Source organism: Rhodoplanes sp. (assembly GCF_013377085.1).
In the GTDB taxonomy this organism is placed as follows: Bacteria; Pseudomonadota; Alphaproteobacteria; order Rhizobiales; family Xanthobacteraceae; genus Rhodoplanes.
The window spans coordinates 1-85,596 of the sequence record NZ_JACAAX010000028.1 but is presented as its reverse complement, the minus strand read 5'-3'; the positions used below and the strand labels follow the sequence as shown (position 1 = coordinate 85,596).

Here is an 85,596-nt window from a genome sequence, read left to right as displayed (position 1 = left end):
CCGCGGACCTATTCCTCGGCGGCCTCGTCGTCGTCCTCCTCGACCTCGCCGGCGAGAATCTTCTCGGCGATCAGGCCGGCATTCTGGCGGATGGCGGCCTCGATCTTGGCGGCGATTTCGGGGTTGTTGCGCAGGAAGGCCTTGGCGTTCTCGCGGCCCTGGCCGATGCGGGTCGAGTCGTAGGAGAACCAGGCCCCCGACTTCTCGACCAGGCCGGCCTTGACGCCGAGATCGACGATCTCGCCGAATTTCGACACGCCCTCGCCGTACATGATGTCGAACTCGACCTGCTTGAACGGCGGCGCCAGCTTGTTTTTCACCACTTTTACGCGGGTCTGGTTGCCGACGACCTCTTCGCGATCCTTGATGGCGCCGATGCGCCGGATGTCGAGGCGGACGGAGGCGTAGAACTTCAGCGCATTGCCGCCCGTGGTGGTCTCCGGCGAGCCGTACATCACCCCGATCTTCATGCGGATCTGGTTGATGAAGATGACCATGGTGTTGGAGCGGCTGATCGAGGCGGTGAGCTTGCGCAGCGCCTGGCTCATCAGGCGCGCCTGCATGCCGGGCTGGGCATCGCCCATCTCACCCTCGAGCTCCGCACGCGGCACCAGCGCGGCGACCGAATCGATCACCAGAATATCGACGGCGCCCGAGCGCACCAGGGTGTCGCAGATTTCCAGCGCCTGTTCGCCGGTATCCGGCTGCGAGATCAAGAGGTCGTCGAGATTGACCCCGAGCTTTCGCGCATAGATCGGGTCGAGGGCATGCTCGGCGTCGACGAAGGCGCAGATACCGCCCTTCTTCTGCGCCTCGGCGATGCAGTGCAGGGCGAGCGTGGTCTTGCCCGAGGATTCCGGCCCGAAAATTTCCACGACACGGCCGCGCGGCAGACCGCCGATGCCGAGTGCGATGTCGAGTCCGAGCGAGCCGGTCGACACCGTGTCGATGTCCATCGCCTTGGTCGACTTGCCGAGCCGCATGATCGAGCCCTTGCCGAACGCCCGCTCGATCTGGGTGAGCGCGGCATCGAGGGCCTTGGTCTTGTCCATCGGGGAACTCTCTACGACTCGCAGCGGGGCCGAAGCCATCATCGCCTCCCTGTATGCCCGGTAAACATGAGGCCGACAACGCGCGCGCCGCCTCCATGGCGCCTATGTACACTATCTGTTCTGCGTTCGCAATATGTTCTACCCGGGAAAGCGGTGCGGTGCTGTGCTGACGGCGCACCATGGGCTGGAGGCGAATCCGCTTTTTGTCGGAGCGTGAATCCGCTCTTTGTCGAATTCCCGCGCTGCACAACGCCGGAAGTCATTGAATTAATAATATTTTCGTGATGCATGGGGGTCCGCAGGGTGCGCAACCGCTTTGCGGCAGGAATGTGTCCGACACGGAATGTTGGCAAACCGAATAAGTACACCACAACAGCGGCTTAGAGAACGCCGGTGCGCAACCCCCTCTCATCAAACCCGGGAGGTGCGCAACTGGGTGCGCAACCCCCCAGTCAAGGATTCGGAAGAGCTTCTATCCAGGCCGAAAAGCCCGGCTGATCGATGTCTTTGCGCACCCGCCCGAATGCAGCCCGCAACTCGTCGCGGTTGTTCGGATCAACCCCCGCAAAGATGCGCCGGATGTGATGATAGAAGCGCGCCAAGCGGAAACCGTACCAAGTTTCGGCATAATCCGTTTCTTCGTAAATCTTAATCTCTTCCCCGAGGCGGATGGCCGCAAGCCGGACAAGAGAGAATATATACGCCTCACATAAATACCGATTAACTGATCCCGCCGGCACTTGATCTCCGAATATCCGGCTGAGGCGAATTCGATACTTCGCGGGAACCTGCCCTCGGCGGCGCCACGACGCAACAGACGTCGGATCAATCCCGAGCTTTTCAGCCAGCTCCCGGTCCAGTTCTACGTCAAAAGCCAGCTTCATCCCCGTGATCACACGGTCGACGTCTTCTGCCTCATCCATCCTTGACGCCTGTCAAAAAATGGCAGAATGTCATGTTCTGCCTTCTAACATGGTGGAGCAACACATGCTGCCCGTCTTACACGAAAAGCCTGAGGACTACGAAGCAGAATACCGGCGCGTCCGGGCCGCACTGATCGAGCGCGGCACGACCCTGAATCAGTGGCTCGCGAAGAATGGCGTCAACCGCCAGCTCGCCTACCTCGCGCTCCGGGGCCAAGCGTTCGGGAAAAAGTCGCTCGCCTTGCGGGCGCGCATCCTCCGGGAAGTCTTCGGAGAAGAGGCGCGCTGAGCAATGAGCGAGTGGGTCGACCTCACTGACGTTGCCCTGCATGCCCAGGTCACCCCTCAACGTCTCCGCTATATAGCTACCCATCCACGCACGTCGGCCGCCGCGCGGTGGCACGGCGTCGTGGTACGGCGGGTGCCCGGGCCGTATGGCGGCGGGCAATCCGGCATTCGCTACGAGTTTTACCTTCCTTCGCTGCCGGCCGACATTCAGGCGTCTTTGAAGGCGGTTCAACCGGCTTCGGAACCCGCCTCGAACCGGCGCGATGATCGATCCGTTGTCGGGCACTGGCGGCTTCACCTCATCACCCCGGCTCTCGGGCTGGACAAGCGCACCAGCGAGCGCTCTGTCGCGGTCCGGGAGATCGCCCGCACGACGCGCATCGGGCCGGACGGCCGGCCCATCACCGTCACCGAACGCACGATCGAGCGATGGCTGGACGCCTACGAAGCGGACGGCATCGCCGGCCTGATGCAGCGCGCCCGACGCGACAAGGGCAGCGCCCGGGTGGTGATCTCTCAGGTCTGGTTCGCCAAGGCGCGGGTGTGGCTCGACACGACCACCATTGCTCGGATCGATGACGAGCTGCGGGCCTATGTCCGCTCGATGCATGCCGCGGGCGAGTCGCCGGGTCGCATCATCTTCCGCGCCGGCATGAAGCTCCGGGAACTATCGGCCGCCGCCGGCATGCCGGTGGACGAGATGAACAAGGCAGTGTTCGCGGTGCCGCGGATCTACGTCGTCCGCGAGCGGCTGTGGCGCAAGGTCGCCACGCGCGACCGCGACGCAAAGGCCTGGCATGACATGCGGCCGTCGATGCTGCGGAAGCTTGCCGATCGGCCGACCGAGTTCGATCTCGATGCGATGCACTTCGACCACACGGTATGCCGCGTGGACGGTACCGTGGCCTATCCCAAGGCGATCGTGGCGATGTGCCGCGCAACAAACCGGCTGCTGGTCGTGCCGTTCCTGCTCGACCAGCGCGAAGGACTCCGTCAGGAGCACGTCGCCCTCTTCATCGAAACGCTTTTCGACCAGTGGGGCACACCGGACCGGCTGACGATCGACAACGGCGGCGAGTTCGGCGCGGTCCCTGATCTCGCGGACCTGCTGCAGATCGTGGCCCAAGTCCATTCGGCGGACGGTCGCCGGCCGGTGGTTCACGCCCAGCCCTACAACGCACGGGCCAAGGTCGTCGAGAATGGCATCGGCGTACTGCAGCGGGTTTGGCTCGCCGGACTGCCCGGCCACGTCGGCAACAACCGGATCAACAAGAAGACGCAGAAGGTCGGCCGCCCGACCACCCCGTTCCCCGGCGGCTTCGACCTGTTCTGTCAGATCGTCCAAATGAGGGTGTGCGAGTACAACGCCGCACCGCAGCGCGGGAAGCTCAAGGGGCGCTCGCCCGACGAGGTCTATCAGTCCCACATCGATGCCGGGTTCACGGTCGCCAAGGTCGATCGCGCGTCGCTGATGCTGGCATTCTCGACCCGCGACATCGCTTCTGTGGGCAAGTTCGGCATCCGGGTGAACGGCCGGTATTGGACCTGCGACGCGCTGCGGTATCGCTCCGGTGAGAAGATCGGCGTTCTCAAAGGCCGCTTCCACGACTGGCCGGTGGTGCCGCTCTACGACCTGGACGACGAGCGAACGATCATTGGCTACGCCGATCCGAACGAGGCGGTGGACGGGACCGACCCGGAGAACGCGCGGAAGCAGAAGCGGGCCGAGCGCCGATTCAAGTCGCGGGCGCGAGACCTGGCGAACGTCGCATCGCCCGCCGACCTGGTCGCCGACACGATCGCATCCGCCGCCACCCTGCCGCCGCCGATCCAGGCGCCGGTGGACGGCATCATCGTGCCCAACCCGCAAGCCGCCGAGATCGTCGCCGCGATGGCCGTGCCGCCGGAAGAGCGCGCCTCCCGCCACACCCGGAAGGTGCACGCCGAGATCGAGCGCGAGCTGGCGAAATCCGAGAAATTCCACCGACTCCTTTTAGGAGGGAAGTCATGATCGAAGTGCCGTTCGTCGAGATATCGACTACGCGGCTGATCCGCCAACGGATCGAGATGGCTCGCGCGACCGGCGAGAACGTCGCCATCACGGGCGCGGCCGGCGTCGGCAAGAGCTGGGCCTTGCAGCACTATGCCCAAGAGTCCGGCGTCGCCTATCTCTTCTCGATCGAGGCCGCGCTCGGAAGGTCCGCCGGAACGCTGTTCGCTCTCGTCGCGGAGACGCTGGGAGCGTCGCGAGGCATCAACCCGTCCGATACCCTCCGCGGGGTCAAGCGGCGCCTGCGCGAGTACTTCTACGACGCCATGATCGTTCTGATCTTCGACGAGGCGCAGAACATCAAGCTCGAAACGCTGCGCGACCTGCTCACCCTGACGGACGATCCGCAGCCCTGCGTCACCATCGTGTTCTCGGGCAACGAGCACGTCCTGAAGGTGGTCAACGCTGCCAAAGGCGGCTTCGAACAGATCGGCCGCCGCATTCAGTACCGGCTGACCATCAGCGGCGTGACGCACGCCGATGCCGATCTCGTCGCCGATGTTTTCGGGGTCACGGACAAGCCGTGTCTGCGGTTGCTGCGGGCCGTCAGCGAGACGGCGCACATCGCTGGCGTGGTCACGATTCTCAAGCTCGCGCGTCAACTCGCCGGTGACGGAAAGCCGATCGAGCTGGCCCACCTTCGCGACGCAGTCGAGGTTTTTCCCCAACACCGGCCGGCCCTCGCGAAGCATTGAGCCGCCCGTTCTTTGTAGCTCACCGCGTTTCGTCTCACATCGGAAGAGGCCTTCTATGCCTGATCAGAATGGAAATCCCTTCGACTTCTCGCTTGTCCCGCCGGAGCGGCACGCGGCGGTGGCGGCGGTGTCCCTCGAATACGCCGCGAGGGTCGTGCAGCAAACTCACCAGTTCAACGAGCTGGCGGCGCCGTTCGCCTGCGAGATCGCCGACCGTCTTCCTTCGGCACCCGAGGAGCTGCAGGTCGCCTTCATCAACCTCGTCAACCTCCTGGAGGTCTACACCGGCAAGGTGGAGGAAGGCTTTGCGGAATTCGCCGGCCGCCTGTCGGCCGCGGTCGCGACCGGGGAGACGAAACAATGAGCGGCGTACCGAGCGAGCGCGAGCCGTTGTTTCGGTGGGGCGGCGACTTCTCGGCGTTCTCGGATAATGCGGGCTGGGGCGATCGCGGCAAATCCGTGCTGATCCAGATCCATCGGGTGGACGGGACTGTCCCCGGGGACCGTCGTGGCGAACGTCCCCACACGACTGGTCTCTCAATCGACAAGCTGATGGAGGCAATCCGGGCTCTGGTATCGAGGCTGATCCCAGCCGATCACCCGCCGGAGCTTGTTCCATCCCAGGGCAATCCGACGCCGTGGACGGTCCACGAAAAGGCGGACGCCGCATGACCCGGGAACAGCTCGCCCTCGTCCACATGGCCAAGAAGCATCTCGCGAAGACGCAGGGGTGGGACGAGGACATGTACCGGGTGATGCTGCGCCAGCTCGGCGGGGTGGAGAGCGCGAAGGATCTGGACGACAAGGGTTTCGCCCAGATCATGGAGTACGCCAATTCCTGGGGGTTTCGCTCCGATTGGCGGGAGCGGACTTTCGGGCGGCGGCCCGGCATGGCGACGCCGCGCCAAGTCGAGCTGATCCGCGACCTGTGGCGGGAGTGGACAGGGGCCGACGACGATGCCGGCCTCGACAAGTGGATGGAGCGCAGCTTCGGCACGTCGGCGCTGCGCTTCGCCACCCCGGAGGTCGCCGCGAAGGCGATCACCGGCCTGAAGGCGATGGTCCGGCGCAAGACCACGAAGGCCGCAAGGGCCTGAGGAGCGCGCGGGGCGGAATCCGGCCGGGGTTCCGCCCCGCCCCCAGGAAGCCCGCCGATGCGTTTTCCTGGTCAGAGCCACCACCCCAGCGCCGAAATTTTTGAAGGCCAAATTGAAGCACCTGAGGCGCCCCGCGGGCCGCTGCAGACCCCGATGACGGGGAACCCCACCCCCCAGAGGCCGGCATTTGCCCGAAACCGTCCCCGGGCGTAGGGTCTGGACGCGGGGAAACGGCGCCTCGGCGCCGCGTCTGGAATGGGTGCTGCCCAAACCGGGAGGGTTGACGACCTCCCCCCGCACCTTTCCCTCTTCCGCCCTTTCCGGGAAGACCCGCTGACACCTGTCAGCGGCCCCCCTCTGTCAGTCTTCCGTAGAGTGGATCGTGGAGCGCCGAGAGCGCCGCCGCGTCTCCCGGGAGTCTCGCGTCTCGCGGGACCGCGGCACCGAGGCGGGTGCCGACCGGCACGGCGCCCGCCTTTTCCATTCCACGCAAGCGAGATCACGATGGCTCCCAACCGTCCCTTCGAAGTCAATCCCATCCTTACGGCCGTCGCGATCGGCTACCGAAACCCCGACTACGCACTGATCGCGGCGCGGGTGCTGCCCTACGCTCCCGTTCCCGAAGAGCGATTCAAGTACACCGTCTATCCGCTGAACGAGAGCTTCAACGTCCCCGACGATCTCCGGATCGGTCGCAAGGGGCAGCCGCACCGGGTCGAGTTCTCGGCAAAGCAGGAGACAGGTGAGGTCGACGACTGGGGCGTCGACACCATCATCCCGCAGTCGGATATCGATACGGCGGCGCGGCAGCGCAGCGCGTTGGGCGGACACTACGATCCTCGTGCTTACGCCGCGCAAGGCCTCACCGATATCGTCGACCTCGGCCACGAGGTTCGCACCGCTCGGCTGGTGTTCAATCTCCAGAGCTATGCTCCGGCTCGCAGGATCACGCTCTCCGGCACCTCGCAGCTCTCGGATTACGTGAACTCCGATCCGTTCGGCGTGTTCGACGCCGCGATGGCGGGCACGCTGGTGTTCAAGCCCAACACGGCGGTATTCGGTGACGAAGCGTGGCGGATCGTCCGCGGCCACCCGCACCTGGTCAACGCGGTGCGCGGCGGGGTGACGAACAAGGGGCGCATCACGCCGGAGGAATTCGCGGCCCTGTTCGGCCTGCGCAGCGTGGTCGTCGGCGAAGGCTGGCTGAACACGGCCAAGAAGGGACAGGAGCCGACGCTCGAACGCGTGTGGGGCCGGCACTGCGCGTTCCTGCACCTCGCCACCTCGCCAACCACCGAGAAGACGGTGACGTTCGGGTACACGGCCCGCCTCGGCAACCGGATCGCGGGCGACTACCAGGACCCGAGCATCGGTCTGCAGGGTGCGACCATCGTACGCGTGGGAGAACGCGCCAAGGAGCTGATCATCGCGCCGGACGTCGGCTACTTCATTCAGAATATCGTCGCCGGCGCCTGACCGCGATGAACGATCGCCGCTTTCCGGGTATCCTCGGAGAGATTGCCGAAGCGGTCGGTGAAGAGGCTGCCCTGAAGATTCGGGAAGCCTTTGGCGGCCGGAGGATCACCCTACCCGGCGAGCACTCGCTCCGAACCAAAGTTGGATCGCAAACCAAGCTGGTCGAGGTGGTGGGGATTGAGGTTGCGCTAAAGATCGCCGACGCAATCGTGCCGACGACAGGCATATACGTCAATATTCCACGCGGAGCGACTGAGCATCTCGAACGACGGCGCGCTGTCCTCGCACTTTCGAAGGACGGACTGTCGGTCTCGAATATCGCCAAGCGTCTCGGTTTGACGGAGCGCACCGTCTACCGCATTCGACAGAAGGCATCGGGACTCGTCACACTCAGCATCGATTTGGAAGAGTGCATGTCTTCTCCTCTCGGATATGAGAATTTCGCCCTCGGCGCCGTGACACTGGACGTCGCGGCGGCGGGCGGCGCTCCCGCATGGGTGAAGGTCGCGCCGCGGGGTGCCGTGGTGACGCGCGACGGTCGATCTTATCAGTTCGATCCCGAGAAGCTGGTCTCCCGCTTCGCCGCGGACGGCATCGACCTTCCGGTTGATCTCGATCACGCGATCGCCCGCAAGACTCTGCTCGGCGAGAGGGCCGACGCGGTCGGTTGGGTGAAGGAGCTGCAGGCGCGTCTGGACGGCCTGTACGCCCGCGTCGAATGGCTGACGTCCGGGCTCTCCGTCTTGGCTTCACGCACTCACCGCTTCGTCAGCCCGACGTTCCGGCACGACGACGCGGGCGCGGCGACCTGGCTTCATTCCATCGCGCTCGTCGCCGCTCCCGCGCTGTCCATGCCGGCGCTCGCCTCGGCGTTCGGGAAGGGCATGTCCGCGACTCCGGACCCGATCGCGCTGGCCGCCGCGGCGCACGACTATCAGATTGCACAGGCCGCATCGGGGCATCCGATCTGCTACGCCGATGCCGTCCTCGCCGTGTCCGGAGAGAGCATCGATCGATGAGCACGCTCGACGTCGCGCTGCGGCTCAAGCTGATCAACCAGCTCTCCGGCGAGGCCGCGAAAGCGGCGCGCGACCTGACCGGCATCAAGACGGCCGCGAAGGGGATCGAGGGCACCCGCGGCGCCGACAAGCTCAAGCGCGACCTTCTCGACGTCTCGACCGCGTCCCGGAACGCCGGCCGCGGCCTCGGAGAGGTCAAGCGCGAGGCGACCGGCCTCGGCGCGGTGCGCGGCCCGGACAAACTCAAACGCGATCTGCTGGGCGTCGCCTCGGCGGCACGGCTGGCGGAACGCGCGATGGCCAGCGTCAAGACCGCGGCCCAGCGGGTGCGCGAGCGCGGGGCGGGCGGACCGGGTGTCGGCGGTCCACGACCAATCGGCGCCGAGGGGCGCAGCGCGCCGCTGCTGATGGGCGGGTCGCTAAGCACGGTCGCGCGGGCGTATGGCGCCTACGCGCTCGGCCGCCGCTTCGCTCAGGGCTACACCGACATGGCCGCCTTCGACCGGCAGATGACGCGGATCGGCATCACGGGAGAAGCGACCGCGGAACAGCTCGCCGCGGCCAAGAAACAGGTTCGCGATCTCTCGTTCGAGTTCGGCATTGCGCAGGCGGAAGCCGTCAAGGGCGTCGAGGCGCTGGTGACGCAAGGACTCAGCCTGCCGCAGGCGCTGGCACAGATGCGCTCCGTTTTGGCGGCAGCGCAGGCGAGCGGCGCGGCGGTCGACGACATCGCGAAAACCGGCGGCGCATTGACGACGAACCTCGCCGTGAAGGTCGGCGAGCTGGAACGTGCTTTCGACGTTCTCGCCTACGCCGGCAAGAAAGGTCAGTTCGAACTCAAGGATGCGGCGCAGTACCTGCCGATGCTGGCCGCGTCGTGGTCAAACGCCGGACAGAAGGGTATCGACAAGCTCGCCGACCTGGCGGCGGCGCTGCAGATCGTCCGGAAGCAGACCGGCACGTCTGAACAGGCGTTCAACGGGGTGCGCGACCTCCTCGCGAAGCTGTATCAGCCGGAGGTGCAGAAGAACTTCAAGAAGGTCGGTATCGACCTCGAAGACTCCTTGAGCAAGGGGCTCAAGGCCGGCCGTCCGCTCTTCGACCTGGTGATCGACCTGGTGAAGAAGGCGACCAAGGGCGACCTGGCCCAGCTTCCGAAATTCTTCGGCGAGATCGACTCGCGCCAAGCGGTGAGTGCACTCGTCAACCTGGAGAACGAGTTCAAGTCGCTACGTTCCGAGATCAAGCGCTCTTCGGCCGGCACCATCGCCAAGGACCTCCCTGCCGTCATCAACGACACGGAATCCGGAATCAAGCGTCTGTCCGATTCGTGGTCGGGTTTCTGGCGTAGCACCGGCCGCCTCGCCGACAGCGCTGGTGCCAGCACCGCGCTCGCGAAGATTACGGATGGCGCGAACGCTGCCGCCGACGCGCTCGACCGCCTCAGCACGCCAGAGGGCCGACGCGCTGCGGCCGATGAGTTCTCGACGAACCAGGCCAAGGGGTCGCTCGACGCGCGCATCAGGGAGGTCGGGGAAAAGCTGCGGCAGCGTGAACAGGCGATTCGTGGTGCCGGCGCTGCGCCGCTGTCCTCGTTTCCGGGTCGGTTCCAGAGCGGGGCCAAGGCTCAGGCGGACCGGCGGGCGGCCGACGTCGGCACGGATGCCGAGGTCAAGGCGCTCCGGGCGAAGCTCAACGATCTGATCCAGGAGCGGCAGAACCTCGGGGGCGTCAAGCCCGTCATCACCGAGAAGGATCTGGAGGCGGGACGCGCGGCGGTCGCGCGAGACAAGGCGCGCGACCGGTATTTCGACATCTACCCCACGCTTCGGGGAAACAAGCCGGCGACCGCGGGCGGATCGCTGCCCCCCGTGCAGTTGCTCGACGATGCCGTTTCCCAGACGGCCGGCGCCAAGGCGAAGGCGGCGATGGACGGGATCGACAAGGCAATCTCGACGGGTGGGGAGAAGGCGATCGCGACGACGCAGTCGTTTGTCGAGCGCATGAAGGCGCTACTCAACTCGCTCAACGTCACGGTCGCGCCGACCATCTCGCCCCGGTTCAACGCCCCGGGGGTCGGCGGCGGTGGTGGTGGTGGCGGGGGCGGCGGCGACGGAGCGCCGAAGGCGCCCGGGAAGCAGTCGAGCCGCGGGCCGGTCACGGTGGTGGTCAACGTCAACGGGGCCGGCGACGCGCAAGCGGTCGGCCGCGAAGTGGCGCGGCAGTTCGCGCGGCTCGGCGACTCGACCGGTGCCCTGTTCGACCGGGTGTGACCATGGCTATGGAAGAGCGCGGGGGGAGGCCGCCGTCCCTCCTGGTTTGCCCTCAGGCATTCCCGCGGCCCGGCAGAGCCGGAATTTCCCCGCACCGGCACTATAGCCGCCGCGGGCCTCGAAGGTAAGGGACGATGACGCAACCGAGTATCCATACCCTTTCAGGCGTCGAACTGGTGACGATCCCTGCCGCCGATTACGCGGATTTGCTCGACTGCAAGCGCCAGCTCGCCGAGTTTAAGGTCCGTCAAAGGGGCTTCGAATCCCCCCCGCGGTCACGGATCGAACGCGATCCCGAGGTGGCAATTTTCATCGCCGACCGGCTCGGGCAGGCGACCTCCGAGAATATCTTGGCAGAGTGCCGGGTTCGTTTCGGGGCCGCGCGCACCCCCAGTCGTTCGGCCACACAGCGCTATTGGTCCAGGCTCCGTCTCCGCCGCACCCGCCCGACCAGGACTCTTTAGTCCCTCGGGGTCCCGGGTTGGACCGGGTAATCCCTGCAAACGACACAGAGCGGATTCACTGCCAGGGCAAGGCGCCAGCCTTGACGCGGGGCCAATCGGGGCGCCCGCCGGATACCAATGGCACCCTGAGCTGATTCTCGCCGTCACTCTGAGGCGGCCGACCGCGCGGCGCGAAGTGAACACGCGGCTCTCGAAGGGCGACGGCATCGATCTCGGGCTTGCCCGAGATCGACATGATCAAATGGGCAAGTCGACGGCAGCCGCCTTGGGTGCCCGTCCATCCTTCGAGGCTCGGTCCGCTCGCACGGAATGACGGTCGAGGCAGCCGAGTTGGCATCACTCCGGGAACCGCGGCAGCTTCTTGCCCTCGGGCGAGATCGGCATCCGGTCGGTGTTCATCGCCATGGCGAGCAGCGAGTAGTAGCCGTTGATGCCGATCAGATCGACGACGCCCTTCTTGCCGAAGCGCTTTTCGGCGCGCGCATAGGTGGCGTCGGAGACCCGCTTGTTGCGGTGCAGCTCGATGGAGAAATCGTAGCAGATCTCCTCGTCGTCGCTCATGCCGGCGGGGCGGCGGCCGTCGCGGATCGCCTCGACGATCTCGGCCTTGATCCCTTCCTTCAGCGCGATCGGCGCGTGGACGTCCCACTCGTAGTCCTGGCTCCATTCGCGCGCCGTGACCAGGATGACGAGCTCGCTCAGCGTGGTGCCGACGCCCGACTTGAAGCGCAGATGGTCGCCCATCTGGCGCGCCACCGTCATCACCTCGGGACTGTGCATCAGCCGGGCGAACGGGCCGTAGACCGGCCGCTTGCGGGCCGCCAGAAACTCCTCGGCCGCCTTCTTCTGGGCATCGTCGTATTTGTCCGGCGGCACCGGCGGAAAGCGCTCCTGCGCGAGGGCCGGGCCCACGATCAGCGACAGGACGACGGCGCCGGCGGTCAGCAGCTTCGACATGATGGAAGTCCTTGGGGAAAATCGGGGGTGCCGCTTGTCGATAGGCGCAATTGCCCGGGCCGGAAAGGCCGGCGCGGCGCGGCCGGCGCTTTTCGCGCTGCACCCTGAACAGGGCATGACGCGGCCCCCGTTGCGGCGTCGTTCGCAAGGACCACAGCGGGCGCCGTCGTCCAGGGACGGCCGGCGTTGCCCGCAACCACGACCAAAGTGTTATTGAGGTCGTCGCCTCGGCGCGCGAACCGGCGTCCCGTCGCACGAACAACGCTCTCGGATCGATCATGCTCGACCGGACGACAACACGGCTGAAAGACTGGGCCCGCGCGGTGAAGCGCGACGTCTGCGCCGTGTGGCTCGCCGCGCGCGATCCGCGCGTGCCATGGATCGCCAAGGCGCTGGGCATCGTGATCGCCGGCTACGCACTCTCGCCGATCGACCTGATCCCGGATTTCGTCCCGGTGCTCGGCTATCTCGACGACGCGGTCCTGCTGCCGCTGGGCATCGCCCTGGTGGTGTGGCTGATCCCGCCCGACATCATGGCCGAGCATCGCGCCGCGGCGGCCACAGCGCATCTGCCGGTCAGCCGGACCGCCGGCGTCGTCGTCGTCCTGCTGTGGACGTCGTCGATCGTCGGCGCCATGTGGCTCGCCCTCCGGGCGTTTGCGGGCTGACGCGCAGTGCGGCGACGCGGGGTGATTTCGGCCGAGCCGCGGCCGTGCTATCCCGCCAGCCCGATCGACCGACAAGGCCGCCCATGCGCCTCATACGATCCGCCGCCTGCACGACGATGTCGCGCCTTCGTGCCATTCTGGTCGCGAACCTCGCCGTGGCCATCGGCATGGCGGGACAAGGCTTTGCGGGCGCCGCCGGCGATCGCCCCCTGGCCGCGGCGGCGGCCGGCCCGTCGCGGGCCGTCAGTGGGACGGCCTTCTTCGTCGACGGGTCGGGCCGCATGCTGACGGCCCGCCATGCCGTCGAGAGCTGCGCCCGCATCGTCGTCGCCAAGGAGCGCTGGCGGGTCGGGGCGCGGCTTCTGGCGCTCTCCGATCGGTTCGACCTCGCCTTGATCGCGGTGCCGCGCACGCTCGGCCTGTCGGCGGTGTTCCCCCGCAGCGCCACGCCGCGCGTCGACGACATGGTGTTCGCCGGGTCCTACGAGGCGCTGCCCGGGATGAAGATCGGCGGCGGCGTGCTGGCCAACGCCCGGGTCACCGGGACGGCGGGCGAGAACGCGCCCGGCCATCTCGCCATGGAGTCGTCGGCCGGTTTCGGCACCAGCGGCGCGCCGGTGCTGGACCGCCACGGGCTGGTGCAGGGCGTCGTCAGCCGGCGCGGGTCGAGCGGCCGCGTGCTGGCGGTCGGCGCCGCCGAGGCCAAGAGCTTCCTGTCCGCCAACGGCGTTCGCATCGAGCAGGACGACCGGCCGCAGATCGCCGCCTCCGGCTCACGGGCGCATCGGGCCGCCTCGCTGTCGGCACTTGTCACCTGCCTGCAAAACTGACGTGGCATACGAATGCCCCTTCGTCGCCGACCTCGCCGGAGTTCCGTGCGGTCGCGTCGGCCGACCAACCTGACGGATATCGTCTCGTGCGCCACCCCCTGCGCCTCTCGTCGATGCGCCTTTCCTCGATGTATCTCCCGCGCCTGGTCCTAGCCGCCGCAGCTCTGGTCGCCGTAGCGGCCAGTCCTGTCGCGACCGCGCAGGACCAGCCCTATCGCGAATCGAGCCAGGCGCCGGCGCACTGGGCGCAGTTCGCCAAGCTGGTGAAGTTCCGTTTCGAGACCTGGGTCGGCGAGGACGAGCCGATCGCCGACCGCTTCCGGACCTATCTGAAGGCCCATGCGGGAACCTCGGACGGTCCGCCCGAGAGCTTGGTGGTGCGCGCCTGGATCAATCCGGACGGCACGGTCGAGCGGGTGTCGTTCCCGGACCTCCCGGACACAGGGGCGACCCGCGATCTGCGCCTGATCCTGACGCGTGGCAATATCGGCGAGGCGCCGCCGCCCGAGATGCTGCAGCCGCTCAACCTGCGCTTCGCCGTCAACCTCGGGAAATAGCCGGACGGCCTCGGCGGCGTGACATCCGGTTTGGCCGAACCGGTGCCGGCCGTGCTATGCCGGCGGCCCGATCGACCGACAGGGCCGCCCATGCGTCTCACCCGATTTCTCGCGCGACCGACGATCCTGCTCCTGCTCGCCGGGCTGCTTGCAGCCGGGTCGCCGGCGCCCGGCTGGGCAGCCGACCTGCCCGGCCCGGACGATGTCGACCAGGTCGTCCCGCCGTCGCGAAAGGCGACGGCTGGGCCGGCCGAAGGCGCCACCGAGGCCCCGGCTCCGACGCCGGCCGAGCTGGAGGCCGAGCGGCTGTCGGTTCAGGGATTCGGGGACAAGAACCCGGCCTGCCTCGCCTGGGGCGACGGCTGCATCACCTGCCAAGCCGGCCAGGACGGCAAGCCGGTCTGCGCCAATCCGGGCCCGGCCTGCACGCCGCGCGAAACCGCCTGCCTGCGCAGCAAGGAGCCGGCGAAGGAACCGGACAAGGAGCCCGCCAAGGAGCCGGCGAAATAGGCGGCGCGAACCGCCCGCACGGTCACGGCCGCATCGGCTTGATCAGCGCCCGCAGTTCCACACCGGGCCGATCGGCGTGTCGGTCCAGCACGGGCCGAAGCCGCCGCCATTCCAGCGGCCCTGGTAGAAGCGCGCGCCGCCCCAGCCATAGACCCACTGCCAGCCACCGGGCGTGAGATAGCGGCGACCCGGGCCGTAGGGCCGGGCGATCCACGAATCGTAGCGGGAGGCGTAGGGGCTCGGCCGGTCGGGCGGCTCGTAGCCGGGCAGGAAGCCATAGCCACGGGTGCGCGGCCGGATCGTCACGGCCGAACGCTTGGTCTCGACCCGGTCCTTGCCCGTGGCAGGAGCGGCCGGAGCCGGCGTGGCCGCCAGGACGTCAACAGCGACGGCGACAGCGACGGCGGTGATCAGCGAGAGACGGAACATGGCGATCCTTGTGCCGGCAGACTGTGGCGCGACTCCGGCGGGCGACCGCAGCCTACCGCCGGGGCGCCCGGTTCTCCAGGCCCAAAACCCGTCCGCAACGAAGCGAAACCAAATGGCGTGAACGTCGTGTCCCGGCCTCACCAGCCGGCGCCGATGGTTATCATGCGGCGTGGCGCCGCCGTCTCGGCGGCCGCCGCCGTCGCGGCGCGCCGCGTGGCCGTCGCCGTATTGGTGGATCGGGCCGCAGCCGAGACGTCCGATGCTTGCGGTCCTGCGACCGCCGTGCAGCCGGCGAGCGCCAGCCCGGCCGCCAGCGCCGCCGCAACGACCAGACCGGCCGGACGAGATCCCGAGATCGACGGGCCCATGGCGTTCCTCATCACCGCCGTGCCTTCCGGACACAGCGTGGAGCGACATGGTTAACGGCTCACTAACACCAGCCTTGGTTCGGTCCGACTCCCCTCCCGTCGTGGCCTGGCTTGGCCCGATGGGCGCCAAGACGAGGCTTCGCCGGCTGCCCGTCAGGCCGCGCGGACCTCGCTCAGGAACTGGTCGACCTGGGCGCGCAGTGCGTCGCTGTCGCGGCCGAGCAGGGTCGCCGAGGCGAGCACCTGGCTGGCCGTTTCGCCGGCCTGCCGCGCCGCCGCATCGACGCCGGCGATGTTGGCCGAGACCGCGGCCGTGCCGTCGGCGACCTCGTTGACGTTGCGGGCGATCTCTCGGGTGGCGGCGCCCTGCTCCTCGACCGCCGCGGCCGTGGTGGTCGCCGTCTCGCTGACCTGGACGATGCGCGCCGTGATGCCCTGGATGGCCAGCACGGAGGCCTGGGTCGCCTGCTGGATGGCGGCGACCTGCGCGGCGATCTCCCCGGTCGCCTTGCCGGTCTGCGCGGCGAGCGCCTTGACCTCCTGGGCCACCACGACGAAGCCCCTACCGGCCTCGCCGGCCCGCGCCGCCTCGATGGTGGCATTGAGCGCCAAGAGGTTGGTCTGGCCGGCGATCTGGTTGATCAGCCCGACCACCTCGCCGATCTTCTGCGCCGCCTCGGCGAGACCGCGCACCTGCTGGTCGGTGGCGTTCGCCTGGGCGACGGCATCGCCGATCATCCGGGTCGACTGGCCGACCTGGCGCGAGATCTCGGCGACAGAGGCCGACAGCTCCTCGGTCGCGGTCGCCACCGCACCTACATTGTGCGAAGCCGCGTCGGCCGCGGTCGCGACGGTGGCCGACTGGTGCGCCGTCTCCTCCGAGGTCGCCGCCATGGCGCGCGCGGTCGACTGCAGCTCGTCCGCCTGGTGCGCGACGCCGCCGACGATCCGGCCGACCGAGCTCTCGAACTTGTCGGCGAGCGCCAGGATGGCGTCGCGGCGCTCCGCCTCGGCCTGGCGCTTCTGGTCCTCCTGGGAGGCGCGCAGGCGCTCGGCATCGATCATGTTGTCCTTGAAGACCTGCACGGCCGCGGCCATGCGGCCAAGCTCGTCCTTGCGGGCGGCGCCTACCACGACCGTGTCGGTTGCCCCCTCGGCGAGACGGTTCATCACGCCGGTGAGCTGGACGATCGGGCGCGACAGGCTGCGGGCGACGAATAGGCCCAGCACCACCGAGGCGCCAAGGATGGCCAGGATGCCTAGCACGATACGCTGGCGGGCCGCCTGCGCGATCGCGTCGAACGCGCTCATGTCCTTGACCAGCTCGACGGCTGCGACCGGCTCGCCGGCGAAGTTCCGGATCTGGCCGATGCGGACCCCGACGGAGCGACCACCGAGTGTGGTCCGGCGCTCGATGACGGCGCCGGCGAACGCGTCCCGAAGCTCCGCCGCCGTCGCGGTGGTCTTCTCCGGGAAGGTTGCCGACAGCGTGCTCAACGCATTGCCTTCGAACTGGTGGATGGCGATGTCGATGCCGAGCCGCTTCTTGATGCGGTCGGCGAAGGTCTGGGTCAGGGTGCTGCCGACATCGGTGACGCCGAGGTGCCGGCCGTCCTTGACGATCGGCACCATCGCGAAGACGGCAAGGCCGAGCCCGTTGCGCGCCGCCTCGACGCCCGCGATCGCCACGTGGTCGGTATTGGCCTTCACCAGCGACTTGCGGCGATCCGAGACGTCGTCGCCGAAGGTCTTGGGGTCGTGCACGCGCAGCACCAGGGTGGCGGGCGGCTTGTTGAAGTTGAAGAACACCAGGCCCTCGGGCCGGAGGCTGTCATAGATGGGCTTGCCGAGGCGCAGCAGGGTGTCGCGGTCCTCGCGCTCCATCGCGTCGGCGATGCCGGGCGTGTTTGCCAGCGCGCGGGCGACCGCCTGGGCGGTACGGCCCTCGTATTCGAGCGCGGACACGATGCTGCCGAACTGGAGATCGAGTTGCTGGCGCATCGACTCGGTGCTGGCCTGATCCTGCTGCATCAGCGAGAAGGCCCCGAGAAACAGCGCCGCTGCGACACCGGTGCCGGCGATCGCCAGGACGAGGCGCGTCGAGATCGACCGCAGCCGGCTCGTCGCCGGGTGGCTCGCCGCGGAAGGAACCGAACCCGCCGCACCGAGCGGCGCGGCCACAAACGAAGCGGTCGACATGCTGATCCTTCCGAGGTCTGCGGTGGGCGGCTGTGCGAACCCTTGTGGCTCCGTGGGACGCGCAGGATACGGTTTGAAACATGAGCGTTCAGTAAATTGATTGTCAAAATACGCGTAAGTACTTGGTTGGACTTGATCCGAATATGACGATTCAGGATTCCGCGTGGACGTTCCGAGCGGGATGGGCCGGGCCGATTTCGCCCGGTCCGGCAGGAGCCGATCGGCGGACGGGCCGGAGCGTGGCGGGGGCGCTGGGTCGAGGCCGGCAAAGAGCCGGGCGGCCGAAAGCGGTACCGCCCGGCGTGTCGACGCGGACGCCTCGTCCCCGGCCGATCAGGTCCGATCCTGCGCCGTGCGGCTCAGCCGGGCGAGGCCGCGATGCAGCGCCACCCGCAGCGCCCCCTCGCTGGTCCCGAGCTTGGCGGCGGCCTCGGTGAAGCTCGCCCCGTCCACCGCGATCGCCGTGACGGCGGCGCGTTCGCCGGGCGGCAGCCGATCGAGCGCGCGGGCGAGCTCGGTCTCGCGGATAGCCGGCTCGTCGGCAGGTGCCGGCAGGCTGTCGACGATATCGTCGAGCGGCACGCCGCCGCGGCCGCCGCGGCGCCGGATGGCGTCGATGGTCTTGTGGCGGGCGATCGCCTGCAGCCACGGACCGATCGGGCGGCCCGAGTCCCAGGTGTGCCGCTTGAGGTGGACGGCGAGGAGAATCTCCTGGACGACGTCCTCGGCCTCGGCGGCGCCGAGCCCGGCCCGTGCCAGCGCGCGGCGCACGCCGCTGCGCAGGACGACGGCCATCCCGCGCAGGCAGCGATCATAGGCCGTCGCGTCGCCCGCGATGGCCAGCCGCATCAGACGGGTCCAGTCGCTGTCGTCCCTCATCACCCGTTCGAGATCCTTCGGGCGCCCGCCGCGGACGTTTCGTCCCGCGCCTTCCTACACGACGGCGCGATGCTCGTCCTGTCCGGCGGCCGGCCTTCCCCGGGATCCGTTTGTCGGGTTCGCCCTTACCGGTCCCGCCACGGCTTGCGGGCCCACATCTCTTTCAGGCGCGTGTCGATCTCCAGCATCGACCGGCGATAGGCGTCGCCGACGGTGCCGCTGACCGGAAGCTGAACCTTCTGGGCGTCGGCCAGGAAGGCCGGATCCGCGATGGCCGCGGCGAAGGCAGCCGTCAGCGCGTCCTCGATCGGCTTCGGAAGGCCGGGCGGCGCGACAATGCCGCGTTGCGCCCCCGCCACCACGTCGATGCCGACCTCTCTCAGGGTCGGAACGTCCGGCAGCGCCGGATCGCGCTTGGCGCCGCCCTGGACGAGACAGCGCAGCGTTCCCTCGCGGTGATGCGCGATCGCCTCGCTGATGTTGACCGAGCCGACGTCGAGATGCCCGCCGAGCAGCGCCGTGATGACCGGGGCGCCGCCCGAGAACGGAATGTGGTTGAACTCCAGTCCGGGCTTGGCCTGCTCGATCTCGAGCTGCAGCACGTGATCGTCGGAGCCGACGCCGGCGGTGCCGACGCTGATGGTGCGGGGCGCCTTGGTGGCGCGCTCGAACAGATCGGCGGCGTCGCCAACGGGCGACGCCTTCGCCACCCACAGGGCGCAGGGGTCATCGACCACATTGGCGATGTAGACGAAGTCGGCGACGCGGTAGCGCACCGGGCGGTCGAGCGCCACGGTCGTCAGGGTCGGCGACGTCGCGGCACCGAGCGTATAGCCGTCCGGCCTTGCATTGAACGTGTAGTCCGCGCCGATCTGTCCGGCGGCGCCGGGCTTGTTCTCGACCACGAAGCTCGAGCCGGGCAGATGGCGCTGCACATATGGCAGCACGACCCGGACCATCTGGTCGACGCCGCCACCCGCCGCATAGGGCACGATGACCGTGATGGCCCGGCCGGCGGGCCAATCAGCCGCGAGACCAGGACGCGTGGCGAGTGCGGTCGCCGCGAGGGCGACGAAGCTTCGGCGAGTGATCGACATGTCGTCCGGCTCCATGACGTCGTTGGTCGCGCCGCGACCGAAGGCAGTCGTCGATCATGCGGCGACGCAGCCGCACGCGGGCATGCGAGCCGCGCGGTCGACATTCAGGCATTCGGCAGTGGCGGAGAGGATCTCGACCAAAGGCTAGGAGTCGCCCATTGCGCCGTCAACGCGGACAAAACGCGGGACCGACGAGATCGTGCGACATGACGGGCACATCATCGATCGAAAAGTCGAAACAATGTCGTGCCGCGACAAGACCGGCTTTCGCTGCTCGGCGAGCTGTCTCACTGTCTCATGATGCGACGGCGCGACCGAGAGCACGTATCGTGTTTTCGAATGAATGGACGCGCGGACCCCAGACATGCCGCAGCCGAGGAGGCCGGAATGACGAGCACGAAGACCCACACTTATGTCGTTCACGTCACCTGGACCGGGAACACCGGCCGCGGCACCGCCGGCTACAAAGGTTACGACAGATCCTTCGTGATGCGCGCCGGCGACAAGCCGGAGATCGCCGGCTCGTCCGACCCGGCGTTTCGCGGCGACGCGGCGCGCTGGAATCCGGAAGACCTGCTGGTCGCCTCGCTCAGCGCCTGCCACAAGCTCTGGTACCTGCATCTGTGCGCCGAGGCCGGCATCGTCGTCACGGCCTACGACGACGACGCCGAAGGCAGCATGGTGGAGGATTCTTCGCGCGGCGGGTTCTTCACCGGCGTGCGGCTGCGCCCGCTCGTCACCATCACGGCGACGAGCGACGCTGCCCGGGCCCGCGCGCTGCACGAGGAGGCCCACCGCCTCTGCTTCATCGCCAACTCGGTGAACTTTCCGGTGACGTGCGAACCGACCATCGGGATGGACGAAAATTGAGCCCGCCCGCTCAGTTCAGCTCGATCTTGGCGGCGGCGACGGCGCGGCGCATGCGGTCGAGATCGCGCTTGATCTCGGCGCCGAACTCCTGCGGCGTGTTGCCGACGATGACGGCCTGCTGGGCGATCAGTCGGCTGCGCACGTCCTCGTGGCGGAGCGCCTTGACGGTCGCGGCATGGAGCCGCTCGACCACGGCAGCCGGCGTCTTGTCCGGCACGACGAGGCCGAAGAACGCCATCCAGTTCAGCTCGTCCATGCCGAGCTCGGCGAAGGTCGGCACGTCGGGCAGCGCCGCCACGCGCTGCGGCCCCGACACGGCGAGCGCCCGCAGCTTGCCGGCCTCGACCATCGGCAGCGTCGACGGCAGATTGTCGAACAGCACCTGCACCTGGCCGGCCACCGCGTCGTTCAGCGCCGGGCCGATGCCGCGATAAGGCACGTGGACGATGTCGGCATCGGTCGCCGCCTTGAACTGCTCGCCCATCAGATGGCTGACCGAGCCGATGCCGGCCGACGCGTAGGAGAGTTTGCCGGGCTGCGAGCGCGCCAGCCTGATGAAGGCCGCCATGTCGTTCGCCGGCACGGCCGCGTTGATCGACATGATGTTGGGGACAGCGGCGATGTTGGACACCGGCAGAAGGCCGGTGAGCACGTCGTAGCCGAGGTTCTTGTAGGCGGCCGGGTTGATGGCGAGCGTCGAGGCCGTGCCCATGCCGATCGCGTAGCCGTCGGGCGTCGCCTTGACGATGGCCGCGGTGCCGATGGTGCCGCCGGCGCCGCCGCGGTTGTCGACCAGCACGGGCTGGCCGAGCTCCTGGCGCAGGCCCTCGGCGACCACCCTGGCGATCACGTCGGTCGAGCCGCCCGGGGCGAACGGCACGATCAGGGTGACGGGGCGGTTCGGATAGGCGTCCTCGGCGCGCAGGCCGGAGACGAGCAGCAGAGCCGCGAGCGGGATCATCCCGCAGACGAGACGGCGGCGCGAGACGAACGGAAAGGTCGGCATGGAACGTCCTTCGGTGCACGGACGCGCCGCCGCCTGCGGTGCCGATCCCCGGCCGACGGCACCGGCCCGCCGGGCCTGCCGGCGGCGCTTTTTCTCATCAAAGCGTTTTTTTGCCTGTTAGGCCATCCCTAGCGCCGACTTCGGTGCGGGTTTACGGGCGGCGATCTCAAGTTGCGTTCAGGGTGGCCACGGCGGTAGGTCAGGCGATCGACCAAGAGGGACTTTTCATGCCGATCACCCTGCCGTGGCAAAGCCCGCCGTCGCGCCGAACGCCGCTGCGGCGCCGATGGGCCGCCCTGGTCGTCCTGCCGCTCGCCCTGCTCGCCGCCGCGGCGGCAGCCGAGACGCCGGCGCTCGCGCCGGGGCAGACCTGGTCGGTCGACGGCGATTTCGCCAAGAAGGCAAAGGACGAGGCGCCGCGCACCCGCGCCCGCATGAACCTTTCGGGAGCCGCCTGCGCCCCGGCCAAGCCGCGTTTCGCCTCCTGCCTGATCGTCAACGACGAGAAGAAATACGCGCAGTTCTTCTCGATCGAAAAAAAGACGCTGCGGCCCGGCGCGCTGATCCGCCTCACCGCCAAGGACGTGAAGGGCGACCCGGACGCCGAAGGCGCCGCCTTCGCGGACGGCTTCTTCTACGTGATCGGCTCGCATGGCCGCACCCGCTTCGGCGACGCAGAGGGCTCGGCGCGCTTCGTCGTGCTGCGCTTTCCGACCGACAAGCGCGGCCGGCCCTCCTTCGCCGTGTCGGAGGACGACGTGGTCGGGGTGGCGGCCTCGACCCGGCTGAGCGAGGCGATGCGCGAGGCCGACGGCGTCGGCCCGTACTTCGACAAGCCGCTCGACCAGAACGGCGTCAACATCGAGGGGCTGGCGGTCAAGGACGGCCGCATGCATCTCGGATTCCGCGGGCCGTCGGTGGACGGGCAGGCGTTCATCCTCAGCGTCGACGCGGACGCGGCATTCACGCCCGACAAGCCGCTGCACCCGAAGCTGGCGCGGCTGCCGCTCGGGCCGACGACCGGCATCCGGGATCTCGCCGCCGTACAGGACGGGCTCGTCCTGCTCACCGGCCCGGTCAACGACCAGGCCGTGACGCCGGCCCTCTGGCACTGGGCCGACAAGACCGGCACCCTCACGCCGCTCGGGCTCCTGCTGCCGCCGCAAAACCTGCCCGCCGGCGCCAAGGCCGAGACCGTGCTGGTGCTGCACGACGCGGCCGGCAAGCCGCTGCGCCTGCTGATCCTGTACGACGGCGCCGAGAACGGCTTTCCGACGGAGTACAGGGTGAGGCGGTGAGGCGGTGAAGCGGTGAAGCGGGACGAGATCAGTCCGCCAGCATGTCCTCGACGATGTGAGGATTTCGCGCCAGCAGCGCGAGCAACACACGCGCCGGCCCTTCCGGCATCCGCCGGCCTTGCTCCCAGTTTCGCAGCGTCCCGGTGGAAACACCGATGCGTGACGAGAACGCTTCCTGCGTGAGGCCGGTCTTGCGGCGGATGGCGTGCACGTCGATCGCGTTCGGGACGTTGATCCTGATACCAGGCACGTCTTCGCCGCGCGCATGCGCCGCCGCTTCGCGGAGCCCGCGCACGATCCGATCCGCTGCCCTGCTCATGTTCGCCTCCGACGCCACGACCGCGCGATTTGCGACGTCCATTGCTTGAAGGCGGCGATCTCCGCCGCCGTGAAGTTCGCCCTCTCGCCCTTGCTCAGCAGCGCAACCAAGTAGACCGGCGCGTCCGACCGGAAATAGGTGGTGACTACGCGATAGCCACCACTCTTTCCCTTGCCGCGCCCGGCAAATCGGACCTTGCGAACTCCGCCAGACCCACGGATCTCGTCGCCCAGCAAGGGGTTCGCGGCGATCACGTCGACGATCGCCCGGCGCTCATCATCGGACAACCCGACCGCGTCCGCATCCCGGATGAACTGCGGCATCTCGGCGACGACATGCAGCGGCGTGGTCATCGGATATGTACGCCATTGGCGTAGTCAGTCAAGGGCAGCCCCCCTACCCCAAATTCAGCTCCTTGAAGAAGTCGTTGCCCTTGTCGTCGACGACGATGAAGGCGGGGAAATCCTCGACCTCGATGCGCCAGATCGCCTCCATGCCGAGCTCGGGATATTCCAAGACCTCGACCTTCTTGATGCAGTACTCGGCGAGGTTCGCGGCGGCGCCGCCGATCGAGGCGAGGTAGAAGCCGCCGTATTTCTGGCAGGCCTCACGCACCACCGGCGAGCGGTTGCCCTTGGCGACCGTCACCAGCGAGCCGCCGACCGCCTGGAAGTCGGCGACGAACGAGTCCATGCGGCCGGCCGTCGTCGGGCCGAAGGCACCCGAGGCGTAGCCCTCCGGCGTCTTGGCCGGGCCGGCGTAATAGATCGGGTGGTTCTTGACGTAGTCGGGCAGCCCCTGCCCGCTTTCGAGCCGCTCGCGCAGCTTGGCGTGCGCGAGGTCGCGGGCGACGATCATCGGCCCGGAGAGCTTGCACAGCGTCCTGATCGGATGCTTGGTCAGCTCGGCGAGGATCTCCGCCATGGGCTTCTTCAGGTCGATATGGACGACCTTGCCACCGAGCTTGTGCAGGTCGATCTCCGGCAGGTACTGGGCCGGGTTGTGCTCGAGCTCCTCCAGGAACACGCCGTCGGGCGTGATCTTGCCGACCGCCTGCCGGTCGGCCGAGCACGACACGCCGATGCCGATCGGCAGCGAGGCGCCGTGGCGCGGCAGCCGGATCACCCGCACGTCGTGGCAGAAGTACTTTCCGCCGAACTGCGCGCCGACGCCGAGGTCCTGGGTCAGCTTCAGAATCTCGGCCTCCATGTTGAGGTCGCGAAACGCGTGGCCGTCCTCGGAGCCTTCGGTCGGCAACCCGTCCAGATATTTGACCGACGCGAGCTTGACCGTCTTCATGGTCAGCTCGGCCGAGGTGCCGCCGATGACGATCGCCAGGTGATAAGGCGGGCACGCCGCAGTGCCGAGCGACAGAATCTTGTCCTTGAGGAAGGCGACCATGCGGTCGTGGGTGAGGATCGACGGCGTGCCTTGGTACAGGTACGACTTGTTGGCCGAGCCGCCGCCCTTGGCGATGAACAGGAACTTGTAGGCGAGCTCGTCGCCGTGGGTGTCGGCCGCGATCTCGATCTGGGCCGGCAGGTTGTTCCGGGTGTTCCTCTCCTCGAACATCGAGATCGGCGCGAGCTGTGAGTAGCGCAGGTTCTTCTTGAGGTAGGCGTCGCGCGCCCCCTCGGCGAGCGCCGCCTCGTCGTCGCCCTCGGTCCACACGCGCCGGCCCTTCTTGGCGCTGATGATCACCGTGCCGGTGTCCTGGCACATCGGCAGCACGCCGCCGGCCGCGATGTTGGCGTTCTTCAGAAAATCGAAGGCGACGAACTTGTCGTTTGCCGACGCCTCGGGGTCGTCCAGGATGGCGCGGAGCTGCTTGAGATGGGCCGGCCGCAGCAGATGGCTGATGTCGCCATAGGCGGCCTCGGCCAGCGCCTTCAGGGCGCTCGGCTCGACCACCAGGAACTCGCGTCCGAAGGCTTTCTCCACCCGCACGCCCTCGCCCGTGATCTTGCGGTAGGGCGTGGCGTCTTTCCCGGTCGGGAACAGCGAGGTGTGCTTGAAGGGCGGAAGAATTTCGGCGGGCGCGTTCATGGCATGGGTCCTGGCTCGTTCCGCGGGGGACCGCCGCTTATAGAACGATTACAGGGTTCCGGGGAGAGGAGGCTGCGGATGGCCCGCATGCCGAAGGGACGGCCCCGCTTTGCGTGACCGGCCGTGCACAGCCCAGTCATTCCGGGGCGCGGGCCGAAGGCCCGCGAGCCCGGAATCCATACGCCCTGAATAAATGACGGCGACCACAGGGGATATGGGTTCCGGGCTCGGCGCTTGCGCGCCGCCCCGGAACGACGTGATCCAATTCTCCCTGCCTCAGTTCGTCGCGAAGCAGTACAAAAGCCCGTCGCCGCCCGTCGACTTGAGGTCGGCCTGGGTGCAGCCGCCGCCGGGACCGCGCGAGGGATGCGAGGAGTTCCACGACTTCGCCGGCGGCAATTCGTCGAGGCCGGTGCGGTCCGAATGGCCCACCATGGCGGCCCCTTGCGTACCGCTCGTCCAGTTCCGGCAGGTGCGGTCCTCGCCGGGCGGGAAGGCGCGTCCGTCCGGCTGCGAGCCGGTGAGGACGTCGTGGCGGTTCGGGGTGTCGCCGCGGCCGTTGATCACGTCGCCCTTCTCGCTCAGCGCCGTCTGCTTGGTGAGATTGTTGGTGCCGTGCAGATCCTCGACGTCCTTGGCGATCACCACGCCCTTGGCGTTCTGCCACGGCCCACGGCCGATACGGTCGCGGGCGTTGACGGCGGGCGTGCTCCCTTCGGCCTGGGTCGAGAGATAGGCCCGCCAGGTCTTGGCGCCGGCGCCGGTGGCCTGGGCGAGCGCCTGGCAGTGCGCGTCGGCCCCCGTGAGGCCGCCGAGATCGGCGCCCTTGCCGGGCCCCTGGCTGGTGACGAAGAACGTCATGCCGGCCTGCTGGGCCGCCGCCGGGCCGACGCTGGCCAAGCCGATGACGGCCGCGCATGCGAACGACGCCGCGGTCGCGGCGAGACACCTCGTACGGATCATGTCAGTCCTCCCTGTGGGTAGCCTTCTTGGTGGGCGGGGCAGACAGCAGCGGCAACAACGGAGCGCCGCGGGCGCGGCGCTCGCGCGAGCCGCTCAGGCACCGAGCGGAGCCCCGTAGTCCGCGTCGGTCACATGCTCCATCCAGTCGACATGCTTGCCGTCGGGTCCCGCCTCGTGCATGGCGAGATGCTCCATCGCCACATCGGGCGCGGCACCGTGCCAGTGCTTCTCGCCCGGCGGGATCCACACCACGTCGCCGGCCCGCACGGCGCGGATCGGCCCGCCCCAGGTCTGCACCCGCCCGATGCCGGAGACGATCACCAGGGTCTGGCCGAGCGGATGGGTGTGCCAGGCGGTGCGGGCGGAAGGCTCGAAGCGCACCCAGGCGGAGCGGATGCGGGCGGGCGCCGGCGCCTCGACCACCGGATCCTGCCACACCGTCCCGGTGAACCAGGAGGCCGGAGCCCGCTTCGACGGCACGCTTCCGCACGGTTGAATGTCCATGGACGACGTCTCCAAAAGGTCATGACGGGCCGGCGGCGGCCGTCACGTCAGTATAGGCCGGCGGCAGCGGCCCGACAGCCGCGCCTGCGGCGAAACGGAACCGGCCGCAAAGCCTCGGTTGTGCACGTGGGGGAACGCGTGAGGGGGGCAGCCAGCGGACCGAGCGCCGCGGCCCTGCCGACAAGACGCAGACCGCCCCGGTGCTGACGACACGGGGCGGCGTGGACGGGACGGGAACGGCGCGTCGGCTGTCGCCTCAACGCCGTCACTTCACCTGGGGCTGCTCGAGCGAGGCCTGCGCCTTGGCCGCGGCCTGCCACTTGGTCTTGTAGAGGCCGCGCAGCGTCAACGGACCCCACTTGATCTCGGACACCCGCCACGCCTCGCCGACCTTGAGGAGCTCGACCGTCACGGTCTCGGGCTGGCCGAAATTCGAGAACTTGACGATGCCGACCGCCTTGGCGGGCCCGGCGTCCTTCACGTCGATCGACAGGTCGGCGATGTCCCAGCTCTCGCGGCCGACGAAGGGGTCGCTGCCGAGCACCAGGGCGGCGCCGGCCTGGCGGACATCGACACCGTCCTCGAGGATCACCGAGGCGAGGCCATGCGAGAAGTAGCGCTTCACGGCCTCGGGCGAGTCGAGCGCCACGCCTTTCGCGCGCTGGGTCGAATTGCCCACATAGGATTGATAGATGCCGGACAGGAACGCCTTCGGGGAGGCGTCGCTCTCACGCGCCCCGGCGGGCCCGCCGACGGTCGCGGCAGCCGCCGCGACAAGAAAACCGGCCAGCACGGCAAACCGCCGCAGCAGCGTTTGGACACTCATGACATCGCTCCCAGCGACACGTTGAAGGCACGGCTTTTGTCGTGTTGGTCGGCGCGGGCCCGAAGACGGTTCGGCCGACGTGCGCTAGAAAACCGGCAAAACGCTAAAAAGTTGCCTCACAAGGGCGCCACACCGATCACGATTTTGGGAGGACCGTTCAGCCGCCGCGCCAGCAGCGCTTCTGTTGCCGGTGGGCGACAGAGTGGCGGAATCCGCCCCTGGGCGGTTGCCGCGGGCCCTGCCGGCGTGGGATCGTGCCGGCGGATTCCACGAGGCGCGGCGCCGCCGCGCGACCCCGAGGTCAGCGATGCGCAAAGGCCTGCTCGCCGCCCTGCTGGTGCTGCCGTTCGTGGCGGCGCCGGCAGCGGCCGGCGTCATCGACACCCGCCCGTTCGAGGGCAACGACACCGGCGGCATCATCGCCTGGTCGCCGGAAATCGCCCACATTTACCGCGACATCGCCGCGACCCACTGCGCCCGGTACAACAAGGCCGCCCGGATCACGAGCGTGCATCGCTGGTACGGCGACTATGTCGCGTTCCGCTGCCAATTTCCGAAGGGCTACGACCCGCGGAAATGGATGCTCTACGGCGGCCCGGTACGGACGATGTATTGAGGCGGGGAGACCGATCCTCGGAGCCGCCTTTCACCTCTCGCCGCGGGCGCTGCGGGATGCATGGATCTCGTTTAGTCGAGAGCATCTGGTGGTACGGCAAAGAGTGCGCCTGACGCACGGTCGTCATCGCCGGGCTTGACCCGGCGATCCATCATCCTGCGAACAAAGCGTTTTTTGCGAAACTCGAGGGATGCGCGGGTCAAGCCCGCGCATGACGCTCTCAGGCCTGGCAAGCGATGTGTGCATTCCCTCGCCCGCAAGCCGGGAGAGGGAATGCAAGCGCCCTGCCCGGCCATACTCCCCCCATAATTACTTCGCTTTGTGACCGGTGCGCCATTGGCCGGGCCGGTTTCCTCGGATAAACCGGACGCGGTGCTGAAGGGTCCGCTCTGTTCGGCGCGGTGGCGTATGGCCGGAATCCGCACCGCCGGGCCGGCCGTAGCTCTCGGGCGGCGGGTCCCGACCAGGAGGCCCGGTCCCGGACCGGGTGGCGGCGTCCGGACGAGTGGCGAGGTCCGGCACCGCGGCCACGTGTGCGGCCGTCGAGGCGTTCGCTGACGAGGATCTGGGCGAGAGGGATCTGGCTTTGGACGAGGACAACCCCGACCGCCACCGCCGCGTGTCCATCGCGGAGCGCTTCCGACGCTTCATGCTCGACCTCGATTCGCGGCTGGACTTCGGAATCTTCAAGGGATTCCGGGCGAGCCGCGAGGTATTCGAGCGCTTCGTCGTGTTCATGGACCGCTTCCATGTCGGCGGCTGGCGGCGCTGGCTGCTGGTCGAGCCGGCCTCGGAGGCGCTGACGCTGGGCTTCGTCGGCCTGATGCTGATGCTGGCGCTGGCGGTCCCCGCCTTCCAGGAGACCTCGGACGAGGACTGGCTGAAGAAATCCGAGCTCGCCGTGGTCTTCCTCGATCGCTACGGCAACGAGGTCGGCTCGCGCGGCATCAAGCACAACGACTCGGTACCGCTCGAGGATTTCCCGGACCACCTGATCAAGGCCGTGCTCGCCACCGAGGACCGGCGCTTCTACGAGCATTTCGGCATCGACATCCCCGGCACCATGCGGGCGGTCGTCACCAATGCGCGGGCCGGCGGCGTCGTGCAGGGCGGCTCGTCGCTCTCCCAGCAGCTCGCCAAGAACCTGTTCCTGTCGAACGAGCGCACCATCGAGCGCAAGGTCAAGGAGGCGTTCCTGGCCATGTGGCTGGAGTCGCGCCTGACCAAGAACGAGATCCTCAAGCTCTACCTCGACCGCGCCTATATGGGCGGCGGCACCTACGGGGTGGACGCGGCAGCGCAGTACTATTTCGGCAAGTCGGCCCGCGACGTCAGCCTGCCCGAGGCGGCCATGCTGGCCGGCCTGTTCAAGGCGCCGACCAAGTTCGCGCCCCACATCAACCTGCCGGCGGCCCGCGCCCGCGCCAACGTGGTGCTCGACAACCTGGTCGATGCCGGCTTCATGACCGAAGGCCAAGTGTTCGGCGCCCGCCGCAACCCGGCCAAGACCATCGACCGGCGCGACGAGAGCGCCCCCAACTACTATCTCGACTTCGCCTTCGACGAGATGCGCAAGCTGGTCGACAGGCTGCCCCGGTCGGTCACCGAGCGGGCCTTCGTGGTCCGCACCGCGCTCGACCCCGGCCTGCAGCAGACCGCCGAGAACGCCATCGAGGACGCGATCAAGCAGTTCGGCCGCGACTACCACGCCAAGCAGGCGGCGACCGCGGTGGCCGACCTCGACGGCGCCATCCGGGCGATCGTCGGCGGCGTCGACTACGGCGAGAGCCAGTTCAACCGGGCGAGCGACGCGCTGCGCCAGCCCGGCTCATCGTTCAAGCCCTATGTCTATGCGAGCGCCCTGATCGCCGGCCTGAAGACGACCTCCCAGGTGATCGACGGCCCGATCTGCGTCGGCAACTGGTGCCCGAAGAACTATTCCGGCGGCTTCTCCGGCGCCACGTCGATGACCTCGGCGCTGACCCGCTCGCTCAACACCGTCGCGGTCTGGCTGACCCGCAAGGTCGGCAACGGCAACGACCGCGCCGGCCGCAACAAGGTCGTGGCGCTCGCCCGGGCGATGGGGCTGACGACGCCGCTGACCGACACGCCGTCGCTGCCGATCGGCGCAGCCGAGGTCAGGGTGTTCGAGCACACGGTCGCCTATGCGACCTTCCCGAACGCCGGCAAGGCCGTGCGGGCGCACGCCATTCTCGAGGTGCGCACCGGCATGGGCGAGACCATCTGGCGGTTCGACCGGGACGGCCCGCAGCCGCGCCAGGTGATGTCGCCGCAGGTCGCCGCCGACATGGCCTTCATGATGAACAAGGTCGTCGAGGAGGGCACGGCGCGCCGCGCCATCCTCAACGGCATCAAGGCGGCCGGCAAGACCGGCACCACCAATGCGTATCGCGACGCCTGGTTCGTCGGCTACACCGGCAACTTCGTCTGCGGCGTGTGGTTCGGCAACGACGACTACAGCCCGCTCAACCGCATGACCGGCGGCGCGTTGCCCGCCATGGTGTGGCACACCATCATGGAGTACGCCCACCAGGGGGTGGAGCTGAAGAACATCCCGGGCCTGCCGCCGAACCCGGCGCAGACCGGCCCGCGCATGGCCGAGAGCAAGGACGACGTGCCGCGCCCGGCCATGCTGACCGGCAAGGGCGCGCAGTCGCTGGTGCGGATCGAGCGGCTGATGGACGAGGCGACGCGTGCCGCCGCGGCGGCCGCGCCCAAGCTCGGCCCGCAGACGGAAGCGGCACCGGCGATCCCGGGCGCCACCGCGGCAGCCGACAAGGTGCTGCCGGCGGTGCGGCGGGATTAGAGGTCCGCCGCGCTCTTTCGTGTCCCTGCAGCTTGAATTGTCGTTTGACCCGGAGGGACGCGCGGCGATAACACCCGGCGTCACTTCCTTTCACCTCCCCCCTGGAGGGGGGAGGTCGACCGGCCACAGGCCGGTCGGGAGGGGGTGATCGGCGAAGCCGGCGGTTGCGGCTTCACCCCACCCCGTTCGTCCGCTGCGCGGACGCCCGACCCTCCCCCTCCAGGGGAGGGTGAAAACGAGATGTGGACACGTCCGTGCGGCTGCTGATCGGTGCCCTTCTGTCCCTCTTGGTGGCCGCGGCGATCGGGCTCGGCTCGACTTGGCTCGCGCTGAGCCGCGGCGTCGCCTTCGGCGCCGTCACGCTCGGCGCCTGGACGGCCTATCCGCGCGCCGGCAGCGCCGATGTCGACCCCTATGCGCGCGCCTCGATCTCGCGCAACGGCCTGCTGCCGGTCGGCCTCGGCGACGGCGTCGCCTTCATTGCGCGCGGCGACGACGCCGGCCGCCCGCTCGACGGACATTGCGAGGTGCGGGTCGCCGGCACCACGCCGCAGGCGCGCTACTTCACGGTGACGCTCTACCGGCCGGACGGATCGCTGGTCGCCAACTCGCTCGGCCGCTACGGCTTCACCAGCCAGGAGCTGGTGCGCAAGGCCGACGGCACCTTCGAGATCGTGGTGGCGCCGCGGGCACGCCCCGGCAACTGGCTGCCGACCGGCGGCGTCGAGCGCTACATGCTGGTGCTGCGCATCTACGACACCCCGGTCGGGATCGCGACGCGGGCCGAGCGCGAGGCGCCGATGCCCTCCATCACAGTGCCGGAGGGCTGCTCATGATCCGCTGGCTCCTGTGGCTGCTGGCCGGCGTGATCCTCGGCGGCATCGTGCATTTCGGCACCATCCTGATGCTGCCCAAGGCGGCGACCCGCGACGCCTATACGCGGCTCGAGCCGGTGACGCCCGTCAACACCTTCACGCTGCTGCCCGAGCCGACCCCCGAGAAGGCGGCGATGCCATTCATGGACCCGGCCTTCGCGGCCTCGGTCTGCCGTTACGATCTCGGCACCGGCGCCATCAAGCTGACGGCGCCGGTGAGCCAAGCCTACACCTCGGTGACCTTCTACACCCGCACCGGCGTCGCCTATTACGCGATCAACGACCGCGCCGCCGGCCGCCGCCAGATCGAGCTAGACCTGATGACCACAGCCCAGCGCGACGCCCTGCCGCCCGAGGAGGACGTGACCGCGGCCGACCGGCTGATCGTCGAATCGCCGACAGCCACCGGCCTGATCGTGGTGCGGGCGCTCAGCCCCGAGCCCGGCCTGCGGCCGATGGCCGACGCCACCGTCTCGGCCGCCAAGTGCCAGCCGCAGGGCTGACGACCCACCCGCACCCGACATAAAAAAAACGACGGCCGGGCGAGCCCGGCCGTCTGCATGTTCTTGGTATCGAAGGTCGGCGCCTTATTGGGCGTACCAACCGCCGTCCATGTTGATGGCGGTGCCGCGGAGCTGGGACGCGGCGTCCGAGCACATGAACACGGCGAGCTCGCCGAGCTGGGCCGGGGTGACGAACTGCTTGGACGGCTGCTTCTCGGTGAGGAGCTTGCGGCCGGCCTCTTCCTTGCTGATGTGCTCGCGCTCGGCCCAGGCGTCGATCTGCTTCTGCACCAGCGGCGTCAGCACCCAGCCGGGGCAGATCGCGTTGCAGGTGACGCCGGTCTCGGCATTCTCCAGCGCCACCACCTTGGTGAGGCCGACGAGGCCGTGCTTGGCCGACACATAGGCGACCTTGTTGGTCGAGGCGACGAGGCCGTGCACCGAGGCGATGTTGATGATGCGGCCCCAGTTGCGGGCCTGCATCTGCGGCACCACCGCCTTGATGGCGTAGAAGGCGGCCGACAGGTTGATCGCCAGCACGAGCTCCCATTTGTCGTCCGGGAAGTCCTGGATCGGCGACACCACCTGGATGCCGGCATTGTTGACCAGGATGTCGACCTTGCCGAGCTCCTTGGTCGCCGCCTCGATCAGCCCCTTGGTCTCGGCCGGCTTCGACAGGTCGGCGCCATTGTAGGCGGTCTTCACCCCGAACTCGGCCGCGATGCCGCTCTTGATCTTCTCGATCTCGGCGGGGTCGCCGAAACCGTTCAGCATGATGTCGGCGCCTTTGGCAGCGAGCGCCCGGGCGACGCCCAACCCGATGCCGCTGGTCGAGCCGGTGACGACGGCGACTTTACCCTTCAACATAGGACTCTCCTTGGTCTTGTGTTGTCGGCAGGCGGCGGGGCCGCGTGCCGGCGTCCCGGACCGCACCGCGGCACATTATCGTGAGCCGCCGGGACCGAGACGTCGACGAGAGCGTTTTCAAGCGACGTGGACACCAGTTCGCGTGAAGAAAACGCCCGCTCCATGAGCATTCAGAGCGCGTTTCGACGCAAAACCGGATTCCACTCTCGCCGAACGCACCCCAAGGCCGTGCGGCCGAAGCCGCACGGCGGGTCCGGCTCAGACGAGGCCGGTCAGATAGTACAGCGCGATCACGACGAACACACTGCTGGTCTTGATCACCGTGATGGCGAAGATGTCCTTGTAGGACTGCCGATGGGTGAGACCCGTGACGTTCAGCAGCGTGATCACGGCGCCGTTGTGCGGCAGCGTGTCCATGCCGCCCGACGCCATCGAGGCGACCCGGTGCAGCACCTCCAGCGGGATGTGCGCCGCATTGGCCATGGCGACGAACTGATCCGCCATCGCGGCCAGCGCGATCGACATGCCGCCCGAGGCCGACCCGGTGATGCCGGCCAGCACCGTCACCGAGACGGCGATGTTGACCAGCGGATTGGGGATCGCGGTGAGGACGTCGCGGATCACCAGGAAGCCCGGCAGCGCCGCGATGACGGCGCCGAAGCCGTATTCGGACGCGGTGTTGAGCGAGGCGAGCAGCGAGCCGGCGATGGCCTGCTGGCTGCCGGTGGCGAACTTCGCCGTCACCTGCTTCCAGCCGAACGCGACCACGAACAGGATGCCGATCACCAGCGCGCCTTCGACGGCCCAGATCGCCAGCACGGACGAGACCTGCTGGACGATCGGCTTGGTGCCGGCGACCAGGGCAACCTCGCTGGTGGCACCGTAGTATTTCGGGATCAGGGACGTGAAGATGAAGTTGACCACCAGCACGAGGAGCAGCGGCGTCAGCGCGAGGATCGGGTTCGGCAGGGCCTCCTTGCTGATCGGCTCCGGCTCGTTGATGTGGCCCGTGCCGTAGCCTTCGCCGGCATTCGCCGCAGCCCGCCGCCGCCAGTCGAGATAGATCAGGCCGACGGTCAGGATGAACAATCCACCGATGGTGCCGAGCCACGGGGCCGCCCAGGTGGTGGTCTTGAAGAAGGTGGTCGGGATGATGTTCTGGATTTGCGGCGTACCGGGGAACGAATCCATGGTCGCCGTGAAGGCGCCGAGCGCGATGGTGCCGGGAATCAACCGCTTCGGGATGTTGCCTTGACGGAACATCTCGGCGGCGAACGGATAGACCGCAAACACAACGACGAACAGCGACACGCCGCCATAGGTCAGCAGGCAGCACACCGCGACGATCGACAGCATCGCCCGCTCGCGCCCCACCACGCCGATCACGGCCGAGACGATCGACTTCGAGAAGCCGGAGAGCTCGATGACCTTGCCGAAGACGGCGCCGAGCAAGAACACCGGGAAGTACAGCTTCACGAAGATGACCATCCGCTCCATGAACAGTCCGGTGAAGATCGGCGGAACTGCAGAAGGATCGGTGAGCAACACCGCGCCCATCGCAGCGATGGGCGCGAAGAGAATGACGCTGTAGCCGCGGTAGGCCACGAACATCAGAAAGCCGAGCGCAGCGAGACAGATTACGAAACTCATGGGCAGGCACTCCCAAGGTATTTGAGACGTTCCGGCGCTCTCGGAGGTTTTACTTGGTCAGGATGGCGCCTCGACTGTCGTTGGCATGACTTTTACTTTCGACGCAGTGCCCTGTTTTGTATTTTTTCAATGAAGGAGCATTGCGACATGAGATCGCCTGTAGGCGCGGCCCTGTGTAGCAGCGTTGACTTATATCAAACAGCTCACTTCGCTAAGTACTAGGCCTATTAAGCACCAATACGACTTGGCTTTTGTTCTGCAGGGGTTGCCGCGATGCACACGGGTTGCCTCTGGCCTAATAATCAGCTTACGGTAGCGTTACACGAAACGTCGTTGCGGTGCAATCGGCTGTCGAGCAACTTTCCTGTTTTGTGACAAAATTGATTCGAGAGCCGAGTGTCGCTCGGCGTGGCGACGATCAAATCACGACCGTCGACACCGCTGCCGCCTTCCGGCGGTCGAGCGAATCTCGTGCCCGCTCACGATCACGACGTAGCTCTACGACATAGGTGTATTACCGATGCGGCGATTGCGGACCCGCCCCATAAAACGGCCGTCTGCTTCCGACTCGGCACCGCGCCTCGACGCGGGCGCCCGGTCATCGACCGACCCACCCGGTCAACGACCAAACCACGAGTGTCCTCATGAAACCTCATCTGAAACCGGAAGACGCGGTCAAGCTCATCCCCGATGGCGCGCGCCTCATGATCGGCGGCTTCATGGGCGTGGGATCTCCCCACCGCCTGCTCGAGGCCTTGGCTCAATCCGGAAAGCGCAATCTCACCGTCATCGCCAACGACACCGCACGTCCGGGCGTCGACATCGGCAAGCTGATCCGGGCGGGCGCGGTGTCCAAGCTGATCGCCTCCCACATCGGCCTCAACCCCGAGACCCAGAAGGGCATGATCTCCGGCGAGATCGACGTCGAGCTGGTGCCGCAGGGCACGCTGGTCGAGCGCATCCGCGCCGGCGGCTACGGGCTGGGCGGCGTGCTGACCAAGACCGGCCTCGGGACCATCGCGGCCGACGGCCAACAGACGGTCGAGATCGACGGCGAGCTGTGGCTGCTGGCCAAGCCGCTGAAGGCCGACTTCGCCTTGATCGCCGCCGACCAGGCCGACTACAGCGGCAATCTGCAGTATCAGCTCACCTCGACCAACTTCAATCCGATCATGGCGCTCGCCGGCGCCACCGTGATCTGCGAGGCGCGCGAGATCCTCCCCATCGGCATGATCCCCCCGGACGTGGTGAAGACGCCCGGCGTCGTCGTCGACTATCTCATCGAGAGGGCCGCCTGATGAAACCCGAAGAGATCATCCAGCGCCGCGTCGCCCGCGAGCTGAAGCCCAACAGCCTGGTCAATCTCGGGATCGGACTGCCGACCGGCGTCGCCAAGTTCATCGACGAGCACGACAACATCCTGTTCGAGTCGGAGAACGGCATCGTCGGGCTGGCCGCCAAGCCGCCGGAGGGCATGGACGACCCCGACCTCACCGATGCCGGCGGCGGCACCGTGTCGGCGATCCCGGGCGCGGCCACCATCGACAGCGCCTACTCGTTCGGCCTGATCCGCGGCGGCCATCTCGATGCGACCGTGCTGGGCGCCCTCGAGGTGGACGAGGAAGGCCTGCTGGCCAACTGGGTCGTGCCGGGCAAGATGGTGCCGGGCATGGGCGGCGCCATGGATCTGGTCACCGGCGCGCGCCGCGTGATCGTCGCCATGAACCACACCGCCAGGGGTGCGCCGAAGATCGTGCCGAAATGCACGCTGCCGCTGACGTCGATCCGGCGCATCAGCCTGATCGTCACCGACCTCGCCGTGATCGAGCCGACCGACGAGGGACTGGTGCTGCGCGAGCGGGCGCCCGGCGTCACGGTGGACCAGATCGTCGCCGCGACCAGCGCCAAGCTGGTGATCGACGGCGACGTCCCGGAGATGGATCTGGGCGTCGCGGCTTGACGCCGCGGCCCGTTCGAAAGACCGGGTGACGAGAGCCGACGGAGAGGCCCCTCCCCGTCGGCTTTTGCGTTTCAGGTGCAGCTCCGGTTTCGAGCCGCGCCGGCGTGGAGAGCAGAAGAGGGCCGGCGCGCGTCCGCCCCGACCCTCTCTTACCGACGCGCCCGGGTGCCTCCGTTCGCGTCAGTCAGCCGTGTAACCACCTCGGCGTCGTCATTCCGGGGCCCGCAGCAGCGCGTCCGGAACGACGACGACCGAGAGCCCCGAAGGCTCGTCACTCGGCCGCGGACTTCGCCTTCGCCCAGCCGACCGCGTCGGCCCCCTTGAGGCCGAGGATTTGTCGCGCTTCGGCCGGCGTCGCCACCGGGATGCTCAACGCATTGGCGATGGTCACGATCCGCTCGACCTGCTCGGCGCTCGACTTGGCGAGCTGCTTCGGCGCCAGATAGAGGTTGTCCTCCAAGCCGACCCGGACATTGCCGCCCATGCCCATCGCGGTGGCCATCATCGGAAGCTGGGCGCGGCCGGCCGCCGACAGCGACCAGGTGAAGTTCGCCTCGCCGATCATCCGGCAGGCCGACTCGTGGAGGAACACCAGGTTGCCGACGCTGGCCTGCATGCCGCCCAGGATTCCCAGCACGAACTGGATGTGGATCGGCGCCTTCAGCACGCCCGTGCCCAGCAGGAACTGCACGTTGGACAGCATGCCGGCGTCGTAGACCTCGAGCTCCGGCTTGGTCCTGGCCTTGGCCATGAAGGTGGCGAACTCGCCCAGCGTCTTGAAGGTGTTCGGGAAGATCCAGTCCTCCGTCGCCTGCAGGAACGGGATCTCCCAGTCGAACTTGGGCTCCTTGATCTTGGCCGCGAGCGGGTGGATGGCGAAGTTCATGGATCCGGTGTTCAAGGACGCGAGCTCGGGCTCGAGCAGCATCACCGAGCGGGCCCGCTCGGCCACCGTCATCTCCTTCGAGCCGCCCGTGGTGATGCAGATCGGCGCGTCGGTCTCGGCGCTGATGCGCTTGACGATCTCCTCGTAGAGCTTGGGATCCGCGCTCGGCTTGCCGGTCTTCGGGTCGCGCGCATGCACATGCACCAGCGCGGCGCCGGCCCGCACCGCCGCGAGGCCGTCGGCCGCGATCTCCTCCGGCGTCACCGGCAGATAGGCCGACAGGCTCGGCACATGCACCGAGCCCGTCACGGCCGCCGTGATGATCAGCTTCGACATTGTCTTCTCCTGATGTCCGGTACGGCGAGCCGGCGTCGACCGGCGACGCGGCGGCGCGCACAAAGTCCGCGGGCTCGGTCAGCGGGCCTTCTTGAGGTGGTCGACGACGCGGGCCCGCAAGGCGGCCTGCTGCTCCGGCGTCCAGCGGCGGAACCCTTCGCCCGACTTCATGCCGAGTTTGCCGTCCTTGACCAGTGCCTCGAGATAAGGCGACGGCCCCGGCCGGCTCTCGATCGCCGGCAGCACGGTCTGGTGGATGGCCAGCGTCAGGTCGGTGCCGACCAGATCGGCGTTCTCCAGCGGCCCGAGCACCGCGAGCCGTCGGCCGAAGCTCGCCTTGATCACGGTGTCGACCGTCTCGGCGTCGCAGATGCCGTGCTCGACCAGCGCCACCGCCTCGCGCCACAGCGCGTGCTGCAGGCGATTGCCGACGAAGCCGGGCACGTCCTTCTTGACGTGAACCGGAGTCTTCCCGGCCTTTGCATGCAACGCCATCGTGACGTCGATGGTGACCTGCGACGTCCATTCGGTGCCGATGACCTCGACCAGCGGCACCAGGAACGGCGGATTCCACCAGTGCGTCCCGACGGCGCGCTCGCGCCGCGCCAGGTTCCGCATGATCTCGGTGATCGGGATCACCGAGGTGTTGCTGGCGAGAATCGCGTCGGGCCGCGCCGCCGCCTCGATGTCGGCGAACAGCTTGCGCTTGATCTCCAGGTTCTCGGGCGCCGCTTCGACGATGTAGTCGGCGTCCCGCACGGCGTCGGCGAGGCTTTCCGCCGTGCGGATCCGCTTCACCGCGGAAACATCCTCGCCGAGGTCGATCAGATTGGCCTCGACGCGGGAGAGCGCGCTCGCCAGCGTCGGAGCGTGGGCATCGGTGAGTGCCACCTGGTGCCCGGCGAGCGCAAAGACCTGGGCGATGCCGTGCCCCATCATGCCGGCGCCGATGACGGCGATGCGCGCTGTCTCGGTCATGGTTCAGCCCGCCGTGTAGCCGCCGTCGGCGTACAGGATGTGTCCGGTGTAGAAATCGGACGCCGCGGACGACAGGAACAGCAGCGGGCCGGCGAGATCGGACGGCTCGCCGAGCCGGCCCTTCGGCACGCGGGCCAGGAACGCCGGACGCACGCCGCGCGCCTTCTCGGTGTCCTCGTACATCCATGCCGTCAGGGCCGAGCGGAAGACCGTCGGGGCGATGGCGTTGACCGTGATGCCGGTCGGGCCGAGCTCGCAGCCGAGCGCCTTGGTGAGGCCGTCCACCGCCGACTTCGACGCGCAATAGGCCGTGTAGCCGGCCGGATGGCCGAGGAGGCCGCGGGCCGACGACATCAGCACGATCTTGCCGCCGCCGCCCTGCGCCAGCATCTGCTTGCTGGAGGCGCGCGCCATCAGCCACGACTGGGTGACGTTGGCGTCCATGACGTCCTCGAAGCGCTCGGGCGTCATGTCGCCGATCTTTGCCACGTCGTTCTTGCCGGAGCCGACCACCAGGATGTCGAGCCGGCCGAAGGCCTCGACCGCGGCCGCGACGATCTTGTCGCAATTGGCTTCGTCGCTCGGCCGCAACGCGACCGTCTTGACCTTGGCGCCGAGCGTCTTGCATTCCGCCGCGACCTTGTCGAGCTCGGCGGCGTTGCCGGCCGCGATCACCACGTTGGCGCCGGCCCCGGCCAGCACCTTGGCGGCGAGGGCACCGAATGCGCCCGACGCGCCGGTGACGAGGGCGGTCTTGCCGCGCACGTCGAACAGCGCGAGCGGGTTCTTCAGGAAATCTTCCGACATGATGCGTCTCCTCTGACGGCGCCCCTTCGGAGGCGCGCAGGTCGCCGCAGGCGGAGAGCGTCGGCGAGCCGCATTCGCGCGACCGCCGGCGCCCTCCGCCGCCGCGACGTCTCAGCTCTTCGGCGCGGCGACCGCCACCAGGATGGTGCAGACCTCGTTGCCGCGATTGATGATCTCGCGGCTCTCGTTGGGTCCGATCGTGCAGGCGTCGTGCTGCTTCAGCACCGTCTCCTTGCCGTCGACGATCACGGTGAGCTCGCCGGCCAGCACGAAGTAGACCTTCTCGGGCGGCGAGGCGTCCGGCCCGGCGCCGCCGCCGGGCAGGAAGTGCGAGACGCCGACCACCACGCCGGTGGTGCCGCCCGCCTCGGCGCCGAACACGCGCAGCGGCATGCAGCCGCGGTGGTTCGGCGCGTCGTAGGTCTTCAGCTCGGCGAAGCGCTTGACCTTCATCAGAAGCGCTCCCCGCTCTCGATCCGGTAGGCACCCTTCGGATCGGCGATCGCGACCAGGCGGATGATGCAGCCGTCGCCGCGCTCCCAGCGCCACGGGAACATCGCGAAGGTGCAGCGGCGGCCCGTGACCTTGTCGATCTCGCCGCCGACATTCTCGATGCCGAGGATGCCGTTGCTGAACAGGGTGCGGTGCACCGGCTCCCAATCCGGGAAGTCGTCCTTCCAGTCGCGGCCGCCCGACCATTTCTTGTACTCGGCGGCGAGATGCGGATGGATCGGGCCGTTGCGGTGCGGGCCGATGGCGGTCGCCAGCGGATGGTCGTTGGCCTGGGTGTCGTGGCCGACCACCTTGACCTTCTTCTCGACGAACCAGTCGCCGGCCGACTTCACGAAGCCGGGCGACAGGCAGAAATACTCCTCGCTGTCCTCGTACTTCTCGTGCCAGCCGGTGTTGACGATGACGACGTCGCGCGGACGCACCAGCTTGCCGGCGGCCTTCTCGAGGTCGTCATAGCCGATCTGCTCCCACTGCTTCTTGGGGATCGAGATCACGATGCCCGAGCCGAAGAAATGCGGCAGCGGCACCTCGTCCATGAACGGCGTTCCCTGGATCACATGGGCCGGGGCGTCGATATGGGTGGTGTGATGCATGCTGGTCGTGATGCGCTGGGACAGCACGCCCGACTTCGCCATGTAATGGATGCGCTCGATCTGGACGTCCTGGAAGTACGGCCAGTTCGGCTTCTGCAGGCCGAACGGATGGGACAGGTCGTAGAACTCGAGCCCCATGCTGTTGTCGAGGTTGCCTTCCATCGACACGCCCCGGATGACCGGCATCGTCGTCTCCTTCTTGTGTGTTTCAGAGAGAGTATGACCCGCGATGTAGGTCACACGTATCGCATCGTGGTTCTATAGGTCAACGGCCGTCGCCATGCACCGGCCGCACGGCTCGTCACGACGGGCCGGATGGCTGTAGACCGGGGTGATGTCGCTGCACTGCGAGATCAGACGCACCGGTTGCGCTGCAAACGCCTGTCGCAGCGGCTCACTCCGCTGGTCGGGCGCGATGTGCGCCGCACGATCCGAAGACGCCTCCTGTACCGCCATGCGGGTTACGGGTCGGCGAGAGCTCCCGTTTATATAAGTACTCGTCCTGATCTCCTCGGCCCGTCGGGTCGCCACTACCCGAGGCGGTCGCGATGCGATCTAATCACGTCGGCTTTTGGTGGATCACCGTCGACGCAGCCAAAAGACACCCGTACGGCGATTCCGGAGACCACGATTCGGGACAGCAATTTGGGCCGCGTAACATCACGTAGGTGTTCGTGCGGATCGTTCGACGGAATATTTTTCAATCACTCGGCGAGACCTCATTTCGCACATGCAAACTGAACAATGATCTTGTGCGGACACCATTTCTCACATCGAGCGAGATCGACTTTGTGCGCCGCGCGCGCTGCGCCGCACACCAATAGATCGCACGTGACACGGCGCGGGGCGCTTGCCGGTCAACCCACCATTTGATACGGCTGAACCGTATTACAGGACATCTACGGAAGTCCGGTCGCGGCCCGCGATCCCTTTCCGGACCTCCGCCTCTCCCGAGCAAACACGTCTGACCACACGGAGACTCCATGGTCACCAAGATCGCACTCGAAGAGCACGCCCTGTGCCCGGGCCTGACGGAGTACTGGCACCCGACCGTCGCCGATGTACCCGCCGTCGTCCGGGACCGCCTGCTGGACGCGCTGACGGATTTCGGCGAGCGCCGTCTCGCCGGGATGGATCGCGCCGGCATCGGCAAGGCCGTGATCGGCATCGCCGGCCCCGGCGTGCAGGTCGAGACAGACACGGCGCGGGCCATTGCCAAGGCGCGTGCCTCCAACGACTTCCTGGCCGCCGAGGTCGCCAAGCGACCGGACCGTTATGCGGGCTTCGGCCATCTGCCGATGCAGGATCCGCTGGCCGCCGCCGACGAGCTGCAGCGCTGCGTCGAGGAGCTGAACTTCTGCGGCGCCATGGTCAATGGTCACACCAACGGCCGCTATCTCGACGACCCCGCCTATGCGCCGTTCTGGGAGCGCGCGGCGACGCTGAAGACCTGGATCTATCTGCACCCGGCCGATCCGGTCGCCACCATGCCGTCGCTCGCCGGCACCTTCGGGCTCAAGCGCGCCACCTGGGAGTGGGGCGTCGAGACCGGCACGCACGCGCTGCGGCTGGTGTTCGGTGGCGTGTTCGAGCGTCATCCCGAGGCGCGCCTGATGCTCGGCCATCTCGGCGAGACCCTGCCCTATCTGCTCTGGCGCTTCGACAGCCGCGCCAAGCTCTACGGCGTCACGCTGCCGAAGCCGCCGTCCTTCTACATCAAGCGCAACATCGCGGTGACGACCTCCGGCATGTCCTCGGCCGAGCCGCTCGCCTGCGCGGTCGCCGCGCTCGGGCGCGACCGCGTCTGCTTCGCCTCCGACCATCCGTTCGAGGACGCCGGCGAGGCCGGGCACTTCCTCGATACGGTCGACATCCCGGACGAGGTCCGCACGGAGATCGCCTCGGGCAACGCCAAGACCCTGCTCGGCCTCGCCTGACCCCTTTCACCACACACCCAGGATCAAGACCATGTCGCTCAAGAATCCGTGGTGGGTCGTCTTCGGCTCGGTGCTCGGCCTGCTGGTCGGCAACGGCGCCATCATGCAGTTTTCGTTCGGTGTGCTGCTCAAGCCGATCGGCCAGGAGTTCGGCTGGAGCCGCGGCACCGTCTCCATGGCCATGGTGGTCGGGCTCGTCTGCACCGGCCTGATGACGCCGCTCATCGGCGTCCTGGTCGACCGCTACGGCATCCGCCGCGTCGCGCTGCCGTGCATCACGGTGTTCGCCGCCATCGTGGCCCTGACGTCACTGACCCCGTCCTCGCCGGCCGCCTTCATTGCCTTTTACGGCCTGATGGGCCTCGCCGCTTCGGGCCAGACCCCGCTGATCTATTCGAAGTCGATCGCGGCGACCTTCGACGATCATCGCGGCCTCGCGCTCGGCGTCGCCATGGCGGGCGTCGGCCTCGGCGCCGCGTTGATCCCACAATATGCGCAGGCGCTGATCGATGCGTTCGGCTGGCGCGGCGCCTATGTCGGCCTCGGCCTCCTCACCTTCGTGCTCGCGATTCCGGCCGTCGCGTTCTTTGTGCGCGAGCCGGATCGCGCGCTGGCGGCGGACGGCGAGGAGATGCCCACGGTCCTGCCCGGCCTGTCGGGCCGGGAGGCGCTGAAGACCAAGTACTTCTGGCTGCTCGTCGTGCCGTTCTTCGCGCTCGCCGCCGCCGCCAACGGGTCGATCGGCCATGTGGTGCCGCTGCTCACCGACCGCGGCGTCTCCCCGCAGATGGCGACCTCCGCCCTCACCATGGCGGGCCTCGCCCTGATCGCCGGACGGCTGCTCGCCGGCTATCTGCTCGACCGCCTGTTCGCGCCCTATGTGGCGGTGGTGTTCATCATCATCCCGCTGATCGGCATCGTGATGCTGATCACGACCAGCAACACGGCCCTGGCCTCGCTCGCGACCGTGCTGATCGGGCTCGGCCTCGGCGCCGAGGTCGACCTGATCGCGTTCTTCATCTCGCGTTATCTCGGCCTGCGCAGCTTCGGCGAGATCTACGGCTACCTGTTCGCCATCTTCATGCTGGCGAACGGCATCGGCCCGTTCGTGATGGGCGTCTCGTTCGACAAGGCCGGCTCCTACGTACCGGTGCTGTGGACCTTCGCGGGCGGCCTGGTCGTCGCCTCGATCCTGGTCCTGCAGATGGGCCCCTACGTCTACCCGTCGAAGCACGAGCTCGCCCGCCGCAAGCTCGCGGTCCAGGACGCCTGACGCGACCACGCTGCTGGTCCCGGGCGTCAACGACGCCCGGGACCACCCCTTCTCGTGTGTTCCCCTGACGCCCGGCCGGTTGATCGACCCGATCGTCGTCGGCATGCCCTCAAGAACTGGCGGCACCGCCCCCAATCGGCTCGCCATCGGGCTCCGGAAGCGCCGACAGACCACACGGTCGGCTTTTGCTTCACTGGAGATGAAAAACGATGGCTATCAATACCGACACTGCAACGCCGGCGACCGGCGCGGTCGCCACGGGCCTGCCCATCAAATGGCGGGTCCTGATCAGCGGGTTCATGAGCTACGCGTTCGACGCGCTCGACTTCATGATTTTGGCGATGTCGCTGCCGCTCATCATCAAGGAGCTCGACATCACCATGGCCGATGCCGGCCTGCTCGGTACCGCGACCCTGCTCGGCGTCGGGCTGAGCAGCATCGTGATGGGCTGGTTCGCCGACAATTACGGCCGCAAGACCGCCCTGATGGTCGGCATCTCGATCTTCGGCATTTTCACTGCGGCGATCGGCTTCTCGCAGGGCTACTATTCGATCATGGCGCTGCGCTTCATCGCCGGCCTCGGGCTCGGCGGTATCTGGGGCGTCATCGCGGCCTTCATCAACGAGACATGGCCGTCGCACCAGAGCGGGCGCGCCGCCTCCTTCGTGTTCAGCTCGTGGCCGATCGGGTTCGGGACGGCAGCGCTGCTGGCCGGCTTCATCCTGCCGCGCTACGGCTGGCGGGTGCTGTTCTTCTGCGGCGCCGTCGCCCTGGTCGCGGTCGCCTACACCTACTTTTTCGTTCCGGAGTCGGAGGCCTGGAAGAAGAGCAAGAAGGAGCGTGAGGCCAAGGGCGGCACGACGGCGTCGATCGGCATCACCGAGATCTTCGCGCCCGAGTTCCTACGCTTCACCATCGTCGGCACCCTGTCGGCGAGCTGTGCCCTGATCGCCTACTGGGGCGTCAACACCTGGGTGCCGACCTTCCTGGTGAAGGAGCGCGGCATGGACATCGCGAGCATGTCGATGTTCATCGTCATGCTGAACGTCGGCATGTTCGTCGGCTACCAGTTCTTCGGCTTCCTGGCCGACAAGATCGGCGGCAAGAACGCCCTGATCCTCAACTTCGTCGGCGCCACCATCATGGTACCGGTCTACGCGTTCGCCGAGAACACGACGCTCCTGTTCTGGCTCGGCCCCGTGATGGCGCTGTTCTTCTCGTATGCGGGCATCTTCGGGTCGTACTTCGCCAAGCTCTACCCGCTGCGCATCCGCAGCCTCGGCTCCGGCTTCTGCTTCGATGTCGGCCGCGGCATCTCGGCCTTCGCGCCCTTCCTGCTCGGGCAGATCGCCGCCCATTACAGCCTGGCGGTCGGCATCTCGCTGTGCGGGGCGAGCTTCGCGCTCGCCGGCGTCATGATGCTGATGCTGCCGGACACCCGCGGGCGGGCCGCGGTCGACTGAGCGGACCTCGGTCTGGACACATGCGAAAGGCCGCCCGCGGGCGGCCTTTTTGATTCACGGCGTCTGTCATTCCGGGTCGCCGCGGCGCGACGCCCGGGAACGACGAACGGATGCGGCTCAGGCCGCGGCGACCTCGAGCTGATCCTCGAGGATTCGCTTGGTGGCGAGCAGGTGCTCGGCGATCATGTTCTGCCGATCGTAGAAGCGCTGGGCCGGCACCGGCACCGAGATCGCGAGATAGTTGCCGAGCGTGTCGCGCAGGACCACGCCGGCAGCACAGACGCCGGCGGTGTGCTCCTCGCGGTCGAAGGCGACGCCGGTGCGGCGCACCCGGCGGAGATCCTGCAGCAGACTGTCGAAGGTCGTCAGGGTCGTGGGCGTACGCGCCGGATAGGTGCGGCCGATGAGCTGCTCCACCGCCTCGTTGCCGAGCTGGGCCAGATAGGCCTTGCCGTTCGCCGTGCAGTAGAGCGGGAATGTCTCGCCGACCGACGACACCGTGCGCAGTCGCTGCGAGCCGATGACCTGGTCGAGGAAGATCAGGTAGTCGCGTTTCACCGCCGCGAGGTCGACGGTCTCACGCAGCTCGCCGGAGAGCTTGACCAGATAGGGCCGGCACAACGACACGAAATCGCTCTGCACCGACGAGGCGAGCCGTAGGAGTGTCGGCCCGAGCCGGACCCGGCCGGTCGGCGAGGCGGCGATCAGGAGCTTCTCGGCCTCGAGGGCGGCGACGATGCGCTGGACCGTGGAGCGCGCGAGATCGACCCGCTGGGCGATCTGGCCGAGGCTCAGTCCGGCCGGTTGATCCTCGAGGGCGCGGAGAATGGAGGCGGCGCGGGTGATCACCTGCACCGGTCCCCGTTCAACGTGCGGTGGGGCATCGGTGCGTTTCATTCCAGTCGTCCCGTCGCTTCGGTGATCGAATCCAGTGGAGAACTCGATCCACAATACGGTACGGATCGCGTTTTACGCAACTCTCACGCCGCAGCGCACCGTTGCAGCGACGGCGGGTCTCGCCGCTCCTTTTACCTTTGGCACGTCTGGCTTGTCGGGGTGCCTCCGTTCGCGTCAGTCAGCCGTGTAACCACCTCGGCGTCGTCATTCCGGGGCCCGCAGCAGCGCGTCCGGAACGACGACGACCGAGAGCCCCGAAGGCTCGTCACTCGGCCGCGGACTTCGCCTTCGCCCAGCCGACCGCGTCGGCCCCCTTGAGGCCGAGGATTTGTCGCGCTTCGGCCGGCGTCGCCACCGGGATGCTCAACGCATTGGCGATGGTCACGATCCGCTCGACCTGCTCGGCGCTCGACTTGGCGAGCTGCTTCGGCGCCAGATAGAGGTTGTCCTCCAAGCCGACCCGGACATTGCCGCCCATGCCCATCGCGGTGGCCATCATCGGAAGCTGGGCGCGGCCGGCCGCCGACAGCGACCAGGTGAAGTTCGCCTCGCCGATCATCCGGCAGGCCGACTCGTGGAGGAACACCAGGTTGCCGACGCTGGCCTGCATGCCGCCCAGGATTCCCAGCACGAACTGGATGTGGATCGGCGCCTTCAGCACGCCCGTGCCCAGCAGGAACTGCACGTTGGACAGCATGCCGGCGTCGTAGACCTCGAGCTCCGGCTTGGTCCTGGCCTTGGCCATGAAGGTGGCGAACTCGCCCAGCGTCTTGAAGGTGTTCGGGAAGATCCAGTCCTCCGTCGCCTGCAGGAACGGGATCTCCCAGTCGAACTTGGGCTCCTTGATCTTGGCCGCGAGCGGGTGGATGGCGAAGTTCATGGATCCGGTGTTCAAGGACGCGAGCTCGGGCTCGAGCAGCATCACCGAGCGGGCCCGCTCGGCCACCGTCATCTCCTTCGAGCCGCCCGTGGTGATGCAGATCGGCGCGTCGGTCTCGGCGCTGATGCGCTTGACGATCTCCTCGTAGAGCTTGGGATCCGCGCTCGGCTTGCCGGTCTTCGGGTCGCGCGCATGCACATGCACCAGCGCGGCGCCGGCCCGCACCGCCGCGAGGCCGTCGGCCGCGATCTCCTCCGGCGTCACCGGCAGATAGGCCGACAGGCTCGGCACATGCACCGAGCCCGTCACGGCCGCCGTGATGATCAGCTTCGACATTGTCGTCTCCATGCGAAACGCGTTGCGGCCGGCATCGCGATGCCGGCCGAAGCGAGCTTCGGGGCGGCCCCCGTGTCAGACGGCACGCCGCCCCGGCGGGGGTGATCAGTTGTCCAGGATGGCGACGGCGCGGGTCCAGCCGGCCGAAGCGCCGCGGATCTTCGCCGGGAAGCAGGAGATGGTGAATCCGGTCGGCGGCAGCAGCTCCAGGTTATGGAGCTTCTCGATATGGCAGTAGCCGACCTCGCGGCCCGACTTGTGGCCCTCCCAGATCAGCCCGGCGTCGTGGGAGGCGGCGTATTTCTTCGCCGTGAAGACGAAGGGCGCGTCCCAACTCCAGGCGTCCGTTCCGGTCACCCGCACGCCCCGCTCGGTGAGATAGAGGGTCGCCTCGCGCCCCATGCCGCAACCGGCCGCCACATAGCCCTCGTGGCCGTAGATCTCGCCAGCGCGGGTGTTGACGACGACGATCTCCAGCGGCTTCAGCGTGTGGCCGATGCGCGCGAGCTCCTCCTCGACGTCCTTCGCCGTGACGACGTAGCCGTCCGCGAAGCGGCGGAAGTCCAGCTTGACGCCGGGCTGGAAGCACCAGTCGAGCGGCACCTCGTCGATCGTGATGGCGCGCTCGCCGCGGTTCATGGTCGAGGCGAAGTGATAGGGCGCGTCGAGGTGGGTTCCGTTGTGGGTGGTGATGTTCACCCATTCGATCGCCCAGGCCTCGCCGTCCGGCATGTCGGCCGCGGCGAGACCGGGGAAGAACGGCAGCAGCTCGTCCATCGTCTCCTTGTGATTGCGGTACTTGATCTTCGGCTCGTAGACGGGCGGATCCGCCAGCGTTCCGTTCTCGAAGTAGATGGACAGGTCGATGATTTTTCTCATGGTCTTGCTCCGTTCGGATCCGGCCGCGGGTATCGATCGCGGCCGGTCCTTTCGCGATTCGCGGCCGCTCAGCTCCGCGACGCCGCGGCGACGACGGCCGGTTGCGGCGACGGGCCCTCGGTGCGCGGCAGGAAAGCGGTGAGCACCGCCGCGATGGCGAACGGCACGGCGCAGATCAGGATGGCGGTCTGCAGGCTGTAGGCCGTGGCGATGCCGCCCAGGATGAACGGCGCGAAGGCGGAGACGCCGCGTCCGACATTGAAGCAGAAGCCCGAGCCGGTGGTGCGCATCCGGGTCGGGAACAGCTCGCCGTAGTAGGAGCCCATCAGGCCGACGAAGGCCATGAAGAACGCATAGGCCGGGCCCATCCACAGGAGCGTGGCGGGATTCTCGGTCAAGGCGTAGACGGCCAGCATCACGGCGGAGCCGGCGAGCGAGAGCACCAGCGCGTTGCGCTTGCCGATGAAGTCGGCGATCCAACCGAACGCGTTGTAGCCGATGAACATGCCGACGCTGAGAATGGTCATGAACATGCCCATGTCGGCGACACTGAGGCCACGCTCCTTGACCAGATAGGTCGGCAGCCAGGTGGTCGGCCCCCAATAGGCGGTCAGCGCGAAGGCGGAGACGAGCGTCGCCAGGATGGTGTTCCGGGCCATGCCGTCGGCGAAGATCTCCTTCACCGAGACCTTCTCGACCGACTGGCCGCCGTCACCGCGCAACCGCGCGTCGCGCTGCGTCTTCCAGGCCTCGGACTCGGGCACGAAGAACCAGACGTAGATCGCCACGACCAGGGCGATGCCGGCGGTGAGGAACAGCGCCCGCCAGCCCCACATCGGGATGATCTTGCCGGCGAAGAAGGAGGCGAGGCCGACGCCGACCGGGAACGAGCTCATCACGAAGGCGGCGGCACGCCCGCGCTGCGCCGGAGGCCAGGTCTCGGCGATATACGCCGCGATGACGCCCCACAGGCCGCCGAGGCCGAGACCGGCCAGGAAGCGGAGGATCAGAATCTCCAGCCAACTGCTGGCGAAGGCGATCGCCATGGTCAGCAGGCTGAAGCTGATCAGCGACCACAGCATCGCCTTGCGACGCCCGTAATTGTCCGAGTACCAGCCCATCACGATGCTGGAGATGCCGACGCCGATCAGGGTGGCGGTGGCGAGCAGGCCGGCCTCCGAGCGGGTGAGGCCGAGGTCGTTCATGATCGGCTGGAACGCCATGGCCAGCAGAACGAGGTCCATGGCGTCGAACGTGTAGGCCGCGAATCCTCCACCGAGGACGCGCCATTTGGTCGTGTCGTTTTTCATTGTTTCACCCCCAGGGTCGCAGTCGCTCGCCGCGGCGATGTCCCGGCCCGACGGGCGCTGGGCCCGTCAACCCTGTTCCGGCGGGGAAAAGACGGGTGGCCGTTTGGACATCGCCGCGACGATCCGTGGAACTCGTGGTCGATGCCTCGAACTTAGACTGTACGTACGTACAGTGTATCCGGATAAACACGAAGCCGGCCCCCGTCGGCTGCCGGGAGGGGGTTGCGAAAACCGCAGATCTCGACGCCGCCGGGCCGACCTATGTGGCCCCGGACGGCACCGCGGCCCGCGCACGGCGCGCCGGCGAGAAACCCACGCCCGGTTTTTTGCGGGTGGACAGCGCCGCCGCCCCGCGACTAAGTTGACGGCTCGACAGCCGAGCTCGATCTGAACGAAAAGGTCATCGCGGCCGAATGCCCTCCCGACCCCCGCGCGACCGCATGACCAAGCCAGCTTCCGAGACCACGCTCAAGACGACGCCGAAGAGCACCGTGAGGACCACGCCGAAGGCCGCTGCGCGGCGCACCGCCGCCGAGGAGCCGAGCCGGCGTGCGAAAATCCTGCGCGCCGCCGAGAAGCTGTTCGCGATGGAGGGCTTCCACGGCGCCTCGATGCGCAACATCGCCGAGGCGGCCGGGGTCGGCCTGTCGGTCGTGGTCTATCACTTCGAGACCAAGCAGAACCTCTATCGGGCCGTGTTCGCCGAGCATCAGATGCTGTTCGGGGAACGGCTCGCCGAGCTGCGGGCCATCGAGGACGTCACGGCACCCGACGCGGTCGAGCGGATCGTCACCGCCTTCGTGATGCCGGTGATGCGCCAGCAGGCGCGGCCGGACGGCAAGTACTATTCGATGCTGACGGTGCGTGAGGCGTCCGATCCGCACGAGCGCTCGCGCGGCATCCTGCGCGACTATTACGATCCGATGGCGCGCGAGTTCATCGCGGCGCTGCAGCGCGCCCTGCCCGAGCAGTCGCCGGAGTATCTGCACTGGGCCTATCTGTTCGCGGTCGGCGCGCTGGTGATGAACTTCTTCGACGAGCGGATGTCGCGCCTGTCGAAGCACCGCTACAAGCCGGGTGACTTGCCGACCAAGGGCCGCTTTCTGGTCCGGTTCATTGCCGCCGGCATCCAGGCCGGGCCCGACGTCGAGCCGAAGAGCTGACGGTCGGGACGGGCCGGCGTCTCAATCTGCGACGCTCTCCCGCAGCCGGACCACCTGGGGCCGCAACGTCTCGCATCTCAGCTCCCGCTCGAGCCTGGCGATACCTTCACGCGTCGGATCGGCGCGCAGTCGCGCCAGCGTCTCCTGGTCACGCCGGCAGGCATCGGCGGAGACCGCGGCCGAGCTCGGCGCCGCCGCAGACTTTGCAGCCAAGGCCGGCGGAGGCGTCGCGACCGACGGCGCCGCCGCCGTCGGCACTGGACCCGTCGGAACCGAGACCGGACGCGCCGCCTGGGCGGCGAGCGCCGGCGCGGCCACCGGGCCGACGACGCTCTCGCGCAGCCGCGCGACCTGCGCCCGCAGCGGCTCGCAGGCGAGCTCCCGCTCGAACCGCAGCACCTCCTCGGCGACCGGATCGCTGCGCAGGCGCGCCAGCCGGTCGCGGTCGCGCCGGCAGGACTGTTCGGCGTTCGTCGCCGCGCCGGCCGGTTCTGCGCGCGGCACCGATGCAACGGGCGACGGAGTCGCGGCTGGCGGGACCGGGGCCGGCGCCACCGGCGTCTGCAGGGCCGCCTGCTCGCGGGCACGCTGGGCCTCGCGGCGTTGACGCAGCGCCTCGGCCGCGGCGTCGACCGGATCGGCCGGCTTCGCCGACACGACGCGCGGGGGCTCCGCGCGGCCCTGCCCGGCCCGCTCGGTCAGCTTGGCGATCTGGGCCCGCGCCAGCTCGGCGTAGAATCCGGTCGCGTTGCGGGCCAAAAACGTCTCGAAGCCCGCGACGGTGCCGACCCGTTCGGCGAGCTCGTAATCGCGCTGCTGGTCGCGGATGCTGACGACCGGCACGGGCGGCGCCGCCGGAGCCGGAACGAGCGAGACCGTGGTCCCGCCGAGCGACCCGTAGACGAACGGCTCCTGTGCATTGGCGGTGACGCGGAGCACCTCGTCGCGCACACGGCCGAAGGCGATGCGGACGTCGAGTCCGGGCTCGGTGATGTGGTTGAGCAGCGCCGTTGTGAACGGGCTGTGCCGGCCGGCGCCGTCGGCCGCGACCGAACCGGCCTTGGCCGCATAGGCGACCAAGGTGCTCCCGGTGGGGGGCTCGACCGTCGCCAGGCCGTTGACGACGGCCCGCATCGACACGGTGCGCTGCATCTTGCCGAGGAACGGATTGTCGCGGCAGGCGTCGAGGATCACCAGCCGCAGCGTGCGGGCCTGCTCGATCGACGACAGGATGCGGTCGAGCGGGATCGCCTCGTCCTCGACGTCGTAGTCGCGCGCGAGTTTCGCATCGACCGGAATCAGATAGTTGGTGCCCTTCACCTCGACGCCATGGCCCGCATAGTAGACGACCGCGATGTCGGCGTCGCGCGCCATGCCCATGAACTCGCGCAGCGTCCGCTTGAAGTCGAGCACGCCGAGATCATAACGCGACTGCACCACGTCGAATCCGGCGCTGGTGAACAGCGCCGCCATCGCCTTGGCGTCGTTGCCGGTGTTGGGCAGCGACGGCACGCTGCGATACATCGTGTTACCGATCACCAGGGCGACGCGCTTGCCGGCGCGGGCCGTGTCGGCGGCGCCCGTCGAAAATATCAGCACGGCGAACGCGGCGAGCGCCAGACGGCGCGCCGCGGTCGCGGTGCGGAACATGGCGACCGGCACGATCAATGGTATCTCCACCGTGAGACGGAGCGCGGTCTCCGGCCGGACTTGGTCACCGTCACGGTGATCGGCTTGGAGAAGACCGGCGGATCGTGCGGGACGTGGTCCTCGTCCGCCAGCAGGAGCTGCAGCGTGTGGCGGCCGAGCGGCAGCGTCACCTTGGCCTCGGTCTGGCCGGAGCCGAAATGCAGATGCTGGAAGTCGCTCGGGATCGGCTGGTCGAGCGGCGGCAGCTCGGAGTCGATGATCAGGTGATGGTGCCCGGTGTTCGCCTTGGCGACGCCGGCGGGCGCGACGCCCATGTTGATCAGGCCGAAGCGGATCACCGGCGTGCGCGACACATAGGCGCCGTCGGTCGGCTGGACGAAATACACCTTGGCGTCGGCCGGCGACGGGCTGCGCGCCTTCGGCCCGGAGACGGCGGCGGGCGCCGGCGCCGCAGCCGCGGCCGTCGCAGCTCCGTCCGACACGACAATGCGGATGCGCGGCGACATCACGGGCGGCGAATGCGGAATGTGGTCCTTGTCGGCGAGCAGGAGCTGCAGCGTGTGCGGACCCGGCGGCAGCGTCACCTCCGCCTCGGTCTGCCCGGCACCGAAGTGGAGATGCTGGAAATCGCTCGGGATCGGTTGATCGAGCGGCGGCAGGTCGGTGTCGATCAACAGATGGTGATGTCCGGAGTTCTCGCGGTCGGATCCGGCGGGTGCGACACCCATGCCGGTGAGCCCGAAATGCACCACGAATTTTTGCGGCACGGTCGCGCCATCCTTGAGCGCGATGAAGTAGACGGCGGCTCCCGGCGGCGACGCCACCGGTCCGCCGCGCAGAGCGGGCACGCCGAGGGCGCCGTGTCCGCCGGCCGGCGGAGCGCCCTGAGCGAGCGCCACCCCGCATCCGGCCGCCAGCATCAGAACTGCGAGCAGCCCCGCCGTGCACGTGTTCGCGACGTCCGCTCCCGCAGTCCGCATGCCCTGCCTCCGCTCGTTGCGCTTTGACGTTTCGTCCCGATTCGTATCTGTGGGCCCGTCGGCCCGGCCGGTTCGATCCGGCATCGTCGATGCGAGCGTCATGCCAGCATGATCGCGTCCCACGCACAAGTGAACCGCAGATGCTGAACAGATTCGGCACCCCGCCTCACCACTCCGAACGATCGTCGCTCCTGACGATCGCCGGCGCGACCACGAATTCCGGCACGCCGGTCATCGGTATCGGGCGGCACGTTGACGCCGGCGACGCTTCCGCGAATACTTCCAAAAGGGAGCGGACTCTGCGCCATCGCAACATTGCAGGAAAGCGGATTATGCAGCGGTGGCTGGCGTTTCTCCTGTTTGTGATCGCTGTCGGAACAGCCCTCGCGATGGATTTCGCCGGGCCGCTCGCCGCCCAGGACGCGCCCGGCCAGCGGCGCTACGATCTCGCACCGCGCCCGCCGTCCGCCTCCGTGCCCGTCGCGCAGCAGAGCGCCGTCCGCGTCCCGGGCGAGACCTTTCGCGACTGCACCGACTGTCCCGAGATGGTGGTGATTCCGGACGGCGAGTTCGACATGGGCTCCAACGACAGCGACTACGAGAAGCCGGTGCGCCGCGTCGGCATCGCGCGTCCGTTCGCCATCGGGCGCCGCGAGATCAGCTTCGCCGAGTGGGATCTCTGCGTCGCCGCGGGTGCGTGCCGTCATCGGCCCGACGATCACGGCTGGGGCCGCGACAAGCAACCCGTCATCGACGTGAGCTACGACGACGCCAAGGTCTACATCGCCTGGTTGTCGCAGGTGTCGGGCCGGACCTACCGGCTGCCGAGCGAGGCGGAGTGGGAGTATGCGGCCCGCGCCGGCTCGGCGACGCCGCACTGGTGGGGCCGCGAGGTCGGCACCGGCCGCGCCAACTGCAGCACATGCACGGCGCAACCGGCGCGCCAGACCATGCCGGTGGGTTCGTTCCGACCCAACGCCTTCGGCCTCTACGACACCGCCGGCAATGCCGCCGAATGGGTCGAGGACTGCTGGAACGAGACCTATCGGGGCGCGCCGAAGGATGCTTCGGCCTGGAACGCCGGCCAGTGCCGCCAGCGGGTGCTGCGCGGCGGCTCCTTCGGCTCGACGCCGGCGGCGATCCGCTCCGCCGCGCGCTTCCGCTACGACAAGGACGTCCGCTACTACGCCAACGGCTTCAGGGTCGCACGCGACCTGCCGTGACGGGACCCGGGCGCTATTTCTCCCCCGACCCCGGCGTCAGCCCGTAGGACGCGACCAGATCCCACACATGCTGCGGCACCATGTGGCGCAGACGCTTCGGGCGCTCGCGGCGCAGATGCAGGACGGTCTCGATCGCCTTCATCTCGAGACGCGCGCGGGCGAACTCCAATCCGCGCGGGCCGATCCGCGGCATCAGCCAGCCGACCAGCGGGCGCAGGAAGTTGGGCGTGCCGCGCACCGGCAGGCCGCCGGCCGCGCGCACGGTGTTCTTCAGGAAGCCCTTTACGGGCGCGCGACGGTTGCCGCCCGTCCCCGGCGCGGCCGTCCGGACCTCGTCACCGAGAAGTCGCAAGAGCTCCTCGCCGCGCTCGTTCCGGACGAGTAGCCACTGCTCGCCCTCGCCGCCCATGTAACCGACCGTGATGTCGGCGAGTGCGTTGGTGTAGTCGACGCAGGTGCGGCAGGTGAGCGGGAAGAAGTCGCGCGGCAGCTTGGACAGCGGCAGCATCAGGAACGGCACATGCTTCTCGGTGCCGTCGGAGAAGCGCAGCTCGACGTGATAGTCGGCGCGGAACTCCAGATACGTGATGGTCGAAGGATCGTCGGCGAGCAGCCCCAAGAACTCGTGGAAGCGCTCCGTCGTGGTGTTGTCGGAGCACGGCGTGCCGATCACATAGACCCGCTCGAAGCCGAGTTCCTGCTCGATGGCGCGCAGCGCGAAGATTTGGCACGGGATGCCGACCACGGCGATGCGCTTGAAGCCGCACGCGCGCGCCGGCTCGAGCAGCGCCAACAGCGGCGCGTAGCCCATCCGCATGCCGCGGCACTGCGCCATGCCTTCGGGCTTGGTCACCAGCACCGGCATGGGCCGCCACTTGTCGGACGGGTCCGGTGCCATCGCCAGCACGGCGTCGACCGCGCCGGTCTCCAGCAGCCGCTCGCCGATGCGGGTGACGATGCCGGTCCACTGGGCGCCGGGGCGCGGCTCGTTCAGGGCGGCGCGCAGCATCGTCTTGAACGGGCCGAAGAACTGCTCGTCGGGACGGGCGGGGTCGCGGGCGCGGCCGTGCACGGCGCGCTCCATCGCCGGATAGTCTGGCTTGAGGAACTGACAGGCATGGCCGCAGCGGCCCGGCTCGGTCGTGCGCGAGATGCCGCAGTCGGTGCAGAGGTCGCGGCGCACCGGCGCCGCGACGGGCGGCGCCCAGACGGGTGGAATCGGCGGCTGGTGGATCGTCATGCCCGCTCCGCGTACTCAGGCGACACGCGGCCGTGACGCCGCAGCGGCGACGATAGGCCGGCGGCGGGCGGCACGCCAAGCGGGTGAAACGCGGATGGCCCGCGGGACAGGTTCGGAGTGGCCGCTCAGGGATTCACGATGGACGCGAAGGTCGGCGACGGCAACGGCGCGGCCGCGCCGACGGGCGGCGACTTGGAGATCACCGGCGAGCTCGTCAGCGGATAGGGCGGCACGAGCACGATCGACCCGGCGACGATCTCCGGACCCGGCAGAACCCGCGCCTCGACGATGCGGGTCTTGTAGAGCGTCAGCGACCGCTCGACCTCGACGGCCGCCGGCACCGGGGTCGCGATCACCAGCCGCTCCAGCGCATACGAATAGGAGGCGACGCGGTTGACCAGCGACTGCTGCACCCAGCTTATGATCAGAGCGTTCTCGGCCATCCGCGCCGTCGCATTGGCAGCCTCGGCCGGCGTCAGCCCGTTGACATGCTCGAGGCTCTTGCCGCGCTTGATGTCCATGTCGATCACGCGCCGCGCCGTCGACACCCAGTACGGCAGGCGGGCGACGTCGTTGCGGATGTCCTCGTTGATCCTCGCGTAGCGCGCCGTCGCCGAGCGGTAGGCCGTCTGCATCAGGATCCGCTCGTAGGCGGCGAGATTGAACACGCACCACTCCTGCTGCACGCCGCGGGTGATGCCGTACTGCTCGAGGATGGCGTACCAGCGCTGGAGGTCGTAGGTGGGCTCGATCAGCGGAAAGGAGAGGTCGCGCAGCAGACGCTCGTCCTCGGTGTAGGGATAGGCCGAGACCGGCACGCCGGCCCGGGTCGCCGCCGCGGGGCCCATCCAGTCGTGCACGCCGTCGCGCACCAGGCCGGGCTTTATCCGGCCGAAATCGCCGTTGCCGCCGTTGGCGCCACAGCCGCCGACCAGAACCACGATCACCAGGGCGAGCAGCGGCGCGAGCCGCACCGTCGCGCCGCTGCGGGCGCGCCCTTCCCGGTTCTGAACTGTGCTCACCACGTGGCCGCACTCACCGCCGTGCCGTCGGGCGTCGCCCTTTGCGGCCGGCGGCCGAGCCGCCGTCACGCATGCCGTCACGCGGCTCGTCGCCGTAGCGGTCGACGCGCACCACCGGAAGAATGATGATGGTCGCCGGCTCGTCGGGGCTGCGCCCCCGCCCGTCGTTGTAGACGTAACGACCGGCCGGGAAGGTGATGATGGTTCCCATGGCTCCCTCCATCGGATCGTGAGTGATCCGCGGTCTGCCACCGCCGATTAGGGGCCGGTTTGGTTAACGGTTCGTTAAGTGTAAGCCCTTGTTCCAGAACGGTTGTGTCCGGGCAACACCGGCGATTTCCGGTGCGGTTTCAGGCTACCGCACGGGGACGAGCCGCCGCTTGCGGTCGACTCCGTGGAGGTGAGGCGTCCCACCGACATCACCCCTCGCCCGTCATCGGCCCGCCGTCGAGGCCACCCGACATGCTTTACAAAAGCCTCTCAGGGTCGTTCGGATTGCGCCAAAAAGGTTAATGGGTTGTTTGGGTTAAGGCTCCGCTAACGAGTCCGTCCTAAGCTCGCGGCAGGTCGTTTCGGGGGACATGGTCGAGAGGACCTGGCGGGGGCTTGTTGCGTGATGTCGTCCTTGTTTCCAGGACTGGACAGCCTGGTCGGGCTCGCCCAGCACGGCGTCGACGTGAAGCCGACGCTGCTGCGGGTGTTGACCGACCTCTATGTTCAGAAGCCGACCCACACGGCCGACGAGGAACGCCAGTATGTCGAGCTGTCGCTGCGCCTGATCGATGCGGTCGACGCCGCCACCCGCGACATCGTCGCGCGGCGGCTCGCCACCTATCCGGGCGCTCCGGAGAAAATCCTCGCCCGCCTGGAAGGCCGCCCCGAGACGCCGGCTCTGGGTGCGGAGGAGGACGAGGCCGCCGCGACGCGCGCTGACGCCGCGGTACGCGCCGAAGCCAAAACCCTCATCCGCGACTTCTTCAATGCCGAGGCGGACGGCCGCCGTGCCATGCTGCAGGTGCTGGACGCCGCCGGCGCACTGGAGGGCGACGACTGGGCGACCCCGGCCGAGGATGTGGCGCGGCGTCTGGAGACGAGCGTGCTGGCCGGGCGTCCCGGCGACTTCGTCCGAGAACTGGAGCGGGCGCTCGGCGTCTCGCGGACGCTGGCCGAGCGGATCGTCAACGACCTCGGCGGCGAGCCGCTGGTGGTGGCGGCGCGCGCGCTCTCCGTGCCGACGGCAGCGCTGCAGCGCATCCTGCTGTTCGTGAACCCGGCGATCGGCCACTCGGTGCGCCGCGTCTATGCGCTGAGCGCGCTCTACGGCGAGGTCAGCCTCGCGGCGGCGCTGCGACTGGTCGCCGCCTGGCGCATCGCCGAGCCGGCCGAACGCAAGCGTCCGGCGACGCCGACCGCGCGCGGCGCCGGCCTGGTGCGCAGCCGGATCGGTGCCACCATCCCGGACCGGCTTGCCGGCCACGACCGCGGCGGTCTCGACCGCACCGCTCCGAGCCGTATCGGCCCCCCGGCCCGCCCGTCTCCCGAGTCCGGCTCAGCGCACGACCCGGTCGAGAAAGTGGCGTCCTGACGGCTCCTCGATCTCGATCACCCAGACGTCGGGATCGAACCGGCTCTCGCGGACGATGAAGGCCTCGGCGGCGCTTTCCGGCGCCGGGCTGTCGGCGAGCACCGACGCAAAGGCGCGGTCGAACGGCTTCTCCTCGTCGAAGGCGGTCTGCGGCGCCGGACCATAGAGGTCGGCGGTGCCGTTCAGCCGGTTGACGATGATGAAGATCGCCCCGGCGTCATCGGCGCCACGCCGGCGCACCGCCGCGAATACACCCTCGACGCCGCAGCGGCGGATATAGGCCGCGACCCAGATGCCGGATTTCAAACGCATGCGGCCCCGCGGGCGAATGGCGAATAGGGAGTAGCGAGTAGCACAGAGAGGCGGATCTTGGGCCGCCATTCGCTATTCGCCAATCGCCCTACTCGATCGGTCGACCCGTGAGGGCGACGAGCTCGCGCACCAGCCGATCGCTGACCTGGCCGGTGACCGGCATCCGCCTCGCCTCCTCGAAGGCCGCGATGGCGTCGTGGGTGGTCTTGTCGTAGACGCCGGTCGGCCGCACTTGGCCGTAGCCGTAATCGGCGAGCGCGCGCTGCACCGACTTGACCTGCGACGAGCCGGTCGACGGCGTCGGCACGGGTGCCGGCGGCGAGGGCGGCGCAGCCGTGGCCTTGGCCTGCACGACCGGCAGCGGCGGCATCGACGCTGGCGCAGACCCCGTGAGGGGCGCGGGCGGAACCGTGGCCTTCGCCTGCACCACCGGCAGCGGCGGGTGCGGCGCCGGGGCAGACGATCCGCCGAGCAGGCCGGCGATGGGATCGCGGCGCGGCGGCGTGCCCGGCTTCGCCTTCACAGGAGCGCGCGCAATGGATTTCAGGATCGTATCGGTCGGCTCGCCGGTCGGCGCGAGGCCGGTCGCCTGCTCGAAGTCGCGGATCGCCGTCTCGGTGCGGCTGCCGGCGACTCCGTCGACCGGGCCGTCGTAATAGCCGCGGCGCAGGAGCTCGCGCTGGATGTCGGTGACGAGCGGGCGCGGGGCGGCGGGCTTCGGCGCGGCTCCGGCCGGTGCTGTCGCCTGAAGATCCGGCCGCGTCGCGAGCGGCGCGTCGGGCGGACGCGGACGTGGCAGCACCGACAGCGCGCCGGTCGACTCGCGGCCGGCGACGACGACGGGCGGGCGCTCGGTCCGCAGCGCAAAGATCGGCGCTGGATGCGGCCCCGGCTGCATGAACAGCGCGTTGATCACGATGGTGGCGAAGGCGGCGATGCCGGCGGCGCTGGCCAGCGTGTCACGCGGCCGCCGCAACAGCGCCAAGGCGACCACGGTCACAGCACCGCGCCGCCGGGCACGCACCGCGCCGGCCGTCTCGTCCCGGAGGTCGACATCCTCGTCGACCGGATCACGCACGCTTCTTGACCGCAACCGCTGCCTCGTTCCCGGCCTCGCCGGACTTGATGTCGTGGAGATGGGTTTCGCTCGCCGCAGGCTCGCTCGGCAGCGCGAGCCGCCGCACCGTCGAGGCCGCCGGCACCAGCGACGGCGACCGCGCGCCGCGACGCGGCTCGCAATCGAGCGGAATCCGCACCGTGACGCAAGTGCCGGCGCCGAGCCGGCTCGTCATGGTGATCTCGCCGCCATGCAGTCCGACCAGGCCCTTCACGATCGACAGGCCGAGGCCGGTGCCTTGGTGAGGACGATCGTAGGAATCGCGCGACTGGAAGAACGGCTTGCCGCAGCGGTCGAGATCGTCCTCGCGGATGCCGATGCCGTTGTCCTCGACCGAGATGGCGACCCGGGCACCGTCCGGCCGGGCCGACACGGTGATGCAGCCGCCGCGATCCGTGAACTTCACGGCGTTGGACAGCAGGTTGATGAGGATCTGCTTGAGGGCGCGCTTGTCGGCGATGAGCTCGGGCAGTGAGGGGTCGACCGCGGCCTCGAGCCGGATCTCCTGCTCGCGCGCCTTGAGGGCCAGGATGTCGCAGCACGAGCGCACGACGGGCGCCAGCGTGAAGGGCTCGGGGCGGATCTCGAACTCGCCGGTCTCGAGCTTCGACATGTCGAGAATGTCGTTGACGACGGCCAGCAGGTGATTGCCCGAGTCGTTGATGAGCTGCGCGTATTCGAGCCGCCGCTCGGGCGTGATCTTGAGCGACTTCTCGTTCACCAGCATGTCCGAGAAGCCGATGATGGCGTTGAGCGGCGTCCGCAGCTCGTGGCTCATGGTGGCGAGGAAGCGGCTCTTGGCGGAGTTGGCGCGTTCCGCCTCGGTGCGGGCCTGATCGAGGGCGCGCTCCTGCTCCTTGCGCTCGGTCACCTCGCGCATGACCGCGACGACCTCGCGGGTGGCGCCGTCGGGACCCGTGACGGCGCGATCGAGCGGCCGGCAGCGCATCTCGATCCAGATGAAGTGCACGGGGCCGGCCGCCGTCTCGGCGTCGCGGCGCACCCGGAACTCGACCGAGCCCGCCAGTCCCTGCGCTGCCGCATCGGCGAGCGCGCTGAGATAAGCGGGACGGTCGGCGATGTGGACGCGGTCGAACAGGCCGTGGCCACGCAGCTCCGCGGCGCCCGCACCGAAAAGCTGCTCGGCGGCCGGCGAGGCGAACAGAACCACGCCGTTCTGCCCGTGGCGCGTGATCACGTCCGTCATGTTGCGGGCGAGAAGGCGGTAGCGGTCCTCCTCGGCATAGAGGAGCCAGAAGCTCGTGCGGGTGAGCGACTCGGCGCCGAGCGCGAGCCCCGTCGCATAGAGGGAGGCGGAGACGACGCCGAGCGCGGCGAACACCGCGGTGCCCTGCGCACCGGCGACCGGCTCCGGCAGCAGCCCGAAATCGCCCATGCCGACCAGCAGGCCGGCGGCGGCGAGCGCCAGCGTCGAGGCGATCGCGACGACGCGACGCGAGGCGGACAGCGCCGCCTCGAGCGGCACGACGACCAGCCAGATCGCGGCGAACGAGCCGATGCCGCCGGTCTTCGCGGCGATCACGGTGACGAGCCCGGTGAGCGCGAGCGCGGAGAGCACATGCGCGCTCTCGTAGCGGCCGGTGCGGGACAGGAAATAGGAGGTGAGAATCGGCGCGACCAACCAGCAGAACACGAGAACCTCGAGCGCGCTCGGTGCGCCGCGCACGGCCAGGTAGGCCGGAAAGGCGACGAGCGCCGTCAAGCTGCCGACGAGCCGTGGCGCAATGAAGGCACGATGCCGCGCCTTGGCGAGCGGATCGCCTTGCGCGGACGGGTGCACCTGCGCATCGACATAATGCCCGAGTGATCTGAGAACGCTCACGTCGCCCACTGCACGTCCTTTGACGGACGCGCCCCTTCGCGTCGAAGGCGATCGTCTCAGAGCCCCATTAAACGAACACTAAGGACGCAGGCTCCGACGACGTTCGCTTGCCATGGGGTGGGGAAAACGCCGCTGCGCCGTGATCCATTCTGCGCTGATGGTGAACGGTATGTTGAATGGTGAACGCAGTGTTGATTGGTGAACGCGAGGTTTCCAAAAGCGCCGACGCCGCGTGAACGCCCGTCGTTGCGGCATTCTCGGCGGGCGCGGCCTCACGGTGGGCGAGCCTTTGATCCACCGCGTCCGATCGGGTGTGGCAGGTCCTCACCGATGGTGAACGCGATCGTTCGAATTGTCTGAAAACTCGATTCGAATCGCACCGGTGCGGCGAACCGCGCGTCAAAGCGGCGCTGCTAGCGTTCGGGTCGGGGAAGACGAGAAACGGGGACACGGGACGAGGGAGACGGGGACCACGGGGACAGGACAATGGGTTTCTTGTTGCGCACGGCCTTCTGGCTCGGCGTCGTGGCGGTGCTATTGCCCACCGTCACGCGATCGCCGACAGACGGCCCCGGCCAGTCCGCGGTGAGCGCGGCCGACGCCGCCACCGCGGCCGCGTCGACCGTCTCGGACATGCGCCAGTTCTGCTCGCGTCAGCCCGACGTCTGCGCGGTCGGCGCGCAGGTCGCGGTGTCGATCGGCCAGAAGGCCCAGGCCGGTGCGAAGATCATGTACGAGATGGTGAGCGAGACGCTCGCCGGCTCCGAACGCGCGCCGGTCACGACCGGCGCGGCTGCCGCCAAGGGCGACCTCGCGCGCCCGGTGGCGTCGCAGCACACGCTCTCGGCCGCCGACCTCGCGCCGGACTGGCGCGGGACATCGGCCCGCCGCGAGATCGCGGCCCGCCCGCCGGGCTGACCGGGAGCCTCACCGCGGACCGTGTCCGCCGGGGCCGCCGGCGCCGCCGACCGATACCGCAGCCGCCCCGGCGGCTGCGGCGCACGCCTTCTCCGCATGGCGAATTCCCATTCGGGCCGATCGCGCTTATGTAAGCGGAGCCGGCCGCCATGGGGGCCGTCGGCGAGGGCGCGCCAGACACTCACAATGAAGATCGACGAGATCCTCGACAACTTCTCGCTGCTCGACGACTGGGACGACCGCTACCGGTACATTATCGAGCTCGGGCGCACGCTCGCGCCGCTGCCGGAGGCCGATCACGTCGAGGCCAACAAGGTGCAGGGCTGCGCCAGCCAGGTGTGGCTGACCACCGATGTGCGCCCGAACGGGGCGGCCGGGCCGGTGCTGACCTTCACGGGCGACAGCGACGCCCATATCGTGCGCGGCCTCATCGCCATCCTGTTCTCCCTCTATTCGGACCGTGCCGCGCGCGAGATTCTCGCCGTGGACCCGGGCACCGTGTTCGAACAGCTCGGCCTGCGCGACCACCTCACCCCGCAGCGCTCCAACGGCCTGAAATCGATGGTGTCCCGCATCCGTCGCGATGCCGAGGCGGCATTGGCCAAAAGCGAATAGCGAGTGGCGAATAGGGGAAGAGCAGGCGGCGCGGCCTCCCTCCCCTACTCGCTACTCGCTACTCGCTACTCGCTACTCGCTACTCACCCTGTTCTGCCCGCCACGCCCGCACCGGTACCCGGGCTCGCCCGCGCGCCTCGCCGCCCAGCCCGTAATGGCGGGCCAGCCGGTCGAGGCCGAGCTGCAGCACCACCTTGGCGGAGCGTGGCGGCCAGCCGCGCTCGCGCTCGACGTCCTCGAGTCCCTTGAGAAAGCAGCAGACGTCGAGCAGCAGGCCGGAGAACTCCGCGCCGGCGGCCGCGAGTGCGCCGGCGAGGCGCTGGCGGGCGGCGATCACGGCGTCGGTCAGGGCCGCCGGCCCACCGCCGCCGAGGCCGGCGGCGAGCGGCGCCGACCAGTCGACCGACAGCCGCGGCCCGAGCTGGGCGAAGGTGAAGTCGGCGCGCAGCCGCTCGCCGGCCAAAAACTGCTCCGGCTCGATCATCCGCCGGCCGTCGCGGCCCTTGCGGCGGGCCAGCCAGGCGAGCGGGCTCTCGGCCTCGTTGACCAGCACGGTCCCGGCCGGCCCGGTCCCGGTCGATCCGGCTTTGGCCGAAGCCGTCCTGCCTGGCGCGTCCGGGTCCGGTCGGCGGGCGACGGCCAGGCGCTTGGCCCGGAATGGGCCGATCTCGGCGACTGTCCCGGCGTCGACGCCGTCCCGCAACCCGGGTCGGACCGACTTGCGGCGCGAGGCCCGGCTCATGCCCGCCTCCCCTCGCCGGCGCGGCGCAGCGCCGCGGCGAGCAGCCGCTCGAGCCGCTGCACCACGGCCTCGACCCGCGGGTCGTCGCGGCGCTCCTCGACCACCCGGCAGGCATGCGCCGCCGTCGTGCGATCGCGGCCAAAGCCCCGGCCGATCTCGCTGTAGGACGCCCCGAAGGCCACGTGGGCGAGGTACATGGCGGTCTGGCGCGCAAAGGCGACCTCGGCTCCGCCGCGGGACGACGCCGACAGCACCGCAGGCGGCAACCCGAAGACGGTGGCGACCAGCTCGCGCAGCGCATCGGCCGGACAGCGAGGCACCCGATCGGACGCGGCGGCGACCGGCGGCGCAGGTGGGGCCGACGGCCCCGACGACAGGAGAGACAGCGACATGGCGACCTCGTCTGACGAACCAATCTAGGACTAGATACCCAGATTATCGTCGCGTTTCGGTCGCCGGGGATAAGTTTTATTCGCCTGGAATAAATCAGCCTACAAAATTTGTTAGCGGATTCGGGCGGGACGGAAGCGGATCCGACATAGGAATTCTGTCTGGATTATGACGAGCCGCCATCCGGATCCGGCCGGCCCCGGCCGTGGTCTCGACCGCCGCCGGTCGGCGCGGGCTTCTCGTAGGCCACCATGCGGCCCCACCCGCCGGCCAGCGGGCAAGCCAGCGGGAAGATCGACCTGCGCACAAAGAAAACCCGCCGGGCCTGCGGCCCGACGGGTGATACCTCGATGCGCATCGAACGCCGGCTGGGCCGGCGCGCCGCGCCTTACTTCGAGCGCCGCCGGCGCTGCTGCCCGAGCCCCATCTGCTTGGCGAGCTGCGAGCGGGCCGCCGCGTAGTTCGGCGCCACCATCGGATAGTCTGGCGGCAGACCCCATTTTTCGCGGTACTGCTCCGGTGTCATGTTGTACTGGGTCCGAAGGTGCCGTTTGAGGGACTTGAACTTTTTCCCGTCTTCCAAACAGACGATGTACTCCGGCGTGATCGATTTCTTGACCGACACGGCCGGCTTGAGCGGCTCGACGGGAGCGTCGCTCGGGCCACCCGAAACCCTCAGCAATGCCGAATGAATCTGGTTGATGAGCCCCGGAATATCGTTTGCGGATATGCTGTTGTTGCTAACATACGCCGACACGATGTCGGCCGTCAGCTCAATATAGTTCTGTGCGCTCTCGCCCATTTCTCGTTCATTTCTCTTTTAATGGCCCCGACCACTCCGCCCGGGCCACAAAAGCCCCCTAATAGACCCGGCCGGCCCGCGAGCAGCGCGACATCAGCGGCCGACTCGTGAGAACTCTTCTTATGTATCGCCATTGCTGGGGAAAGCAAGAACAGAATCGCCCCGCGTAGAAATCATCGTGAACTCGACAACAGAACGGCCGAACTATTCGCGCAACGACACCTGACAGTACAGGTTTGTACGTTCAAATCGGCATGACCCCCATACCGGAACGCCGATCATCCGGTCGCGACCGCGCGTGCCGCCTCGACCCCGGCGTTGGGCCGATCTCCGGCCCTGTGGATTTTATTACGTAAATTCATGAGGATATCGGCGCCAAAACTGGACAGCCGAACTGCGGTCGCAGCCCCGCTGCTCGGACGAGTTGTCGGCGGCACCGCAGACAGTCGACTGGCGGTACCGCGGTGCCGACGCGGTTTGCGCCGGACCTGACGAACCCTACATTAAGTCTTCAGCGCTTCCTCTTGCGCTCGACCGTGCGCCCCGGCTCGCGGCCCCGCCGTCAACATCACGAGCGAACCATGCTGGACCGCGTCTCCCGCCCCCCTGCTCCCCCGCGCGTCGCCGAGACGGCGAGCGTCACAAAGTGGCACGGCGTCACCCTGACGGACGAGTATGCCTGGTTGCGCGACCCCAACTGGCAGGCCGTGATGCGCGACCCCGCCGTGCTCGACCCTGCCATCCGGGCCGTGCTGGAGGCCGAGAACGGCCATGCGGAGGCGGCACTCGCCCCGACGGCTGCCCTGCAGGAGACGCTGTTCGCCGAGATGAAAGGCCGCATCAAGGAGGACGACGCCGGCGTGCCGGTGCCGGACGGCCCCTATGCCTATTACACGCGCCACCGCGAAGGCGGCGAGCACCCGCTGATGTGCCGTGTGCCACGCGACGGCGGACCGGAGGAGATCCTGCTCGACGGCGACGCGCTCGGCGCCGGCAAGGCCTTCTTCGGCATCGGGAGCACCGACCATTCGCCCGATCACGGCCGGCTCGCCTGGAGCGCCGACGATCGCGGGTCCGAGTTCTTCACGGCCCGGGTGCGCGACCTGTCGATCGGCGAGGACCTGCCCGATCTCGTGCCGGAGATCTCCGGCGGGGTGGTGTGGGCGGCCGACTCGCGCGCCTTCTACTACGTGCGGCTCGACGCGCAGCACCGCCCCAGCAAGGTGTTCCGCCATCGCCTCGGCACGCCCGCGGACGCCGACGAGGAGGTGTTCCGCACCGACGACCCTGGCTTCTTCGTCTCGCTGTCGCCGCTGCAGTCGCGACGTTTCGCCGAGATCTCGGTGCACGACCACGAGTCGGCCGAGGCCTGGCTGATCGACCTCGAGGCGCCCGACTCCCGGCCCGTCCAGGTCGCGCCGCACGAGGCGTCGCTGCAGTACGACGTCGAGCATCACCCGGATTTCGAGGGCGGTCCCGTCCTGTTCCTGCGCACCAATGCGGACGGCGCCGAGGACTTCAAGATCGCGGTCGCGCCGCTGGCGACGCCCGGCCGCGCGCATTGGCGCGACCTCGTTCCGCACCGGCCGGGCGTGTTCGTGCTCGGCTTCGGCGTCACGGCCGATTGGCTGATCCGGCTCGAGCGCGCCGACGGCCTGCCCCGCATCGTGGTGCGCCGGCTGGCGACCGGCGAGGAGCACACGATCGCGTTCGACGAGGAGGCCTATTCGCTCGGCATCAATCCCGGCTACGAGTTCGCCACCGACACGCTGCGCTTCAGCTACTCCTCGATGACCACGCCGACCGAGGTGTGGGACTATGACTGCGCGGCGCGCACCCGCGTGATGCGCAAGCGCCAGGAGGTGCCGAGCGGGCACGATCCGGCCGACTATGTCACGCGCCGCCTGTTCGCCCCGACGACCGACGGCGAGACCGTGCCGGTCTCGCTCCTCGCCCGCAAGGACACGCCGCTCGACGGCACCGCGCCGGCGCTGATCTATGCCTATGCGGCCTACGGCATGTCGATGCCGGCGGCGTTCTCGACCTCGCGCCTGTCGCTGGTCGACCGCGGCTTCGTCTATGCCATCGTGCATGCCCGCGGCGGCACCGAGAAGGGCTGGCGCTGGTATCGCGAAGGCAAGCTCGCGGCGAAGCCGAACACGTTTCGCGACGTCATCGCCGCGACCGAGCATCTGATCGCGCAGAAGATCGTCGCGCCCGACAAGGTCGTCGCCCAGGGCGGCTCGGCCGGCGGCATGCTGATCGGCGCCATCGCCAACATGCGGCCCGACCTCTATGCCGGGCTGATCGCCGAGGTCCCGTTCGTCGACGTCCTCAACACCATGCTGGACGAGACGCTGCCGCTGACCCCGCCTGAATGGCTCGAATGGGGAGACCCGATCCGCGACGAGGTTGCGTTCCACGCCATCCGCGCCTACTCGCCCTACGACAATGTGAGGGCGCAGGCCTATCCGGCCATCCTGGCGCTCGCCGGCCTCACCGACCCGCGCGTGACGTATTGGGAGCCGGCCAAATGGGTGGCGCGGCTGCGCCGCCTGAAGACCGACGACAACCTGGTCCTCTTGCGCACCAATCTCGACGCCGGCCACGGCGGCGCCGCCGGCCGCTTCGAGCGCCTGCGCGAGGTGGCGCTCTCCTACGCTTTTGCGATCGCGGTTGCGGGACGGGAGTAGCGGCGCGAGCACGCAGGTCGATCGAACAGTTCACCGCGGTCATTCCGGAAGCGTTGCGAAGCAACGCTGTCCGGAATCCATGACCCCTGTCTGTGTGTATGGATTCCGGGCTCGCGGGCCTTCGGCCCGCGCCCCGGAATGACGGGGTGTTGTCGACCGCGGTCGTTACATCAATCCACCTTGATGCCGGCGGCCTTGATGATCGGCCACCATTTCTCGATCTCGGCCTTCTGGAAGGCGTGCAGCGCCTCCGGGGTCTGCTGGTCGGCCGGGAAGATCACCTGCGCGAGCTCGACCAGCTTCTTGCGGGTGGCTGGATCGGCGAGCGCGGTGCGCAGCGCCGCGTTGAGCTTGGCGACCACCTCCTTGGGCGTGCCCTTGGGGGCCCACAGGGCGTGCCAGAACGAGTAGTAGAAGCCCGGCAGCCCGGCCTCGTCGGTGGTCGGGATGTCGGGCGCCATGGCGAGGCGCTCCTTCGCCGTCACCGCATAGACCTTGATCAGGCCGGATTGGATGTGGCCCATCGAGGTCGCCGGGGTATCGAGCTGGATGTCGGTATTGCCGGCGATCAGATCCTGCATCGACTGCCCGGCGCCGCGATACGGCACCATGGTCCATTTCACGCCCAGCGTGTTCTGCAGCAGGATCCCGGAGATGTGGCTCGGCGTGCCGATGCCCGAATTGCCCTCGGTCGCCTTGTCGGGATTGGCCTTCAGCCAGGTGACCAGCTCGGCCAGGTTGGTGGCCGGCATCGACTTGCGGGCGACGATGAAGAACGGCTGCGTCGCGATCAGGCCGATCGGCTCGAAGTCGGCGAGCAGGTCGTACTGCAGCGGATAGATGGCGCCGTTGACGACATTGGTGCCGGAATGGCCGATGCCGAACGTATAGCCGTCCGGCGCCGCGCGGGCGACGCGGCCGACCCCGACGGTGCCGCCGGCCCCCGTGGTGTTCTCGACGATGACGGGCTGGCCGAGCGCCGCCCGCATCCCCTCGGCGACGACGCGGGCCACCACGTCGGTCGACCCGCCGGGCCCGAGCGGCACCACCATGGTGACGGGGCGCGACGGGAAGGCCTGGGCCGCGGCCTGCCTGATGTCCTGCAGCCCCGCCGTCGCCGCTCCGGCGATCAGAGCCGCCGCGAGCACGTATCGTTTCATTCGCTTTCCCCCGATTGATTATCGTGATTGTTGGTGCGCCGACTCTGGCGCCGCCCCGCGCCGAACACAAGCGCGCACCGCGGCCCGGCGGAGCTTGCCGCACCGCACCAATGCAAGATCGCATCGGCAATCGCACGAGCCTCGCGCGGCACGCGGGGCTGGCATTCGACAGCCGACGGCGGCGCCGTTATGGTCGCCGACGTCGAAGCCGCGGCCCTGCCGCCAGCGGCGCCGGTCCCCGCAAAAACACCTGCCGAAAGTCCTCATGACCAAACCGATCGAGATCCGGATGGGCGGCTACGGCCCGTCCTCCACCTGCTTCAGCAAGGCCCTGAAGATCATCGGCGACCGCGTCGAGGCGGCGTTCGGCGCCGACGTGAAGGTCCGCTACGTCTGGAACATCATGGATCTCGGCTACAAGGCCGAGGATATCCTGTGGCTGGTCGAATCCGGTGTCCTGAGCGTCGGCTACCAGTCGTCGAGCTATCTCACCGACCGCGTTCCCGAACTCGGCCTGGTCGACCTGCCATTCCTGTTCTCCCGCAACGAGGAGGCCCGCGCCGCGATCGACGGCGCGCTCGGCACATACCTCGCCCGCAAGATCGAGGAGAGCGTCGACTATCGCATCCTCGGCTGGTTCGAGAACGGCTTTCGGCAGATTTCAAATCGGCTGCGGCCGGTGCGCACCGCCGCCGACCTGGCCGGCATGAGCATTCGCGTGCTGCCGAGCGACGTGCAGGCCAAGACCTTCGCGCTGCTCGGTGCTCGGCCGATGCGCATGGACCTCACCGAGGCGATCGCCATGATCAAGGCCGGCACCCTCGACGCGCAGGAGAACCCGCTCGCCAACACGGTGACGTACGGGGTGCACAACTTCCACCCGTTCCACACGCTGACCAACCACTTCTATGTCTCGCGGCCGGTGTTCTTCAATCGGACCCAGTTCGATGCCTGGCCCGTGGCCCTGCGGGAGACGATGCGCAGTGCCGTCCGCGACGCCGTGGCGGCGCAACGCGTGATGACGGCCGAGGAGGACGACGACGCCCGCCAAAAGATCGCCGCCGCCGGCTGCGAGCTGATCACGCCGACCGCGGCCGAGCACGCGACCTTCGTGGCGGCGGTGGCGCCGCTGCTGGCCGACGCGCGGGAGACGTACGGAACAGAGGCGATGAGGTTGGTGGGGCGGGGGTGAGGCACACCCCGTGACGGTCCCGCGGGATCGCCGAGACGATCTGCGGAATTGCAGAGAGTGAGCCTCACCCACCGACGTCATCGCCGGGCTTGATCCGGCGATCCATCACCGTGCGAGCAAAGTGCCTTTACGAAGCGTGATGGATGCGCGGGTCGAGCCCGTGCACGACGGTTTTCAGGCATAAGCGACGCGGCCCGCGGGCCGCGTCGCCGATGTTCAGCGTGCGCTGTTCGCCCGCGACAGCCGAGTGGCGGCGGCGCTGCCGCCACGCACGATCAGGTAGATGACGATCCCGAACGACATCAGCGGGAGCAGGATCGGAGCAGCGATCGTGACGGAGTTCAACATCGGGGGTCTCCTGTTGATGGTGACTATGCGATGGTTACGCCGTCTTTCTTCGCTTGGATCAGTCCGACGCCACCGGATCTGCGTCGTCATCTGCGTCAACTGATCGCAGCGAGATGAATACTGGCAGGCTGGTACCGACGCGAGCGCCGGCGGCCCGACGCCGCGCCGCCCGTCTTGATCGCGACATGTCCCGCGAAGCCTTCTTTGCGACAGCGAATTCCTGTTTCGGTCCCAAACACGCTCGGAAATTTCCGCCCCGGAGGTCTATCCTCCGCGCACCCCAGGGTTTGCGACGCTCGGGAGCACCCGTGCGGCGCCCCGGGATATCCACGGGGGCTTCACTTGAAAATTTCAGTCATCGGCATGGGGGCGGTCGGCACCGAGGTGGTCGGCCATCTGGTCGCCTCGACGGTGGCCAGCGAGATCGTCGCTGTGGACCAGAATGCCGTCAAGGCGCAGGCGGAGATCTGGGACTTCGCCCACACCACCGCCTTCATCTACGCCAAGAACCCGAAGCTGGTCGCCGGCGGCTGGGCCGAGACGGCCGGCAGCGACATCGTCGTGATCACGGCGGGCGCCCAGCTCAAGCAGGGCGAGAGCCGCGACGCGCTGGTCGGCATCAACAGCAAGGTGATCCAGGACCTGATCGCCCGCGCGCAGGCGACCTCGCCGGATGCCATCGTGCTGATGGTGACCAACCCGGTCGACGTGATGGCGCAGGTCGCCGTCACCCACTCCTCGTTTCCGAAGGAGCGGGTGATCAGCCTCGGCACCATCGTCGACACGGCGCGCTTCATGCGCATCGTCTCCGACCATGTCGGCATCGATCCGAAGAACATCTTCGGCTACGTGCTCGGCGACCACAGCCACACCGGCTTCATCCCGTGGAGCCTGTGCAATGTCTGCGGGCTCGACATCGACACCTATTGCGCGCTGAACGGCGCCGGCCCGCTCGATCGCGCCGCGGTGCGGGCGCGCGTGCTGCAGATCGGCCTCGACATCTTCGCCGGCAAGGGCAACACCAATCACGGCATCGCCGCGAGCGTCTTTCGCATCATCCGCGCGGTCGCCGGCAACGAGCGCTCGGTGCTGCCGGTCGGCACGCTGCTGGAGGGCGAGTACGGTGTCGACGGCGCCGTGATGAGCGTGCCTTGCGTGATCGGCCGCAGCGGCGTCCAGCGCATCATCGCCTGCCGCTTCACGCAGGAGGAGCAGGCCGCCTTCGAGGTCTCGCACGCCCATGTCCGCGAGCTGATGGCGCTGGCGGATTTGTAGCGATCCGAGGTGGAGCCCGGACGCCGCACCCGGGCGCGCGCTCAGCCGGCGTACTGCTCGAGATGGCGGCGCAGATCCTCGATCGAGCCGAAGCGCAGCACCCCTTGCGCGAACTCGGCGTCGATCGAGCCGTCCGTGTAGAGCGTGTAGCCCATTCCGTCGATGACGCCGGACTTGAGGACGGCGACGCCGCCGGTGTCCTCGGCGGCAGGCGGCTCGGGGCGCGGCGGCGGGGCCGGCCGTGACGGTGCACGCGGCGGCGGGGGCGGTGCGCGGTCGAAGGCGGGCGGGGCCGCCTCGGCGTGCGGGGCCTCGGCGTCGGAGCTCACGGTCTGGCGCCGCCTCGTCCAGCCGAAGAAGCGCTTGCGCTCGTTCACCGACATCGGCTCGCCGAGCGGGTCCTGCGTCCAGTCGGGGGCCGGGGCACCGAGGTCGCCGGTGTCGTCGCCCCGACCGGCGGCCGGCGGACGGGCGCGCAGCGAGTCCGGCAGACCGATGTCGGAGGACGGTGCAGCGGCCGGAAGCGGTGCCACCACGGGCGTCCGGTAGGCGGCCGGCTCGCTGTCGAGATCGGAGCGCCGCAGCGGTGGCGGGGTCGGCGGCGCCCGCAGGGGCGGCTGCGGCGGCAGCTCGGCCTGGGGGAGCGGCGGCGACGCCGGAGCCACCGGGGCAGGTGGCACCGGGGCGCGCGATGGTGCGGCACGCAGGCGCTCCGCCGCGACGGCGGCAGAGGGCTGATCCGGCGCGGCGGCAAGCGGCGGCTCGCTCGACCGCAGCCGGCCCGGCGCCTCGGCCCGGTCGGCGGCGCCGGCGGTCAGCGCCGTGCGGATCGCGATCAGCTCACGCAGGACGGCCGAGAGGGCGATCAGGATCAGGCCCGCGACCGTCGCAGTGGTGCCGGCCACAACCAGGATGTTGCCCAGCCCGAAGTCGTTGTAGGGCAGGCCGTAGGCCACCGAGGCGAGGCCGACCACCGTCAGCAGCGCGCCGACCGACATCAGGACCAGGACCATCGCAACGCCCTCTACGCCAACCCGGAACGCCAACCCGGAGCACAGCCGCGCCGACGCCGCCGGCGGCTCGCCTGACCGCTTCGGCCGGGGCACGCACCGGGAAGCGCGCCAGCCGGTTCACCGGAACTACTCGTCCGTTTCCTCCGGAACATTATCCATGCCTTTGACCGGCCACAACCATTTTGGCGAGACCGGACCGGCGAGGCGGTTCGGAAACCGACACAGGGAACGGCATCAGGGCACCTTGACGAGGTTGCGCAGGCGGTCCGCGATCTCTACGTGAGGAGGGTCGGACGCCGTTCTACGACCCGAACGTCACCCCCCGATCCAAATCGAACCCTCGAGGAGCAACGAGATGTCGTTTTCGCTGCCGGATCTGCCCTATGCCCACGAAGCGCTGGCGCCCTACATGTCGCGCGAGACGCTCGAGTATCACCACGACAAGCACCACCTCGCCTATGTGAACAACGGCAACAACCTGCTCAAGGGGACCGAGTGGGAGGGCAAGTCGCTCGAGGAGATCGTCAAAGGCTCCTTCGGCAAGAACCCGGGCCTCTTCAACAATGCCGGCCAGCATTACAACCACCTGCATTTCTGGAAGTGGATGAAGCCGAACGGCGGCGGCGACAAGCTGCCGGGCGCGCTGGAGAAGGCGATCGTCGCCGACCTCGGCTCGCTCGCCAAGGCGAAGGAGGACTTCGTGCAGGCCGGCGTCACCCAATTCGGCTCCGGCTGGGCCTGGCTCGCCGTGAAGGACGGCAAGATCATCGTGACGAAAACGGCGAACGGCGAGAGCCCGCTGGTACACGGGGCCGTGCCGATCCTCGGCGCCGATGTGTGGGAGCATTCCTATTACATCGACTACCGCAACCGCCGTCCCGACTACCTGAAGGCTTTCGTCGACCATCTGGTCAACTGGGACTACGTCGCCGAGCTCTACGCGGCCGCTTCCAAATAGCCCGTCCGCTGTGACATGATGCGGCGGCGCCGGCCTCGCACGAAGCGAGCGCCGGCGCCGGCGCATTCGCCCGGCCGGCGCGCGTGAGCCGACCGCCGGGTGCCCGACGTCCGGCGAGCGTGCGTCTCGACGCGGTCCCCGAGACCTGCGCTGACGATCATGCGCCGGAGATTCTGCGCCGAAGATCCTGTTCAGACGCCCCCGTATCGACGAGACTGTCTCGAAGACCCGATCTCGAAGCTCCCCGTCGTCCCGCCTCTCCCGACCGAGCCCGCCCCCGATGACGGCCTCCTGATGCCCGCCCTGCTCTCGACCGCCCCGGTCCGTGCGGCTGCCCCGCGCGGGCTGCGCGCCGCCGATGTGGCTTCCGTGGTCGTGCTGGCGATCATGGGCGTGGTCGCCGTGGCGACCTTCCGCGACTTCGGCATGGGCTGGGACGACTACGCGCATGCCGAATATGGCGGGCTGTTGCTGCGCCTCTACGGCTCGGGCTTCACGGACCGCCGCGCCCTCTCCTTCGTAAACCTCTATGCCTATGGAGGCGGCTTCGACATGCTGGCGGCGCTCGCCGCCAAGGTGCTGCCGTTCCCGCTGTTCGAGACGCGCCGCCTGGTCGGCGCCGTGATAGGCATCGCCGGCCTGGCGATGACCTGGCGGATCGCCCGCCGGCTCGGCGGTCCGCTCGCCGGCTTCGTCGCCGTTACGCTGCTCGCCGCCTGCCCGCTCTATGTCGGGCACATGTTCATCAACCCGAAGGACGTGCCCTTCGCGGTCGCCATGCTGGCCGCGACCCTCGGCTTCGTCCGCGCCTTCTCCGAGTATCCGCATCCGAGCGTGCCGACCACGGCGCTGCTCGGGCTCGGGCTCGGCCTCTCCTTCGGCACCCGCGTGATGGGCGCGCTGGCGGCCGTGCCCGCGATCGCGGCCTTCGCCCTGATCGTCGGCGCCGAGGCGCGCAACACCACGCTGCGCGCCGCGCTCGCCCGCGCCGTCGAGTTCGTGCTGCGGCTGATCCCCGCCCTGATCGTCGCCTATGCCCTGATGGCGCTGATCTGGCCGTGGTCGGTGGTCTCGCCGCTCAATCCGGCCCGGGCCCTCGTCTACTTCTCGCATTTCTTCGAGAAGCCGTGGAACGAGCTGTTCGAGGGCACGCTGCGCTCGGTCGCCGACATGCCGCGCCGCTACGTGCCGGAGCTGTTCGCGCTGACGACGCCGGAGATCTTCTGGGCGCTCGGCATCGCCGGCGTGATCGGGGCGCTGGCGAGTGCCGCGCATCGCGACCGCCCGCTGAACCGCCGGGCGAGCCTGGTCTTCCTGGCCGTCTCGGTGGTGTTCCCGATCGCCTTCACGGTGGTGACGCGGCCGGCCATGTACAACGGGCTGCGCCACTTCGTCTTCGTGCTGCCGCCGCTCGCCGTGCTGGGCGGTTTGATCGGCGCCGTCCTGACCGACCGCTTCGGCGGCAGCGACCTGCGCCGCACCGCGATCGCGGCGGCCGTGCTGGCGATGACGCTCGCCCATCCGGTCGTCACGATGATCCGGCTGCACCCGTTCGAGTACACCTATTTCAACGCCGTGTCGGGCGGCATGCAGGCGGCCGACGGCCGCTTCATGCGCGACTATTGGGGCCTGTCGCTCAAGCAGGCGTCGCAGGCGCTGCTCGACGCGCTCGCCGCCCGCGGCGAGCTCGCCACCCGCGAGCACAAGCGGCCGATCGCCATCTGTGGCCCGCAGCGGCCGGTGCGGCTCGCGCTCGGCAGGAACTACCCGACCGACTGGCAGCCGCAGGGCGCCGAGCTCGCCATCTCGCTGAACGAGTTCTACTGCGCCAAGCTCGACGCGCCGATCCTCGCCGAGGTGGTGCGCGACGGCGTCGTCTTCGCCCGCGTCTACGACATCCGCGGCCGCGACATCCAGACGTTGCTCACCTTGCCGCCGCCGTGAGGCGGGGCGCGGGCGCGCCCTAGTAGCATTACTCAATACATTTTGTTCTTTGCATGTTAAGCGTCGCGTGACGCTTTCTGCCGTCATCGCTTCCGCTTATGGCCCAGCCTTTCACCCTGATCGCGCAGTGGCTCGCCCCCGAGGAGGACGACCCTCTCGTCGGGCACGTGCTCACTGCACGCTGCGGGCATTTCATCATCGCTCAGTAGGACACTCCTTCGCACGGCGATGATGACGGCCGGACGCGCCGAGGAGACCTTGCACGAACGCCGGCTTTTCCGGCGGCGGTGATTTTTTGCCGCCGGTACGGCGCCCGTTCGAGCCTCGGATTTGTGACGGATCTCGATTGTGCCGGGCCCGTCCGCGCGATTGGTCCGTCAGAATGTCGCAACCGTCCGACTGGAGAACGAGATGAATCGCCGAGAGACCGTTCGTCTGCTTCTCGGAGCAGCGTGGGCCGGGAGTGTGTGCCCGACCGCCGCGTTTTCGGCCGAGGACCCGTCGAAGTATCCGTCGCAACCCGTTCGGGTGATCGTGCCGTTCGCGCCGGGCGGGGCGTCCGACATCGCCATGCGGATCATCCAGCCCGGGCTGACGCAGGCGTTCGGCCAGCAGGTGATCATCGAGAATCGCTCCGGCGCCGCCGGCAATATCGGCATGGACGTGGCGTCCCGCGCGGCGCCCGACGGGTACACGATCTTCCTCGGCAATGCCGGGACCGTATGCGTCAATCCGACCCTCTATACCGACCTCACGGTCAAGCCGGACAAGCAGTTCGTCGCGGTCTCTCTGGTGACCGAAACGCCCAGCATCCTGATCGCCAGCATGAAGTTCCCGCCGAGCACGCTCGCCGAGACGATCGCCTATGTGAAAGCGCATCCCGGAAAGGTGAACTTCGCCTCCGCCGGCAGCGGTAGCGCCGACCGGCTCCTGCTGGAGAAGTTCCGCAAGGAGGTGGGCATGACCATGAACCACGTCCCCTACAAGGGCGGCGCCGGACCGGCGACCGCCGACATTCTCGCGGGCCATGTCGAGCTGTTCCAGCTCACCGCCACACCGGCGCTGTCCTACATCAAGTCCGGCCGGATCAAGGCGCTGGCGATCTCCACCAAGGAGCGGATTCCCGCCCTGCCGGAGGTCCCGACCTTCGCCGAACTCGGCTACCCCGACTACGTCGTCACGACCTGGCAGGGCATGCTGGTCCCGACCGGCACCCCGGAGCCGATCATCACGAAGATCCATGCCGCCGTGCAGCGGGTCCTTTCGGATCCGACCATCCAGGCGCGGTTCGCCGATGCCGGCGTGATCGCGCGGGCGAGCAATTCGCCGGCCGAGTTCAAGGCCTATGTCGAGCGCGAGACGGTGCGCTGGAGCTCGCTCGTGAAGGAGATCGGGGCCGAGCCCGACTGAGGTCGGGCGCGCGGCGCGCGCCTGCCGAGCCCCGACGGACGCGAAGCGCGAGATGCGCGAGGCGGGGCAGCGGGCGATCCTCGTCGAAGAGGCACCTTCCGGCGGCGACGCCCAGGAGGTGCACCGTAGCATTCATGATCAGAAAGGAAGTCGAGGATGAGACGCTTCCGGAACCTTGTTGTCGCGGCCGCACTCTGCTGCGCTCTCGCGCCCGCCGCTCGGGCGGAGGATCCTGCCAAGATCAAGGTCGGCATCCTGCTGCCGCTCACCGGCGTGTTCGCGGCCGTCGCCGAGACGGAGGTGCAAGGCGCCCAGCTCGCGATCGACGTGGTCAACAAGCGGGGCGGCCTCGACATGCCCTGGGGCAAGGTCATGGTCGAAGGTGTCGTCTATGACGACGAGGCCAAGATCGACGTCGGCGTTCGCCGCTTCCGCTATTTGGTCTCCGAAGGCGTGAAGGCGGTGGGAGGTCAGACCTTCGCCCCCATCATCAACGCCATCAACTCGATCGTGTCCAAGGAACCGCTGCCGTACTTCCCGGTCGGCGTCGCGCCGAAGGAGAACTTCCAGAAGGGGCGGATCGCCGAATGCACGTTCGCGGCGGCCTACACGCCGTGGACGGTCGGCTACATGGCAGCCCAGTCGTCGATCAAGATGCTCGGCAAGAAGCGCATCTACTTCCTGGCCCGCTCGGACGCGTGGGGCTGGGGCATCCGTGACGGCGTCTACGATGCCGCCAAGGATCTCGGCGGCGCGGTCGTCGGCTACGACGAGGTCTCGTTGGGAACGTCCGATTTCACGACCATTCTCCAAAAGGTCCGGGCATCGAATGCCGACGTCTTCATCTCCGCCCAGTTCGGGGCCGATGCGGTGGCGCTGCTGAAGCAGGTGCACCAGATGGATCTCGGCAAGCGGATGACCATCTTCAACTCGTTCATCACCAACGTGGTGGCGAAGGGCCTCCCCCCGGAGGCGCTGCGAGACGTCTATGCCCTGCATTATTTCTACCACGACCTGAGCGACTTCGCGGACAAGGAGGTCGCCAAGAGCGCGGGCGAATTCACCGCGATGTACCAGGCCAAATATCAGGTACCGCCGGACGGATATGCGGCGATCGCCTATGTCGCCTACACCGAGATGCTGAGAGGATTCGAGGCGGCCAAGTCATTCGACCCGCTCAAGGTGTCGGCGGTGCTGCGGTCCAACAACGGCCAGTTCACTTCGATGAAGGGACCGGCGAACTGGCGCGAGGACCATCAGGCGGCTTACAAGTACGCGGCCTTCCTGGTCAAAGGCAAAGGCAAGGACCAGCAGAAGAACGAGTGGGATCTGTTCACGGTCGCCGGAACGCTCGGCGGCGAAGAGGTCATGCCGACGCTCAAGTCGCTCGGATACTGAGCGGCCTGCGGCGCCAGACGGTCGATCCTCGCGGCCGCCCCGCGGGATCGACCACGCCGGCACGACCACGCCGGCACGACCCGGCCGGCGTCGCGCCGCGTGATCACCGCGGCGCAGGCTTGCGCCGGCGGCCGGTTCGGTCACCATGGCGGACCCCGGGAGGAGCCGCCATGCCGGTCTACGTGTTCGACGCCTACGGAACCCTGTTCGACGTCCATGCGGCGATCGCCCGCCATCGCGACGCGGTCGGCCCCGACGCCGACCGACTCTCCGAGCTGTGGCGGATGAAGCAGCTCGAATACACCTGGACGCTGACGCTGGCCGGCCGCTTCGTCGATTTCTGGACCCTGACGGAGCGCGCCCTCGACTATGCGCTGGCGCGGGTGCCGTCGGTCGATCCCGCCATGCGGGCGCGCCTGCTCGACGCCTACCGGGCGCTCGACGCCTATCCGGATGCGCGCGAGGCGCTGCGCGGCCTGAAGGCGCGAGGCAAGCGCACGGCAATCCTCTCCAACGGGACGCTGCCCATGCTGGCCGGCGCCGTCGAGGCGGCGGCCATCGGCACGCATCTCGACGCCGTGCTGTCGGTCGAGGCGGTGCGCCTCTACAAGCCGCGTCCGGAGGTCTACGGGCTGGTGATCGACACCTTCGCGACGGCGCCCGCCGACGTGGTGTTCGTCTCGTCCAACCGCTGGGACGTGATGGGAGCGGCGGCCGTCGGCTTCCGGCCCGTGTGGATCAACCGCTCCGGCCTGCCGGAGGAGTATCACGACCTCGCGCCGATACGGGTGCTGCACAGTCTCGCGAGCCTGCTGGACACGCCGGTGTAGGACGCGCGCTCGTCAAGCGGCGAGCCGTCAGCCCAACAGCCAGGGCAGCAGGACCGGCACCAGCACGGCGGTGAGGAAGCCGTTGAGGCCGAGCGCGATGCCGGCGAAGGTGCCGGCCAGCGGATCGACCTGGAAGGCCCGCGCCGTGCCGATGCCGTGCGAGGCGAGCCCGGCCGCGAAGCCGCGCGCCGCGTAGTTCTTCAGCCGCAGCGCGTTCATCAGCGGCGTGACGATGATGGCGCCGATGATGCCGGTGAGGATCACCAGCACGGCGGTCAGCGCCGGATCGGCCCCGATCGCCTCGGCCGTGCCCATGGCGATCGGCGCCGTCGCGCTCTTCGGCGCCAGCGACCGCACCGTCTCGGCATCGAGCCCCAAGGCGCGCGCCATCAGCACCGCGACGGCGATCGCCGTCACGGAGCCGACCACCAGCGCGACCAGCATCGGCACCATCAGGCGGCGCACCTGCGGCAGGTAGCGCACCAGCGGCACGGCGAGCGCCACGGTCGCCGGGCCGAGCAGGAAGTGGACGAACTGCGCACCGGCGAAATAGGCCGGAAACGGCGTGCCGGTCACCACCAGCACGATCGACACCGCCGTGACGGCGATCATCACCGGATTGGCGATCGGCCGGCGCCCGGCCGCGACGAACAGGGCATCGGCCGCCACATAGGCGACCAGCGTGGTAGTGAGCCAGAGAAGCGGCCCGCCGGCGAGATAGACCCACAGATCGACCAGGCTCACGACTCGCCCTCCACGGACTCGACGTCCGGCTCGCCCCGCTCGGCCGCGACACCCATCAGGCGGGCCAGGCCGGCGAACACCACGGCCGTGACGGCGAGCGTCACGGCGGTCGACAGCACCACGACCAGCAGGATGCGGCCGCCTTCGTGGCCGATGCGGCCGAGATGCTGGACGATGCCGACGCCGGCCGGCACGAACAGCAGCGACAGGTGCTTGAGCAAGCCGCCGGCGACGTCGCCGAGCTCCGAGGGCAGCGGCGCGCGCACGAGCATCAGCGCCGTGAGCAGCACCATGCCGACCACCGGGCCCGGCACGGGAAGCACCAGCGCCCGCACGAACGCCTCCCCCAGAAGCTGGCAGCCCAGCAGGATCGCAAAACCGTAGAGCATGGCACCTCGCGTCATCGATAGAAGTCGTCGGATCGGTGCGCACTCTCGCCGGGACGAACGGGAGAGACAAGCACGCGGGGGGCGAGGCTTTGTTGCCGAGGCGGCAAAAGCCGGCCGGCCGATCTTGCACGCGCGGCGCGAGCACGCACATTCGGCCTATTCGGACAAGGATCCTGCCGTGAAGATCAAGGCCGTGGTGCACGAGGCGGACGAAGGCGGGTTCTGGGCCGAGGTGCCGGCCCTTCCGGGCTGCGCCACCCAGGGCGAAACCCTGGAAGAGCTCGTGCGGAACCTGCACGAGGCGATCGAAGGCTGCCTGTCGGTCGACGTCGAAGAGCCGTTGTAGGGTGCAATGAGCGCCGCGAATTGCGCCCTACGGAGAAGCGCGATCCAAAGAGTGCGCAGCGGCGCTCCACTCACTCCGCCAGCGCGTGCAGAATCCGCGCCCAGCTCCGGATGCCCCTGTGGAACGACACGAGGTCGTACTTCTCGTTGGGCGAGTGGATGCGGTCGTCGTCGAGGCCGAAGCCGATCAACAGCGTGTCCATGCCGATCAGCCGCTTGAAGTCGGCGACGATCGGGATCGAGGCGCCGGAGCCGACCAGCAGCGCGTCACGGCCCCACTCGGCGGTGAGCGCCGTGCGGGCGGCGGCGAGCTGCGGCAGGTCCCACGGCACCGCGACGGCGGGCGCACCGGTGTGGTCCTCGAAACGGGCGCTGCAGTCGGTCGGCAATTTCGCCCGCACATACGCGCGAAACGCCTGCCGGATCGTGTCCGGGTCCTGCCCGGCCACCAACCGGAACGACACTTTCGCAAAAGCTTTCGACGGGATCACGGTCTTCGAGCCGGCGCCCGTGTAGCCGCCCCAGATGCCGTTGATGTCGCAGGCGGGCCGCGAGAAGAGCTGCTCGATGAGGGCACGGCCGCGCTCGCCCGCCGGCTCGCTCAGACCCACGGGCTTCAGAAAATTCTCCGGCGTCAGGTCGAGGCTGCGCCAGCCGGCCAGCACCTCGGCCGGCGGATCCGTGATGCCGTCGTAAAAACCCGGAATCGTGATGCGGCCGTCGTCGTCATGCAGCCCGCCGAGGATCTTGGTCAGCACCCGGATCGGATTGCGAGCAGGCCCGCCGAAAAGGCCGGAATGCAGGTCGCGGTCGGCCGCCGTGATCTCGACCTCCTCGTAAAGGAGCCCGCGCAGCGCCGTGGTGATGGCCGGAGTCTTGGGATCCCACATGCCGGTGTCGCAGACGAGCGCCAGGTTCGCCGCGAGCGATCCGCGGTTGGCCTCGATCCAGGCCGGCAGACTCTTGGAGCCGCACTCCTCCTCGCCCTCGATCAGCAGCGTGATCGGCAGCGGCAGCTTGCCGGTCACGGCGACGTAAGCGCGGCACGCCTCGACGAAGGTCATCACCTGGCCTTTGTCGTCGCAGGCGCCGCGCGCGACGATCGCCTTTCGGCCGTCCGGCAGTGTCGCGATGCGCGGCTCGAACGGCGGCGTCGCCCACAGATCCAGCGGATCGACCGGCTGCACGTCGTAATGCCCGTAGAACAGCACGCGCCCCTTGTCGCCGCCGCCGCTGTGGCCGAGCACCACGGGGTGGCCGGCCGTCTCGCTCAGCGTCGCCTCGATGCCGAGGCTGCGCAGATCCGCGGCGAGGTGGGCGGCCGCGGCGCGGCAGTCGCCGGCATGCGCCGGATCGGTCGAGATCGACGGAATGCGCAGGAACGCGAACAGCCGCTCGAGGCTGTTGTCGAGATCGGCGTCGATGCGGCTCAGAACCTGGTCGAGAGCGGTCATTCCAGCATGGTCCTTCGGGTCGGGTCGGCCGGCTCGCGCCGGGCAGGTCACATCAGTTCGCTCAGCGCCGGCTCGCCGGGCGTTGCGGCGTGCCGAACAGACCGCGGTCGCCGCCGTCGTCGCCGACGAGGCCATAGGGACGCGACGACAGCTTGTCGGCAGCCCGGTCGATGTCGGCGAGGCCGAAGCCGTCGTCGCGACGGGAGCGCGCGGCGGTGCGGCGCGAGGCGGGCGACATGCCGATCCGCTTCATCGCCTCCTGGGTCGCGGTGCGGGCGACGACGGCGGCGACCGAGCGGCCGAACTGGCGGACCACCGGGTTCGACAGGATGGCGCCGATACCGCCTAGGATGCGCGAGCCGATGCCCGGCTGCTCGACCGGCGCACCGCCCTCGCCGGGACCACCACGACCCGGGCGCGGCGCCTCGCCCTCGCCCGCCTCGCCGGCCGCCTTGCTCAGAAGGTCGGTCAGCGACTTGTGCGGCGCCGTCTTCTCGTAGCGGCCCTTGAACGGGCTCGCGGCGAGGATCGCCTGACGCTCCTGCGGCGTCAGCGGCCCGATCCGGGCAGACGGCGGCCGGATCAGCGCCCGCTCGACCATCGACGGCGTGCCGTTGCCTTCGAGGAACGACACCAGCGCCTCGCCCTTGCCGAGCTCGGTGATCACCTGGGCGGTGTCGAGCTTGGGGTTCGGCCGGAACGTCTCGGCGGCGGAGCGCACCGCCTTCTGGTCGCGCGGCGTGAAGGCCCGCAAGGCGTGCTGCACCCGATTGCCGAGCTGGGCCAGCACGGTGTCGGGCACGTCGAGCGGGTTCTGCGTGACGAAATAGATGCCGACGCCCTTGGAGCGGATCAGCCGCACCACCTGCTCGATGCGGTCGAGCAGCGCTTTCGGGGCTTCGTTGAACAGCAGGTGCGCCTCGTCGAAGAAGAAAACGAGCTTCGGCTTGTCGAGGTCGCCGACCTCGGGCAGCCGCTCGAACAGCTCGGCGATCAGCCACAGGAGGAAGGTCGCGTAGAGCCGCGGGCTCTGCATCAGCTTGTCGGCGGCCAGGATGTTGATGCGTCCGCGCCCCTGGGCGTCGGTCGCCATGAAGTCGGTGAGATCGAGGCTCGGCAATCCGAAGAATTTTTCGCCGCCCTGGTTCTCGATCACCAGGAGCTGGCGCTGCACCGCGCCGATGGTGGCCGGCGCGACGTTGCCATAACGATTGCCGATGTCCTTGGCATTCTGCCCGAGAAAGGCGAGCAGCTCGCGCAGATTGGCGAGGTCGATCAGGTCCGAGGCCACCCCGTCCGCGGTGCCGTCGGCCTCGTCCACAACCTTGAAGGCGATGTTGACGACACCCTCCTGCACGTCGTTGAGGTCGAGCATGCGGGTGAGCAGCAGCGGCCCGAGGTCGTGCACGGTGGCGCGGATCGGATGGCCCTGCTCGCCGAACAGGTCCCAGAACACCACGGGAAATTGATCGGGAGCGTAGTCGTAGCCCATCGTCTTGGCCCGCTCGACGAAGGCGGGTTTCGCCTCGCCGCGGGCCGCGACCCCGGAGAGGTCGCCCTTGATGTCGGCCGCGAACACTGGAACGCCGGCCCGCGAGAAGCCCTCGGCCAGCACCTGCAGCGTGACGGTCTTGCCCGTGCCGGTGGCGCCGGTGATCAGGCCGTGCCGGTTGCCGAAGGCGAGGGTGAGATATTCCGGCTTGTCGCTTTTGCCGACGAGGATCTTGCCGTCTTGATCGAGGGTGCCCATGGTCTCGCTTCTCCCGCCGCATCGCGCCCGCGATCCGTGTGCCGTGTGCCGAAGCCGCACCGCGGATCGAATGATCGATACAGGCTTATAATGAGTGCCTGCACGGCGCGCGAGCCAGGACCGCGAACGGCGCGGCTCACGCGATGTCGCATCGTGGTAGACCGGCGCAACGACGTTGCGCAATCGCCACACAGACCTGCAACCTCGTTGTCGCAATCGTGGCGTGATTGTGTTTCGGCGCCGTGATGTCAGAATGATGACGGAATTGCCGGGGGGCGAGAGGGGCCATGGTTCGCGTTGCCAGCCGAATCGCTGTCGAGTCCGGTGCGCCGAGCACCGTGGGGCAGCGGCCGGATCGAGATCGGCGGCGCGCATGCCGGTCCAGCCACCGCTCGCAGATCGTCCTGGCCCGAGCCGTTTTGCTGTCCGCCGTCGCGACGCCTTTGGGAGCGCGGCAATGAGATACTCGATCGCCGAGCTCGACGGCATCGTGCCGGGGATCGCCGCGGCGCTGAAATCCGCCGGCATCCGAACCACCAGCAAGCTGCTCGAGGCTGCCAAGACCCCGAAGGGGCGTCAGCAACTCGCAGAGCGCACCGGCCTGTCGCCGCAGTGCCTGCTGCGGATCGCCAATTTCGCCGACAAGATGCGGATCAAGGGCGTCGGCGAGGACTATGCCGAGCTGCTGGAGGCCGCCGGGGTCGACACCGTGCGGGAGCTGAAGTACCGCAACCCCGGCAATCTGGCGAAGCGCATGGCCGAGGTGAACCGCCACCGCAAGCTGGTCCGCACGTTGCCCTCCGAGAAGGCGATCGAGCGCTGGATCGAGACCGCCAAGGCGCTGCCGGTCAAGATCAGCTATTGAGGCCGACTGCGCGCGGAAACATTTGTCCGCTCGTCCCCGCGAAGGCGCATAGGCGCTAACTTTAAGGGTGGGCGATGGAGGAGCCGACGTCCGCAGGCTCCGTCGTCCCGGGGCGCGGCTGCAGGCCGCGAGCCCGGGACCCATAACCCCGGTCTGTGAGTATGGATTCCGGGCTCG

Annotated in this window: 83 protein-coding genes; 39 read left to right on the top strand and 44 right to left on the bottom strand. The window is 68.5% G+C overall.

Annotation, left to right across the window (positions count from 1 at the left end; all coding sequences use genetic code 11):
- Positions 1–8 precede the first annotated feature (8 nt).
- Together recA and HXX10_RS18965 are read right to left on the bottom strand one after the other, a co-directional pair.
- The gene (gene recA / locus HXX10_RS18970) at positions 9–1,091 is read right to left on the bottom strand and encodes a recombinase RecA (protein WP_296524376.1); all 1,083 of its coding nucleotides are present in this window, start codon (positions 1,089–1,091) and stop codon (positions 9–11) included.
- A gap of 413 nt (positions 1,092–1,504) precedes the next feature.
- Complete coding sequence (locus HXX10_RS18965; protein ID WP_296524375.1) at positions 1,505–1,975, bottom strand: helix-turn-helix domain-containing protein; 471 nt, start codon at positions 1,973–1,975, stop codon at positions 1,505–1,507.
- A 64-nt stretch (positions 1,976–2,039) separates the two neighbouring features.
- On the opposite strand from HXX10_RS18965, the gene HXX10_RS18960 reads away from it, so the two are divergent.
- The 9 genes from HXX10_RS18960 (at position 2,040) to HXX10_RS18920 (ending at position 10,873) form a co-directional block, all read left to right on the top strand.
- The gene (locus tag HXX10_RS18960) at positions 2,040–2,264 is read left to right on the top strand and encodes a hypothetical protein (RefSeq protein WP_296524374.1); all 225 of its coding nucleotides are present in this window, start codon (positions 2,040–2,042) and stop codon (positions 2,262–2,264) included.
- A gap of 3 nt (positions 2,265–2,267) precedes the next feature.
- Entirely contained in the window at positions 2,268–4,274 is a 2,007-nt protein-coding gene (locus tag HXX10_RS18955) for a helix-turn-helix domain-containing protein (RefSeq protein ID WP_296524373.1), read from the top strand.
- Positions 4,271–5,008, top strand: a complete 738-nt coding sequence (locus HXX10_RS18950; protein ID WP_296524372.1) for an ATP-binding protein — start codon at positions 4,271–4,273, stop codon at positions 5,006–5,008. The genes HXX10_RS18955 and HXX10_RS18950 overlap by 4 nt, the downstream gene beginning before the upstream one ends.
- Before the next feature lie 55 nt (positions 5,009–5,063).
- Positions 5,064–5,372 (top strand): hypothetical protein, encoded by a 309-nt coding sequence (locus HXX10_RS18945; protein WP_296524371.1) that lies wholly within the window; start codon positions 5,064–5,066, stop codon positions 5,370–5,372.
- Entirely contained in the window at positions 5,369–5,680 is a 312-nt protein-coding gene (locus HXX10_RS18940; protein WP_296524370.1) for a hypothetical protein, read from the top strand. The genes HXX10_RS18945 and HXX10_RS18940 overlap by 4 nt, the downstream gene beginning before the upstream one ends.
- Positions 5,677–6,105, top strand: a complete 429-nt coding sequence (locus HXX10_RS18935) for a regulatory protein GemA (protein ID WP_296524369.1) — start codon at positions 5,677–5,679, stop codon at positions 6,103–6,105. The genes HXX10_RS18940 and HXX10_RS18935 overlap by 4 nt, the downstream gene beginning before the upstream one ends.
- A gap of 504 nt (positions 6,106–6,609) precedes the next feature.
- Positions 6,610–7,581, top strand: a complete 972-nt coding sequence (locus HXX10_RS18930) for a capsid protein (protein ID WP_296524368.1) — start codon at positions 6,610–6,612, stop codon at positions 7,579–7,581.
- Positions 7,582–7,586: 5 nt separating this feature from the next.
- A complete protein-coding gene (locus HXX10_RS18925) occupies positions 7,587–8,600 on the top strand; it encodes a phage protease (protein WP_296524367.1) in 1,014 nt (337 codons plus the stop codon).
- Positions 8,597–10,873 (top strand): phage tail tape measure protein, encoded by a 2,277-nt coding sequence (locus HXX10_RS18920; protein ID WP_296524366.1) that lies wholly within the window; start codon positions 8,597–8,599, stop codon positions 10,871–10,873. Before HXX10_RS18925 ends, HXX10_RS18920 begins: the two co-directional genes overlap by 4 nt.
- 800 nt (positions 10,874–11,673) lie before the next feature.
- Here the strand turns inward: HXX10_RS18920 and HXX10_RS18915 are convergent.
- Positions 11,674–12,294, bottom strand: a complete 621-nt coding sequence (locus HXX10_RS18915) for a carboxymuconolactone decarboxylase family protein (RefSeq protein ID WP_296524365.1) — start codon at positions 12,292–12,294, stop codon at positions 11,674–11,676.
- 278 nt (positions 12,295–12,572) lie between these two features.
- Between HXX10_RS18915 and HXX10_RS18910 the strand changes: the two genes are divergently transcribed.
- The 4 genes from HXX10_RS18910 (at position 12,573) to HXX10_RS18895 (ending at position 14,859) form a co-directional block, all read left to right on the top strand.
- Positions 12,573–12,962: a YkvA family protein gene (locus HXX10_RS18910; RefSeq protein WP_296524364.1), complete on the top strand. Its 390-nt coding sequence runs from the start codon at positions 12,573–12,575 to the stop codon at positions 12,960–12,962.
- Positions 12,963–13,045: 83 nt separating this feature from the next.
- The gene (locus HXX10_RS18905; RefSeq protein ID WP_296524363.1) at positions 13,046–13,792 is read left to right on the top strand and encodes a serine protease; all 747 of its coding nucleotides are present in this window, start codon (positions 13,046–13,048) and stop codon (positions 13,790–13,792) included.
- 86 nt (positions 13,793–13,878) lie between these two features.
- Positions 13,879–14,349 (top strand): hypothetical protein, encoded by a 471-nt coding sequence (locus HXX10_RS18900; RefSeq protein ID WP_296524362.1) that lies wholly within the window; start codon positions 13,879–13,881, stop codon positions 14,347–14,349.
- Between the two features lie 90 nt (positions 14,350–14,439).
- Complete coding sequence (locus tag HXX10_RS18895) at positions 14,440–14,859, top strand: hypothetical protein (protein ID WP_296524361.1); 420 nt, start codon at positions 14,440–14,442, stop codon at positions 14,857–14,859.
- Positions 14,860–14,901: 42 nt separating this feature from the next.
- Here the strand turns inward: HXX10_RS18895 and HXX10_RS18890 are convergent, their stop codons facing one another.
- From HXX10_RS18890 to HXX10_RS18870, 5 genes are all read right to left on the bottom strand, one after another.
- Positions 14,902–15,288 (bottom strand): hypothetical protein, encoded by a 387-nt coding sequence (locus HXX10_RS18890; protein ID WP_296524360.1) that lies wholly within the window; start codon positions 15,286–15,288, stop codon positions 14,902–14,904.
- 137 nt (positions 15,289–15,425) lie between these two features.
- Positions 15,426–15,656, bottom strand: coding sequence for a hypothetical protein (locus HXX10_RS18885; protein ID WP_296524359.1), 231 nt, complete (start codon positions 15,654–15,656; stop codon positions 15,426–15,428).
- A 153-nt stretch (positions 15,657–15,809) separates the two neighbouring features.
- Positions 15,810–17,855, bottom strand: a complete 2,046-nt coding sequence (locus HXX10_RS18880) for a methyl-accepting chemotaxis protein (RefSeq protein ID WP_296524357.1) — start codon at positions 17,853–17,855, stop codon at positions 15,810–15,812.
- A 333-nt stretch (positions 17,856–18,188) separates the two neighbouring features.
- Complete coding sequence (locus tag HXX10_RS18875; RefSeq protein ID WP_296524356.1) at positions 18,189–18,734, bottom strand: sigma-70 family RNA polymerase sigma factor; 546 nt, start codon at positions 18,732–18,734, stop codon at positions 18,189–18,191.
- A 125-nt stretch (positions 18,735–18,859) separates the two neighbouring features.
- Positions 18,860–19,831, bottom strand: coding sequence for a tripartite tricarboxylate transporter substrate binding protein (locus tag HXX10_RS18870; protein ID WP_296524354.1), 972 nt, complete (start codon positions 19,829–19,831; stop codon positions 18,860–18,862).
- Positions 19,832–20,218: 387 nt separating this feature from the next.
- Here HXX10_RS18870 and HXX10_RS18865 point away from each other — a divergent pair, with 387 nt between their 5' ends.
- A complete protein-coding gene (locus HXX10_RS18865) occupies positions 20,219–20,701 on the top strand; it encodes an OsmC family protein (RefSeq protein ID WP_296524353.1) in 483 nt (160 codons plus the stop codon).
- A 10-nt stretch (positions 20,702–20,711) separates the two neighbouring features.
- On the opposite strand, the gene HXX10_RS18860 is transcribed toward HXX10_RS18865, so the two are convergent.
- On the bottom strand, positions 20,712–21,707 hold the full coding sequence (locus HXX10_RS18860) for a tripartite tricarboxylate transporter substrate binding protein (RefSeq protein WP_296524352.1): 996 nt from the start codon (positions 21,705–21,707) through the stop codon (positions 20,712–20,714).
- 227 nt (positions 21,708–21,934) lie between these two features.
- Here HXX10_RS18860 and HXX10_RS18855 point away from each other — a divergent pair, with 227 nt between their 5' ends.
- Positions 21,935–23,005, top strand: a complete 1,071-nt coding sequence (locus HXX10_RS18855) for a DUF3616 domain-containing protein (protein WP_296524351.1) — start codon at positions 21,935–21,937, stop codon at positions 23,003–23,005.
- Positions 23,006–23,033: 28 nt separating this feature from the next.
- Here the strand turns inward: HXX10_RS18855 and HXX10_RS18850 are convergent, their stop codons facing one another.
- The 6 genes from HXX10_RS18850 to HXX10_RS18825 all read right to left on the bottom strand — a co-directional run bounded on the left by HXX10_RS18850 (position 23,034) and on the right by HXX10_RS18825 (position 27,663).
- Positions 23,034–23,324: a helix-turn-helix domain-containing protein gene (locus tag HXX10_RS18850; RefSeq protein WP_296524350.1), complete on the bottom strand. Its 291-nt coding sequence runs from the start codon at positions 23,322–23,324 to the stop codon at positions 23,034–23,036.
- Positions 23,321–23,677, bottom strand: a complete 357-nt coding sequence (locus tag HXX10_RS18845; RefSeq protein ID WP_296524348.1) for a type II toxin-antitoxin system RelE/ParE family toxin — start codon at positions 23,675–23,677, stop codon at positions 23,321–23,323. Before HXX10_RS18845 ends, HXX10_RS18850 begins: the two co-directional genes overlap by 4 nt.
- Positions 23,678–23,720: 43 nt before the next feature.
- Positions 23,721–25,370, bottom strand: a complete 1,650-nt coding sequence (locus HXX10_RS18840; RefSeq protein ID WP_296524346.1) for a fumarate hydratase — start codon at positions 25,368–25,370, stop codon at positions 23,721–23,723.
- Positions 25,371–25,646: 276 nt separating this feature from the next.
- Positions 25,647–26,333 (bottom strand): lectin, encoded by a 687-nt coding sequence (locus HXX10_RS18835; RefSeq protein WP_296524345.1) that lies wholly within the window; start codon positions 26,331–26,333, stop codon positions 25,647–25,649.
- A 93-nt stretch (positions 26,334–26,426) separates the two neighbouring features.
- Positions 26,427–26,837 carry a cupin domain-containing protein gene (locus HXX10_RS18830; RefSeq protein WP_296524344.1) on the bottom strand — a complete coding sequence of 137 codons (411 nt, stop codon included), beginning with the start codon at positions 26,835–26,837 and terminating at the stop codon, positions 26,427–26,429.
- A 265-nt stretch (positions 26,838–27,102) separates the two neighbouring features.
- Positions 27,103–27,663 carry a hypothetical protein gene (locus HXX10_RS18825; protein ID WP_296524343.1) on the bottom strand — a complete coding sequence of 187 codons (561 nt, stop codon included), beginning with the start codon at positions 27,661–27,663 and terminating at the stop codon, positions 27,103–27,105.
- 307 nt (positions 27,664–27,970) lie between these two features.
- Here HXX10_RS18825 and HXX10_RS18820 point away from each other — a divergent pair, with 307 nt between their 5' ends.
- The 4 genes from HXX10_RS18820 to HXX10_RS18805 all read left to right on the top strand — a co-directional run bounded on the left by HXX10_RS18820 (position 27,971) and on the right by HXX10_RS18805 (position 32,484).
- Entirely contained in the window at positions 27,971–28,279 is a 309-nt protein-coding gene (locus HXX10_RS18820; protein WP_296524342.1) for a hypothetical protein, read from the top strand.
- A gap of 649 nt (positions 28,280–28,928) precedes the next feature.
- Positions 28,929–31,106, top strand: a complete 2,178-nt coding sequence (locus HXX10_RS18815; protein ID WP_296524378.1) for a transglycosylase domain-containing protein — start codon at positions 28,929–28,931, stop codon at positions 31,104–31,106.
- Between the two features lie 254 nt (positions 31,107–31,360).
- On the top strand, positions 31,361–31,942 hold the full coding sequence (locus tag HXX10_RS18810; protein ID WP_296524341.1) for a DUF1214 domain-containing protein: 582 nt from the start codon (positions 31,361–31,363) through the stop codon (positions 31,940–31,942).
- Positions 31,939–32,484, top strand: coding sequence for a DUF1254 domain-containing protein (locus tag HXX10_RS18805; RefSeq protein ID WP_296524340.1), 546 nt, complete (start codon positions 31,939–31,941; stop codon positions 32,482–32,484). The genes HXX10_RS18810 and HXX10_RS18805 overlap by 4 nt, the downstream gene beginning before the upstream one ends.
- A gap of 84 nt (positions 32,485–32,568) precedes the next feature.
- Here HXX10_RS18805 and HXX10_RS18800 read toward each other — a convergent pair whose 3' ends face one another.
- Both HXX10_RS18800 and HXX10_RS18795 read right to left on the bottom strand, forming a co-directional pair.
- Positions 32,569–33,351, bottom strand: a complete 783-nt coding sequence (locus HXX10_RS18800; protein WP_296524338.1) for a 3-hydroxybutyrate dehydrogenase — start codon at positions 33,349–33,351, stop codon at positions 32,569–32,571.
- 258 nt (positions 33,352–33,609) lie between these two features.
- Positions 33,610–35,001, bottom strand: coding sequence for a GntP family permease (locus tag HXX10_RS18795; protein ID WP_296524337.1), 1,392 nt, complete (start codon positions 34,999–35,001; stop codon positions 33,610–33,612).
- A gap of 644 nt (positions 35,002–35,645) precedes the next feature.
- Here HXX10_RS18795 and HXX10_RS18790 point away from each other — a divergent pair.
- Both HXX10_RS18790 and HXX10_RS18785 read left to right on the top strand, forming a co-directional pair.
- The gene (locus tag HXX10_RS18790) at positions 35,646–36,299 is read left to right on the top strand and encodes a CoA transferase subunit A (RefSeq protein WP_296524336.1); all 654 of its coding nucleotides are present in this window, start codon (positions 35,646–35,648) and stop codon (positions 36,297–36,299) included.
- Positions 36,299–36,961 (top strand): 3-oxoacid CoA-transferase subunit B, encoded by a 663-nt coding sequence (locus HXX10_RS18785; RefSeq protein WP_296524335.1) that lies wholly within the window; start codon positions 36,299–36,301, stop codon positions 36,959–36,961. Before HXX10_RS18790 ends, HXX10_RS18785 begins: the two co-directional genes overlap by 1 nt.
- 271 nt (positions 36,962–37,232) lie before the next feature.
- Here HXX10_RS18785 and HXX10_RS18780 read toward each other — a convergent pair whose 3' ends face one another.
- The 5 genes from HXX10_RS18780 to HXX10_RS18760 all read right to left on the bottom strand — a co-directional run bounded on the left by HXX10_RS18780 (position 37,233) and on the right by HXX10_RS18760 (position 41,260).
- A complete protein-coding gene (locus HXX10_RS18780) occupies positions 37,233–38,183 on the bottom strand; it encodes a 3-keto-5-aminohexanoate cleavage protein (protein WP_296524325.1) in 951 nt (316 codons plus the stop codon).
- 78 nt (positions 38,184–38,261) lie between these two features.
- Entirely contained in the window at positions 38,262–39,161 is a 900-nt protein-coding gene (locus HXX10_RS18775) for a 3-hydroxyacyl-CoA dehydrogenase family protein (protein WP_296524334.1), read from the bottom strand.
- 3 nt (positions 39,162–39,164) lie between these two features.
- Positions 39,165–39,968 carry an SDR family oxidoreductase gene (locus tag HXX10_RS18770; RefSeq protein ID WP_296524333.1) on the bottom strand — a complete coding sequence of 268 codons (804 nt, stop codon included), beginning with the start codon at positions 39,966–39,968 and terminating at the stop codon, positions 39,165–39,167.
- 111 nt (positions 39,969–40,079) lie between these two features.
- A complete protein-coding gene (locus tag HXX10_RS18765) occupies positions 40,080–40,421 on the bottom strand; it encodes a cupin domain-containing protein (RefSeq protein ID WP_296524332.1) in 342 nt (113 codons plus the stop codon).
- Positions 40,421–41,260 (bottom strand): cyclase family protein, encoded by an 840-nt coding sequence (locus HXX10_RS18760; protein WP_296524331.1) that lies wholly within the window; start codon positions 41,258–41,260, stop codon positions 40,421–40,423. The genes HXX10_RS18765 and HXX10_RS18760 overlap by 1 nt, the downstream gene beginning before the upstream one ends.
- Positions 41,261–42,057: 797 nt before the next feature.
- Here HXX10_RS18760 and HXX10_RS18755 point away from each other — a divergent pair.
- The 3 genes from HXX10_RS18755 to HXX10_RS18745 all read left to right on the top strand — a co-directional run bounded on the left by HXX10_RS18755 (position 42,058) and on the right by HXX10_RS18745 (position 45,747).
- Entirely contained in the window at positions 42,058–43,011 is a 954-nt protein-coding gene (locus tag HXX10_RS18755; RefSeq protein WP_296524330.1) for an amidohydrolase family protein, read from the top strand.
- A gap of 31 nt (positions 43,012–43,042) precedes the next feature.
- The gene (locus HXX10_RS18750; RefSeq protein WP_296524329.1) at positions 43,043–44,284 is read left to right on the top strand and encodes an MFS transporter; all 1,242 of its coding nucleotides are present in this window, start codon (positions 43,043–43,045) and stop codon (positions 44,282–44,284) included.
- Positions 44,285–44,493: 209 nt separating this feature from the next.
- Complete coding sequence (locus HXX10_RS18745; RefSeq protein ID WP_296524328.1) at positions 44,494–45,747, top strand: MFS transporter; 1,254 nt, start codon at positions 44,494–44,496, stop codon at positions 45,745–45,747.
- A 117-nt stretch (positions 45,748–45,864) separates the two neighbouring features.
- Here HXX10_RS18745 and HXX10_RS18740 read toward each other — a convergent pair whose 3' ends face one another.
- The 4 genes from HXX10_RS18740 to HXX10_RS18725 all read right to left on the bottom strand — a co-directional run bounded on the left by HXX10_RS18740 (position 45,865) and on the right by HXX10_RS18725 (position 50,049).
- On the bottom strand, positions 45,865–46,644 hold the full coding sequence (locus HXX10_RS18740; RefSeq protein ID WP_296524326.1) for an IclR family transcriptional regulator: 780 nt from the start codon (positions 46,642–46,644) through the stop codon (positions 45,865–45,867).
- Between the two features lie 265 nt (positions 46,645–46,909).
- Positions 46,910–47,860, bottom strand: coding sequence for a 3-keto-5-aminohexanoate cleavage protein (locus HXX10_RS18735; protein ID WP_296524325.1), 951 nt, complete (start codon positions 47,858–47,860; stop codon positions 46,910–46,912).
- A gap of 105 nt (positions 47,861–47,965) precedes the next feature.
- Entirely contained in the window at positions 47,966–48,739 is a 774-nt protein-coding gene (locus HXX10_RS18730; RefSeq protein ID WP_296524324.1) for a cyclase family protein, read from the bottom strand.
- Positions 48,740–48,807: 68 nt separating this feature from the next.
- A complete protein-coding gene (locus HXX10_RS18725) occupies positions 48,808–50,049 on the bottom strand; it encodes an MFS transporter (protein WP_296524323.1) in 1,242 nt (413 codons plus the stop codon).
- 440 nt (positions 50,050–50,489) lie between these two features.
- On the opposite strand from HXX10_RS18725, the gene HXX10_RS18720 reads away from it, so the two are divergent.
- Positions 50,490–51,212: a TetR/AcrR family transcriptional regulator gene (locus tag HXX10_RS18720; protein ID WP_296524322.1), complete on the top strand. Its 723-nt coding sequence runs from the start codon at positions 50,490–50,492 to the stop codon at positions 51,210–51,212.
- A 21-nt stretch (positions 51,213–51,233) separates the two neighbouring features.
- On the opposite strand, the gene HXX10_RS18715 is transcribed toward HXX10_RS18720, so the two are convergent.
- Together HXX10_RS18715 and HXX10_RS18710 are read right to left on the bottom strand one after the other, a co-directional pair.
- The gene (locus HXX10_RS18715; protein WP_296524377.1) at positions 51,234–52,874 is read right to left on the bottom strand and encodes a caspase family protein; all 1,641 of its coding nucleotides are present in this window, start codon (positions 52,872–52,874) and stop codon (positions 51,234–51,236) included.
- Between the two features lie 2 nt (positions 52,875–52,876).
- The gene (locus HXX10_RS18710) at positions 52,877–53,842 is read right to left on the bottom strand and encodes a DUF4399 domain-containing protein (protein WP_296524321.1); all 966 of its coding nucleotides are present in this window, start codon (positions 53,840–53,842) and stop codon (positions 52,877–52,879) included.
- 332 nt (positions 53,843–54,174) lie between these two features.
- On the opposite strand from HXX10_RS18710, the gene HXX10_RS18705 reads away from it, so the two are divergent.
- Positions 54,175–55,065, top strand: a complete 891-nt coding sequence (locus tag HXX10_RS18705; RefSeq protein WP_296524320.1) for a formylglycine-generating enzyme family protein — start codon at positions 54,175–54,177, stop codon at positions 55,063–55,065.
- A 13-nt stretch (positions 55,066–55,078) separates the two neighbouring features.
- Here the strand turns inward: HXX10_RS18705 and HXX10_RS18700 are convergent, their stop codons facing one another.
- From HXX10_RS18700 to HXX10_RS18690, 3 genes are all read right to left on the bottom strand, one after another.
- Positions 55,079–56,305: a Coenzyme F420 hydrogenase/dehydrogenase, beta subunit C-terminal domain gene (locus HXX10_RS18700; RefSeq protein ID WP_296524319.1), complete on the bottom strand. Its 1,227-nt coding sequence runs from the start codon at positions 56,303–56,305 to the stop codon at positions 55,079–55,081.
- A 125-nt stretch (positions 56,306–56,430) separates the two neighbouring features.
- Complete coding sequence (locus HXX10_RS18695) at positions 56,431–57,330, bottom strand: hypothetical protein (protein WP_296524318.1); 900 nt, start codon at positions 57,328–57,330, stop codon at positions 56,431–56,433.
- A gap of 10 nt (positions 57,331–57,340) precedes the next feature.
- Positions 57,341–57,538 (bottom strand): hypothetical protein, encoded by a 198-nt coding sequence (locus tag HXX10_RS18690; protein ID WP_296524317.1) that lies wholly within the window; start codon positions 57,536–57,538, stop codon positions 57,341–57,343.
- A gap of 414 nt (positions 57,539–57,952) precedes the next feature.
- Between HXX10_RS18690 and HXX10_RS18685 the strand changes: the two genes are divergently transcribed.
- Positions 57,953–58,912: a DUF2336 domain-containing protein gene (locus HXX10_RS18685; protein WP_296524316.1), complete on the top strand. Its 960-nt coding sequence runs from the start codon at positions 57,953–57,955 to the stop codon at positions 58,910–58,912.
- On the opposite strand, the gene HXX10_RS18680 is transcribed toward HXX10_RS18685, so the two are convergent.
- The 3 genes from HXX10_RS18680 to HXX10_RS18670 all read right to left on the bottom strand — a co-directional run bounded on the left by HXX10_RS18680 (position 58,877) and on the right by HXX10_RS18670 (position 62,184).
- Complete coding sequence (locus HXX10_RS18680) at positions 58,877–59,224, bottom strand: DUF1491 family protein (protein WP_296524315.1); 348 nt, start codon at positions 59,222–59,224, stop codon at positions 58,877–58,879. The genes HXX10_RS18685 and HXX10_RS18680 overlap by 36 nt on opposite strands.
- 88 nt (positions 59,225–59,312) lie before the next feature.
- Entirely contained in the window at positions 59,313–60,302 is a 990-nt protein-coding gene (locus HXX10_RS18675; protein ID WP_296524314.1) for a peptidoglycan-binding domain-containing protein, read from the bottom strand.
- Positions 60,295–62,184: a PAS domain-containing sensor histidine kinase gene (locus tag HXX10_RS18670; protein WP_296524313.1), complete on the bottom strand. Its 1,890-nt coding sequence runs from the start codon at positions 62,182–62,184 to the stop codon at positions 60,295–60,297. The genes HXX10_RS18675 and HXX10_RS18670 overlap by 8 nt, the downstream gene beginning before the upstream one ends.
- A 486-nt stretch (positions 62,185–62,670) precedes the next feature.
- Between HXX10_RS18670 and HXX10_RS18665 the strand changes: the two genes are divergently transcribed.
- On the top strand, positions 62,671–63,102 hold the full coding sequence (locus tag HXX10_RS18665) for a DUF5330 domain-containing protein (RefSeq protein WP_296524311.1): 432 nt from the start codon (positions 62,671–62,673) through the stop codon (positions 63,100–63,102).
- 186 nt (positions 63,103–63,288) lie between these two features.
- Positions 63,289–63,717 carry a SufE family protein gene (locus HXX10_RS18660; protein ID WP_296524309.1) on the top strand — a complete coding sequence of 143 codons (429 nt, stop codon included), beginning with the start codon at positions 63,289–63,291 and terminating at the stop codon, positions 63,715–63,717.
- A 79-nt stretch (positions 63,718–63,796) separates the two neighbouring features.
- On the opposite strand, the gene HXX10_RS18655 is transcribed toward HXX10_RS18660, so the two are convergent.
- From HXX10_RS18655 to HXX10_RS18645, 3 genes are all read right to left on the bottom strand, one after another.
- On the bottom strand, positions 63,797–64,459 hold the full coding sequence (locus tag HXX10_RS18655; protein ID WP_296524308.1) for a DUF6456 domain-containing protein: 663 nt from the start codon (positions 64,457–64,459) through the stop codon (positions 63,797–63,799).
- Complete coding sequence (locus HXX10_RS18650; protein WP_296524307.1) at positions 64,456–64,851, bottom strand: helix-turn-helix domain-containing protein; 396 nt, start codon at positions 64,849–64,851, stop codon at positions 64,456–64,458. Before HXX10_RS18650 ends, HXX10_RS18655 begins: the two co-directional genes overlap by 4 nt.
- 386 nt (positions 64,852–65,237) lie before the next feature.
- On the bottom strand, positions 65,238–65,651 hold the full coding sequence (locus HXX10_RS18645; RefSeq protein ID WP_296524306.1) for a MucR family transcriptional regulator: 414 nt from the start codon (positions 65,649–65,651) through the stop codon (positions 65,238–65,240).
- A 581-nt stretch (positions 65,652–66,232) separates the two neighbouring features.
- Here HXX10_RS18645 and HXX10_RS18640 point away from each other — a divergent pair.
- The gene (locus tag HXX10_RS18640; RefSeq protein ID WP_296524305.1) at positions 66,233–68,344 is read left to right on the top strand and encodes a S9 family peptidase; all 2,112 of its coding nucleotides are present in this window, start codon (positions 66,233–66,235) and stop codon (positions 68,342–68,344) included.
- A gap of 170 nt (positions 68,345–68,514) precedes the next feature.
- Here the strand turns inward: HXX10_RS18640 and HXX10_RS18635 are convergent, their stop codons facing one another.
- Positions 68,515–69,504, bottom strand: a complete 990-nt coding sequence (locus HXX10_RS18635; RefSeq protein ID WP_296524304.1) for a tripartite tricarboxylate transporter substrate-binding protein — start codon at positions 69,502–69,504, stop codon at positions 68,515–68,517.
- Between the two features lie 265 nt (positions 69,505–69,769).
- Between HXX10_RS18635 and HXX10_RS18630 the strand changes: the two genes are divergently transcribed.
- Positions 69,770–70,696 (top strand): TRAP transporter substrate-binding protein, encoded by a 927-nt coding sequence (locus tag HXX10_RS18630; RefSeq protein ID WP_296524303.1) that lies wholly within the window; start codon positions 69,770–69,772, stop codon positions 70,694–70,696.
- Positions 70,697–70,912: 216 nt separating this feature from the next.
- Here HXX10_RS18630 and HXX10_RS18625 read toward each other — a convergent pair whose 3' ends face one another.
- Positions 70,913–71,044, bottom strand: a complete 132-nt coding sequence (locus tag HXX10_RS18625) for a hypothetical protein (RefSeq protein WP_296524302.1) — start codon at positions 71,042–71,044, stop codon at positions 70,913–70,915.
- 342 nt (positions 71,045–71,386) lie between these two features.
- Between HXX10_RS18625 and HXX10_RS18620 the strand changes: the two genes are divergently transcribed.
- Positions 71,387–72,319 (top strand): hypothetical protein, encoded by a 933-nt coding sequence (locus tag HXX10_RS18620; RefSeq protein ID WP_296524300.1) that lies wholly within the window; start codon positions 71,387–71,389, stop codon positions 72,317–72,319.
- Positions 72,320–72,360: 41 nt separating this feature from the next.
- Here HXX10_RS18620 and HXX10_RS18615 read toward each other — a convergent pair whose 3' ends face one another.
- Positions 72,361–73,332, bottom strand: coding sequence for a hypothetical protein (locus HXX10_RS18615; protein ID WP_296524298.1), 972 nt, complete (start codon positions 73,330–73,332; stop codon positions 72,361–72,363).
- Positions 73,333–73,687: 355 nt separating this feature from the next.
- On the opposite strand from HXX10_RS18615, the gene HXX10_RS18610 reads away from it, so the two are divergent.
- From HXX10_RS18610 to HXX10_RS18590, 5 genes are all read left to right on the top strand, one after another.
- Positions 73,688–74,290 carry a superoxide dismutase gene (locus tag HXX10_RS18610; protein ID WP_296524296.1) on the top strand — a complete coding sequence of 201 codons (603 nt, stop codon included), beginning with the start codon at positions 73,688–73,690 and terminating at the stop codon, positions 74,288–74,290.
- Between the two features lie 294 nt (positions 74,291–74,584).
- Entirely contained in the window at positions 74,585–76,234 is a 1,650-nt protein-coding gene (locus tag HXX10_RS18605; protein ID WP_296524295.1) for a glycosyltransferase family 39 protein, read from the top strand.
- Between the two features lie 411 nt (positions 76,235–76,645).
- Entirely contained in the window at positions 76,646–77,644 is a 999-nt protein-coding gene (locus HXX10_RS18600) for a tripartite tricarboxylate transporter substrate binding protein (RefSeq protein WP_296524294.1), read from the top strand.
- Positions 77,645–77,800: 156 nt separating this feature from the next.
- Entirely contained in the window at positions 77,801–79,042 is a 1,242-nt protein-coding gene (locus HXX10_RS18595; RefSeq protein ID WP_296524293.1) for an ABC transporter substrate-binding protein, read from the top strand.
- A gap of 170 nt (positions 79,043–79,212) precedes the next feature.
- Positions 79,213–79,872 carry a haloacid dehalogenase type II gene (locus HXX10_RS18590; RefSeq protein ID WP_296524292.1) on the top strand — a complete coding sequence of 220 codons (660 nt, stop codon included), beginning with the start codon at positions 79,213–79,215 and terminating at the stop codon, positions 79,870–79,872.
- 27 nt (positions 79,873–79,899) lie between these two features.
- Here HXX10_RS18590 and HXX10_RS18585 read toward each other — a convergent pair whose 3' ends face one another.
- Together HXX10_RS18585 and HXX10_RS18580 are read right to left on the bottom strand one after the other, a co-directional pair.
- Positions 79,900–80,616, bottom strand: a complete 717-nt coding sequence (locus HXX10_RS18585; RefSeq protein WP_296524291.1) for an LrgB family protein — start codon at positions 80,614–80,616, stop codon at positions 79,900–79,902.
- Positions 80,613–81,020, bottom strand: coding sequence for a CidA/LrgA family protein (locus HXX10_RS18580; RefSeq protein WP_296524290.1), 408 nt, complete (start codon positions 81,018–81,020; stop codon positions 80,613–80,615). The genes HXX10_RS18585 and HXX10_RS18580 overlap by 4 nt, the downstream gene beginning before the upstream one ends.
- Positions 81,021–81,183: 163 nt before the next feature.
- Here HXX10_RS18580 and HXX10_RS18575 point away from each other — a divergent pair, with 163 nt between their 5' ends.
- Positions 81,184–81,351, top strand: coding sequence for a type II toxin-antitoxin system HicB family antitoxin (locus HXX10_RS18575; protein WP_296524289.1), 168 nt, complete (start codon positions 81,184–81,186; stop codon positions 81,349–81,351).
- Between the two features lie 70 nt (positions 81,352–81,421).
- Here the strand turns inward: HXX10_RS18575 and HXX10_RS18570 are convergent, their stop codons facing one another.
- Complete coding sequence (locus HXX10_RS18570; protein ID WP_296524288.1) at positions 81,422–82,804, bottom strand: M20/M25/M40 family metallo-hydrolase; 1,383 nt, start codon at positions 82,802–82,804, stop codon at positions 81,422–81,424.
- A gap of 61 nt (positions 82,805–82,865) precedes the next feature.
- Entirely contained in the window at positions 82,866–84,554 is a 1,689-nt protein-coding gene (locus HXX10_RS18565) for a helicase HerA-like domain-containing protein (RefSeq protein ID WP_296524287.1), read from the bottom strand.
- A 457-nt stretch (positions 84,555–85,011) separates the two neighbouring features.
- On the opposite strand from HXX10_RS18565, the gene HXX10_RS18560 reads away from it, so the two are divergent.
- Positions 85,012–85,419 (top strand): DUF4332 domain-containing protein, encoded by a 408-nt coding sequence (locus tag HXX10_RS18560; RefSeq protein WP_296524286.1) that lies wholly within the window; start codon positions 85,012–85,014, stop codon positions 85,417–85,419.
- Positions 85,420–85,596 lie beyond the last annotated feature (177 nt).

Excerpts from the sequence above, each read along its gene's own strand:
- recA (WP_296524376.1), bottom strand. The coding sequence starts at position 1,091 with ATGGCTTCGGCCCCGCTGCGAGTCGTAGAGAGTTCCCCGATGGACAAG.
- HXX10_RS18965 (WP_296524375.1), bottom strand. The coding sequence starts at position 1,975 with ATGGATGAGGCAGAAGACGTCGACCGTGTGATCACGGGGATGAAGCTG.
- HXX10_RS18960 (WP_296524374.1), top strand. The coding sequence starts at position 2,040 with ATGCTGCCCGTCTTACACGAAAAGCCTGAGGACTACGAAGCAGAATAC.
- HXX10_RS18955 (WP_296524373.1), top strand. The coding sequence starts at position 2,268 with ATGAGCGAGTGGGTCGACCTCACTGACGTTGCCCTGCATGCCCAGGTC.
- HXX10_RS18950 (WP_296524372.1), top strand. The coding sequence starts at position 4,271 with ATGATCGAAGTGCCGTTCGTCGAGATATCGACTACGCGGCTGATCCGC.
- HXX10_RS18945 (WP_296524371.1), top strand. The coding sequence starts at position 5,064 with ATGCCTGATCAGAATGGAAATCCCTTCGACTTCTCGCTTGTCCCGCCG.
- HXX10_RS18940 (WP_296524370.1), top strand. The coding sequence starts at position 5,369 with ATGAGCGGCGTACCGAGCGAGCGCGAGCCGTTGTTTCGGTGGGGCGGC.
- HXX10_RS18935 (WP_296524369.1), top strand. The coding sequence starts at position 5,677 with ATGACCCGGGAACAGCTCGCCCTCGTCCACATGGCCAAGAAGCATCTC.
- HXX10_RS18930 (WP_296524368.1), top strand. The coding sequence starts at position 6,610 with ATGGCTCCCAACCGTCCCTTCGAAGTCAATCCCATCCTTACGGCCGTC.
- HXX10_RS18925 (WP_296524367.1), top strand. The coding sequence starts at position 7,587 with ATGAACGATCGCCGCTTTCCGGGTATCCTCGGAGAGATTGCCGAAGCG.
- HXX10_RS18920 (WP_296524366.1), top strand. The coding sequence starts at position 8,597 with ATGAGCACGCTCGACGTCGCGCTGCGGCTCAAGCTGATCAACCAGCTC.
- HXX10_RS18915 (WP_296524365.1), bottom strand. The coding sequence starts at position 12,294 with ATGTCGAAGCTGCTGACCGCCGGCGCCGTCGTCCTGTCGCTGATCGTG.
- HXX10_RS18910 (WP_296524364.1), top strand. The coding sequence starts at position 12,573 with ATGCTCGACCGGACGACAACACGGCTGAAAGACTGGGCCCGCGCGGTG.
- HXX10_RS18905 (WP_296524363.1), top strand. The coding sequence starts at position 13,046 with ATGCGCCTCATACGATCCGCCGCCTGCACGACGATGTCGCGCCTTCGT.
- HXX10_RS18895 (WP_296524361.1), top strand. The coding sequence starts at position 14,440 with ATGCGTCTCACCCGATTTCTCGCGCGACCGACGATCCTGCTCCTGCTC.
- HXX10_RS18890 (WP_296524360.1), bottom strand. The coding sequence starts at position 15,288 with ATGTTCCGTCTCTCGCTGATCACCGCCGTCGCTGTCGCCGTCGCTGTT.
- HXX10_RS18885 (WP_296524359.1), bottom strand. The coding sequence starts at position 15,656 with ATGGGCCCGTCGATCTCGGGATCTCGTCCGGCCGGTCTGGTCGTTGCG.
- HXX10_RS18880 (WP_296524357.1), bottom strand. The coding sequence starts at position 17,855 with ATGTCGACCGCTTCGTTTGTGGCCGCGCCGCTCGGTGCGGCGGGTTCG.
- HXX10_RS18875 (WP_296524356.1), bottom strand. The coding sequence starts at position 18,734 with ATGAGGGACGACAGCGACTGGACCCGTCTGATGCGGCTGGCCATCGCG.
- HXX10_RS18870 (WP_296524354.1), bottom strand. The coding sequence starts at position 19,831 with ATGTCGATCACTCGCCGAAGCTTCGTCGCCCTCGCGGCGACCGCACTC.
- HXX10_RS18865 (WP_296524353.1), top strand. The coding sequence starts at position 20,219 with ATGACGAGCACGAAGACCCACACTTATGTCGTTCACGTCACCTGGACC.
- HXX10_RS18860 (WP_296524352.1), bottom strand. The coding sequence starts at position 21,707 with ATGCCGACCTTTCCGTTCGTCTCGCGCCGCCGTCTCGTCTGCGGGATG.
- HXX10_RS18855 (WP_296524351.1), top strand. The coding sequence starts at position 21,935 with ATGCCGATCACCCTGCCGTGGCAAAGCCCGCCGTCGCGCCGAACGCCG.
- HXX10_RS18850 (WP_296524350.1), bottom strand. The coding sequence starts at position 23,324 with ATGAGCAGGGCAGCGGATCGGATCGTGCGCGGGCTCCGCGAAGCGGCG.
- HXX10_RS18845 (WP_296524348.1), bottom strand. The coding sequence starts at position 23,677 with ATGACCACGCCGCTGCATGTCGTCGCCGAGATGCCGCAGTTCATCCGG.
- HXX10_RS18840 (WP_296524346.1), bottom strand. The coding sequence starts at position 25,370 with ATGAACGCGCCCGCCGAAATTCTTCCGCCCTTCAAGCACACCTCGCTG.
- HXX10_RS18835 (WP_296524345.1), bottom strand. The coding sequence starts at position 26,333 with ATGATCCGTACGAGGTGTCTCGCCGCGACCGCGGCGTCGTTCGCATGC.
- HXX10_RS18830 (WP_296524344.1), bottom strand. The coding sequence starts at position 26,837 with ATGGACATTCAACCGTGCGGAAGCGTGCCGTCGAAGCGGGCTCCGGCC.
- HXX10_RS18825 (WP_296524343.1), bottom strand. The coding sequence starts at position 27,663 with ATGAGTGTCCAAACGCTGCTGCGGCGGTTTGCCGTGCTGGCCGGTTTT.
- HXX10_RS18820 (WP_296524342.1), top strand. The coding sequence starts at position 27,971 with ATGCGCAAAGGCCTGCTCGCCGCCCTGCTGGTGCTGCCGTTCGTGGCG.
- HXX10_RS18815 (WP_296524378.1), top strand. The coding sequence starts at position 28,929 with ATGCTCGACCTCGATTCGCGGCTGGACTTCGGAATCTTCAAGGGATTC.
- HXX10_RS18805 (WP_296524340.1), top strand. The coding sequence starts at position 31,939 with ATGATCCGCTGGCTCCTGTGGCTGCTGGCCGGCGTGATCCTCGGCGGC.
- HXX10_RS18800 (WP_296524338.1), bottom strand. The coding sequence starts at position 33,351 with ATGTTGAAGGGTAAAGTCGCCGTCGTCACCGGCTCGACCAGCGGCATC.
- HXX10_RS18795 (WP_296524337.1), bottom strand. The coding sequence starts at position 35,001 with ATGAGTTTCGTAATCTGTCTCGCTGCGCTCGGCTTTCTGATGTTCGTG.
- HXX10_RS18790 (WP_296524336.1), top strand. The coding sequence starts at position 35,646 with ATGAAACCTCATCTGAAACCGGAAGACGCGGTCAAGCTCATCCCCGAT.
- HXX10_RS18785 (WP_296524335.1), top strand. The coding sequence starts at position 36,299 with ATGAAACCCGAAGAGATCATCCAGCGCCGCGTCGCCCGCGAGCTGAAG.
- HXX10_RS18780 (WP_296524325.1), bottom strand. The coding sequence starts at position 38,183 with ATGTCGAAGCTGATCATCACGGCGGCCGTGACGGGCTCGGTGCATGTG.
- HXX10_RS18775 (WP_296524334.1), bottom strand. The coding sequence starts at position 39,161 with ATGACCGAGACAGCGCGCATCGCCGTCATCGGCGCCGGCATGATGGGG.
- HXX10_RS18770 (WP_296524333.1), bottom strand. The coding sequence starts at position 39,968 with ATGTCGGAAGATTTCCTGAAGAACCCGCTCGCGCTGTTCGACGTGCGC.
- HXX10_RS18765 (WP_296524332.1), bottom strand. The coding sequence starts at position 40,421 with ATGAAGGTCAAGCGCTTCGCCGAGCTGAAGACCTACGACGCGCCGAAC.
- HXX10_RS18760 (WP_296524331.1), bottom strand. The coding sequence starts at position 41,260 with ATGCCGGTCATCCGGGGCGTGTCGATGGAAGGCAACCTCGACAACAGC.
- HXX10_RS18755 (WP_296524330.1), top strand. The coding sequence starts at position 42,058 with ATGGTCACCAAGATCGCACTCGAAGAGCACGCCCTGTGCCCGGGCCTG.
- HXX10_RS18750 (WP_296524329.1), top strand. The coding sequence starts at position 43,043 with ATGTCGCTCAAGAATCCGTGGTGGGTCGTCTTCGGCTCGGTGCTCGGC.
- HXX10_RS18745 (WP_296524328.1), top strand. The coding sequence starts at position 44,494 with ATGGCTATCAATACCGACACTGCAACGCCGGCGACCGGCGCGGTCGCC.
- HXX10_RS18740 (WP_296524326.1), bottom strand. The coding sequence starts at position 46,644 with ATGAAACGCACCGATGCCCCACCGCACGTTGAACGGGGACCGGTGCAG.
- HXX10_RS18735 (WP_296524325.1), bottom strand. The coding sequence starts at position 47,860 with ATGTCGAAGCTGATCATCACGGCGGCCGTGACGGGCTCGGTGCATGTG.
- HXX10_RS18730 (WP_296524324.1), bottom strand. The coding sequence starts at position 48,739 with ATGAGAAAAATCATCGACCTGTCCATCTACTTCGAGAACGGAACGCTG.
- HXX10_RS18725 (WP_296524323.1), bottom strand. The coding sequence starts at position 50,049 with ATGAAAAACGACACGACCAAATGGCGCGTCCTCGGTGGAGGATTCGCG.
- HXX10_RS18720 (WP_296524322.1), top strand. The coding sequence starts at position 50,490 with ATGACCAAGCCAGCTTCCGAGACCACGCTCAAGACGACGCCGAAGAGC.
- HXX10_RS18710 (WP_296524321.1), bottom strand. The coding sequence starts at position 53,842 with ATGCGGACTGCGGGAGCGGACGTCGCGAACACGTGCACGGCGGGGCTG.
- HXX10_RS18705 (WP_296524320.1), top strand. The coding sequence starts at position 54,175 with ATGCAGCGGTGGCTGGCGTTTCTCCTGTTTGTGATCGCTGTCGGAACA.
- HXX10_RS18700 (WP_296524319.1), bottom strand. The coding sequence starts at position 56,305 with ATGACGATCCACCAGCCGCCGATTCCACCCGTCTGGGCGCCGCCCGTC.
- HXX10_RS18690 (WP_296524317.1), bottom strand. The coding sequence starts at position 57,538 with ATGGGAACCATCATCACCTTCCCGGCCGGTCGTTACGTCTACAACGAC.
- HXX10_RS18680 (WP_296524315.1), bottom strand. The coding sequence starts at position 59,224 with ATGCGTTTGAAATCCGGCATCTGGGTCGCGGCCTATATCCGCCGCTGC.
- HXX10_RS18665 (WP_296524311.1), top strand. The coding sequence starts at position 62,671 with ATGGGTTTCTTGTTGCGCACGGCCTTCTGGCTCGGCGTCGTGGCGGTG.
- HXX10_RS18660 (WP_296524309.1), top strand. The coding sequence starts at position 63,289 with ATGAAGATCGACGAGATCCTCGACAACTTCTCGCTGCTCGACGACTGG.
- HXX10_RS18655 (WP_296524308.1), bottom strand. The coding sequence starts at position 64,459 with ATGAGCCGGGCCTCGCGCCGCAAGTCGGTCCGACCCGGGTTGCGGGAC.
- HXX10_RS18650 (WP_296524307.1), bottom strand. The coding sequence starts at position 64,851 with ATGTCGCTGTCTCTCCTGTCGTCGGGGCCGTCGGCCCCACCTGCGCCG.
- HXX10_RS18645 (WP_296524306.1), bottom strand. The coding sequence starts at position 65,651 with ATGGGCGAGAGCGCACAGAACTATATTGAGCTGACGGCCGACATCGTG.
- HXX10_RS18640 (WP_296524305.1), top strand. The coding sequence starts at position 66,233 with ATGCTGGACCGCGTCTCCCGCCCCCCTGCTCCCCCGCGCGTCGCCGAG.
- HXX10_RS18635 (WP_296524304.1), bottom strand. The coding sequence starts at position 69,504 with ATGAAACGATACGTGCTCGCGGCGGCTCTGATCGCCGGAGCGGCGACG.
- HXX10_RS18630 (WP_296524303.1), top strand. The coding sequence starts at position 69,770 with ATGACCAAACCGATCGAGATCCGGATGGGCGGCTACGGCCCGTCCTCC.
- HXX10_RS18625 (WP_296524302.1), bottom strand. The coding sequence starts at position 71,044 with ATGTTGAACTCCGTCACGATCGCTGCTCCGATCCTGCTCCCGCTGATG.
- HXX10_RS18615 (WP_296524298.1), bottom strand. The coding sequence starts at position 73,332 with ATGGTCCTGGTCCTGATGTCGGTCGGCGCGCTGCTGACGGTGGTCGGC.
- HXX10_RS18610 (WP_296524296.1), top strand. The coding sequence starts at position 73,688 with ATGTCGTTTTCGCTGCCGGATCTGCCCTATGCCCACGAAGCGCTGGCG.
- HXX10_RS18605 (WP_296524295.1), top strand. The coding sequence starts at position 74,585 with ATGCCCGCCCTGCTCTCGACCGCCCCGGTCCGTGCGGCTGCCCCGCGC.
- HXX10_RS18600 (WP_296524294.1), top strand. The coding sequence starts at position 76,646 with ATGAATCGCCGAGAGACCGTTCGTCTGCTTCTCGGAGCAGCGTGGGCC.
- HXX10_RS18595 (WP_296524293.1), top strand. The coding sequence starts at position 77,801 with ATGAGACGCTTCCGGAACCTTGTTGTCGCGGCCGCACTCTGCTGCGCT.
- HXX10_RS18590 (WP_296524292.1), top strand. The coding sequence starts at position 79,213 with ATGCCGGTCTACGTGTTCGACGCCTACGGAACCCTGTTCGACGTCCAT.
- HXX10_RS18580 (WP_296524290.1), bottom strand. The coding sequence starts at position 81,020 with ATGACGCGAGGTGCCATGCTCTACGGTTTTGCGATCCTGCTGGGCTGC.
- HXX10_RS18570 (WP_296524288.1), bottom strand. The coding sequence starts at position 82,804 with ATGACCGCTCTCGACCAGGTTCTGAGCCGCATCGACGCCGATCTCGAC.
- HXX10_RS18565 (WP_296524287.1), bottom strand. The coding sequence starts at position 84,554 with ATGGGCACCCTCGATCAAGACGGCAAGATCCTCGTCGGCAAAAGCGAC.
- HXX10_RS18560 (WP_296524286.1), top strand. The coding sequence starts at position 85,012 with ATGAGATACTCGATCGCCGAGCTCGACGGCATCGTGCCGGGGATCGCC.